The following is a 115,343-nucleotide window of genomic DNA, read 5'->3' on the forward strand; positions in this document are numbered from 1 at the left end:
CTTCACCCGCACTTCATTATGCGGAAGTAGTTCAGTGGTAGAACACCACCTTGCCAAGGTGGGGGTCGCGGGTTCGAATCCCGTCTTCCGCTCCATCTATGCCGGGGTGGCGGAACTGGCAGACGCACAGGACTTAAAATCCTGCGGTAGGTGACTACCGTACCGGTTCGATTCCGGTCCTCGGCACCACTTTGCGCCCGTAGCTCAATTGGATAGAGCGTTTGACTACGGATCAAAAGGTTAGGGGTTCGACTCCTCTCGGGCGCGCCATACATATAGCAAGCCGGGAAGTAGCTCAGCTTGGTAGAGCACTTGGTTTGGGACCAAGGGGTCGCAGGTTCGAATCCTGTCTTCCCGATATTTGATGAATCACTCTATAATTTGGGGCCTTAGCTCAGCTGGGAGAGCGCCTGCTTTGCACGCAGGAGGTCAGCGGTTCGATCCCGCTAGGCTCCACCAATAGTTTATTATTCATTTTGGCGGTGTAGCTCAGCTGGCTAGAGCGTACGGTTCATACCCGTGAGGTCGGGGGTTCGATCCCCTCCGCCGCTACTTACTTGGACCTTTAGCTCAGTTGGTTAGAGCAGACGGCTCATAACCGTCCGGTCGCAGGTTCGAGTCCTGCAAGGTCCACCATTTGAATAGTCATAACGGAGGAATACCCAAGTCTGGCTGAAGGGATCGGTCTTGAAAACCGACAGGCGGGTTAAACCGCGCGGGGGTTCGAATCCCTCTTCCTCCGCCATTTGATTTTTAGGAAGATGAATACTCTTATTGTCGCGGGGTGGAGCAGTCTGGTAGCTCGTCGGGCTCATAACCCGAAGGTCGCAGGTTCAAATCCTGTCCCCGCAATCTGGTCCGGTAGTTCAGTTGGTTAGAATGCCTGCCTGTCACGCAGGAGGTCGCGGGTTCGAGTCCCGTCCGGACCGCCATTTGATACATAGTATTGAAGGTTTACAAACGCATATTTTTTGATGGCTCAGTAGCTCAGTCGGTAGAGCAATGGACTGAAAATCCATGTGTCGGCGGTTCGATTCCGTCCTGAGCCACCTTTTATATTCGCGGGTGTAGTTTAATGGTAAAACCTCAGCCTTCCAAGCTGATGTCGTGGGTTCGATTCCCATCACCCGCTCCATTTTATGTTAAATGGGCCTGTAGCTCAGCTGGTTAGAGCGCACGCCTGATAAGCGTGAGGTCGATGGTTCAAGTCCATTCAGGCCCACTTCGTTCCGCAGTAGCTCAGTGGTAGAGCAATCGGCTGTTAACCGATCGGTCGCAAGTTCGAATCTTGCCTGCGGAGCCATATTTTTGGGGAAGTACTCAAGAGGCTGAAGAGGCGCCCCTGCTAAGGGTGTAGGTCGCGTAAGCGGCGCGAGGGTTCAAATCCCTCCTTCTCCGCCATAAGGCCCGTTGGTCAAGCGGTTAAGACACCGCCCTTTCACGGCGGTAACACGGGTTCGAATCCCGTACGGGTCATAAAAAAAGCTTCCAAGCAAATGGAAGCTTTTTTTGTTCGATGATAATAAAGAAGAAAGCCGCTTGTTCTTATCTGCAAGCGGCTTTCTGTTATTTTTTGTCCTTCAAGTAACTATCTTTTTCTTTGTAAGGAATGTCGCCTAACGGCGATTCAATCTGTTCTTCTTCTAATTCTTCTGCGTATTTTTGTTCTTTTGAAGACCGATAAAATCCGTTATTTTCTCCTTTCGCATCTGTTGCGGTGAAATTTTCGTAGTCTTCTGTTACTCCTTCGCCAGTCTCTTCTATATCTTCATATAAATCATTGTACGTTCTCTGTCCTTCCATAAAGTCAGAAGGCGTTTCCGAGGTTCCGTAGTTAGCTGCTTCTTGGAAGCTGTCTCCGTAATCTTTTATTTCTGCATCTTCGTGTTGAAAGCGTCCATTGATGCCTGGTTGAAGAATCTTCTCTTCAACTGGACGGTCAGCAGCTATTGTTCTTTCTGGTGTATGCTCTATGCAGTAGAGAGAGGCAGGCACCGCTTGAAGACGATCAAAAGAAATATCCTTTCCGCATTCAAGACATTTGCCGTACCTCCCGTCGTTCATTCTTTCTAGTGCTCTTTCCACCTTTTTTAATTCACTTTCATGATGTTCGCTTAATGCTTGATTTTTTTCTCTCTCATATAACTCTGTGGCTATGTCCGCTGGGTGATTATCGTACATAGAAAGCTCTCCTGTTGTCTCTTGTTGGCTCCCCGCCTCTTTTTCTGTTCCTTCCCTGTCTGTATGATGAAGAAGCTGTTCTTTTTGTATGAGCAAATCATTCTTTAATGAACGCAGTTGTTGATTAGATAACATCTCTTTCACATCCTTCTTTCTCTTTTAATCGATGAAATGAACTTATTCTTCTTATTTCCTTTCTTTTTTTATTTGAAACATGGATAGAAATTTTATGAAGAAGAGAGCGTGGTTGTTATTTATGCGATTGACGGTAAATAAAGTGGGGAATGATTGACAGGAAGAGTTCTGGAGGTGTATCTTTAAATAGGTTTGACTAGAATGAATAATTGATTTAAGTGCAATGGAGGAGAGTTCATTGTCTACTATAAAAAGCCAGCCGATCAAAGAAGCCTTTGTGCAGTCTATTCTTGAAAAGCAACATAATAAACGAACAACTTTATTTAGTTATGTCGAAAAGATTGATTGGATAGATTCTTTGCAATTTTACCAAAGCGGACGAGCTCTTTATGCGGGGGAACGCTTTTTTTGGAAAGATCGCGACGGAGAAGTGGAAATTGTCGGCTTAGGCAATATTTATACAATACGCAACGAAAAAACAGATCGATCCCGTTATGCAGAAACGGAAGAGAAATGGAATGATATGATTAAATGTTCATTTATTCACAACTCTTTCGATGCGTATGGGGTAGGGCCGGTTTTATTTGGCGGCTTTTCTTTTGATCCCCAACAAAAACAGGAAGAAGAATGGTCTAAATTTTCCTCTGCCTTTTTTTATTTGCCGGAATATATGTTAACGATCTATGAAGGAGAATGCTATTTAACGACGAACGTTATTTGCCCTTCTGATGAATTGGAGGCGCTCATAGATAAGCTGGAATCGAAAAAGGACTGGCTGCTCACACAGGCGAGCGCGCAGCAGCCGGACGAGCATAAGCAATTTGCTTATATAAAAGAGCAAAACACCGAGCAATGGAAGGAAGCAGTGAACGAAGCTGTTAAACAAATTCGCTCAGATGATGAGCTGAAAAAAGTTGTTCTTGCAAGAAAAATTATTGCTGGCTTTAATCAAGAAATCGACCAGGACAACGTGCTGGAACGATTGATGAAGCAGCAGCCGGACAGCTTTGTTTTCTCGTTGGAAGCGATGGAATCTTGCTTTCTCGGCGCGTCTCCCGAACGATTGGTCCGCAAGCGAAACGACATCGCCTTGTCTACTTGTCTTGCCGGCTCGATTAAAAGAGGCGGAACTGACGAGGAGGATGACGCTCTCGGGAATGAATTGCTGGATGATGAGAAGAATCGCATAGAGCATGAGTATGTGGTTCAAATGATTAAGCGAGAGATGGAGGCTTTATGCCATACGGTCAATATCCCGTCAGCTCCGGGACTAATGAAGGTAAGAGATATTCAGCACCTATACACGCCTGTTACCGGGATAACAGATGAAGGCCGTTCGATTTTGCAATTCGTTGAAAGGCTTCATCCAACACCTGCGCTTGGCGGACTACCTAATGACAAAGCGCTTCCGGTGATCCGCCGTCTAGAGGAAATGGATAGAGGATTTTATGCTGGTCCCGTTGGTTGGATGGATTACCGGAAAAATGGTGAATTTGCTGTTGCCATCCGTTCAGGCTTATTGAGCAAGCAGCAAGCATTTTTGTATGCCGGATGCGGAATTGTAGCAGATTCAGAGGCAGAAAGCGAGCTGGCAGAAACGCGTATTAAGTTTCGGCCCATGCTGCGGGCGTTAGGAGAAATGGCTGATGAGTAGTAACCGAGAAAACTTAACATTATATAATGCTCATTTCATTGATGGGCTTGTAAGGGCAGGAGTAGAAAGCGCCGTGATTAGTCCGGGTTCGCGGTCTACTCCTATGGCGCTTTTATTAGCGGAACACCCGGAGATAAAAGTATATATTCAAGTAGATGAGCGTTCGGCTGCTTTTTTTGCTCTTGGATTAGCTAAAGCTTCCGGCAAACCGGCTGCTTTGTTATGTACATCAGGTACAGCTGCAGCTAATTATCTGCCTGCAGTGACAGAAGCGAAAAATGCACGGATTCCTCTGATTGTCATGACATCAGATCGTCCGCATGAACTGCGAGACGCAGGAGCGCCGCAAACGATTGACCAAAACCGGTTATATGGAACTCATGTAAAATGGTTTGCTGAAATGGCGCTGCCGGATGCTGAAGAAAGCATGCTTCGCTACGTGCGAATTGCGGCGGCTAAAGCAGTGCACGCAGCTCAGCAATCGCCAGCCGGTCCCGTACATTTAAATTTTCCTTTTCGTGAGCCGCTGCTTCCTGATTATGATGGAGTGTTTGATCGGCTTGAAACAGAGGGGCTGCCATCCGTTCATCTCGGAGAAGGCGTGAAAGTTCTTCCGCCACAAGAAATACAAACAATGGCTGACAGCTTAAAAGGCAAGTCAAGAGGCATTATTGTTTGCGGCGAACAGCAATCGAAAGGGTTTGAAAAAGCGGTAGTGGAACTGGCTGAAAAGCTCGGCTACCCCATATTGGCAGACCCGCTGTCAGGCTTGCGGAGCGGAGGCGTTCATTCTCCTGTCATTATAGATAGTTACGATGCTTTTTTAAGAAATGAGCCCCTTAAACAACAAGCATCATTTGAAGTGGTGCTTCGCTTTGGCGCCATGCCGGTTTCTAAAGCGCTCACGCAATTCATTAGTAAGCATGCGGCAGCCATCCATTGCGTCATTGACAGCGGAGGAGGCTGGAGAGATCCGATTGGGGCAGCTACCCACATGCTGGCTGCTGATGAAAGCTCGTTTTGCCGCGCTCTTTCCTCTTGTCTTGATCAGCCAAGAGAAGAAAGCTCTTGGTTGAAAAGCTGGATTCAGGTCAATCAAACGGCAAGAGCGGCGATGAAAAGTATAGAAGAACATGAAGAATTGGATGAAGGCAAGCTATTTTATGAAGTGCTCAAGCGGCTTCCTGATGGATCAGCCTTATTTGTCGGCAACAGTATGCCAATTCGTGATCTGGACTCTTTCTTTTTTGAAGATGAGCGGAGCATCCGCTTGCTGGCCAATCGGGGAGCGAACGGCATTGACGGTTTAGTGTCCAGCGCGCTTGGAGCGGCAGCTGTTGTACCTCCGCTTTATTTAATCATTGGAGATCTCTCTTTCTTCCATGATTTAAATGGTTTGCTGGCCGCAAAGTTAAATGACTTGAACATAACGATTATTGTGATGAACAATAACGGCGGCGGGATTTTCTCTTATTTGCCTCAAGCTTCGGAAGAAAAGCATTTTGAGCAGCTGTTCGGAACGCCAGCCGATCTGGATTTTGCCCATGCCGCTAAACTGTACGGAGCTGCTTATGAAAAGGTGGCAGACCTAGATTCTCTGGATAAGAGCATGGCGAAAGCAGAAACGGCAAAAGGGCCTTTGATCATAGAAGCGATCACCGACCGGGCTGAAAATGTGATCGTTCATCGCCGTTTATGGGAAAAGGTGTCGCGGGAAGTGAGCCAGTTAACGGCAGGTGATCAGTTTTGGACCTAAGCATCCAGCAGCGCCGGTATCACGTGGAAATCAACGGAGAAGGCGCTCCCTTGCTGCTGCTGCACGGCTTTACGGGAAGCTCAGAAACATGGAAAGAGACGATGAAGCATTTAAAAGAGAGCTATCAGTGCATAGCTGTCGATATTATCGGCCACGGCAAGAGCAGCTGTCCAGCAGATAGAAGAGAGTATAATATAGAGCTGGTGGCTGAGGATATGAAAACTATTATGGCAGAGCTGGGCCATTCCCAGTTTCATGTGCTTGGCTATTCCATGGGCGGAAGGCTGGCCTTAACGATTGCTGTTCTGTTTCCCGCTCTTGTGCAGTCCTTACTGCTGGAAAGCGCTTCTCCAGGGCTGAAGACAGCGGAGGAACGGAGAGAACGCCAGCAATCGGATGAGGCGCTGGCGGAAAGGATCGAGCAGGAGGGAATAGAAGCCTTCGTTCAATATTGGCAGGATATTCCGCTGTTTGCTACACAAAAAAAATTGCCGCCGCAGAAGCAGGAGGCCATTCGCCTGGAGCGGCTGCGCAACTCTCCGGCAGGCCTCAGCGGTTCGTTAAGAGGAATGGGGACAGGGGTCCAGCCTTCCTGGTGGGAGACTCTGCCTAAGCTTTCTATGCCGGTTTTGATCATGACTGGCACAGAAGATCAAAAGTTTACACGGATTGCTTCCGAGATGGCGCAATTGCTTCCAAAGTCAGTCTGGAAAGAAATAAACGGAGCGGGACATGCGATTCATGTGGAAGATTCCGCGAAGTTTGGTACAATAATAAAGGAGTTTTTATCCCGTACATAATAAGGAGGAATGAATGATGGCTATTAATTGGGTAAGCGAACGCCAATACGAAGATATTTTATACGAAACATACAACGGTATTGCGAAGGTCACCATTAATCGTCCTGAGGTGCATAACGCTTTCCGTCCTAAAACTGTGATGGAAATGATCGATGCGTTTGCCTATGCTCGTGATGATGAAAAAATTGGTGTCATTGTTTTAACAGGAGCCGGCGATAAAGCATTTTGTTCAGGCGGCGATCAGAAAGTGCGCGGTCACGGCGGATATGTAGGAGAGGATGAAATCCCTCGCCTGAATGTGCTGGATCTGCAGCGTTTAATTCGCGTCATTCCCAAACCGGTTGTAGCGATGGTAGCAGGTTATGCGATCGGCGGCGGACATGTTCTTCATGTCGTTTGCGATTTAACTATTGCAGCTGAAAATGCGGTATTCGGTCAAACAGGTCCGAAAGTCGGAAGCTTCGATGCCGGATACGGTTCTGGTTACTTGGCTCGCATTGTCGGTCATAAAAAAGCGAGAGAAATTTGGTATTTATGCCGCCAGTACAATGCTCAGGAAGCACTCGACATGGGACTCGTAAATACGGTTGTCCCGCTTGAGCAGCTGGAAGAAGAAACGGTTAAATGGTGTGAAGAAATGCTTGAGAAAAGCCCGACAGCTCTTCGCTTCTTGAAAGCAGCCATGAATGCCGATACAGATGGTCTGGCCGGTCTTCAACAGCTTGCTGGAGATGCGACGCTCCTGTATTACACAACAGATGAAGCGAAAGAAGGAAGAGACGCTTTCAAAGAAAAGCGCAAGCCAGACTTTGGACAATTCCCAAGATTCCCTTAATACAGGCATGCAGGTGACGACAATGCCGCAGCTGTAGAAAGAGGTAATTAATTAAAAATCCCTCCGGCTGGCGGGTGCATAAAAAAGCTTGATGGGCAGCCATCAAGCTTTTTTTGTCAGCCAGCCAGAGCAGGATAGGAGGAATGAAGATGGCTGAAAGGGTGCCAAACTGGTTAAAACAGCGGGTTCTGCTGACACCTGATCGTCCGGCCTTATTTTTTGAAGGGACCGCCTGGACATTTGCTCAGTTGTATGAAAAAGCTTTGAGCTGGGCGGCCGAATTGGAACGAGAAGGGCTAAAGACTGGGGAGCGGGTTGGTCTGCTCGTCCAAAATACGCCGGATGCGGTGTGTGTGATTCATGCAGTCCAGCAGCTGGGAATAGAGGCTGTTCTCTTAAATCACCGGCTGACAACGGGAGAGTTGATGTGGCAATTGACGGATGCCGAGCTAGCGGCGGTTGTTTATGATCCTCTTTACGAAGAGACCGTTGAGAAATTAGAGGGGGCTTTCGTTCGCAAAAGCTTATCCAGCCCTTTGCCCGCTGAGCAGGCGGCTGGCCGCGAGGAATTTTGGCTGGAGGATACATGTTCAATTATGTATACCTCAGGAACGACAGGAAAACCAAAAGGGGTTCGGCAAACCTATGGAAATCACTGGTGGAGCGCGACTGGCTCAGTATTTAATTTAGGTCTCCAGGAAAATGATTGCTGGCTTTGTGCCGTGCCGATTTTTCATATAAGCGGTTATTCTATTTTGATGCGCAGTGTCCTTTATGGAATTCCGGTGCGCTTATATACCCATTTTGATGAACGTGTGATTAATGAGTCTTTACAGAAGGGAGAAGGAACGATTATTTCTGTCGTTTCCGCTATGCTCTCCCGACTTATAGAATCGCTGGAGGGACGCTACCATCCCAATTTCCGCTGTATGCTGCTCGGTGGAGGGCCGGCTCCAAAGCCTCTTCTGGAAGCTTGTGAAGAGAAAAAGATTCCTGTGTTTCAAACCTATGGAATGACAGAGACTGCTTCGCAAATTGTGACATTGCCTCCCGAATATAGCTTAACAAAGCTTGGATCAGCCGGAAAACCGCTCTTTCCGTGCCAGCTGAAAATTGCTGCTCCGCCTTTCTCAGAAGGGGAGATCTTGGTGAAAGGACCGAATGTCACCCCTGGCTATTTGAATCGCGAGGAAGCGAATCAGGCTGCTTTTGCGGATGGATGGTTCCATACCGGGGATATTGGTTATGTAGATGAAGAAGGCTTCTTATTCGTTCTGGACCGCCGTTCCGATCTAATCATCTCCGGAGGGGAAAATGTCTACCCTGCTGAAGTGGAGTCTGTCCTGCTCAGTCATCCTTCCGTGAGAGAGGCTGGTGTCGCTGGTGTAGCTCATGATAAGTGGGGACAAGTTCCTGCCGCTTTTATAGTCGAAAGAGAGCCGGTTACTGAAGAAGAGCTGCGTCAGTTCTGCGAAGAGAGGCTGGCAAAATATAAGTGTCCGGCTTATTTCATAAAAATGGATTGTCTGCCGAGAAATGCTTCTAAAAAACTGCTGCGCCGTGAGCTGAAGGTGCCATTGGATTAAAAAAGCGAATAGGAGAGTGTGCTTTCCGCAAAAAAGCTGACACAGAAAGCTGGAGGTTTCCCGCTTTCTGTGTCAGCTTTTATTTATTTCATTTGGATTCTGTGTTTGCGGCTTTTTACGATCCTCCCACGTTTCCGGAACAAAATCAAAGCCGCCGGGATGAAACGGATGGCACTTCAACAGGCGAACCACCGTTAAATACCCGCCTTTCCACGCACCAAACCGCTTGACAGACTCTAGCCCGTAATGAGAACATGTCGGATAAAAACGGCAGGTAGGCGGCTTTAATGGAGAAATCACCTTCTGGTAAAATCGGATTACAAGGATAAACAATTGTTTCATCATCAAACATCCGCCTTTATCTCGAATTTACTGCTTGCTTTCATCGTCTTTTGGCAAATGCGGGTTGTTCTCCAGCGGATCAATCGTATGCTTGAAGGCGTAGCCTTTGTTCACCGTAAAAACAGACAGGGCGATAACAACGGCAATAATGACAACAGAAATAATCATAATGGTAATCAATTGACTTCCCTCCCGTGACCATTATATCATTTTTAGTGAAGAGAACGAGTTTGAAAATGCAACAATCAGGGTAATAACTAAAATAGCAGGAAAATGAATAGGAGGAGTAAAAAGATGTCTCAACAATTGATTGAAAGTGTAAACAAGCAAATCGCCAACTGGACGGTGATGTACACTAAATTACATAATTATCACTGGTTTGTTAAGGGCCAACAATTCTTCGCGCTTCATGAAAAGTTTGAAGAGTTTTACACAGAAGCAGGTGTTCATATTGATGAGTTGGCTGAGCGTTTGCTGGCCTTAGAGGGCAAGCCGGTGGCTACGCTGAAAGAATCCTTGGCGATGGCTTCTGTCAATGAAGCAGAAGGCGGGGAAACAGCGGAACAAATGGTTCAATCCACGGTGGATGATTTTACAACCATGATCAATGAATTAAAAGAAGCGATGGATCTTGCGGCAGAAGTAAATGATGAAACAACAGGCGACATGCTGCTTTCTATTCATCAAGGGCTTGAGAAGCATGTCTGGATGCTAAAGTCCTTCTTAGGAAAATAAGAAAAAAGAATGAACAGCCAAAAGGATGCCTCCAATCGGAGAGCATCCTTTTATTGTGTAAGCGGTCATCAATTATGTATTTAATGGTATAAGCGGTTGTCGTCGAAATTGTCCCCCATACTATCCATATCAAATTTTTGCTTTAATGCTTCAAATAAATAAAGACGGAAGAAGTACGTCAATTCGTCTTCATTTAATTCTTTAATGATCGACAGGATTTCTTTTTGTGAAAGCTGTTCAAGCACTGCCAACGTAATCATGTCCAGGTCTTCTTCTGTACCTTGAAGTTTTCCGCGGTACATTTCAAATAATTCATCTACTAATTTCAAGTGGACCTTCTCCTTTGCTGTAATGTATGAGCGTTCTTTTTCTTCCTTATTAACATTTATACCCCAATTCGGCCAAATAAACCAATGAATAAGCAAGCAGAGAAAATGTTTCATTTCAGTCATTTTTACGAACGGACAGGGAACGATAAGCAAAGGAGGTGTCTAACATGGAAGAAGGAAAAAACGTATATTACATTGCTATCGAAACGGGAGAAATTATGAGAAAGCCAACCGTCTCTCCTTGGAGCTTTAAAATTTACGCATCGGATGAAGAAATTACGTCGCTGAGAGAGTTGTTTGATGCCAATTACTCGGTAGAAATAGGCAACTTTCTGCGCGCGCATATTCCTTATCGCGAATATCATAAAGACTCTGGAAATGACCAATATGATGACCATCTGCGAAAAGTCTATCAGATGATTTATGAGCTTGGCGACGAAGAGGCGAAGCAGCATATAGAAGAGATGGGGGATTTTTAATTCGCGGGACTTTGTTCGCCCCTGCTAAGCAAAATAAGGTATAATAAACTCAAACTTGTCAAACTGTACAAGCGCCGCCGCTTGTAACTGTGGACGACGGAAGCAGGGGGAAGGCATGATTGAGTTTACAGATAAAAATGGCTGCCGGGTGACGCTTGCTTTTAAGCGGGACGCCTTTTCATTGTCCGCCCGGCATGTCCTTGTTTTTTGCCGTTTCAAGCAGGATTGGCTGCTGACGCTTCACCCGCAGCGTGGATTGGAATTTCCCGGAGGAAAGGTAGAAGAGGGAGAGACGGTTGAAGAGGCAGCGAGACGCGAAGTGTTTGAAGAGACAGGAGCGGTTATTGAAAAGCTGCGATTCATTGGCGAATATTTTGTGAAGCAACCCGAAGTTCCGTTCGTTAAAGCGATTTTTTTTGCGGAGATAGGGAAAATAGAAAGAAGAGACCATTACTTGGAAACAGCGGGTCCAGTGTTATTCGGAGAGGATTTGCTTGCAGAGAGAATGGACAAGCGTTTTAGCTTTTTAATGCAAGATGAAGTGGTCGAAAGAACGCTGGAATTCTTGTGGGAAGAACAGCGGCTAACATGATGATGGACGTGGTGATAAGATGGAGAGAATCATTGAATGCTTTCGTTTCCCTTCTCCTAATCCGCATGTGCACCTTTCTATGGTCACTTATTGGTCAGGAGACCTGAAGATCAAGGGACTGCTTGCTGAGCCGGTGCAGGAGGGCCTATACGATGGTTTTCTGTACTTGCGGGGCGGCATCAAAAATGTAGGCATGGTTCGGCCGGCACGAATTGCCCAGTTTGCCTCTGAAGGCTTTATTGTTTTTGCCCCTTTTTATCGCGGCAACCGCGGCGGGGAGGGAAATGAGGATTTTGCCGGTGAAGACAGAGAAGATGCTTTTTCAGCTTTTGAGTTGCTGCAATCGCATCCGCGTGTCACCGGCCGGGTACATATTTTTGGGTTTTCCCGAGGCGGTGTGATGGCGTTGCTGACTGCTCTGGAAAAAGAGGAGGCTGCTTCTGTTGTGACATGGGGCGGAGTGTCTGATATGAGATTGACCTATGAAGAAAGAAAAGATTTGCGGCGGATGATGAAAAGAGTGATTGGCGCCAGCCCTTATAAGCAGGAGGAGCTCTATGAGTGGCGTACGCCGCTTTATCAGCTTGAACGACTGAAGCCGCCTGTTTTGATTATTCATGGGCTGAGAGATAAGAATGTCTCCCCTGAGCATGCTTTTCGCCTGGAAGAGAGGCTGAAGCAGGTGGAACATCCGGCTGAAACGTGGTACTTTAATCAATATGACCATTACTTTCCCCCGGCGGTGAACCGGCAGATTGTGATGGATTTATGCGCTTGGATGAAAAAACAATAAGACTCACAATGGCGAGGAGGAGAAGGCATGGGGATGCCAATGGAACTAAATACGATGATTGTAACAAAAGGAAGAGAGCAAAGAAAAGAGGAAAATTTGTTTTCTTTAACGAAAGAGGGATATCGTCTGTATCCGATAGATATTCCTATTCATGTGTTTAAAACCAAGAACGGGGATATTACTGGCACAGCTATTATTGAAAAAGTTGAATGGCAAAAAGAGCAGACGGAAATTACATACAGGTTGATTTCTTTAAATTCGACAAATTGACGAAAAAAGCGGCGAAATAATTTTCAGCCGCTTTTGTTTGCTTTTATCTTTTATTGGAAAGTGTAATTCCATAAGCACCGTTCTTTAGTAAGAAGCAAGGGATCTCCGGCTTCAAAGATGAATGCCTTTCAATCGATCCATCAGCCAGCAATTATATTAATGAACCGGCCTAAATAAAAAAGAAATAGGCCATCTTTTATTGTTCGATCAGGGACATGGAAGGAAGAGGAGGAGAAAAGATGAAGAAAGTACTTAAGCCTGTGACTGATTGGGTTTCTACCAAAAAAGGAATGTGGGCCGTTCTGCTTATCTGGCTGCTGCTGGCAGGCGGGTTAAGTGCTTTGGCTCCAAGTTCGCGTGAGTATAGCGCATCTTCTATTCAATCGCTTCCCAGCGATTCTCCAGCAATGGAAGCGGCTGAAAAAACGGATCAATATTTTCCAAATGATAAAGGCATACCAGCTATTCTCGTTTTTAATGCTGATAATCAGGAAATTGAAACAGCCCAACTTGCTAAAGCCATGGCAGCCATTGAGCGCAAGGAAATAAAAAATTTAAAGGAAATTGTGCCGTTCAGCCAGCTTCCTCCCCCCGCACAAAACGAATTTATGTCAATGGATCGTTCAGCTGCAGCCATTCCGCTGGTTTTTCAGGAAGGACTGGAAAGCGATGAGTTGAAGCCGGCAATTCAATCTGTAACGAACATAGCCAAGGAAGAAACCGAGGATCTGCAAGTGCGTGTGACTGGTCCAGCTGGCATCGCCGTAGATACAACAGCGTTATTTTCCCAAGCTGATATCGTTCTTCTCTTATCAACTGTGGGGCTGATCCTCGTGCTGTTGATCGTTATTTACCGTTCGCCGCTCCTTGCCTTCATTCCTTTGCTGGCATCAATGGTGGTCTATGCGGTAACAGACCGGATTTTGGGATTATACGGCAAAGCCGGACTGGAAATGAGCAGTCAATCGCTGTCTATTATGACGATTTTGCTATTTGCAGCGGTAACGGATTATTCCTTGTTTGTTCTTGCCCGCTACCGGGAAGAATTAAGACGCCAGGAGAGCAAATTTGAGGCAATGAAGCAGGCCATGCGTGAAACGGGAGAGCCTGTATTCTTTTCCGGGGGCACCGTACTCGCTGCTATGCTTGTTCTCTTTTTTGCTGTTATCCGCGACTATCAAAATTTCGCGCCTATCTTTGCCACGGTCGTTGCTGTTATTATGCTGGCTTCGGTTACACTGGTTCCCGCACTGTTCGTGCTGTTTGGAAGAAAATCATTCTGGCCGAGAGTGCCGAAAACAGGGGACGCGATCGAAGCGGAAGAGGGAATCTGGGGACGCATTGCCCGTTTTGTGACAGCCAAACCGCTTGTTATTGGCAGCACTGTCGTCATCTTGCTTCTCCTCGCTTCCTTGAACGTATTTAATGTAAAATATGAATTTAACACGCTGAAATCTTTTCCGGATGATATGCCGTCTTTAGAAGGGTATGAAATCATTGAGAAAAAATTTGCCGCTGGCGATTTAGCTCCAACGACTGTTCTGTTTGAAGGACAAGGAGATATGGCCAAACTGGCGGCTGAGCTAGAGAAGCAGAAGGGAGTAGCCAAGGTACGAGTAGAAGGCTCCACGAAAGACGGGAAAGCACATGAACTTTCCTTGTCCTTTACAGGAAGCCCTTATGAGTCGCCGGCTATGGATGCTCTCGCCCAGCTCCGGAAACGGGCAGAGAAGATTGCAACAAACGCCGAAGCCAAGGGCACACTTTATTTTGCCGGAGAAACAGCTGAGAAGCTGGATGACCGCCTGTTAAACAGCCGTGATTTGAAAGTGATCGTCTTGTTAGAAACATTATTGATTTTTGTGATGCTTGTCCTCTTAACCCGCTCTGTGAAAATGCCGCTTTATATGGTCGGCACCATTCTGCTGTCGTTCCTGGCGGCTCTCGGACTTGGCATGTTTTTAACTAAAGCTTTGTTTGGAATTGATGCCATCAGTACCCGTGTGCCGCTGTACTCTTTCATTTTCCTTGTGGCATTAGGAATCGACTACAATATTATTTTAGTATCAAGATATACCGAAGAGCGCGGCAGCCACCCGCTCAATGAAGCGGTAAGCATTGCAGTGGCTAAAACAGGAGGAGTGATTTCATCCGCCGGTATTATTTTGGCGGCGACCTTTGCCGTATTAATGACACAGCCTATTGAAATCTTATTTGTTTTCGGTTTTATTGTTGCTGTGGGCATATTAATTGATACCTTTATTGTTCGCGGCTTGCTGCTGCCTTCCTTGCTGCTTGTTTTTGAAAAAGACCGGGCGGGCATGCGCCGGAACCATTCATAGAAAAAGGACATCGCCGAATTGGCGATGTCCTTTCAGTTTGGTTTATTAAATTTGTGGTCCGCCAAGTTCAATAATTTCTTTTGGAACATTGGAGAACTTCTTGAAGTTTTCACGGAATTTGCCAGCAAGCTCTGCCGCTTTTGTCATAAAGGCATCTTCATCAGCCCAAGCTTTGCGAGGGATGAGAACGTCATCAGGTACACCAGGTACATGAAGCGGAATTTGCAGGCCGAATGTTTTAGTTGTATAAGTTTCAACATTATTTAATTCGCCTTCAAGAGCTGCTTGCACCATAGCCCGTGTATAAGCCAGCTTCATGCGGGAACCGACACCGTATTCGCCGCCAGTCCAGCCTGTGTTCACAAGGAAAACTTGAACGTTGTGCTCATCGATTTTCTTGCCGAGCATTTCCGCATAGCGTGTAGCCTCAAGCGGAAGGAATGGCGAGCCGAAGCAAGTAGAGAAGGTTGCTTGCGGAGATGTCACTCCACGCTCTGTACCAGCAAGTTTAGATGTGTAACCGCTCAAGAAATGGTACATTGCTTGCTCTTTCGTTAATTTGCTGATTGGAGGCAAGATGCCGAACGCATCAGCTGTTAAGAAAATAATTGTATTTGGATGGCCGGCTACGCTTGGGTCAACAATGTTGTCAATAGCTTGCAGCGGGTAAGCGGCGCGCGTATTTTCTGTTAAGCGGTTGTCGTTGTAATTCGGAATACGGGAATTTTCATCCAGTACAACATTTTCAAGAACGGAACCGAAACGGATCGCATCAAAAATTTGCGGTTCTTTTTCACGGGAAAGGCCAATCGTTTTTGCATAGCAGCCGCCTTCAATGTTGAATACCCCGTTAGCAGACCAGCCATGCTCGTCATCCCCGATTAAACGGCGGTTTGGATCTGCGCTTAATGTTGTTTTTCCTGTGCCGGAAAGTCCGAAGAATAAAGCAACATCGCCTTCATAGCCTACATTGGCTGAGCAATGCATAGATAGAATGTCGTTTTCAGGAAGCAAGAAGTTCATGACAGAGAAAATAGATTTTTTCATTTCTCCTGCATATTCCGTTCCGCCGATCAAAACGATGCGGCGCTCAAAAGAAATGATGATAAATGCTTCTGATCTCGTTCCATCTACTGCAGGGTCTGCTTTAAAGTTCGGAGCAGAAACAATCGTAAAGCCGGCTTGATGGCTTTTTAATTCTTCCTCCGATGGGCGGATGAACAGCTGATGGGCAAACAGGTTATGCCAAGCATATTCGTTGATGACTTGGATCGGTAGGCGGTGAGCCGGGTCCGCTCCTGCAAATCCCTTGAAAACAAATAATTCTTCTCTTTCCTTTAAATAATTGATCACTTTCGTGTATAATTGATCAAACACCTCAGCAGAAATCGGTTCATTCACTGTGCCCCAATCAATTTTATCTTTTACTGATGGCTCCTCAACGATAAATTTATCTTTAGGAGAACGTCCAGTGTATTTGCCTGTTTCGGCACGAACCGCTCCAGAAGCAGTTAACACGCCTTCTTTGCGATTCAGTACTTTTTCTACGAGCAACGGTACAGATGGCTGCATTGTTACGTTGCCACCTTTTAAAAGTTCCAGAATTTCGCTTGAAACGCTTGCAGTCTTCATAAATTAATAACCATCCTTTATCTGAATTTAAGTAGTTGTTCTCTCAGTATTTGCTCAAAAATTAGTATAACACATTACGTTTAATAGTCTATACTATTCACTTATTTTTTTTGTGACATTTTTTATTTAATCTTGTCCGATTTTCTATAAAAAGAAACTGAAAAAACAAGGAATTTTTTACGCTAAAGCAGTTGACATTACTGATTGGATTTCGTATTATGTAACCTTGAACGGATACTCTTATCCTGAGCTGGCGGAGGGGACAGGCCCGATGAAGCCCGGCAACCTGCTTGATTGACTGTCAGTTATCCTGACTGTCAGTACTTATGAATATAAGTGGTATTCAAGACAAAGGTGCTAACCTGCAGCAAGGGCAAAACCTTGAACGATAAGAGTGAAAGGCCTATGTTGATAAGACCAACCTTTCCTCTCTTTATTTCAGGAGGGGTTTTTTTATTTTAAAAGGATAAACTTAGGGGAAATGAGTACCGTACCATTAACGATCGGCAGTCAGTTGATCATTTTTAAGGAGGAAGTTTCATGACTAACAATCGTCGTCTCTTTACTTCAGAGTCAGTCACTGAAGGGCATCCGGATAAGATTTGCGATCAAATTTCCGATGCAATCCTGGATGAAATCTTATCAAAAGATCCAAATGCACGTGTAGCAGCAGAAACATCTGTTACCACTGGGCTTGTGCTCGTAGCGGGGGAGATTACAACCTCTTCTTATGTCGATATTAATAAAATTGTTCGGGAAACCATCAGAGAGATTGGCTACACGCGTGCCAAGTATGGCTTTGATGCGGATACTTGCGGCGTGCTGACATCTATCGATGAACAGTCCCCGGATATTGCGGCAGGAGTAGACGTTGCGCTTGAAGCACGTGAAGGCCAGATGAGCGATGAAGAAATCGAAGCGATCGGTGCGGGAGACCAAGGGTTAATGTTTGGTTTTGCTTGTAATGAAACAGCAGAATTAATGCCGCTGCCAATTTCCCTAGCTCATAAATTATCCCGTCAGCTGACAAAGGTGAGAAAAGAAGAAACACTTTCTTATTTGCGTCCGGACGGAAAAACACAAGTGACAGTTGAATATGATGAAAACGACAAGCCGGTAAGAATCGATACAATTGTTATTTCCACACAGCATCATCCAGAAGTGACGCTTGAGCAAATTCAAAGCGATTTGCGCCAACATGTCATTGATCCGGTTGTTCCTGCTGAATTAATTGATGAAAATACAAAATTCTTTATTAATCCGACAGGCCGCTTTGTGATTGGCGGACCTCAGGGAGATGCTGGGTTAACCGGCCGCAAGATTATCGTTGATACGTATGGCGGTTATGCACGTCACGGCGGCGGTGCCTTCTCCGGTAAAGATCCGACAAAAGTAGACCGTTCAGCAGCCTATGCCGCTCGTTATGTAGCGAAAAATATTGTAGCTGCCGGTCTTGCTGATAAATGTGAAGTTCAGCTTGCTTATGCAATCGGTGTGGCTCAGCCTGTTTCGATTGCGATTGATGCGTTTGGCACGGGCAAGGTTTCTGAAGAAGCGCTTGTTGAACTTGTGCGCAGCAACTTTGATTTGCGTCCGGCAGGCATTATCAATATGCTTGACCTTCGCCGTCCAATCTACAAACAAACAGCAGCGTACGGACACTTCGGCCGTGTGGATGTCGACCTTCCTTGGGAAAGAACAGACAAGGCTGAAATTCTGAAAAGCCAGGCGGCAAATTAATCAAAAGAAAAAATCCTGGGGACTGCTTAGCCCTCAGGATTTTTTTGTATGCTTTTGTAATATTGGCCTTTTTCAACGTATTCTCTAACGATGCGTTCCATGTCTTTTTTGTCCTCCTCATTCACTGGACGGATCACTTTCGCCGGCCGTCCAAAGGCGACAGAATGAGGGGGAATGACTTTTCCTTGAGGAACAAGGCTGCCGGCTCCAATAAAAGCTCCTTCCCCAATTTCTGCATTGTCAAGAATAATGGAGCCCATGCCGATCAGCGCTTGCTTTCGAATTTTACAGCTATGAAGAATCACTTGGTGGCCGATTGTTACTTCATCTTCAATGATAAGCGGGTTGTTTGGGCTTTGGTGAAGCACAGAATTGTCTTGAATGCTTACTTTGCTGCCAATCACTGTCGGAGCGACATCTCCACGTATCGAAGTGTTGAACCAAATATTGGTTTCTTCGCCGATTGTCACGTCGCCGGTAATGGTTACATAATCAGCTATGTAGGCAGATTCAGCAATCTCAGGTGTTTTGTTATTGTAAGGATAGATCATCTTTTTCTCTCCTTCTTTCATGTTCCCGCAAAGGAAAACAGAATTGGATTTGCTTATTATTTTATCTAAAACGATTTGGTTTGTATAATAGAAGGTAAAAAAGTATAGGACTATAAAAAGCCGGAGGAAGATGCGTGATGTGGAAATGGGAAACAGAACAACAGCCGAAAGGTGTTATCATGATGATTCATGGAGCAATGGAGCACCATGGCCGTTACGGTTGGCTGATTGAAATGTGGCGCAGAAACGGCTTTCATGTGGTTATGGGCGATTTACCTGGCCAGGGCATGACATCGAGAGCACAAAGAGGGCACATTTCATCTTTTAATGAGTACATCGACGAAGTAAAGGACTGGATACAGGCGGCTTATCAGTTTGATCTGCCTTTGTTTATATTGGGACACAGCATGGGAGGGCTAGTTGCTATTCGCCTGTTGCAGGAAATGGAAGTAGAAACCGCGGGCGTTATTTTATCCTCTCCTTGTCTGGGAATGATTCATACACCACCAAAAATTATGGATATTCTATCACATGGATTAAATTCGCTTTCCCCTTCAGTAAAGTTTTCTTCTGGCCTGACTGTTGACATGGCGACAAGAAATGAAGAGGTGCGGCAAGCTGATAAGGAAGATGCACTCTATGTTAATAAAGTGTCCGTTCGATGGTACCGCGAGCTGCTGCAGGCAATAAAGACCGCGGATTTAAAAGCGGGAGAGGTGCCGGATGTTCCGCTTCTTATCATGCAAGCCGGCCATGATCTGATTGTTGACAAAAAAACCGTCAGAAAATGGTTTCACCGGCTTGATTTGTCGGAAATGCATTACAAGGAATGGCCGGGCTTGTATCATGAAATATTTAATGAACCGGAGAGGGAAGAGGTTTTTCACTATGCAAAAGGGTTTGTGGAGAACCGTCTCCGTTTATTAGGATACGTGATTGAAGAATGAGGCGGCAATACGCCTGTCCCCCTTCAAATGCCTTTGCAGCCTATTTGAAAAACTCATCGGCTTCTTGTATGAAAACGGCTGACAGACAGAGACTGCGGCGAGGTAAGAGGGTTTAAATAAGCAGGCGCAAGCATCTTATGCTTGCGCCTGCTTATTTTGCCTGGATAAGAGTGGCTTCTTTCCTGAATTTATCTTTTTTCGATAGCAAGAATAAAAGGAGGGTTGTTTGCCTGATTGATAAATTCATAACGAAGCACGTGCGCCTTTTGCTGATCGATCTTTTCCACAAAGTCGATTAGTTTTTCTTTTTCCTCCCTTCCCTCCTCATGTCCATGATAGATCACAAGTACAATGATGCCGCCGGGGACAAGCATCTCAAAAATTTGCTTTACAGCAGCGATTGTTGTCTCCGGTTTGGTGACAATGGACTTATCTCCCTTTGGCAAATAGCCAAGGTTAAAGACAGCTCCTGTCAGCCGGCTTTTCCACTCGGGAGGAATACAAGAAGCAGCCTGCTCATGTCCGCGGTCAAATAGTGTCACCTGTTCGTTGAGTCCTTGTTCCTTGAGCCGGCTGGTCGTATTAATCAGAGCTTTTTCCTGAATATCAAAGCCAAATACCCGTCCTTCTTCACCAACCAGCCTGGCTAGAAATACAGTATCATGTCCGTTGCCGACAGTGGCATCTATAGCTGCGCTGCCCTTAATTACCGCTTTTTCCAGCAGAAGGCGGGCAAACGGCAGAATTCCTTCCATCTTCATCTATCTTCCCTTCTTTCTACAAGAAATCGTTAGATATCCTTTGATGATTATACCTAAAATGAACCGTTGTTGGTATAATGCATGTAATCTATAGAATAAGAGAAAGGGAGTGGCCTCGTGAATAAAGTTTCCATGAAACCTTCCGATGTGCAAACAGCTGCCGATTTGACAGCTGTTATCCAGCAGCTCCGGACAAAAAGATCCTACCGTGCGCTGCGAGAGTGGCTTGCACAAATTGAAACAGAAAGCGAGTACTACCGTTTAATCCGGCTGGCTGATTCCGGGGAAATGTATCGTTACAGCAATTTGCTGGCAACAGCTGCTGACAAGCGCTTTCGCTCCGTCCGCACATTTTCCTGGTATTGTCATAGTTTGCTTGAGCAGGGAAAGAGCTTGGAAGTTGAAACAAGAATGAAACAGCGATTGTTCGCTGAAGAAGGACGGCCTCTCACAATCAAAGAGAAAACGGCAGCCTGGCTTTTGCTTGCAAGAGCCCTTTGCCAGCTCCATCGTTACCGGGAAGCTGAAGAATATATTCACCTGATTGAGGAAGAAGGCGGGGTTCTGTCGCCGGATCAACGCGCTGATTTTTACATGGAGGCAAATGACTGGGATCGGGCTGAGGAGGAAGTGAAAAAGGGGCTTCACTTGACTTTCAAGGAGCGCGGGGATGTCAGCTGGCTCGTCTATGCTGAACTTCTGTCGCGGCAAGGAAATCACGAAGAAGCGTTGCGCGCCCTGCAAGGAGGAGCGGCCGCATTCCCCGAGCATCCTGTGTTTCAGCTTGAGCAGATGCGCAGCTATCGGCTGATGAATAACTTTCAGGCGATTCTTGATCATGTAGATCACTTGAACGAAGAGTATCCTCTCCATGAAAATAGGGATTACTTTACTTATTTAAAAGCAGAAGCGCTTTACAAGCTGGAAAAATGGGAGGAGCTGCAGGCATGGATGTCCACCCATCAAACAGTGCTGCAAAAGACGGTGTTTCATGAGCGGACCATTCACCCCGACGGTGCTCACCGGCAAATCTCTATCCAGCCGATCCGGCAAAAGCTGAATTATTGTGTGCCGGCTACATTGTCCATGATGCTGCAAGCGGCTCAAAGGAACTTATCACAAGATGAGATTGCTGAACAGGTTTTTGAGGGAACCGGCTCCAACCTGATGACTGCTATTGAGTACATGTCATCGCTTGGCTTTTCTGCCACCTTCTTTAAAGGAACCATTGAACAATATAAGCATTTGATCGATGCCGGCTATCCCGTCATGTTAGATCTGCTGATTGAACACAGCTCGCATGTCCAGCTTGTTGTCGGATATGATGACCGATTGGGCGTGCTGCTTGTCCAAGATCCGAATGAGCTGGAGATGCTCCTTATTCCTTATGAAGAAATGGCGCACGCTTACCGGTTAAAAGACCGGCTTTCCATCGCTTTCGTTCATGAAGAGAAAAAAGAAGTGCTTGAAACATTGGATTCGGACGCTCATCAGTTTTTTCAGCGGCTATTTGTTTACTTAGAGAAAATGGAGCAAGATGCAGACGGGACGGTCGATGAATTTCTCTCCTATTTAGAAGCGAATGACGATGAAATCTTTTCCTCCATTATTGGCCTAACGATGATCCAGCATAAGAAAGCGAAGCCATTTTTGGATAAGTGGATCGAAAGCGTAAACAAGCGGTTTGGCGAGAACGATGAGGATATCCAGCTGCTGATTGCTCATTCTTATTACATGCATGATCAAACGGATGAAAAATTTCAAGCTGCCATGGGACAGGTAAAACAAAAAAATGCTTATGCGCACTTTTTATTAGGAGTCGTGCATTATCAAAACGACCAGGCAGAACAGGCAATTTTTCATTTAAAGCGTTCAATTGAGAAAGATCCTTTTCAGCCCTCTGCTTATGCTTACTTAGCACGCTGCTGCGCTGAGCTTTCACAATTTCAATTGGCTCACCAATGGTCACTTGTGGCGCTTGAGCAAGAGGAAACAGAGGAATTTATCCGCCTGACCCATGCCCTTATTTTACTCGAATCAGGTGCCGTTCAAGAGGCGCTGGCTGCATTTAAAAAACTGTCTGAAGAATATCCAGAGGATCACTATTATGTCTACGAAGTCGGCCGCTGTTATATGGAGGCCGGCAATCACAGGGAGGCCATCAAATGGCTGAAGCGCTCGATGGAGATGAATCCGGCTGTTCCGTATCCTTATCTGCGCATAGCCGAAATCCGTATGGGAGAAGAAAAATGGGAACGTGCCGAGGTTTATTTGCGAATAGGAGCGGAGGAGGCTGTTCCTGAAGAGGAAACAGGGATCCTGTGGTTATATATCGGCCATACGCGAATGGGCCGCGAGCTTTACAGTCACGCGGAGGAAGCCTATAAGCAAGCAGCTAAGCTGGATGCTGATGGTGAGATGCTGGCTGCTGTGTATGAGGCGGAGGCGATTATTAAGCAGGGAGATTGGCCGCGGGCTGAGAAAGTTATTCGCGGTTATGCCGAATCTTATCAAAAACCGGATGTCTATGTAAGAGCTGGCGCTATGATCCTTGCGGAAACGGACGAGGACCCGAAGAAGGACATTGGGCTGGAGCTGATGGAAATCGGTTTAATGAAAGGAGGGGGCTTGGAGGACCTTCTCTCGCTCTATGTCGAGTGTGTAGAGAACACGCCATTTGTCCACCGGGCGCTCACTTTCTTGCAAAGGCTCCGCAGCCAGCATCCGCGCAGTGATGTGTACTGCTATGAGTCGATTTTTCATGAAGAGCTGGAAAACTGGTCTCTTGCTGAAAAGCTTTTGCTTAAAGCGGTACAGCTTGACAGCCGCCATACGTTTCCGCATTACCGGCTCGGCAAGTTGTATCGCAGGGTGGAAGAATATTCGCTTGCTGAGCAGCATTTACTCGAATGCTTGACTATCGATCCTGATTTTACAGCCGCCAGCGAGGAGCTAGCAGAGTTGTATGAGGAAACAGAGAAGATGGACGAAGCTAAAAAATACCGGCTCCGTGTCTTTAAAGCTATTCCGCAAGCTTGTGATATAAGAGAGCTGGCTGAGATGATGTCTTCGCCGGCAGAACAGCAGAAATTAACCGAGCATCTCGTTGATTTAAAGGGAAGAATTGATGAAGATTGGCGCCTGGAGGCTTTGAGTGAAGTGTTAAGCGCCGAGAAAGCTATTTCCTTGCTTGAAAAAGAGGAGTCTATCCATTTGAAAGCGAGACTAGCAGAGCTGTATATTGACAACGGCCAAACGAAGAAAGCGTTAGAGCTGCTAACAGCGCTTATATCAGAAGATCCCTCCAATGATCGTTTATATGAGCCATGGATGAAAGCTCTTCACAGCACCAAAAAACTCCTGAAAATTGATAAATTCATTAAGGGAATGGCTTTATCCCGGCAGGATGAAGCTCTTGTCTACGGCAAGAGCGGTGCCGCTCTCGCACCATATGTGGAAGAGTTGCCGGAGGAAGAGCCTGGATTATGGAAAAAGCTTACCGGCGGCTTGAAGTCCATTGGATTGATAAGTGCCGTGATTGCCCTTTATGAAAAAGCGATCAAACTGAACCCCGATCATGCTGAAAGCTACAACCAGCTTGCCGCTTTTTATATAGAAAGAGAAGTGCTGGATGAAGCAATAAAAGTGCTGAAGCTGTACTTGAAGCGCCGTGATGACGATGATTTCCGTTTGAAAGCGGCTGCGGCCGCTTTGAGTTATGGAATCGAAAACGGGAAAGAAAAATATCTGAAGGAAGCAAACGAACAGTTGCTTTTGCTGAAAAAGCGCCATCCTTCTGATGGAGATGTCCGCGATATGCTGGCCGATTCATTTCTATTCCTTGGCGAGCTGGAGCAAGCCCTGCATGAATATGAAGAACTGATAAAGACCGCTCCATATAAAGCAGAAGGATATGCCGGAAGAGTTCTTGCCTATCTTGAGCTGGAAGAGAAGGAGAAAGCGAGGAGCGCGTTGGGAGAAATACCTGAAGAGATGTATGAGCGCGCAGTCGGCCAGCTTCAAGAAACGATGGCGGATGAAGCGGTTCTGGAAGAGCTGTTGCATGAGCTCGAGACATGCTAATATTTATCCTGTTCATAAATCAAGAAAGTCTCTGGTGCTTGAATGTATAAAATGTTCCTGCCTTCGAAAAATAAGCTTATTCACTTATTGAGGAGGTAAACAGGATGGACATAAAGCGCGCAAAGCAAATTCTTTCCTCGTCCGCAGATATCGATGTAACATTTCAAGGAGTCTCTGTTTGGATTGACCAGCTTCATGAGGATGAAAAAATGGCAACGGTACATTTAAGAGGTCCCTTGGAAGAAAGAACACAAGTGGCTGTAAAAGACCTAGTAGAAGAGAACGAATGAAAAAGACCGGTCCTGCATCCTAGTATAAGGATGCGAGACCGGCCTTTTTATATTTTTTTCCTTGCCAGCTTTCACGCCGCTTTAATTCATCATCGATGGCATTCAGAACGGTCCATTTATCTACACTCCACATGGGACCGATCATCAGCTGGATCGGTCCATCCCCGGTAATGCGGTGGATGACCATTTCAGGCGGCAAAACCTCCAGCTGGTCGCAAACAAGGTGAACGTACTCTTCAAGCGATAAAAACTCAAGCAGCCCCTTCTCATATTGCTTGACCATCGGCGTGCCTTTTAACAAATGAAGTAAATGGATTTTTATGCCCTGCACATCAAGAGCAGCAACCGCGGCAGCTGTTTCCATCATCATCTCTGGTGTTTCAAGAGGAAGACCGTTAATAATGTGTGAACAGATGCGGATGTTATGCCTGCGAAGCTTCTCCACTCCTTCTGCATAGGTGGAAAAGTCGTGTGCCCGGTTGATGAGATTGGCTGTCGTTTCGTGAACGGTTTGCAAGCCGAGCTCCACCCATAAATAAGTTCGTTCATTGAGCTCCGCTAAATACTCAACCACATCATCAGGCAGGCAGTCTGGACGCGTGGCAATCGATAAACCAACGACGTCTTCTTGTTGGAGAACGGTTTCATACTTTTGCCGAAGAACATCTACAGGAGCATGGGTATTTGTATAGGCTTGAAAGTAAGCCATATATTTGCCATCCTTCCATTTGCGGTGCATTCTTTCTTTGATTTCATGAAACTGTTTTTCCAGGCTGTCCGTCCGCTGTCCCGCAAAGTCGCCTGATCCGGCTGCACTGCAGAAGGTGCAGCCGCCAAAGGCAACCGTGCCGTCGCGGTTCGGGCAGTCGAAACCGCCGTCTAAGGCAACCTTGAATACTTTATGCCCAAATTGCTTGCGCAAATGGTAATTCCATGTATGATAGCGTTTAGTGTCATTGGCATAAGGAAACGGATTCATTTTTATTCAACTCACTCTCTCCTGAAAGCTAATTCACAGCGTCAGCATAAAGAAAATTTTATCATGAATGAGCCCGTAAAAGCGAGTTTGATACAAGGAAGGATTAGTCAGAATTTTAAGTTCGGCAAACAGCTTGAAAAATTTAACTGAACGTTCTAGAATACTATTTTGGAACTCGAAATAATTTAGAAAACAGGAGGGGATGCAGTATGCCAAAAGCAGTTTGGTTGTTGGTGATCGGCATGGTGATTAATGTGACAGGTGCTTCATTTTTATGGCCCCTTAACACCATTTACATACATGGTGAGTTAGGAAAATCCTTGTCGGTGGCAGGGATTGTTTTAATGTTGAATGCTGGTGCTACCGTTGTCGGCAATTTGCTCGGCGGAGCGTTGTTTGACAGGCTTGGCGGCTACCGGACGATTTTGCTTGGAGCAGGAATGAACTTAGTTGCGATGGCCGGCATGACGATGTGGCATGACTGGCCCTATTACGTTGTTTTCTTGACAATTGTCGGTTTTGGATCAGGAGTGATTTTTCCCGCTGTCTATGCATTGGTCGGCGCGGTTTGGCCGCAAGGAGGGCGCCGGGCGTTTAACGCTATTTATATTTCGCAAAATGCTGGAGTAGCCCTCGGTTCGGCCATGGGCGGTTTTGTCGCTTCTTTTTCATTTAATTATATTTTTGCAGCCAATTTATCCATGTTTGCTGTATTCTTTTTTATCGCGGTGTTCGGTTACCGCCAAATGGCGAATGTGACCGGGGCTCAGACAAATGTGATCGCCGAAAACGGAAAGGTGAAGAGCCGCAGCAAGCTGACGGCCCTGTTTATATTATGTACAGCGTATATGCTTTGCTGGGTGGGGTATGTACAATGGCAGTCTACGATTGCCAATTACACGCAGGAGGTCAATATCAGTTTAAGGGATTACAGCTTGCTTTGGACGATTAACGGCTTGTTAATTGTTTTTGGCCAGCCGCTCGTAAACTTTTTCGTCCGGGCTTTCCAGGATAATTTGAAAAAGCAAATCGTGATTGGCATTCTGATTTTCATGGGGTCATTCGGTATCACGGCATTTGCAAATGACTTTAAAGGCTTTTTAGCAGCGATGCTTATTTTAACTATCGGTGAAATGTTCGTTTGGCCGGCTGTTCCGACAGTGGCGAGCCAGTTGTCGCCAAAGGGGCGTGAAGGGTTTTATCAGGGGATTGTTAACAGTACGGCAACAGCCGGCCGGATGTTTGGACCGGTGCTCGGCGGAGTTCTTGTTGATTTATACGGCATGCCGGTATTATTTATCACCCTGATTGCTTTCTTGTTCATCAGTCTTGGATTGACCATCGTCTATGACCGGCCGTTAAAAAAGAACAAAGAAGTGCCATCTCCTTCCATTTCTTCTCTTTAAGCTTGCAACTGCAGATAATTTTGTCTAAAATAGTCGTAGATTGAATAAGCAAAAGATGATGACAAGGAGTAGTAGTGACGACTTTCGGTATTAGAGAGCTGGCGGAAGGTGCAAGCCAGTCCGAAATCCCATGAACTCGCCTTTGGAATCGCAGGTGCGAACGCTGGAAGTCAGCAGGTAGTGCCTGCCGCCGATCCGCGTTAAAGACATAAAGCAGAGTGCCTATTAAAAAAGGCACTAATCTGGGTGGTACCGCGGGAACTATACTCTCGTCCCAATTATGGGGCGGGAGTTTTTTAATATTCAACAGGGAAGGGTGTTACAGATGAGTTTCAATCATCAGCAGATTGAGAAGAAATGGCAGCAATACTGGGAAGAAAATAAAACCTTTAAAACAACTGAACAAAAAGATCAGCCTAAATTTTACGCGCTTGATATGTTTCCTTATCCATCCGGTGCAGGGCTTCATGTAGGCCATCCGGAAGGGTACACAGCAACGGATATTTTATCGCGCCTGAAGCGGATGCAAGGATATAACGTTCTTCACCCGATGGGGTGGGATGCGTTCGGTTTGCCAGCGGAACAATATGCATTGGATACGGGAAATGATCCGGCAGAATTTACGGAACAAAATATTAATAATTTCCGCCGCCAAATTAAATCCCTCGGCTTTTCTTATGATTGGGATCGGGAAATTAACACAACCGATCCGCAATATTATAAATGGACGCAATGGATTTTCCTTCAGCTATATAAAAAAGGCTTGGCTTATATTGATGAAGTAGCGGTTAACTGGTGCCCGGCACTTGGCACGGTGCTTGCCAATGAAGAAGTTATTGATGGCAAAAGTGAACGGGGCGACCATCCGGTGGAACGCCGGCCGATGAAGCAGTGGATGCTGAAAATCACCGAATATGCGGATCGTTTGTTGGATGATTTAGAAGAGCTTGACTGGCCTGAAAGCATTAAAGACATGCAGCGCAACTGGATTGGCCGCTCAGAAGGCGCAGAAGTCACTTTTACAATCGACGGGCATGAGGAAACATTTACTGTATTTACTACGCGTCCTGATACACTGTTCGGGGCTACATACGCGGTTTTGGCGCCTGAGCATCCATTTGTCGCCCAAATCACAACTGATGAACAAAAAGATGCTGTTGCCGCTTATTTAGATAAAATCAAGTCAAAGAGCGACCTGGAGCGTACGGATCTTGCGAAAGAAAAAACCGGTGTGTTTACCGGTGCTTATGCCATCAATCCAGCCAATGGCGAAAAAATGCCGATCTGGATTGCAGATTATGTGCTTATGAGCTACGGAACCGGCGCAATTATGGCTGTTCCGGCGCATGATGAACGCGACTATGAGTTTGCTCAAATGTTTAATCTGCCGATTCGGGAAGTTGTTGCTGGCGGAGAGGTTGACAAAGAGGCTTATACAGGAGATGGCGAGCACGTTAACTCTGATTTCCTGAACGGCTTGAATAAAGAGGAAGCTATTCAGAAAATGATTGAGTGGCTTGAAGAAAAAGGCATTGGCACTAAGAAAGTGACCTATCGCTTGCGTGACTGGCTGTTCAGCCGTCAGCGGTATTGGGGTGAACCAATCCCAATCATCCATTGGGAAGACGGCACAATGAGCACAGTGCCAGAAGAGGAATTGCCGCTTATGCTTCCGGTTACAACAGAAATTAAACCGAGCGGAACAGGTGAGTCACCGCTTGCCAACATTGATGAGTGGGTGAATGTGGTCGATCCGGAAACCGGCAAAAAAGGCCGCCGTGAAACAAATACAATGCCGCAATGGGCGGGAAGCTGCTGGTATTATTTACGCTTCATCGATCCGCATAACACAGAAGCGCTTGCTGATAAGGACAAGCTGAAGGAATGGCTGCCGGTTGACATTTATATCGGAGGAGCCGAGCACGCGGTTCTTCACTTGCTGTATGCTCGTTTCTGGCATAAAGTTCTATACGATATTGGCTTGGTTCATACGAAAGAGCCGTTCCAAAAGCTGTTTAATCAAGGCATGATTCTTGGTGAAAATAATGAGAAAATGAGTAAGTCGAAGGGGAACGTGGTCAACCCTGATGAAATCGTTGAAAGCCATGGAGCGGACACACTTCGTCTCTATGAAATGTTCATGGGACCGCTTGACGCCTCGATTGCCTGGTCTACAACCGGCCTGGATGGCGCGCGCCGTTTTCTTGACCGCATCTGGCGCTTGTTCATTCAAGAAAATGGTGAGTTAAGCGATAAAATCACGGCATCTGGAAATAATTTGGAAAAAGTGTATCATCAGACCGTGAAGAAAGTGACAGAAGACTACGAGCATTTGCGCTTCAATACAGCTATTTCGCAAATGATGGTGTTTATTAATGAAGGATATAAAGCGGATGCCATTCCAAAACAATATGTCGAAGGTTTTGTTAAGCTGCTTTCCCCGGTTGCTCCGCATCTGGCAGAAGAAATGTGGGAAAAACTTGGGCATCAAGGCACAGTCAGCTACGAGCCATGGCCAACATATGATGAGTCTAAGCTTGTTGATGATGAAGTGGAAATTGTCGTTCAAGTAAACGGCAAAATGAAAACGAAACTGATGGTCTCCAAAGAAGCCACAAAAGAAGAAATGGAACAATTGGCTATGAATGAAGAGAAGGTGCAAGAGCAAATTGCCGGAAAAACAATCCGCAAAGTTATTGCGGTACCAGGAAAGCTTGTTAATATCGTAGCGAACTAAAGAAAGGATGGGACAGATGGAGCCAATTCCAGAGATTACTGCAGAAGAGCTGAAGCAAAGGTTAGAAAATGGGGAAAAACTTGAAGTCGTTGACGTTCGGGAAGAAGAGGAAGTAGCCGGCGGCAAGATTCCGCAAGCAAGACATATCGTTATGGGAACGATCCCTGAGCATTTAGATCAGTTTGATAAAGAGAAGGAGTATATTTTTGTTTGCCGCTCCGGGCGCCGCAGCGAAAATGTCTGCTATTATATGCGTGACCAAGGATTTAAAGTGCGCAATATGACAGGCGGCATGCTTGACTGGACCGGAGAAACAGAATAAGGCAGCCTGCTGTTCCCTCTAATAGGAGGGAGCAGCTTTTTTTATGAATAGCACTTGGAACATATTGGGAGGAGAAAGGCGATCTTAGTTAAAGCGTGCGGCATGGAAAGGATCTCCTGAGCCGCCAACTTTCAAGAAGAGGGGTCTCGCTCAAAAGAAACGACATATTTCAATTTTTTTAACACAAGCTAAACAGGTATTCACTAGTGAATACCTGTTGACAAATTTCCGGTGAGGTGAGGATAATGAGCAAAAAACATTGGCTTGATCCGACTTCTCAGAAGTTTCACCACAATTGGACGAGGCCGAAACGTACGAATTCCCAGGTGAACGGCCACACGGAAGTGTCCCTGCGGACGCGGATTAATCAGAGTGTCTCCAATGAAAACCGGTTTTGTTAATACGAAAAGCAGAGAGAAGGTCTCTCTGCTTTTTTCATTGGGCGGCATTTGAACCAGCCAGCCGCCCGGTAATGAGTGCGGAAGTAATATTATATCCTCCCGTGTAACCGTGGATGTCGAGCACTTCTCCGCAAAAAAACAAGCCGGGCATTTTTTTCGACGCCATTGTTTTCGGATCAACTTCTTTAATGGAGATGCCGCCGCCGGTAACAAAGGCTTTTTCAAGCGGCAAGGTGCCATTTACAGAGAAGCGGAAGTGCTTGCATAGATGGACAAATTGCCGCAGCTTTTCTATGCTGATGTTGTTGCCTGGCGCTTCCTCATCAATCTCCGCTCTTTCAAGCAAAAACAGCAAATAACGCTCCGGAAGCAGTCCTTTCAAGCTGTTTTTTACTGATTTTTTCGGATGAGCGGCAAGCAGCTCGCGCACCTCGCGAAACAATTGGTCCTGACGTTTATCAGGCAAGCAGTCGATTGCCATCCATACGTCGCCAGTCTTGCTTTTCTTCAGTGCTTTCACAACGAACTGGCTGCAGCGAAGCACGGCCGGTCCCGACAGCCCGAAGTGGGTGAAGATCATATCCATCCGGTGGGTAATAATCGGTTTGCCTTTAAGGTTTAAGACACTGACGGCTGCATCGCGAAGTGAAAGTCCTTGCAGCTTCTTTTCTTTAATAAAAGGTTCTTGTGAAGTAACCGGCACTTCAGTTGGATAAAGCTCTGTTACTGTATGACCGGCTTTTTCCGCCCAGGGATACGCATCCCCTGTCGAACCTGTCTGAGGAACGGAACTGCCGCCTGCAGCAATAACGACAGCGCGGCTATGGATCGTTTGCCCGTCACGCAGCATGATGCCGGCGGTGCGGCCGTTCTCGAACAGCAAATCAGCCACGGCCGTATTCACTCTTACTTCCACGTTTAGCTCCTGCATCCGATTCAGGAGAGCATCAACGACTGACTGGGCTTTATTCGTTACCGGAAACATGCGGCCATGATCTTCTTCCTTTAAAGCAATCCCGAGATTTTCAAAAAAGCGGATGATATCTTCGTTGTTAAATACGGAGAAGGCGCTGTATAAAAAACGGCCGTTGCCGGGGATATGCTTGATAATTTCATCAACAGGAAGGCGGTTAGTTACATTGCAGCGGCCGCCGCCCGAGATGGCGAGCTTTCTTCCAAGCTTGCTGCCTTTATCGACGAGCAGCACGCGCTTTTTCTGTTCACCGGCTGCAATGGCCGCCATTAAACCGGAAGGACCGCCTCCAACAATAATTACATCATACTCCATTATAAGCTCCCTTCTTTCCTGAACAATTCTTTTCATAGTAGTTGATTTATTAACTAGTTGTCAATCATAGAAAAAAGGGGACCCTAAAGATTCTCTTAAGCAGTTTTTTCTTTATTAGAGGGGAGGAAGAAGGCCAATACGAGAGCGGCAGCGGCCAAAATGGCGGCTATGACAAACGCATCGTTCATTCCTTTAATTATTTATTTTGTTACATACTAGCGAAAATTTTTGCCTAATAAATTGCCTGAACGGTATGAAAGAGGTAAACTGATTTTTAGCGTTTGTATTTATTTTAATGGAATAGAAAGGGAATCTTTATGTCTTCGAAGCTTATCAGGGGAACGTTTATTCTAACATTAGGGACATTTATCTCCAAGTTTCTTGGATTGTTCTATGTTATACCATTTTATTCGATTGTTGGAAAAGAAGCGACGTCACTTTATCAATATGGCTATGTGCCGTATACGATCTTTATTAGTATAGCAACGGCGGGAGTGCCGCTCGCAGTGTCTAAGTTTATCGCCAAATACAATGCTCTCGGCGAGTATGCCGTCGGCCGCCGGCTGTTTAAATCCGGCCTTGTCATTATGTCGATTACAGGGTTTCTAGCCTTTCTGACCATGTACATTTGTGCACCATGGTTCGCTAGCATTATGGTTGTCGATAAAGATCAAATTTATACAGTCGATGAAGTGGCTTACGTGATTCGCGCAGTCAGTTTCGCTCTCATCATTGTTCCATTTATGAGTTTAATGCGCGGCTTTTTCCAGGGGCATCAATCCATGGGGCCTTCCGCCGTTTCTCAGGTTGTTGAGCAAATTGCCCGCATTATCTTTCTCTTAGCCGGCGCTTATATTGTGTTGAACGTTTTTAACGGCACTGTGGTGCATGCGATCGGTGTAGCGACCTTTGCGGCTTTTGTCGGTGCAGTGTTCGGTTTGCTTGTCTTGTTTTGGTACTGGAAAAAGCGTAAACATCATTTAAATGAACTGCTTGAGAAGGATGAAAGCAGTGCCGATGTCAAGCTGTTTGATATTTACAGTGAGATTGTTGTCTACGCTATTCCATTTATTTTCGTTGGTATTGCGATCCCTCTCTATCAACTGGTTGATACGGTCACCTTTAACCGGGCGATGGCAGAAATCGGCCAAGCGAAAGTGGCGGATACCGTCTTTGGAATTGTTAATTTCAGTACGCAAAAAATTGTTATTATTCCCGTTTCATTAGCTACCGCTTTTGCGATGACACTTGTGCCGCTTGTCACTAGCTCATTTGTATCCGGGAGCTCGGATAAAGTGAAAAAACAGCTGGATCAGACCTTTCAAGTCCTTTTGTATTTAACTGTTCCGGCCGTTGTCGGCATTATGTTGCTGGCCGAGCCATTCTATACCGCCTTTTATGAGCATAGCAGCCTCGGCACAGATATTTTGCGGGTGTATGCGCCAGTGGCTATTTTGTTTGCGTTATTCACTGTCACAGCCGCCATTTTGCAGGGGATTAATGAGCAGCGTTTTACAGTATTCAGCTTGCTGGTCGGCATTTTGCTGAAGCTGGCCCTTAATATCCCGCTGATTAAGCTCTTTCAAGGAGAAGGCGCTATTTATGCGACAGCGATCGGATACGGTGCCTCCATCCTTATTAACTTACTTGTTATCAGGTATTATGCCGATTATTCGCTTCGCTCTATTGCTGGAAAGATTGGCCAAATTGCTTGGTATAATATCATTATGGCAGCAGCGGTATTGCTCTTATACTTTGTGATGCATCCGCTGTTCAATGCAGACAGCAAAATACAAAGTACCCTTTTGATTGCTATTTGCGCCATAGCCGGTGCGGCCGTATATTTCTTCTTAAGCTTCCGCAGCGGGCTTGCCGATGCTTTGTTCGGCACACGGCTTAACGGATTGAAAAATAAATTTAAAAGAGCAAAAGCTTAATGATTCGTGAGAAAAGCAGGCTTCCTTTCTAAGGAAACTGCTTTTCTCATTGGGAAGAAAGGAGGAAAAAGATGGAGAAAGATCTTGCTTATTCATCAAGAACAAAGGGGATTATCATGGTTCTTGCCAGTTCCTTGTTTTGGGGCGCATCAGGCGTGATCGCCCAATTTCTTTTTCAAAAGCAGGGAGTCGGGGTAGAGTGGCTAGTCACAGCGAGATTGCTGGCAGCCGGATTGTTGCTGCTGCTTTTTGCCGCAGTAAAAGAAAAGCAGTCGATCTTTGATATGTGGAAGGATCGCTTCAGCTGGCCGTCACTCGTGTTGTTCAGTCTTTTCGGCATGCTGGGCGTTCAATATACATTCTTTTCGGCCATTAATAGCGGAAATGCAGCTACTGCTACGGTTCTCCAATATTTGGCTCCGGTGCTGATCGTTTTGTATCTTGCCATCCGTTCAAAAGCGAGACCGGCTGGAAAAGAAATCATTGCGGTTCTGCTGTCGGTATTAGGGACGTTTTTTCTTGTTACAGGGGGAAATCCTAATGAGCTGACTATTTCGGGAACGGCTTTGTTCTGGGGGCTGAGTTCAGCTGTGGCGCTTGCTTTTTATACTTTGTATCCGCTCAAGCTGTTAAAGAGATGGGGATCTATATTAGTAGTTGGCTGGGCTATGACGGTAGCCGGCGTCTTTTTCAGCTTTGTCCACCCGCCATGGAAATTCGAAGGAACAATGTCCTTTGCGACAGTGGCGGCTGTTAGTTTTGTTATTCTTTTCGGCACTTTGCTCGCTTTTTATTTTTATTTAGAGAGCCTTCATTATTTGCGTGCCTCGGAAACGAGTCTCTTAGCTTGTGCGGAGCCGTTGTCTGCTGTCTTTTTATCTGTTTTTCTGTTAGGTGTTCCATTTGGATTTGGAGAGTGGCTCGGCACCGTTTGTATTATCGTAACCGTCCTGATGCTGTCACGGGCAAAATGATCAATGGAGGGATCTGAGTGAGAATTGATAAATTGCTGGCTAATATCGGCTATGGAAGCCGCAAGGAAGTAAAACAGCTGTTAAAGGCTGGCGCAGTCACGGTCAATGGAGAAGCCGTTAAAGACGCAAAGACGCACGTTGATCCAGAAAAAGACCGGATAATGCTCTACGATGAAGAAGTATATTACCGGGAGTTTATTTATTTGATGATGAATAAGCCGCCAGGTGTTATTTCAGCTACAGAAGATGTGAAGGATGAAACGGTGGTTGATTTGCTTGAAGCGGATCACGCGGTGTTCCAGCCGTTTCCGGTGGGGCGTCTTGATAAAGATACGGAGGGGCTGCTGCTTCTGACAAACGATGGAGTTCTCGCCCATCAGCTGCTTTCTCCAAAAAAGCATGTGCCTAAAACCTATTTCGCTGTTATCGAGGGAGAGGTCACGGAAGAAGATACAGCAGCTTTTCAACAGGGCGTGACGTTAGATGACGGTTATTTGACCAAGCCGGGAGAATTAAACATTTTAAAAAGCGGTCTGCGTTCAGATATTGAACTGACCATTACTGAAGGGAAATTCCATCAGGTGAAAAGAATGTTCGAAGCTGTTGGCAAGAGAGTTGTCTATTTGCAGCGAATCTCCATGGGACCGCTTCAACTGGATGAAGAGTTAAATCTCGGTGAATACCGGGAGCTGACAGAGGAGGAAGTTGCCCTCTTGAAAAGCGGAGGAAAAGAGTAAGCTGGGATTTATCCAACTTGCAACAAAAAAAGCCCTTGCCAGTTAAGGCAGGGGCTTGTTCATGAAGTCATTCTTACTTTCTTTTGTGTCGTTGTCCACTTGCCGCGGCTTGGACTGATGACCAAGTCGTTGTAAGCTAACACATTCAAATCTCTTTGAATGGTGCGAGGAGTGATACCAAATTCATCCACAATTTCCTGAGTCGAAACAGTCCCGTTTTCTTTAATAAACATATAGACTGATTTGATCCGATTTAGCATCCGATTTGTTGAAGGTTTCAAATAACCACTCCCTCATCTTTTTTCACAGAGGCAATACAACAGACGACGGTGAGCGAGAAGTTTCATGCTTCTCATTGACTATGTAGTTAATGTCCCGCAGACAGCTCCTTTACTTAAGTGTATAAGATGTCTGACAATTGTATTTTACCTCATTTATATTTATTTTTCTAGAAAAAATGCTTGATTTTTTAAAACTTCATATGTTATTTACCCTTTTTTTCACTAAATTAACAATAAAGTAAGGTTTTATTGGAAGTTATCCATTCTTTTTCCTGAGAGATAAAGGTAAAATAAAGAAAACGACGGATGGGAGGAAGAAGTCAATGAAAGAAATAAATTGGCAAGTTGAAGCAGAGAAGAGGAAAGAAGCACTCCTTCATGATTTGCAATCGTTAATCGCTATTAAAAGCGTGTTAAATGAAGAAGAAGCAACCGCGTCAGCCCCACTTGGCGAGCGGGTCAAGGAAGCGCTTGATTTCATGCTGGAGCTTGGGGAGAGAGACGGATTTGCCGGGAAAAATGTGGACAATCTCGCGGGCCACTTAGAATTTGGTTCAGGCGAGGAGCTTGTCGGCATTCTGTGCCATGTAGACGTGGTGCCGGAAGGCGATGGCTGGACAACCGATCCGTTCGGAGGAGAGATAAAGGACGGGAAAATATTCGGACGCGGGGCCATTGATGATAAAGGACCGACAATGGCTGCTTACTATGCAATGAAAATTATTAAAGAGCTAGGGCTGCCGCTGCATAAACGCGTGCGAATGATCATTGGCACGGATGAAGAAAGTGAATGGCGCTGTGTGGACCGTTACTTTGAAAGCGAAGAAATGCCGGCTGTCGGTTTTGCGCCGGATGCTGATTTCCCAATTATTTATGCGGAAAAAGGAATTGCTGATTTTGATGTTGTCCAGCAAGCCGATGAGCAGGTTCATAAGCCATCCGAAGAAATGACCGTCCATTCTTTTGAATCAGGAAGACGGTATAATATGGTGCCGGATTATGCCAAAGCAGCAGTCACCGTCCAACAGGGGCAAACAGAGGTGATTCAAAGCTACGGGGCATTTGTGGAGGAGCACGGATTAGACGGCCGCTTCCATATCGACAACGGAAAGCTGATTTTAGAATTAAAAGGGGTTTCTTCCCATGGAATGGAGCCGGATCTTGGAAAAAACGCCGGACTTTATCTGGCTGAATTTTTAGCCGGGAGGGAGCTTGATCAGAAAGCGGCCCAGTTTTTCGGGTTTGCGAGCCGGTTTTTCTTTGAGGAATCCCGCGGCAGGAAGTTAGGGATTGATTACTCGGACAAGATCACCGGAGATTTGACGATCAATGTAGGAAAGCTGTTATTTAATGAAAAAACCGGCGGCCGTCTCGGGTTGAATATGCGCTACCCGGTTACATTCCCGCTGAAGGAAAAGCAAGAGCTGCTGACAAAGCGGCTTGCAGAGGAAAGGTTTGGAATTGAAAACTTCTCTGACAGCGCTCCTCATCACGTGGATCAAAATCATCCGTTTATTGAAACCCTTTGCAAAGTATATGAAGAGCAAACCGGAGAGAAAGCAGAGCTGCTGTCCATCGGTGGCGGCACTTATGCGCGCAGCTTGGAAACCGGGGTTGCCTTTGGTGCTCTGTTTCCTGGGCGGGAGGATGTCGCCCATCAAAAGGATGAATATATGTTCATTGCAGATTTACTGAAAGCGACAGCGATTTATGCCCAAGCGATTTGGGAGCTGGCCGGAGAATCTTCATTAGTATAGGCTATAAACAGCGATCCCTCTTTCATTTTGTTGAAAGAGGGATCGTTGTTTATGATTGGAATAAGTCGCTGGATAAGTAGCGTTCACCCGTATCACAGGCAATGCATACAACCATGTCATCCTTCGTCAAGGTTTTTGCGGTTTGAATAGCTGCGTAACAAGCGGCGCCTGAAGACGGCCCTACAAGGATTCCCTCTTCCCGGGCGAGACGGTGCACCATTTCGTAGGCTTCCTCATCTTTGATCCGGTAAATGTGATCATATACCTTTTCGTTGAGCGTATTTGGAATAAAGCCGGGGCTTGTGCCGACTAATTTATGCTTGCCGGGCTGGCCGCCGGATAAGACTGGCGAACCGGCTGGCTCCACTACATGTACTTTTAATCCGGGAATATGTTCTTTCAGCGCTTCACCTGTGCCGGTGATGGTGCCGCCTGTGCCTGCGGTAGCGACAAAAGCACCGAGAGTTTTGCCAATTTCCTTTGCCGCTTCCAGGATTTCTACAGCCGTTGTTTTCCGATGGGCGTCCGGGTTTGCTTGATTGTCAAATTGCATGGGAATAAAGCTGTTGGGAATGCTTTCGGCAAGCTCTTCAGCCTTGTGAATCGCTCCCGGCATTTTTTGATCGCCTGGTGTCAGCACAACTTCGGCTCCATAAGCTTTTAAAAGATTGATCCGCTCTTTTGTCATCGTATCGGGCATGACTAAGATGGCTTTATAGCCTCTGGCAGCCGCATTCATCGCCAGGCCAATGCCTGTGTTGCCGCTCGTTGGCTCGATAATGGTGGCGCCAGGCTTTAACAGGCCTGCTTTTTCGGCTTCAATGATCATATTGAAGGCGGCCCGGTCTTTCACGCTTTTGCTCGGGTTAAAGAATTCCAGTTTTAAATAAACGTCCGCTCCATGCTCAGGGGCGAGACGGTTTAGTTTGACAAGGGGCGTATCTCCAATTAATTCAGCGATATTGTTCACTGTTTTCATTGCTGCTCATCCTTTCTTCTCTTTTTCCTACTTCTATTATTATCACATTAATTCGTATTAATCCAATCAATACAGAGAGGAATTCAATGTTTTTGGCCCATTTGTGAAACCGCTGGCATATTTGGTAAAATAGATGGAAAATCGATTATAAAGGGGTAGCTAACATGAGCCAAAATCATTATTTCTTCGCCCTTCCTTTGCCGAATGAATTAAAACAATCACTGCATCAGTGCATTCAAAAACAACAGCTTCCATTTGCAAGGTTTGTGCATGAGCAGGATTTGCATCTTACGCTGGCGTTTTTGGGATCAGCCGACGAAGAGCAGCTGCAAGCAGCTCGTTCGCTTGTTGCTTCGTCAGTACAGGAAATGGAAGCCTTTCCGCTTGTCATCAATTCTCTTGGCGTTTTCGGAAAAAAGACCGAGCCGCGTATTTTTTGGGCAGGGATAAAGGAGGAACAGCGGCTGGATACATTGCAATCAGCTGTCAGCTCTGCCTGCCGGGAAGCCGGATTCAGCATCGATAACAGACCATTTCGTCCACACATCACACTAGCTAGAAAATGGAAGGGTGAATCGCTCTTTCAACTCCCGCAGTTAGAGGTCAATCAAAAATTTTTAGCAGAAACTGTCGTTTTATACGAAACTTATTTGGATAAGAGTCCGAAATATAAAGTAAAGCAAATAATTCAATTACATACAGGTAAGGGAAAGGAATAAAGAAACATGGCGCAGTTGATTAAGCTACAGGACTATATTTCCAGATATGAAACAGATATTTTTCATTACCCCTCCCGTTTTGCCCGGCTGAAAAAACAGCAGTGGGAGAGCATAAGGCGATTTTGGGAGCAGAACCGCCGAAAGGAAGAGGAAGCATTCTTCCTGCCTGAAGAACCCGAAGAAGAGAACGAAGACAAAAAAGTAATGCAAAAGCTAAAGTCCTTTTTTTGGCGCGGAAGAGCAGAGGAATCGGCTGCTGTTGAAGAGGAAGAGCCCTCTATGTTTGAAAGCATCGATATCGGTTCAGCAGCCAATCTTGAAGAGCTAAAGCGCAAGTTTCTCGATCAGCTTTTTACCTTTCAAATGAAATGGGCCAGTTCGACGGTAAGAGAAAAGTCATATATTGATCCGCGGTATTTTCAGGATGAGCGGCTAAGATTTTTAATGCAGCGCCTTCCGGATAGCTTTCTTCTATTGTATGAACCAGTTCTCCAGCTAAAGAAAGCACCAATGGAGCTGGACGTACTGGTGTTGACACCGACGGAAGCCTGGTGTCTTACGTTTCTGGAAGAAGAAGACCAGGCCGTCTACATTGGGTCTGCGGATCACTTTTGGGCTAAGCGGAATGGCAAGGAAGAAGGACGGGTGCTGAACCCTGCGATTGCTGTTAGCCGAATGGAGGCTGTGCTGAAAAACTTATTTCAGCGGCAACAGCTGGATTTTCCCATCAGAAAAGCAATCGTATGCCGCAATGGCTTTGTGGACTATCCGGGTGCGCCGTTTGGGTTGGATATTTTAGACAGCCGAATGTTTTCGGAGTGGCTTGCCCGAATGAGGAGCATGCCTTCTCCTTTAAAAACGGTGCAATTGAAAGCGGCAAAGAGTGTGCTGGATTTTGGGCAGACCACGAGCATCCGCCGTCCGGAGTGGGATGAGGACAGTGATTTTTTGTTTCTCCATGAAACAGAGGACTCAGAAGACTGATGAAAGCTTTCTTTCCATAAACCGGCTATTTGCCAGTATGCGCGAAATACCTAGCCGAACAAAGTATTTCGTGATAAAATATGAGGTAACTTTTAAAATGAACGCGTAAATGGCAGATGAAAAATAAATCCTGTCATAGTACGAAGATAGCTATTGTTATGATCCATCGATAGCTGTCTTTTTTATTCGGGCTTGGAACGAGCCAAACAAAAATGAAGGTGACTAACGGTGGAACACTTACTTGGACAAGATTGGGAAATCACTCCAGCCGGCGGAGCAACGGGAAAGGCTTATGCAGCTAAGCATGGAGGACAGCAATTATTCTTAAAAAGAAATTCGTCTCCTTTTTTGGCCGTTTTGTCGGTTGAAGGGATTGTTCCTAAGCTGATCTGGACAAAACGATTGGAAAATGGAGATGTAATCACAGCCCAGCATTGGCTGAAAGGCCGTGAGCTTGCCCCGGTCGAAATGGGGGACAGCCGGGTAGCGAGGCTGATGAGCAAAATTCATTCTTCCCAGCCGCTGTTGTCCATGCTCGAAAAGCTGGGAAAAGAGCCAATGGAGCCGAAAATGATCCTAGCCGAAATTGAGCAGCAGCTTGATGAAGAAATAAAAAACCATGAAGATGTTCAAAGGACCCTTCAATTTCTCCAAGGCCAGCTTTCGGAGGTCGGTCACGGGGAATACGTTGTTTGCCATGGCGATATTAATCATAACAATTGGCTGCTGTCGGAGGAAGATGAGCTATATCTAATTGACTGGGACGGAGCTTTAATTGCTGATCCGGCTGTGGATCTCGGGATGATGCTATACACATATATTGAAGAAAGCCGCTGGGAAGACTGGCTGGCTCAATATGGTCTTGTTTATACACCGCACCTTGCCTTGCGAATGAAGTGGTATGTTCTGGTTCAAACACTTTTATCGATTCAATGGAACAAGGAAACCGGCCGCCTGCGGGAAATGAAAGAGGGCTTTTATGATTTATCGCATATTCTGTCTTGAATGTGAAAGATAAGCATGATATGGTTTGAACGAAATATTTTTGAATGAGGTGCCGCCATGCGATTAAGACATAAACCATGGGCCAAGGAAAAAATCGAGGCCTATCCACAATATATTGTCCCTAATCCGGAAGATTACCGGGGCAATTGGAAGGAAGTATTTCATAACGATAATCCCATATACATCGAGGTAGGAACGGGCAAAGGCCAGTTTGTTACAGAAATGGCGAAAGCCCATCCAGATGTGAATTTTATCGGCGTCGAGCTGTATGAAAGTGTCATTGTTACAGCGTTGGATCGCCTAATTGAAGCTGAGCTTCCGAATGTAAAGCTGCTGAATGCTGACGCCAGAAATCTGGCCCAATATTTTGCAAAAGGGGATGTTAGTCGCGTCTATTTGAATTTTTCCGATCCATGGCCGAAAAAGCGCCATGATAAACGGCGACTAACTTACCGGACGTTTTTAAAGCTATATGAAGACATCATGCCTGATGGCGGAGAAATTCATTTTAAAACAGATAATCAGGGGCTATTTGAATACTCCCTGCAAAGCTTCTCGGCTTACGGAATGCTCCTGACGTTCCTCAGCCTTGATCTGCACAAAAGTGATTTTGAAGGCAATATTATGACAGAGTATGAAGAAAAATTTTCGCAAAAAGGCCAGCGGATTTACCGGGTTGAAGCCAAATACCGGTGACACAGGCCGTTCAAAAAAACATGCCTCCATCTAGATGGAGGCATGTTTTACTTTGACTGCGGAATGTTCAGCTTGTTAACGGGCGTCTGGAAATACCCGGCGTACAGTGTCGGAAAATTCGTCAAACAAACCTGAGATTGGATGACCGGCTTGGATACGGTCCCCATATCCTTGCATTCTCTGTACAAAATCAGGGTTTGCGGACACATATACCTTCTGGACGCTGCGGTCTGCTGTTCTTACCTCATCAGCAATTTTATCTTCAAGCTTATTGCTCAAATTTCCTTTTGATCCGTCGTTTAGAACAACTGCGGCATAAGCGGTGTGGTCAGTAACGATAACTTTGGCTGTTTGTATTTCCTTTAAATTTTCAAGCCTTTTTTCTGCCCGGCCAGATACCTCCATGCCGTTATTATCGTTGTTGTCAATCATGTTATTATCATCGTTATTTGTCAGAGCCCTGCTCCGGTCATTCATGTCGTTTCGAACCCCATTAGAATCTTGGGTATTTGGAGGGGCATAACGGGCATTTTCAATGTCTACACCTTTGCGCTCATTCGCTGCATCATTGGCGTTACATCCGAACAATAAAACAAATGGCAAGAAAGCGATAGTTATATGCTTTAGTTTCATCATGGTGAATGCTCCTTTCTATGATGTACACCTTTAAGATGAACCGATTCTTCAATAATTATTCATCAACTGACAGATCCGTTTGCCTAGGCTTGTTAACAAAGGATTTATCCGATTGGCTCTATAATTATTTAGTGTTGATTTCTTTCTCGTTCATGCCTGGGAAAGGAGGCGGCTTCTGCTAAAAGCGTCCGGCTGCAGTACGATCTGTCGAAGCCTCAATCATCTTCTTCAACAAATTCATCCTATTAAAAATAATTCTTTCTCCATTCACGGTTTTATCCAGCAGTTGGCAATGTCGCAATTTTTTAAGAAGTGTTACAATAAATGTGAACAAAAGAAGGGGGAGGAGAAAATGGAGAAACTGCAGGTAGGAGAACTGACGCTGACATGGCTAACAGGCGGTGTGACAAATATGGACGGCGGTGCCATGTTTGGAGTTGTGCCAAAACCTCTTTGGTCAAAAAAATATGCGAGCAATGACAAGAATCAAATTGAATTGCGGACAGATCCAATATTTTTTCAGCTTGATGGGAAGAATATTTTAATCGAGTCAGGAATCGGCAACGGCCGGCTAACCGAGAAGCAAATGCGCAATTATGGCGTAAATGAAGAATCAAAAGTGGAGGAAGGTCTGGCGGAGTTAGGGGTGACTCCTGCTGATATTGATATGATTTTGATGACTCATATGCATTTTGACCATGCTCTCGGATTAACAAAGGTTGAAGGGGACAACTTGGTGCCTGCTTTTCCAAACGCAGTTATTTACACATCAGAGACTGAATGGGAAGAAATGCGGCATCCAAATATCCGGTCAAGGAACACATATTGGAAGGAAAATTGGGAAGCAATTGCACACCAGGTGCAAACATATAAGGAAGAGATAGAGCCGGTAACAGGAGTGAAAATGATTCATACAGGCGGCCACAGCAATGGCCATTCCATTATTACAATTGAACAAGGCGGAGAGTGGCTCATTCATATGGCCGATCTCATGCCGACCCATGCCCATCAAAATGCGCTTTGGGTGCTGGCCTATGATGATTATCCAATGGATTCAATTGCAGCCAAGCAAAAGTGGCTGCCTGAAGCGATGAAGAGAAAAGCATGGTTTTTCTTTTATCATGATGCGGTTTACCGGGCGGTAAAATGGAATGAACAAGGGGAAGTCATCGAGTCCGTCAAACGTGAAAAAGCAGCTGTGCAAAGCTGAAGACAGGAAAAGGGCTGCCCGTATAGGACAGCCCTTTTCCTGTTATAAGGATGATTAATACGTTTTGTATACATCCATAATTGTGCCTGTGCGAGAGTCGGCAACAAATTCAAATTGTTCTCTTTCCTGGCCGATTGTGCGGGAAACTCCGCCTTTGTACACCATTTTGTCCATTCCGGCTTTTTTCAATGGTTCCGGCTTCATTTTAATCCAGGAACCATCAATCGGTCCTTCTGATTTAAACGCTTCCTTTACCTCTTTCAGTGCTTTTTCCGCTGAAACGTATGTAGTTTTTGACAAGTTTTGCTGTGCAATGACGGCGCCTGCTGCTCCAGCAGCAGCTCCCAATAGGAATGCCCCCCAATTAATGTTCATTTTTTTCACCCCTGTTTTTAATAGATTACTATAAGTATACATCAATTTGAAAAATGCTGAAACTTCTGTCTTTCATGTTCGGAAAATTGCCATAGTCCCAACTGGAAGTCTAGTCCAATTTTCTGTAGAATGAAGGCAGTTCAGACTTTAAAAGGAGAGTAGAGCATGAATAAAGAAACGATGGACCTCTTTAAAACTTTAACGGAATTGCCGGGGGCCCCTGGAAATGAGCACGATGTCCGCCGGTTCATGCGCACGCAATTGGAAATGTGTGCGGATGAGATCATTCAAGACGGGCTTGGCAGCATTTTCGGCGTGAAAAAGGGAGCAGATAATGATCCTGTAGTCATGGTTGCCGGACATATGGATGAAGTCGGATTTATGGTTACACAAATCACAGATAACGGAATGATCAGGTTTCAACCGCTTGGCGGCTGGTGGGGACAGGTGCTTCTTGCTCAACGGGTGCAAATTATAACGGACAATGGTCCGGTGATTGGGGTCATCAGCTCCGTGCCTCCTCACTTGTTGAATGAAGAACAGCGCAAGAAGCCGATGGAAATCAAAAATATGCTGATTGATATCGGAGCAGATGATAAAGAAGATGCGAAAAGTATTGGCATCAAACCAGGCCAGTCGATTTTGCCGGTTTCTCTCTTTACTCCGATGGCAAATAAAAAGAAAATTCTCGCCAAAGCCTGGGATAATCGCTACGGTTGCGGTTTAGCCATTGAACTGTTAAAGGAACTTCAAGGAGAGACTGTGCCAAACCGCCTTTATGCTGGGGCAACCGTACAGGAGGAAGTCGGTCTCCGCGGCGCCCAAACTGCTGCTCAAATGATTCAGCCGGATATTTTCTATGCATTGGATGCCAGTCCAGCTAATGATGCCTCCGGGGATAAGACCGAATTTGGCCAACTGGGCAAAGGAGCCTTGCTTCGCATTTTTGACCGGACGATGGTCACGCATCGGGGAATAAGAGAGTTTATACTTGATACAGCTGAAACTCATCACATCCCCTATCAATATTTTGTTTCTCAAGGCGGGACAGATGCCGGCCGCGTCCATACCTCTAATGAAGGTGTGCCTAGTGCTGTCATCGGCATTTGTTCACGCTATATCCATACGCATGCGTCTATTATCCATGTGGATGATTACGCAGCCGCGAAAGAACTGCTCATTCGCCTTGTAAAAGCAAGTGACCGGGCGACAGTAGATTCCTTAAAAGCAGGGAGCTGAACATATTCAGGCGCTGATCATAATAAGCGCCTGTTTTTATTTGATAAAAGACCGGGAAACAAGAATTTGCTTTGGCGAAGGGGGCTGAAAATACTATGACGAAAGCAGGGGGTATACATGAAGATAGCGATCGGTTCATCTAATCCGGCTAAGAGGCTGGCAGTGGAAAAAGCAGTGCAAGCAGCCCATCTAGAGGGAGAAGTGATTGCCCTTTCCGTTCCTTCCGGAGTCAGAGAACAGCCGTTTTCCGATACAGAAACGAAACAAGGGGCAATCAACCGGGCGAAAGCTGTTCTTGAAAAGGCAGAAGCTCATATTGGGATCGGCCTTGAAGGAGGAGTCATGGAAACGGAAGACGGATTATACCTTTGTAATTGGGGAGCGCTTGCCGTGAAGGAACAGCCTGTTATCACTGCAGGAGGCGCTCGAATTTTATTGCCTGAAGAAGTAGCGGAACAGCTCCGCAGCGGGCAAGAACTTGGTCCGGTCATGGATCAAGTTACGAATAAAAAAGGAATCCGGCAGCACGAGGGAGCGGTTGGGATTTTTTCCAACGGCTTAGTAACAAGGGATGAAATGTTCCTTCATGTGGCAAAACTATTGCTAGGACAATTTTTGCGGAACAATGACAAATAAGGGCTTTTTTTGCCGCGAAAACAGTATATAATTGTCTTTACACCAGTAAATATAGGTGTAAGGAGGAATCGTTTTGAAAGCATATTTGCAAAAAAAAGGAGTGACCTTGTCACCGAAGGTTTATTTTGTCGAAGCGCTCAGCTTCATGGCACTCGGGCTGTTTAGCTCTCTTATTATCGGTTTAATTATCAAAACAATCGGTGAGCAATTGAACGTGCCTTTTCTTATAGAAATGGGAAAATTGGCGATGAGCCTTATGGGGCCTGCTATTGGAGTAGCAGTCGCATTTGGTTTGAAAGCGCCGCCCCTTGTTCTGTTCGCCAGTGTGGCAACGGGAGCGGCGGGGGCTGCGCTTGGCGGGCCTGCAGGCAGCTATGTTGCGGCTCTTTTGGGAGCGGAGATTGGAAAGGCTCTCAGCGGCACAACAAAAGTAGACATTATTGTGGCTCCTTTCGTGACGATTGCCACGGGTTATAGCGCAGCGGCTTTGTTGGGGCCAGGCATCAATACATTTATGAAATGGTTTGGCGGCTGGATCGAATGGGCCACGCTGCAGCGTCCAATTACGATGGGCATACTTGTCGCTGTATTAATGGGCTTGGCGCTTACCGCACCGATATCTAGCGCCGCCATTGCTTTAATGTTAGATTTAAACGGCTTGGCTGCCGGAGCTGCTACTATTGGCTGCAGTGCGCAAATGATCGGTTTTGCAGCAGCAAGCTGGCGTGAAAACAAGTTAGGCGGCTTTATCGCCCAAGGCCTGGGAACCTCAATGCTGCAGGTCCCTAATATTATTCAGCATCCGCTTATCCTGATCCCGCCTACTGTGGCCGGAGCGATACTGGCACCAATCGGCACTACGATATGGCCAATGGCAAACAATGCTGCCGGAGCAGGGATGGGGACCTCGGGACTTGTTGGTCAGATTATGACGTTTTCTGTTATGGGCTTTAAAGCAGAGGTTTTTCTGCAAGTCTTTCTGCTTCATTTTGCCGGTCCTCTTGTGATAAGCTTACTCATATCAGAAGCTATGAGAAGGAAGGGCTGGATTAAGTCCGGCCAGATGACCATCTCGACAGGAGGAAAATAAGAGTGAAGAAGCTAGCATCAATCGAGGAATTTCAGCAGCTGAAAGAATCAGGGAAACAGATCTTTTTGTTTTCTGCCGACTGGTGTCCGGATTGCCGGGTGATCGAACCTGTGCTGCCTGAAATTGAGGAGAAATATAATGAATACAATTTTGTCTATGTCGATCGTGACGACTTCCTCGATTTGTGTATCAGTATGGATATCTTCGGCATTCCGAGCTTTGTAGCCTTTGACAGCGGCAAAGAGCTGGGCCGGTTTGTCAGCAAGGACCGGAAGACAAAGGAAGAAATCGAGCAATTTGTTGAAAGCTTATAACATTCGAGCGTCTGGCTCGCCGGTTGCCGGTTTGTTTTGGCAGTCGGCTGGCCAGGCGTCTTTGTGGAGAAAGGAGAGAGTGTGTGGATTCAAAAAAATTAAGACGCATTCTTGAAGAGCGTTTGAAACAGAGCCATCGCTCGTTTACATTTGATCGTGAAAGAGACGAGCTGCGGATTGAAAATGAACAGTCAGGAAAAGGCATTACTATCTCACTCCCGGGGATCGTCGCGAAGTGGCATGAAAAAAAGGAAAAAGCAATTGACGAGGTCATTTACTATGCAGAAGAGGCACTGTCTGTCATGGGAGCCGACCATTCGCTGTCGGCGCAAGAAAAAAATATTTTTCCTGTAATCCGTTCCACTTCTTTTCCGAAAGAGGCGGCGGAAGAAGTGCCATTTTTTATTGACGAACATACAGCGGAGACCAATATCTACTATGCACTGGATCTGGGGAAAACGTATCGTCTTATTGATGAACAGATGATGAAAAAAGAAGGATGGACGAAAGAACATATTCGTGAAATCGCTCAATTTAACCTTCGTTCTTTAAAAACAGATGTAAAAACAGATGAAGTCGCCGGCAACAAATTTTATTTCCTCAATACGAATGATGGCTATGATGCCAGCCGGATTTTAAATGATAAGTTTTTAAAAGACATGTTTGAAAGAGCCGAGGGGGAAATGACCGTATCCGTTCCTCATGGCGATGTACTTATTGTCGGTGATATCCGCAATGAAACGGGCTATGATGTACTGGCTCAAATGACAATGAGCTTTTTTACGAGCGGACACGTGCCGATTACCGCTCTCTCATTTTTATATGAAGAAGGAAAGCTGGAACCTATCTTTATCATGGCTAAAAACCGGACTGTTGGAAGAGAAGATGAATAAATAGACTGAAAAACCTTGAAGGCAGACCGGCGCTTTCAAGGTTTTTCAGTCTTTCGGTGCAAAAGTCTCAATTGTTGCGATTTACTATAGCCACAGCGGCAAAAGCTGTTAAAATAAGAAATGATTTTCTAAAAAGAAAAGGTGATTGTAATGAGTTTCTTTAAAAAAATAATGGGATTGTTTCGTGAAGAAATAGATGATGAAGAGTTTGAACAACCGGCTGAGCCGACTGCAGATGAAAAACCAGTTTCACAAAAGCCAGAGGAGCAGCCAGCTCCTTATGCATTTCATGAGCGGCCTCCAGAAACGCCGGAAATGAAAGCGAAAGTCACTTATCGCTACCCTTCTCGGGAGTTAGGTCTTTCTCAACCAGAGAGAGCTCAACTGCAGCCGCGCCGGAAAAGAAGAATTCGTTTAGAAAGGGAAGATTTCCCTGGCAATACACTTGAGGCAGAACAGGGATATACTTATGAGCCGGAAGAAAAAGTGTACTCTGCACAGCCAGTTCAGGCATCAGAGGCTTATAAGCCACCTTCTGGCCCTTTTAAGCCGACAGAGGTTCCTTCTCCTATCTACGGATTTCAAAAACGGCCTATGCCTGCAGAGGATAAAAAAGCTGAGACAGAGCTGAATCATCAGGAAGAGAGTAGTCCGATAGTTCACGAAGAGGCGCCGGAGCTGCAAACAGTGAATATTGAAGAAGAGGAAAAGGTGTTATTTACTCCGGCTGACCCGGTTGAAACAGAAGCGCCGGCTCCTAAACTTCCAAAGGAAGAACCTCTGCTTTTATTCAAGCCGGAGGACAAGAAAAAAGTATTTGATGTAGAAGCTGCACCATTGTTCGCCGTCGAAGAAGCCGCTGCTACTGTAGCTGAACCGGCACAAAAAGAGGAGCTTGCGGTGTTCGTACCAGAGGAGAAAACAGAGGAACAGATTGAAGAAAAGGCTGAAGAAAAGCTGGCGCTGCCTGAAAATTCTACAGGAAAGCTGCCGGAGGAAAGAAAAGTTTCCCGAGCTGAAAAGAGAAGCCACAAAAGAAGGCAAACTCCCTTTAATGTGATCATGTCCAAACAGGATCGCGAATTGCTGAAGAAACGGCACGAACAGCCGCCTGTTCTGCTTGAAGAGTTGCTTCCTGTCCAAGAAGATGATCCTGCTCTTCCGCAGGAGGAAGAACAGGAGAGTCTGACGCCGCCTGCAGCTGCTGAGGAAAAGCAGGGAGAAGCCGTCAGCGATAGCGAGCCGGAGTACTATGTCTTTCCGTATGAAACCTATTTATCCCCGCCTGTTGTGAAAGAAGCCAGCCGGGAATTGGTCGATGCACAAAGTGAAGTGTTGAATGAAACGTTCAAGAATTTTAATGTGAAGGCGTCAGTAGTTAACGTTACCGTTGGCCCTTCTGTTACCCGGTTTGAAGTGGAGCCGGAACGGGGCGTAAAAGTAAGCAAAATCACAAATTTAACGGATGATATTAAACGGAGCCTGGCTGCACGGAACATTCGGATTGAGGCGCCAATTCCCGGCACTCAGGTCATCGGGATTGAAGTGCCGAACAAAGAAAGCCGCCCGGTGCAGATCAGTGAAATCATTTCCAGTCCCGCCTTTGCGGAAAATTCCTCTCCGCTCACTTCAGCACTCGGTCTCGATATTTCCGGCGAGCCGGTTGTGCTGGATTTAAAGAAAATGCCCCATGGCTTAATTGCCGGGGCAACAGGATCAGGAAAGAGCGTCTGTATTAACTCAATTCTCGTCAGCCTTCTGTATAAAGCCGCGCCTCATGAATTAAAGCTGATGCTCATTGATCCGAAAATGGTTGAATTAGCGCCTTATAACGGTATTCCTCATCTGGTAAGTCCGGTTATAACAGATGTCAAAGCAGCAACAGCCGCTTTGAAATGGGCAGTAGAAGAGATGGAGAGACGTTATGAGCTCTTTGTCCATTCCGGCGTTCGGGACATTACCAAGTACAATGAGAAAGCGGAGGCGCATGGAAGAAAAAGTGAACATTTGCCGTATATCGTCATTATCATTGACGAGCTTGCTGATTTAATGATGATGTCACCTGCGGATGTCGAAGAAGCGATTTGCCGGATCGCTCAAAAGGCGCGGGCGTGCGGCATTCATTTAATTGTAGCGACACAGCGTCCTTCAGTTGATGTTATTACTGGGTTAATTAAAGCAAACATTCCAACGAGAATCGCTTTTTCTGTGTCTTCTCAAGTAGATTCGCGCACAATTATTGATACAGGTGGAGCGGAGAAGCTGCTCGGCCGCGGTGATATGCTCTTTTTGAATAATGGGGCATCAGAAACAGTACGCCTGCAAGGTACATTTGTTTCTGACGATGAAATTGATACAATCGTGGCGCACGTACGGAGAGAACAGGAGCCCAATTACTTGTTTGAGCAGGAGGAGCTTCTTCAAAAAGCGGCTATTTCAGAAACAGAAGATGAACTCTTCCCGGAAGCATGTGAGTTTGTGGTCCAGCAGGGCGGGGCCTCTACTTCTTTATTGCAGCGTCATTTCAAAATCGGCTATAACCGGGCTGCTCGCTTAATCGAAATGATGGAAACCCAAGGATTTGTATCTGGGCAGCGAGCCGGAAGACCGCGAGAGGTGCTTTTGACAGAAGAAGAGCTGCAAGCGCTCCATGATTCCCATGGAAATTAATTGGTTTGCAAAGATGCGATTTGGAGGTCCGCAATCAAACGCGGCCTCCTTTTTTAGGCAGAAAAAAAACGCTGCATAGTCAGCCGCGAAAAAAAGTGTTATAATGTTTCAATGTAAAATGCTAACTGTCCGTCGTCTATAAAAGGGCAAAATGGCTTAAAATACATATAATGCTTACGGATAGACGAATGCTGGAGGTTCTATTATGACAACATACCACTTTGTTGGAATTAAAGGCTCGGGAATGAGCGCCCTTGCACAAGTTCTTCATGATCAAGGTGAAACCGTGCAAGGTTCTGATGTGGATAAATCTTTTTTTACTCAAAAAGCACTGGAGGAGGCAGGTATTCCTATCTTGCCGTTTCGGGCTGATAATATTCAGCCGGGCATGACTGTAATTGCCGGCAATGCGTTTCCCGATGATCACGAGGAAATTCAGCGGGCGAATGAATTGCAGATTCCTGTTATTCGCTACCACCGCTTTCTTGGAGAATTTATGCAAAACTTTACGAGCATTGCTGTTACCGGCGCTCATGGAAAGACATCAACAACAGGTTTGCTGGCCCATGTGATTAGCGGGGCAAAACCAACTTCTTTCCTGATCGGGGATGGCACAGGTAAAGGGGAGAAAGAGGCGATCTATTTTCCTTTTGAAGCATGTGAATATCGCCGGCACTTCTTATCCTACGACCCGGACTATGCGATTATGACGAACATTGATTTTGACCATCCGGATTATTTTGCCGATGTAGAAGACGTCTTTTCTGCGTTCCAGGAAATGGCCCTCAAGGTGAAAAAGGGAATTTTTGCTTGTGGGGATGATGAGTACCTGCAAGGAATTCATGCTAAAGTGCCTGTCGTGTTTTATGGATTTGCAGAAGAAAATGATTTTCAGGCCCGTAACGTGCAGCATGATGCAACAGGTACAACTTTTGATGTTTTTGTGCGCCATACATTCTATGCATCATTTAAAATTCCGACATTCGGAGATCACAATATTTTAAATGCGCTTGCTGTCATTGCGCTTTGTCATTACGAGGAAATTGACACGGAAATCGTCAAAGAAAGATTGTTGACGTTTGAAGGCGTGAAGCGGCGCTTTTCTGAGAAGGTGATCGGAACCCAGGTGCTGATTGACGACTATGCGCATCATCCTACTGAAATCAAAGCAACGATTAACTCTGCACGTCAGAAGTATCATGACAGAGAAATCGTTATTATCTTTCAACCGCATACCTTCTCTAGAACGCAGACTTTCTTAGACGATTTTGCTGAAAGTCTCAACGGAGCCGACCGTGTATATTTATGTGATATTTTCGGATCTGCCCGTGAACATCATGGCCAGCTGACGATCGAAGATCTACAAAAAAGGATTCCCGGCTCTGTTTTACTGAAGGAAGAAGAAACCTCTTCCCTAGCCAAACACAAAGATAGCGTGCTGGTTTTTATGGGAGCCGGAGATATTCAAAAGTTTCAGTCTGCGTATGAAAACTACCTGAATGAACAATAATGAGAAGGTGGCAGCTGTCACTTTCTCGCCGGCTGCCGGAGATTCTCCGGCAGTTTTCTTTTTCAGCGGCAGCTGTGGCTAAACGGTGAACATTTTATACTTTTTTGGTAAATAAGCAGGAAAATTAGGCATTTAAGAGAATTTATGAGTGTTTAACCTTTTATTTGTGGGGTAACTTTAGTGTATAGTAAAAGAACTGCAGGAGGTGTCATACAGTGGAAATCATTTTGTATTTAAGTGCTGCGTTAGCGGCGATCGCTTTTTTAATTCTTGTCCTGAGTTTGTCAAAAACTTTAAAATCAGTTGACAAAACACTGGACAGCCTTTCCCGGACAGTAGACAGATTAGAAGGACAAATGCAAGGCATTACAGCGGAAACAACAGAGTTATTACATAAAACAAATGCCCTTGCTGAGGATGTCCAGCATAAAACTGAACAACTGAATACAGTGGTATACGCTGTTAAAGATGTTGGTTTAACTGTTCAAAACTTGAACCAGTCTATCAATAAAGTAACGACAACTGTTGCCTCACAAATGGAAAAAAATCAGTATAAAATTTCCCAGGCAGTGCAGTGGGGGAACATTGTCAAACAGCTTGTTGAAAAGTTTAAAGAAGGAAAAGAAGAGCGGCCGCGCAAGGCGAATGCCGGAGAGTTGTCTGCTCCGGAATCAGCTTCGTCTGTAACTCGCCAGCCAAATTATTAACGAAAAGGAGAGATTGATATGGGACAAATGAAAAAGCCGAATGTAAAGTACGATAATTATGAGGCAGGAAACAGCTACGATGACGGTACAATGAACACGAAAGATTTTTTAATCGGTGCATTAGTCGGCGGGTTAGTCGGCGCTGCCACTGCTTTATTTATGGCTCCGAAATCTGGAAAAGAGCTGCGTGAAGACTTCAATTCACAGGCAGGCACATTGAAGGAACGGGCTAGCGGCTGGACGGAAATGGCAATCGAAAAAGGAAACACTCTTGCTGCTGTCGCCAAAGATAAAACGTCTACTTTGTCTCAATCTGTCCAAGATCAATCCGGTGCCTTAATGGGCAAAGTGAAGACGATGATGCCAACAGGCGGATCAGATTCAACTAATGAGGCTGCAAATGAAATGATGGACCAGGCCAAAGAAACAGCCGGTTCTGTCAAGGATTCTATCTCTCAAAAGCTGGAGGAAACAAAAAAAGCCTTTGACCAAACCGAGAAAAACCTTGGCAATACGAGTGGATCATCTGCAGACTCGCAATCAAGCCGAGAAGCTGCGGCCGGCAGTTCAGCAGAAGCTGAAAAGCCAGCACCGTCTGTTTATGCCAACCCAGCAGATGTCGGTGTAGATGAAAAAGCCAAGAAAGGCGGACAGAACGTAGCTAACAGTCCTGTCAAAAACAGCTCGAACGCTTCAAATAAAAATAATTCGAACAGCAGCAAGCCCCACAACAAAAAAAATAATAAATAAAAAAGCAGCGGCTTGTCCGCTGTTTTTTTGCCACTGCATGCTAAAAAAGCGGGAAGTTTACAATACAGAAGGGAGATCAACGTGAAGAAAATAGAGATTATCGCCGATTTTGAAAAATTAGCGGAAGAAAATAAACGTTTCTTTTTCCTTAAGCATAGTACAACATGTCCAGTGAGCGCCAGCGCCTTTGATGAATATCAAGCATTTTTACATGAACATCCGGACGAACAAGGATATTATTTAGCTGTTCAGGATTCAAGGGAGCTTTCCAATTATATAGCGGGAGAATACGATATCATCCATCAATCTCCGCAGGCATTTCTATTTGAAAACGGGCGGCCCTCCTGGCATGCATCTCATTGGAAAATTACGCGCGAGCAATTGGAAAACGCTGATTCAAAAAAATAAAAAAGCAAGGTTGAAAAGGGTGAAAATCCGCCTTTTTCAACCTTATTTTCACTATTTTACTTTAACGCTTAAAAGCGTCTAATAATTAAAGAAAAATGTTCGTGACATTTCAGAATGTTTGTTTTATAATAGTCCCTAACATTGGAAACCTTGCTTCTCTCCCGTTGGGTTCTTTCCCGCCAGGAAAAGAAAGACGGATGGAGAGGCGTGCAATTGAGCAGGGGAGAAAGCGATATAAATATATTAAAGCGGAAGGATGATAATTGTGAGTAACCAGGAACTAGATCAGTTAAGACAGCGTGTTGACGAAATAAACGTAGAACTCCTGAATCTTATCAGCGAGCGCGCTACACTCGTTCAGGAAATCGGGCGAGTGAAAGAAAAGCAGGGCGTCAACCGTTATGATCCTGTCCGCGAAAGAGCGATGCTGAATAAAATCGTTGAAAGCAACAGCGGGCCATTTGAAAATTCAACGATTGAACACTTGTTTAAAGAAATCTTCAAAGCGGGGCTTGAGCTGCAGCAAGACGATCATCGCAAGGCGCTTCTTGTTTCCCGTAAGAAGAAACCGGAAGATACGATTGTGAATATTCGCGGAGAGAAAGTAGGAAACGGTTCTCCGACATTTGTATTCGGACCTTGCGCTGTTGAATCGTATGAACAAGTGGCAGCAGTAGCAGAAGCCATTAAAAATAAAGGACTTAAATTAATTCGAGGCGGAGCATTCAAGCCGCGTACCTCTCCTTATGATTTCCAAGGTCTTGGTTTGGAAGGATTGAAAATCTTGAAGAGAGTCGCTGATGAATATGATCTGGCGGTTGTCAGTGAGATCGTGAATCCGGCTGATATTGAGGTAGCTTGCGATTATATTGATGTGATCCAAATTGGAGCCCGCAACATGCAAAACTTTGAATTGCTGAAAGCGGCCGGCAGCGTGAAGAAGCCCGTACTCTTAAAACGCGGTCTTGCAGCAACAATTGAAGAATTCATTAACGCAGCTGAGTACATTATCTCTCGCGGAAATGATCAAATTATACTTTGTGAGCGCGGCATACGCACATACGAGCGTGCGACACGCAATACATTAGATATCTCGGCTGTGCCAATCTTGAAGCAGGAAACACATTTGCCTGTCTTTGTAGACGTGACTCACTCCACAGGACGACGTGATCTGTTAATTCCAACAGCGAAAGCAGCGCTTGCTATTGGGGCAGACGGAGTCATGGCGGAGGTGCACCCTGATCCGGCTGTAGCCCTTTCTGACTCTGCACAGCAAATGAATTTGCAACAATTTGATGAATTTTATCAGGAAGTTCTTCAAACTATTCCTGTAAAAGCGTAACTCCTGTGTATTTACAGGAGTTTTTTTTGTTAAGATAGAGATAAAAAGTTAATTCGAAGGAGAAGATAAAAAAATGAATGTAACGATCTATGATGTAGCCCGGGAAGCGAGTGTTTCTATGGCAACGGTTTCCCGTGTGGTAAATGGAAATCCAAATGTAAAGCCTGCTACAAGAAAAAAAGTATTGGAAGTCATTGAACGCCTTGGCTATCGCCCAAATGCGGTAGCTCGCGGATTGGCCAGCAAGAAAACGACAACAGTAGGCGTAATTATCCCCGATATCTCGAATATATTTTACGCTGAATTGGCAAGAGGGATTGAAGACATTGCCACCATGTATAAATACAATATTATCTTAAGCAACTCCGACCAAAATAAGGAGAAGGAAATCCACTTAATCCATACGATGCTCGGCAAGCAAGTAGACGGGCTTATATTTATGGGCGGCCGAATCACACAGGAGCATGTGGAAGAGTTTGAACGTTCTCCAGTTCCAGTTGTTTTGGCAGGTTCATTGGAGCCTACTGAAAAAATCCCGTCTGTCAATATTAACTATGAGGAAGCGGCGGTTGATGTTATCAGCGCGCTCGCTGAAAAAGGGCATGAACATATTGCATTTGTTGATGGACCGTTGGATGATACAATCAGCCAATATGTATTGCGCGGATATAAGGAAGGCATGGATGCTGCGAACTTACCTGTTGTCGATGAATTAGTGATTGATGGAGATTACACATACGAATCAGGGATCGAGGCGTGGCACAAGCTTGAAACAGCTGCTGTCAAGCCGACGGCAGTATTTGCTAATGGCGATGAGATGGCTCTCGGCATTATTCACGGGGCACAGGATAGCGGATTGAAAATTCCTGAAGACCTGGAAGTTATTAGCTTCGAAAGCACGAAGCTTGCATTGATGGTCCGCCCTCAGCTGACCTCTGTCGTACAGCCATTGTACGATATCGGAGCAGTCGCTATGAGGCTGTTAACAAAATACATGAATAAAGAAGAAGTAGAAAGCCCGATTGTTGTGCTGCCGCATCGTATTGAAAAAAGAGGGTCAACAAAGTAATATTTCCTCCGATAGTAAGAGTAGAAGACTGTTTCTGCAGCAGAAGGTAGGGAGGAAAGATGAAAAAATTTGATGCACTGACACCTATTGGCATTCTTGCAGGGCTTGTTCTGCTAGTGTTTGCTATTGTGACCAGCGGCGGCACCGATGGCTTTGCCTCTTTTATTCATTTGCCGTCAATCTTAATTGTATTTGGCGGAATAACAGCCGGCTTGCTCATTAATTTCCCATTTAGCGAAATCAAATATCTTTTTACGGTAATGAGACAGGCATTTCGCGAGGAAGAAATGGATTTGGATGCGCTCATCCAAAGATTTGTAGAGCTGTCTGAGAAGGCTCGCCGTGAAGGGCTGCTGGCACTCGAGAAAGATGTACAGGAAGAAGAAGATCCGTTTTTAAAGAAAGGCATGATGCTGGCGATCGACGGCATTGAGCAGGATATGCTTGTCGATATTATGAATGCTGAGATTACAGCACTCGAAGAACGGCATAGAAAGAAACGAAGCCTTTTGGAGAAAGCAGGGGACTATGCTCCAGCCTGGGGAATGATTGGGACCTTGATCGGGCTTGTGCTAATGCTCAAAAATCTGGATGATCCGACTTCACTAGGTCCGAATATGGCGGTTGCCCTATTAACAACGCTCTATGGTTCATTGCTTGCCAATCTTGTTTTTTTGCCAATGGCGGCAAAATTAGCATTGAAAACAGAGAAAGAGGTCTTTTTCCGAGAAATTGTGATTGAAGGCGTAGTTGGCGTACAATCGGGGCAAAATCCAAAGATCCTTCGGGAAAAGCTGCAGGCATTCTCTGATGGCAGCGAGAGAAAGAGGGCAGAATCAATGACTGCAAATGAGGCGGCAGAGCTATGATCAGCCGTCGCCGTCCCTCCCGCAAAGGAGAACCAAAAGGAGCCCCTAAATGGATGGTGACGTTTTCTGATCTTGTCACACTCATCTTAGTGTTCTTTATTTTGCTTTTTTCGATGTCGCAGATTGACATGATTAAATTTAAAACCATCGCTCAGTCGTTCAACGCACAATCTGTTTTTCAGTCAAACGATTCTATCGTTCCTGGAGAATATCCATCGGAAAAGATGAATGAGCAGGAAGCCGACCGCAATGAAGAATCCCTTGATCAGCTGGCAAAGGAAGTTCAGAAATATTTAAAAGAAAAAGGACTTGAAGACACCATCACAGCGACAAGAAATGAACGCGGTGTTGTGCTTATTCTTCAAGAGCAAGTCGTTTTCAGCACGGGAGATGCCGTTGTTCTTGAGGACGCCTATCCTTTTTTAGAAAAGACAGGAAATCTATTGAAGACCATTCCTAATTTGGTCAAAGTGGAGGGGCACACGGATAATCGCCCCATTAAAAACGCTATTTATCCTTCTAACTGGGAACTTTCCAGCGCGCGGGCAGGCAGTGTCATTCGTTTTTTTGTAGATGATGTCGGCCTGGAGCCGGACCGCTTCATTGCTGTCGGCTATGGAGATACACGGCCGCTCGCCCCTAATACGAGCAAGGAGAATATGCAAAAAAACCGCCGGGTGCAGATTATCATTTCTGATCCAACTTATAAAGAATAGGGCTTCATCTATTTGCGTATTACTTGAATACAATCAGAGAAGAAAAGCGGCCGGTTGCTGTGCTGTCTTTCCATTGCTGCGCTGCAGGCAAGGGAGGAAGCCAGCAGCCGGACCGTTTTTTTTATTTTTTTTGCTGCCTGAGAGGGTATAACATTTTTTCTAGTGTTAGCCGGTTTTTCTCTTCGATTTCCGGCTTTCGCGGGATAGCAGGGTAAATACCGGGAGGATCATCCCACCCAGCTGGCAGCTGTACAGGAGCTTTAGGCTGCCACTTTTCTATCCACTCTTTCGGAAGCGATCCAGATACATTGGCGTGATTGGTCATGGCGAGCCAAATATAGGACCAGGCTCTGGGAACGACCCGCCAGATATCATAGCCGCCGCCTCCGACAGCAATCCAGCGGCCGTCGCAGTACCGATGAGCCACTTGATGGGCGATTTCGGGGATGCGCCGGTAAATATTCATCGTGGCAGACAAGTGAGTGAGCGGATCATAAAAGTGAGCGTCCGCTCCATTTTGCGTTAAAATAACGTCAGGCTTAAAAAAGTCAGCTATTTCCCATATGGACGTTTCGTAAGCTTCAAGCCAGGAATCGTCTTCAGTAAAGGCGTCTAAAGGGAGATTGAAAGAAAAACCGTATCCCTTTCCTTGGCCGCGTTCATTAATGTTTCCGGTTCCCGGGAATAAATACCGGCCGGTTTCATGAATAGAAAGCGTACATACGTTAGGATCATCGTAAAAAGACCATTGAACTCCGTCTCCATGATGAGCATCTGTGTCAATATATAAAACGCGTGCTTGGTATTTTTCTTGCAGATATTTAATAGCTACGGAACTGTCATTATAAATGCAGAAGCCCGATGCCTTTCCGCGGAAGCCATGATGAAGTCCTCCTCCAAGATGCAGGGCATGTGCTGCTTTTTCCTGCATGACCCAATCAGCGGCTGTCAGTGTCCCGCCTACAAGTAAAGCGCTGGCCTCATGCATCCCTTGGAATATTGGGGTATCCTCTGTTCCCAAGCCATATCCTTCTGCCGTATCAATCGGCAGCTCGCCGTTGCCAGCCTTTTGGACAGCCTCCACGTAGGCGGCATCATGAATAAGCTGCAGTTCTTCGCTGGATGCCAAGCGCGGAGGGACGATATCGCTTTCTTGAATGCTATTTATCTTTTGGAGCAAATCAATTGTTAATGTCAGCCGGAATTGATTGAATGGATGATTATCGGAAAATTTATAAGAAAGCAGCTGATCCGAATAGACGAATACGGCTTCTTTCTTCATGAAGAAATGCCCGGCATATTCGGCCAAAGTACAATATGCCCCTCCTGCTTTAAATCATCAATCACTCCGGTTGGATTCATCATTCGCACGCGAAATACAACAATTTTAAAATTTTCATCTTCCTGATCCGGATACACAAACACACTGTGAATGTTGGCCCGGCGCTTATTTAAAATGCTGACCACGTCAAACAGCTCTCCGGGTTTATTCGGCATTTTAATTTCAATGCGCGAGCCTGGCTGGTTGGCTCCGGTTAATTCTACAAATGTATGAAGAACATCTGTTTCTGTTACCATTCCGACGATTTTTCCCCCTTGAACGATCGGCATGCAGCCAATGCGATGCTCATAAAAAACAGCTGCAACATCTTCTACAAAGTCAAGAGGGTGGCCGGTGACAACATTTCGCTGCATAATCAAAGAGAGCGGCTTATTTAGCTCTTCGTCGCTTAAATCTTTCTTCAAAATAGAAGGAGTAGAATCTTTCACGTCGCGGTCGGCCACGATTCCGACGAGTTCTCCCTGCTCGTCAACGATTGGGACATGGCGGATTTTCTTATCCCTGAATAATTGTAAGGCGGTGCCGATTTTATCGCCCGGTGATAGTGTATGTACTTCCCGCTGCATAATTTGTTCCACAATCATTTATTCATCCCCCTTTGTTTAATACATAAAGCGATTCATGAAGCGCACTTGGTCAAAGCGCTCGATAGCTGCCTGATCGACATATTTGCCGATGCGCACCATCAGGCAGTTGGCAGGGTGTGAGCTGATTTCCGGGTCGTCAGTTGCATACCAGACCAATCCGCCGGCATTCATCATCTTTTCCATTATTTTTCGATACTCCCATACGTTCAGTCCAGTCCCCTTTAAGTCCCAATGCCAATAATATTCAGTGGTAATAATAATATAGTGTTCCATCATTTCATCAAGCATGGACAGCTTAATCATGCTCTTGCCAAGCTGAGTGCCGCGATAAGGAGGAGCTACTTCCACTGCTCCAAGCTCAATTAAGTTGTCCAGATTGGCCTCAGACCATCTTTCAAGCGGATCAGGATAGAGATAGGTCACATAGCCAACGATTACGGTGCCGCTGCGGGCGATAATAATGCGCCCTTCCGGAAGATCGGCAATTTCAATGATGGCCTCATGCTGTTGCTTCGGCTGCCGAAAAGCAGTCAGCCCTTCGTGAAAGGTAAGGGCAGCTAAAGCTTCCGCAGAAACGGGGCCTTCAATCGTAATTACTCCTTTAGACGTTTCTACTTCTTGCGAGTGATACTCTTTTCTATGCTCCATTAAGTCACCGCCTTCATCATTCCATACTTGTATTATAACTGAATTTTCGTTTAATAAAGCGTTTTCACTAAATTTTCGCAATTAGCGATTTGTGCTCAGTTATTCGTTAATGTCTGAATCGTCTATGCAAAGAAGAGAAAGGCGGCGTCTTCGGCAGAAAATGAATCATTTTTTGAATAAATCTATGTTTTGAAAGGGTGGATAAATAGTCTAGGAGATTGTTTCAAAATTGTGAAAAATTGAAATTTGGGTTATAATAGAAACTGTATTCTTACATAGGGAGGAACGGTCGTATGAAATTGGAAACGCTGACAGTAAGAGAGGGAAATTATAATTTAAAAGATTACGATGAACTATCTGCTTCATTTGATTGGAAAGAGGCCGAGAACCACTTTTCCTGGTCTGAAACCGGCAAGATAAACATTGCTTACGAGGCGATTGACCGTCATGCGGAATCCGGCCTTAAACAAAAAGTGGCTCTTTATTATAGAGATGCGGACAGAAACGAAAAATATACGTTTGAAGAAATGAAAGAATATACAAACAAAGCAGCTAATGTGCTGAAAACCGCAGGCGGAGTTGAGAAGGGCGACCGCGTTTTTATATTTATGCCGCGCTCACCTGAATTGTATTTTGCTGTACTTGGCGCCATTAAAGCCGGAGCGATTGTCGGTCCGCTTTTTGAAGCTTTCATGGAAGGCGCTGTCCGCGACCGTTTGGCGGACAGCAGTGCCAAGGTGCTCGTCACGACTCCGGAGCTGATTGACCGCGTACCGGTTAATGAACTGCCGGCTTTGGAAAAAGTATTTATCGTTGGCGGCAGTGTGCCGTCGGAAGAGAAATATGTGGACTTTAACGCCAAAATGCAAGAAGCCGATACAGCCTTTGATATCGAATGGATGAATTTAGAGGATGGCATGATGCTTCATTATACTTCTGGTTCAACAGGCAAGCCAAAAGGGGTTTTGCATGTTCACCGGGCTATGGTTCAGCAATATATGACAGCTAAATGGGTGCTTGATTTGCAAGAGGATGACGTATACTGGTGCACGGCTGATCCTGGCTGGGTGACCGGAACTTCTTATGGGATTTTTGGGCCGTGGCTGACAGGAACAACGAATGTCATTGTTGGCGGCCGCTTTAAGCCTGAAGCCTGGTATCAAACTATTGAAGATTACAAAGTGACTGTTTGGTACAGCGCGCCAACTGCTTTTCGCATGCTGATGGGTGCCGGAGATGAAGTCGTAAAGAAATTTGATTTAAGTTCGCTGCGCCATATTATCAGCGTAGGAGAACCGCTCAATCCAGAGGTGATACGCTGGGGGGCAAAAGTGTTTGACCGCCGCATCCATGACACTTGGTGGATGACAGAAACCGGTGCGATGGTCATTTGTAATTATCCTTCCATGGATATTCGTCCAGGCTCTATGGGCAAACCGGTTCCGGGAGTTAAAGCAGCGATCGTTGATGATCAAGGAAATGAACTGCCGCCAAACCGAATGGGGAACCTGGCAATTAAGAAAGGATGGCCGTCCATGATGGTAGCTATCTGGAACAACCCGGAAAAATATGAATCTTACTTTATGCCGGGCGGCTGGTATGTGTCGGGAGATTCAGCTTACATGGATGAAGATGGTTACTTCTGGTTCCAGGGCCGTGTCGATGATGTCATTATGACCGCCGGCGAACGGGTCGGGCCGTTTGAAGTTGAAAGCAAGTTAATTGAACACCCGGCGGTTACAGAAGCGGGCGTTATCGGGAAGCCTGATCCTGTACGCGGCGAAATTATTAAAGCGTTTGTTGCTCTTCAGGAAGGATATGAGCCAACCGAGGAGTTGAAAGAGGACATTCGCCAATTTGTCAAAACTGGCCTTGCTGCCCACGCAGCACCGCGTGAAATTGAATTCCGCGACAAGCTGCCAAAGACACGCAGCGGAAAAATTATGCGCCGTGTCTTGAAGGCCTGGGAGCTGGATCTTCCAACAGGTGACTTGTCTACCATGGAGGACTAATAAAAAAGATGGACGGCTTTGAAACAGATGCTCAGATGTTTCAAAGCCGTTTTTGCAGAGTGACGACCAAGCGGTTTAAAGATAAAAGCCTCGCTGTCATCCAGGCTGGGCGAGGTTGTTAAAGTTTTTTGCTTTAGCGCGCTTGTCCGTCATAAGAAAAGCAATTCCCCCCTTTTTTAATCAGCCTTATTGCCGGTTAACAATTTTCTGTAAAAACGGGTTTGACTTTTCTGAAAGGCTCTGTTTAAATATAACGTATACAACTTACATATTGAGCTATGATAGGACTTAGTAGTTCGCTATCCCTGTTACAAGAGAGCCGGTGGCTGGTGGAAACCGGTACAAATAGTTGAATGAATTACCTCCTGGAGCTTTTGCTGTGAACATCATCTAGTAGCAGCAAACGGATGAACCGTTATCTAAAATGAGTGGAGAACTCTAATTCTCAAGCTTGGGTGGTACCGCGCATAATAGCGTCCCTGCAGTCATTGCAGGGGCGCTTTTTGTTTTGTGCAGATTTGAAAAAGAAAGGAAGAAGAGAAATGGAATTATTGGAAGAGTTACAATGGAGAGGGATTATTTACCAGCAAACGGATGAAGAAGGAATTAAGGCACTATTAGAAAACGAACAAGTCTCTCTTTACTGCGGTGTGGATCCAACAGCGGACAGTATGCATATTGGCCACTTGCTGCCGTTTCTGACGCTGCGCCGCTTTCAAAATAACGGACATCGCCCGATCGTTCTTGTCGGCGGGGCAACAGGATTAATCGGAGACCCGAGCGGGAAGAAGGAAGAAAGAAAGTTGCAGACACTGGAAATGGTGCAGCATAATGTGGCGTGCATTAAAAAGCAGCTTGAGAAAATTTTTAAGTTTGAAGGAGAAAATGGCGCTAAACTTGTTAATAACTATGACTGGGCAGGCTCCATGGATATTGTGACCTTTTTGCGTGATTTCGGCAAGCATATTGGAGTCAACTATATGCTTGCAAAAGACACAGTAGCGTCCAGATTAGAAACGGGGATTTCTTTTACAGAATTTACGTATACCATTCTGCAGGCGATGGATTTTCTGCATTTATACGAGAACCACAACTGCAAAATGCAAATTGGCGGGAGCGATCAGTGGGGAAACATTACGACGGGGCTGGAGCTGATTCGCAAAATGAAGCCGGAAGGCGAGAAAGCCTACGGTTTAACCATTCCGCTTGTGACAAAAGCAGATGGAACGAAATTCGGCAAGACAGAGAGCGGTGCCATTTGGCTCGATCCGAAGAAAACATCTCCATACGAGTTCTATCAGTTCTGGATTAATACAGCTGATGCGGATGTTGTGAAGTACCTGAAAATCTTTACATTCTTAACACCGGCAACTATTGAGGAGCTTGAAAACTCCGTTAAAGAAGAGCCTCATTTACGCAAAGCCCAAAAAGCGTTAGCTGAAGAAATGACGCGGTTAATCCATGGCAATGAGGCACTGGAGCAGGCTCAAAAAATTACAGCTGCTTTATTCAGCGGGGATGTTAAAAGTTTAACAGCAGCAGAGATTGAACAAGGCTTTAAAGATGTTCCATCGTTTGAGCAGGCGAGCGGAGAAGAAATCGGCCTGGTAGACTTGCTTGTAGCTGCCGGCATTTCCTCATCAAAGCGCCAAGCACGTGAAGATGTTCAAAATGGGGCTGTCTCTATTAATGGTGAAAAAGTAACAGACACCGCTTATGTTTTATCTGAAAAAGACAAGATGGAAGGTGAATTTACAATTATTCGCCGCGGCAAGAAAAAATACCATTTAGTTAAGTATAAATAAGAAACAGAGGCCCGTGCACATAGCGGGCAATAGAGCAGAAAAGATCCTGAAACCGGTGAAGCGCCGGGATCAGGATCTTTGTGTATAGAAGAACGAATCGGAGAAGGGACCGCTAACTGGCGTAACAGCCCGCGGCTGAAGAAAGGAAACGATATGTTTGTAAGATTGTATGCCAATGCCCAAAACAAGAAGGAAGCTCAACGTGCTTTAAATAAGTTTTTGCACATATTTAATCCTTTAATAAAAGAGGCAAAACTATTAACCATTGAACCTTATTGGAAGATAAGGGATCTGTATGTCATCGAAATAGAGATAAAAGCTGCAAAAAACGATACGAAGAAGACATTAAACGAAGTTCTCGCGAGCATTTCAGATCATTGGCTAGAGTTTGGCGAACCGGTTAATGAATGGATAGCTAGTTCTACAGATGATAATTGTAACTTTATGCTTTCGGAATTTAATATGGTTAATATTCATTTCGATGGATAAAGTGCAGAGTGATGATAGTCACCCGGTTATTCATGCCCGATTGCAGCGAATGACGGCTACAAAGCGCAAAAAAGGATGGAACGGGATAGCAATGGCTGATGAAACAGCGGAATCTAAACACCTATCCGCTAACATGTGGTTCTTAGAAAGTCCTTATTAACTAATTGAGAAGACACATAGAAAAACGCAAAAAAACCCTGCGAAACATTGATATAACAACGTTTTGCAGGGTTTTCGCAACCAGGTAGACAACCCGGTTTTATTAACGAGAGTAGAACTCTACGATAAGAGCTTCGTTGATTTCAGCTGGAAGCTCAGAACGCTCTGGAAGGCGAGTGTATGTGCCTTCTAATTTGTCTGCGTCAAATGTTAAATAATCAGGTACGAAGTTGTTTACTTCGATTGCTTCTTTAACAATAGCAAGGTTTTTAGATTTTTCGCGAACAGCGATTGTTTGACCAGGTTTTACTTGGTAAGATGGAATATCTACGCGTTTGCCATCTACAAGGATATGTCCATGGTTAACAAGCTGACGAGCTTGGCGGCGAGTGCGAGCCAAACCAAGACGGTAAACAAGGTTGTCCAGGCGGCCTTCAAGAAGGATCATGAAGTTTTCGCCGTAAACGCCTTTCATTTTACCAGCTTTTACGAACAAGTTTTTGAATTGGCGTTCGTTCATGCCGTACATATGACGAAGCTTTTGCTTCTCTTGTAATTGAAGACCATATTCAGATAATTTTTTACGTTGGTTAGGACCATGTTGTCCTGGTGCGTAAGGACGTTTTTCTAATTCTTTTCCAGTACCGCTTAGAGAAATTCCAAGGCGGCGGGAAAGTTTCCAGCTTGGGCCAGTATAGCGAGCCATAAGATAGCTCCTCCTTTAATGTTTTTATTTTGTTGTAAAATAAAAACCGGTGAGACAGCAATTAGGTCATTTTGTTTTCATGCACCATCGCCCTAGCAGCAAAGGGTTACGCGATGCACCATTTGCATCTGACATGCAAAGGAACAAAATGAACACATAAAGGTGTTCACATAGGCTGCATTATTTTACACAACTGCTAGTATATAATTTATGGGAGCCTCTGTCAAGAGAAGGTTTGAAGAGATAAAAAAATATTAATTTAATAAGACTTTATACTCATTTTTTGTGGTATAATTATCCTAGTTTGGTATTCGAGTTGTTACTTTTATATCATTTGTTTTTTGCGAGTTATGGTAATTCGCACGGCTGATTTTCATTTTATAGCTCCTTCGTGCTGAAGAAACCTTTCGGTGAGTGAAGTGAAAATCAATTTTGCGTTTTAACATGACCGTTTGCAAAAATGAGTCGCTTTTAAATAAAAAATCGCTAGAAAAGGAAAAACAGCTATGTTGTCCAATTAAAATGGCAGGTGGTTACTACATGAATCAGCGTTATGAAAGCAAGTGGGCGATGAGCTGGAAAGCATTGCTGTATGATTTAATGGCTGGCTTCCGGGATGCTTTATTCGATGCGGAACAACTTCAGAAGGAATGGCTTTGTCTCGTGGGGCAACAGTTCCATACTTCTCAGCTGAGGTTGTTTCACAGGGACAGACAGACGCAGCCAACCTGCGCTGACGAACAGGAATTAGCGTTAATAAAGGCAGTTGATGCTCCTTATCTTTTGTATAAAGAAGAGACAAGTAAGGGGCCTGGATTATATAACCTTGGATTTCGCTTAAGCGGCTTTTGTAAAGAAAAGCAATTGTACTTGCTTTTAAATGCCGATGAAGAGCTTCTGTCGGGTTTGACAGAGGAAGATTTGTTGCTTTTCGCGGAGGAAAGCAGCCGGCTGATTCAGTGGGCGAAGGATAGACAGGAAATAGAAGGAAGAGTAAACAGATATAAAGATTTATTTGATGCCACAGGAAAGCTTCATTCTTCTACAGATATCGAATTTGTGCTAAAGGAAATTATCGCTGCGTTAGAGAAAGCTTTTCCTTTATATTCCTACCATTTTCTGATGGCTATGGAAAGGTCGTACACCGGGCTTCCGGTCAGTCACTTCAACTTTGACGATGTAAGTGAAGAAGGCATGGCTTCCTATACGAAAGGGACAATTGAAGTCGATGATATCTGCAGTATTCTTTATGCTCCCCTTATTGGCAAGCAAGGGGTATATGGTGTGTTAAAAGTTAACTTTGCTAAAGAGGGCCAGCTGCCTGAAATGAAAAAAGAATTTATTCGCATGCTCGCCGCTGCAGGAGGAGGAGCCATTGAGAAAGTCATGTTATATGAGCAGTCCAGGCAATTAAATGCAGATTTGCAGCTGATCAATGACGCCTCCCATAAACTAAATTCCAGCCTTCGCTTTTCGGATGTTCTCAGCTTTTTGCACGCGCAAATTACTCACTCTTTTCGTGCTTGTGAAGTCGGTTTTATTTTTCTGAATGGAGCAGAAACTGACATCATATCGGGAAGCAGTTCTTTTTTTCTTGAAGCGGAAGGGCAGGAGCTCATTCGCTTTACTGTCAATCAGCTGAGAAAAGAGAAGGAAGCCTTCTTTATTGGAGAACTGGAAGGCAAGCTGGAGGGCGCTCTCCCGACATTTCACGCGATGATGGCTGTACCGATGGAGCAAGGAACCGAGCTGAACGGTTTTTGCATTGTATTAAGAAGAGAGCCGTACAGCTTTACATTTGAAATGTATAAGCTATTGCAGTCGCTCATCCATCACTCGACGTTAGCCCTGGCAAATGCCATGCTGAGAGAAAAGCTGGAAAAGATGGTTATTACAGATCATTTAACGAAGCTGTATTCAAGGGGATATTTGGACCGGTCTCTCCAAAAGTCGCTTGAAAAAGATGAAAAAGGGGTCTTTTTATTAGTGGACATCGACAATTTTAAAAAGGTCAATGACACATATGGGCATCAAGTTGGCGACGAAATACTTATACAGGTTGCTCAGATTATGAAGGCTGCTATTGGAAAAGAAGATATGGCTGCCCGCTGGGGAGGGGAGGAGCTGGCTGTTTATTTCCCTAATTGTTCTTTGGAAGAGGGCGTAGCGACAGCGGAAACAATGATTGCCAAAATAGCGGCAAACACGACTCCTGCAGTTACTGTTTCCTGCGGATTATCCTTCTGGTCAAACGAAAACCCCCCTTCTAAAAAGCAGTTATTTAATTATGCAGATGCAGCTTTGTACGAAGCGAAGGAAGCAGGCAAGAATAGGATAACTGTTGGACATTACTGTAAATAGCCAAAAAGAGCTGATCATGAACTGTACATCCAATGAGTAAGGAGGAGGGTCAGTATATCAGCTCTTTTCGTATTTATAGTTATCTTATGCAGGTTTGCTTCCACGAGATTTATTATAAATAATCCACAAGAACCGCAGCAAACGCTGCAAGCATTTGTTCATCTATTTCATCGAAGCGGTCTTTTTCAGGACTGTCAATATCGAGTACGCCTATGAGATGCCCGTCCTTTAATAAAGGAAGAACAATCTCTGATTGAGAGGCGGCATCACAGGCGATATGCCCTGGAAACGCGTGGACATCAGCGATTCTTTGGATTTTCTTTTCGCTGGCAGCCGTGCCGCAAACACCTTTGCTGAATGGAATGCGCACACAGGCCGGCAGACCTTGAAAAGGACCCAAGACAAGCTCTTCGCCTTCAGCTAAATAAAAGCCCACCCAGTTGATCCGTTCTAAAAATTGGTTTAATAAAGCGGAGGCATTACTTAAGTTGGCAACCCGGTTACGTTCCCCTTCAAGCAATGCGCGCAGCTGTTTAATAACGAGCTGATAATTGTCGGCTTTGGTCCCTGTATAGCTAGCTGTTTGGAACATTATTCACTTCTCCTTTACCGGTGATTTTGATTCATGAAAGAAGGCGGGAAGCATCGATTCGTAGCCTTGGCCGATGTCCTTTGCCTGATGAGCATCTGATCCATATACGAGTGCAATGCCCATCTCTTTTGCTCTTTGGGCAATTTTCGGTGACGGATAAGCTTCCAGGCATAGCGGCTTCATCAAGCCGGCGCCGTTCAAGTCGATTTCGTAATCGTTCGCCTTTATCGTTTTTAAAATCGCTTCTATTTCTTCACTAAAATCCTCCTTGCACGGAAAGCGGCGCTGAAACTTATGCACAAGGGTTAGATGGCCGATGCGTTTTGGTTTAAACCTGCCAAGATCGGCTTGAACCGAGCGGTGAACGGTTTCAAAGTACCTGCTGTAAATGGCAGCTATTGAGCCGAAGATTTCTATCATTTCGCCAAATAAATCGGCACTGTAATCTAAGCAGTGCCAGTTGGACTGGTATTTTAAGAAATGCACAGATAAGATAGAGTCATCAAGAAGCGGGCCGTATTCATTCAGAAAAGCAGCTGTTTCTTGCTCAAATCCTTCAATATAATCTACTTCCAGGCCAATCTGTATGTCAATATCCGTACGGTACTCTTCTCTTGCCTGCTGCAGGGCCGAGAAGTAAGCATCCAAATCACTGAGTTTCATCCCGCTGTCTTTTGTCGGGGTACTGTCTGTAAAGCCGGAGGGCAGCGGTGCATGTTCTGTAAAGGTTAAGCGGGTAAACCCTTGACGGAGTGCCTCTTCAATATAGCTTTGCAGCGTATCCTCGGTCCCATGAGGACAGAAAGGCGTATGGATATGCCCATCTCTTTTCATTATATATCCCCCTTAAAAATAGTCATATTTTGAGTGTAACAAAAATTTTGAACGCGAACGCAAAAAAAACGATTTTTGTCGTCAAAAAATGTCACATCCTATGGTATCATTAGTAATAATTGAGTAAACTTATTAGCTTATTTATATAGATGGAACGAATACTTTTGCTGGCAGAAGAACAGGGGGCTTACGATGAAATTCATCTTTGCTGCAATTTTTATAGCAGCCATTTTATTGGTTATTGCTTATTTTAATAGAAGAAAACTATACAAAGACATCGACGAACTAGAAAAAAGAAAAGTGGAAATTATGAACCGGCCGGTTACGGATGAACTGACGAAGGTAAAGCGGCTCAATATGACCGGACAGACAGAGGAGCTTTTCGATCGCTGGCGCCAAACGTGGGATGAGGTGCTTGCTGTTGATTTGGCAGATATAGAAGAAAAGCTGGTAGAGTCTGAAGACAGAGCCGATCAATTCCGTTTTGGCAAGGCGAAAGAAATCAACGGGGATGTCGTCGATAAGCTGGAAGAAGCTGAAGGAAAAGTAGAGAGCATCCTAAGAGAACTTGATGAGCTGATTGGCAGTGAAGAAAGCAATCGCCAGGAGAGCGAAGAGCTGAAGGAAAAGCGGCGGGAGGCAAGAAAGCGGCTGCTCGCTCACCGGCACACATTCGGCAAAGCAGCTTCTTTGCTGGAAATTCAGCTCGATGCTTTATCTTCAGAGTTCGATAAATTTGAGGAACTGACGAATGAAGGGAACTATCTGGCAGCTAGAGAGATTATTCTTAAGCTCACTCATGATATGGACACCATTTTACATAAGATGGAGGTTATCCCTGTGCTGATGGCTGAAACAACGAACTTGCTGCCGGCCCAGCTCAATGAAATTGAGTCTGGTTATAAAGAAATGAAGCAAAAGGGATATTTGCTCGATCATCTGCAAATTGAAAAGGAAGTAGCCAGTCTGCGCAAGCAGCTTGATCTTTACAAGGACTTTATTGTGAAGACAGAAACACATGAGGTAGAGGTTGGTATTCGCGATGTAAAAGATAACATCGAATTCTTTTATGAGCTGCTTGAAAAAGAAGTGGATGCTAAGCATTTTATTGTAAAAAATGAAACGGTGACGAAGGAACAGCTAGAAGCTGCAAGCACAGCGAACGAAGAGCTGCAGGCTGAAACGGAACACGTGCGTCAAAGCTACCAGCTAACTAAAGACGAGTGGATCGTTCCGCAAAAGCTGGAGGAGGATATTTCTCGACTTGCGAAGAGATATGAACTGCTCGAAGCGAGAATTACAGAACAGAATACAGCCTATTCTTTTTTGCATGAGGAACTGGAAGAGCTGCAGATCCAGCTGGAAGATCTGCAAAAAGAGCAAACAAGCTTCAGCCGCTTTTTAAAGACATTGCGTAAAGAAGAGATGGCTGCCCGCGAAAGCCTAGCGGAACTCCGAAAAAAGATCAACGAGATTTTCCGGAGAGTGAACAAGAGCAATATGCCGGGTGTGCCTGACTTTTATCAATCGTTAACGGAAGAAACAACTGATCGCATCAGTGAGGTCATACAAGCATTAAATGAAAAACCGCTAAATATGAAAGCTGTTCAGGAAAAGCTGAATGAAGCTGTTTCATCTGTCGGCAACCTGGAGCGCAAGACGATAGAAATCATTGAGCAAGCAGAACTGGCTGAGCGCATTATTCAATATGGGAACAGATATAAACGTTCTCATCCGGGTATCAGTGATCAGCTTTACCGGGCTGAGCTGGCATTTCGCAACTATGACTACCGCTCAGCTTTGGAAGAGGCTGCTACAGCGATCGATAAAGTTGATCCAAAAGGGTTAAAACAGCTTGAAGACATGATGAATAAGAATTAAACCAAGCGGTGCCGGCTAAATTGACCTTCTATTTAGCCGGCACCGCTTGGTTGTGTGCATCAGCAGGCAGCAAAGGAAAGTTTGCTTCAAAAGGCAGCTATGTTATGATAAGTAGTTGAACAAACTGAATGCTGGCTGTTAAGAATGACTTGCTTTTTTGCGCTTGCCGCATTGGCAGCTGCATGTTCTTCGGCAGTTTAATTATTATAGAGATTTTGTCTATACTCTCAACAAAGCAGGTGCGACCATGATTTACTTTGACAATAGTGCAACGACGAAGCCATATAAAGAAGCTTTGTCTGCTTTTGCGAAAGCTAACGAGCAGTTTTTCGGCAATCCCTCCTCGCTTCATCATCTCGGTATGCAGGCGGACCGGCTGCTGCAGGAAGCCCGCAAGCAAATAGCTTCCTTGATTGGTGCGGAGGTAGAGGAAATTATTTTTACTTCAGGCGGTACAGAGGCCAATAACCTAGCGTTAAAAGGGGCGGCTCTTGCTAACAGGCATCGCGGGAATCACATCATTACCCAGCAAACAGAGCATCCTTCTGTATTGCATGCCTGCCATCAGCTGGAGGAGCTTGGATTTCAGGTGACTTATTTGCCGGTGGATGCATCCGGCAGGATTTCTATACAAGAGCTGGAAGCAGCCCTGACAGAAGAAACGATTGCCGTTTCCATCATGCATGTGAATAATGAGACCGGTACCATTCAGCCGATGAAAGAAATCAGCGAGTTATTGAAAAAATACCCAAAGGTTTTGTTTCATGCGGATGATGTTCAAGGGCGCGGCAAAGTTGTTTTGGACCTGAAGGAGATTGATCTTTGCTCTTTATCTGCCCATAAGTTTCACGGGTTAAAAGGGAGCGGTGTATTGTATAAGAAAAAGGGAGTCAAGCTGTCGCCTCTTTTATCCGGCGGCAATCAAGAAAGCGGCTGGAGAAGCGGCACAGAAAATACCGCAGGCATCATTGCTATGGCAAAAGCGCTGCGTCTGACAGAAGAAAAACGGTCAGAAGGTGTGGCGGAAATGGAAGAGATTCAGCAATTTTTACGCAGCGAGCTGGAGAAAATTAACGGGGTTCGGATTCACACCCCAAAAACTGAAGCTGCTCCGCATATTTTAAACTTTTCGATTACAGGAGTGAAAGGCGAAGTTCTGATTCATGCTCTTGAAGAGCGAGGCTGCTATTTATCTACAACGAGCGCTTGTTCCTCCAGACAGAAAAAAACGAGCACGGTGCTGATAGCTATGGGGCTGCCGGCCGCTGCAGCCGACAGCAGCGTCAGACTAAGCTTGTCCTATGAAAACACGATGGAAGAAGCACAAGCATTTCTTCGTGTATTAAACGAAACTCTTCCTAAACTAACGAAAGTTCAGAGGTGACAACCATGAATTACGACCGTATATTAATTCGCTACGGGGAGCTTTCCACAAAGGGGCGCAATCGTAAACAATTTATTACGAAACTAAAAAAAAGCATTTTACTTTCATTAAAGGAGTTTCCTGCTATAACCGTTGAATTAAGTCATGACCGGATGTTTATCCACTTAAATGGCGTGCCATTTGAAGCGGTGAAAGATCGGATCAGCCAAGTGTTCGGCATCCAATCTTTCAGTCCTGTCGTTCGCACCGGCCAGGACATTGAGGAAATGAAGGCTGCTGCTTTAGAACTTGTGAAGCGGAATTTCAGCCCAGGAAACACATTTAAAGTGTCTGCCCGCCGTTCCGATAAGCAATTTGAGCTTGATACTAATGAGATTAACTATGCGATCGGCAGCCATGTGCTTAGAAATATGGAGAGCTTGACAGTTGATGTAAAAAAACCTGATATTAATTTGCTGGTAGAAGTTCGTAAGGGCGGTGTCTTTTTATCCTGCGAGAAATATCCGGGAGCGGCAGGGCTGCCGTCAGGAACGAGCGGCCGTGCAATGCTTTTGCTTTCAGGAGGAATTGATAGTCCCGTGGCCGGTTATTTCATGCTGAAACGAGGAGTGGAAATTGAAGCGATTCACTTCCACAGTCCTCCTTATACGAGCGAGCGCGCCAAACAAAAAGTGATTGACTTAGCTGAGCGGTTAACTGCATTTGGAGCAGAAATCAAGCTTCACATCGTCCCGTTCACAGCTATTCAGCAGAAGATCCAGGAGCAAGTGCCAGAAAATTATACGATGACGTCAACGAGACGGATGATGCTTGCTATGGCGGATAAAATCCGCCAAAAAAGAGGGGGACTTGCGATCGTGACAGGCGAAAGCCTTGGACAAGTAGCCAGTCAAACTCTTGAGAGCATGAGGGCAATTAATGATGTGACCTCGACGCCGGTACTGCGCCCGCTGGTCACAATGGATAAGCTTGAAATTATCGATGTGGCCCGAAAAATTGGCACGCATGACATTTCTATTTTGCCGTATGAGGATTGCTGCACAATTTTTACGCCGCCATCCCCGAAAACACGTCCGAAGCTTGAAAAGGTGCAGCGCTTTGAAAGCTTTGTTGACTTTGAAGAGATGATGGAGCAAGCCGTGGAAGAAATGGAAACTCTTCAGCTTCCGAACGAAAAAATAATGGATGAATTTGCTGATTTGCTATAAAAAAACAGGCGGAGAAAAAGGCATTCTTTTTCTCCGCCGATTTTAATTTTAGAGACTGATTGGACAGCCCGTTTTGATTAATTTACTTTATTCCCCTTAAAAATATTTAAATATTTCTCATTATTCTGTATAATTAATCCATATTACGAAGGGGGTAGGATGATGAAACGAGAAGATTTACTTGCACCTGAAAAGTATAATATTGTGATGGAAGTAGAGAAGTTTGCTAAAGACCCCGAGAGATTGGCGTTAAAATGGGAAAGTGAAGATGGGCAGAAAAAGGACATTACATATGCCCAGCTAATGAAAAATGTTAATAAGATTGGAAACGTTTTCTTGGAAAGCGGTTTGAAAAAAGGTGATCCAGTGTTAATCATGGCACCGCGCCTCATTGAAGCGTACGAAGTCTTTCTTGCCGCTTTAAAAACCGGTTTGATTATTATTCCCAGCGCAGAATTGCTGCGGACAAAAGATTTAAATTACAGAATTGAGCATGCTGGAGTGAAGGGGATCGTTTGTTATGCCCCATTCACTGAACAGTTTGAACAGGTAGATAGAATAAAAGAGTTGACTACATTTTCATTTGGCGGCGAAGCAGAGGGATGGATGAATCTCCAAGAAAAGATGGACGGGGCATCTGATGAGCTGGAAACAGTGGATACCTCCAAGGATGACATTGCCTTTTTGCCTTATACCTCTGGCACCACAGGCAATCCAAAGGGGGTTGTACACACGCACGCCTGGGGCTACGCCCACTTAAAAACAGCTGCGCCCAATTGGCTTGGAATTACAGAAGGTGATGTAGTCTGGGCTACCGCCGGGCCCGGCTGGCAAAAGTGGACGTGGAGCCCGTTTTTGTCTGTGCTTGGCTCAGGAGCGACAGGCTTCGTATACAATGGGAAGTTCGAGCCGAAAAAGTATCTTGAACTGCTCCAGCAAAATAAAATTAATGTTCTGTGCTGTACGCCGACGGAGTATCGCCTGATGGTTAAAGTTGATAACCTGGGGGATTATGATTTATCCAGCCTGCACAGTGCTGTTTCAGCAGGTGAGCCGTTAAATAGAGAGGTCATTGAAACGTTCCGAAAATATTTTGGTGTGGATGTGCGGGATGGCTATGGCCAGACAGAGAGTACATTGGTCATTGGCATATTGAAAGGGATGGAAGTCAAGCCGGGATCGATGGGAAAACCAACCCCTGGAAATCGGGTGGAAATCATTAATGAGGACGGAGTGCCAGTAGAAGCAGGTGTTGTAGGGGATATCGCTGTTCATATGGATACACCGGCTTTATTTAAGCATTATTATAAAGATCCAGAACGGACAGCCATGCAATTCAGGGGCAATTATTATTTAACGGGCGATAAGGCGAAAAAGGACGAGGACGGCTATTACTGGTTTGAAGGACGCGGGGACGATATTATTATCAGCTCCGGCTATACAATTGGTCCGTTTGAAGTAGAGGATGCTCTTGTTAAACATCCCGATGTAAAAGAATGCGCGGTCGTAGCAAGCCCGGATGAAATCCGCGGACACATTGTCAAAGCCTTTGTGGTCTTGCAGGATGGCGTCAATGCAGAGGATCCTCAACTCGTTGAAAGACTGCAAAATCATGTTAAAGAATTAACAGCTCCTTATAAATATCCAAGAAAGATTGAATTTATTGATGAATTGCCAAAAACCACTTCCGGAAAGATTCGCCGGATTGAATTGCGTCAGGCTGAGCAGAAGGTCAAGAGTTAATGCGTCGGCTTGAATGAATACACTTTGCCTGACGGCGTAGGCCAGACAGATAAGCTGAGTGGCTGGATGGGTTATCCCTGCTTAAGAAGCAGGGATTTTTTTGTGGAATAATAGCCTAGTGCTTTCCTGGTCATTCTATTGATTTTTAAAAGGAAAGGAGTATAATGGAATTTATTTCGGGAACAGAAGGAAATGAGGGATCACATGAATGCACAGACAAAGGCGGGTGCCTTTTACATATTTTTTGCTTATTTGCTGTGGGGGCTTTTTCCGATCTATTGGAAGCTCTTGGGCCACGTTCCTGCCGAAGAAATTCTGGCCAATCGCGTGTTCTGGTCGTTTGCGTCTATGTTCCTGCTTCTCTTGATCACTAGAAAGCTAGGAGACTTGCAAGCTACGCTCAAGATGATGAGGGAAAAGCCGAAAGAAGCAGCCGCTCTTGTCACTGCTTCTTTTCTAGTGAGCGGCAACTGGTTTTTGTTTATTTGGGCAATCAACAATGACCGTGTCATCGAGACGAGTCTTGGCTACTATATTAACCCGCTTATGAGTGTGCTTCTTGGCGTTTTTGTGCTGAAAGAGTCTTTGTCAAAAGCACAGATTTTTTCTGTTTTATTTGCCGCTATCGGTGTTGCTGTCCTTACCGTCTCGTATGGGCAGTTCCCGTGGATATCGCTCGGACTTGCAGTCAGCTTTGCACTGTATGGCTTAATGAAGAAGACGGTTCAAGTGGAGGCGGCTGTTGGTTTGACACTTGAGACGTTTGCTGTTACGCCGATCGCTGTTGTTTTTTTGGCTTACTGGTGGTCAAAAGGGGAGCTGGCGTTAGTTTCCGGATCTTTTTCAACCGCTTTGCTGCTGATTCTTGGCGGGGCAATCACCGCCTTGCCGCTGCTGTTGTTCGCGGAGGGAGCGCCGAAAATCCCATTATCTATGATCGGGATTTTACAGTATATTACTCCGACAATGACGCTCCTGCTCGGTGTGTTCGTATATGATGAACCGTTTTCCGCTACACAGTTTATTTCTTTCTCATTTATTTGGACGGCACTCGCTATTTTTACTTTTTCGCAAATAAAATGGTCTCAAAAGAGGCATATCGCTGCCAGAAACCGCAAAAAAGGAAGCGCCTGAACCGATTGAGGCGCTTCCTTTTTTATTTTCCGTATTTTTACAAAAAGGCGCGTTTTACTTTGTGCCAGAATGAGTTGTTTTTTAATTTTAACGTTTTGATGCGCTTATTGCTCAATGAAATGTTAATTTCTTCAATGTGCTGAATACTTAGCGCTTCATTATCGATCCCCATAATCGGATAGTTATTGCTTCCTTTGAGCATTTTAAGTGAAAGTGTACGGTCTCCGCTCAGAATAAAAGAGGAGCCGAGTGTTCGATAACGCTTGTTATTCAGCGAAGCCAGTTCACTTACTTGCATGCAAGGAAGCAGCGGATCAACCACAGCTCCGCTTACTGACTTGTTATAGGCTGTGCTGCCAGTTGGTGTAGCAATAATCATGCCGTCTCCGCGAAACATTTCAAAATGAAGGTCATCGATATACACATTCATTTCCATTGTTTTGATAATGCTGGATTTGATGCTGAATTCATTTAAACAGTAGAAAACGGAATCTTCATCTACGGCAATTTGCAGAACTGGATAGCGGCGAACTTCCATTTCGGCTTTAGACATCACTTCGATGAGGCCGGAGATGTCATCTGCATGGAAGTCACAGTACATATTTAATTCATTAAAAATGGAGATGCCGGCATACAAGCAGTCTTCGCGAAAGCCGGTTTTTTGGACCGCCTGCAGGAATGTGCCATCTCCGCCGATGCTGACGATGATATTTGCTTCTTCTGATTTTTCGACGACCGTAAAGTCATATTTTGCAGCCAGTTTTTTTAATTCCGCCACTTTTTCTGCCACATTTTCCCGGCGAGTTTCGTAAAAATAGACGTTCCGACGCTGATCCATGAGAAATTCTCCTTTTTTGGAAAAGTTAGTATGGTTGTTGTTCAATGTTTTGTTAGAATAAGGTGAACCTTTTTTTAGTGTACCACGCCCCGGTTTATTTTTAAAAGCCGGCGAACGAAAGGATAGGAAGGAGAGAGGACTTTGAGCAAAAAAAGAACCATTGCTCTATTGCTGGCTGCTGGTTTATTTATTGTTTCCATTATTGTAAACACAGCCTCGGTAGTGATGAATACGAACTTTTCTACCGCATGGGAAAGCGCGATGGGAACCAGCAGCGAGGAGTTTGTTGAGCAAGTGGAGGAACAGGGAAGCGAGACACAGAAGATTGCCGTCTTGCCGGTTGAAGGAGTGATTCAAGATACCGGAACGGCCCAGTCTCTGTTTTCATCCCCTGGCTACAATCATCGCCAGTTTATGAAGCAGCTTGAAAAAGTAAAAGAGGATAAGAAAGTAAAGGCTGTTATCCTGCAAGTGAACTCACCTGGCGGAGGAGTAGTGGAGAGCGCGCAAATCCACGATAAAATCATAGAGATTCGCGAGAAAGCCAAAAAGCCGGTTTACGTATCAATGGGATCGATGGCAGCATCCGGCGGCTACTACATATCAGCGCCTGCTGACAAAATTTATGCGAGTCCCGAAACTTTGACAGGTTCTCTTGGGGTGATTATGCAAAGCGTGAATTATTCTAAGCTCGCTAAAAAATACGGTGTTGACTTTGTTACGGTCAAAAGCGGTCCTCATAAAGACATTATGAGTCCGACACGTGAGATGACAGATGAAGAAAGAAAAATAGTACAGTCAATGATCAATAATTCTTACGACGGATTTGTCAAAGTTATTGCTGACGGCCGTGATATGTCAACAGAACAAGTCAAAAAAATAGCTGATGGCCGCATTTATGACGGTCGCCAAGCGAAAGAACTGAATTTGATTGATGATTTCGGCTATTTGGAAGACACCATTGCGGCGCTGAAGAAAGATGAAAATCTGCAAGACGCTCAAGTAGTGACCTATGAAGAGAGTCTTGGCTGGCCATCCTATTTCACGATGAAAGCCCAGCAGCTGATCGGCGGAAACGATGAAGCAGAGGCGCTGCTGAAAATCTTTTCACATCCCAATTCTCCGCGGTTGATGTATTTGTATGCGGAATAAAGGAGGGACAGATAATGAGAGAAGATGTCAATAATGAAACCGGCGAGCAAAGACATGTGGAGGAACAAACACCTCTCCAGCAAGAGGAACAGATCATGGAGGACCGTCCTTCTGAAAGGCACGCAGAAGAGAAGCCAGCATTTGCAGTTTCAACAGCCCCAGCCTTGCATTATGCCGGCTTTTGGATTCGATTTTGGGCGTATCTTCTTGATTTGATCGTCGTTGGAAGTCTTTCACGCCTGCTTATTTATCCGTTATTTCGGGCGGCAGACATTGATACGGCGGCCAATGGAATCTTTTCGGCTGTAAATATTGCGACGGCTCTTGTTTTCTATTTGTATTTTGTTTTGATGACAAAATGGCGGGGGCAGACGATCGGAAAAATGGTGTTTGGATTGAAAGTGATTTCACTGGCAGGCTCAGGCCTTTCTTGGCAGACGGTTTTGTTCCGGGAGTGGATCGGCCGCTATTTATCCGCAACGATCCCTTTTTTATATGTGCTTGTCGCTTTTTTATCAAGAAAGCAGGGGCTGCACGATTACTTCGCAGAGACAACTGTTATTCACGAGGAGTCGCTAGCTGTTCAAGCTCCTGTTCAATCGTTATAACCAAAGCAAGCTGCCGGCAAAAAGCCGGCAGCTTTTTCTGTGTGGCCCGTGATGTTTACTTTCCTATTCCGGCGGACAAACTGTTTAGCGGAAAAGGAGGGAACAGGATGGCTTATTTATGGTGGGGGCTCGCTATTGTGCCGGTCCTGCTGTTACTGGTTTGGTTTTTAAACATTCAATTGCTCTTTTACTTTCTCCGTGTGCCCGATCATGCTGAAGCCTATGTTCGTTTTTTCTTTTTTCATGGACTGCTATCTTTTACTTTTTATATTCCTTTTACAAATAAGGCGCTGGCATCTGTAAAAAAGCGGGTAACCGCCACGATTCCTCCCCAAGAAGCGGAAACTTTTCTTGCCCAGCTGAAAGAAAGGGTCGGGTACATTGAGAATTTGCCGCAGATCGCTCTTTCATTTTTAAAGAAAGTAGAAGTGCGTTCTTTGACATGGCGGACAGCTGTTGGGATGAAGGATGCTGCTTGGACCGGCATGCTGACCGGCTCTCTGTGGGCTGCAAAAGGAAGTGTGCTGGCAGCCATTGACCGCTTGATGAAGATGAATACCCGCCCTGACATTGAAGTGACGCCTATATTTGGACAGTCTGTTTGGAAAGTGGAAGGTTCGTGTATGATTTCCTTTCGCGCAGGGCATGCTATAGCTGCAGTTATTCAACTATTTATTCACCGGCGCGGCAGAAAAAAGCGTTCAAGTGCCGGCTTGTTTTTTTAAAACACTTAAACAACTGGAGGGGTAAATATGAGTGACCATCCAATCGAAGGATTGATGACCACAGCTATGGAAAATTTAAAGGACATGATCGACGTTAACACCATTATCGGCGATCCGGTTGAAACACCTGATGGAAGTATCATTATGACTGTTTCAAAAGTGGGATTTGGTTTTGCAGCCGGCGGCAGTGAATTTAAAATGGACAAACAAGGCGGCGGCCAGGGGGGCGGCCAAGAAAAAAGCCCGTTCGGCGGCGGCAGCGGGGGCGGTGTTTCTATCACGCCTATCGCCTTTTTAATTGTCAATTCCAGCGGTGTGCGTATGCTTCATCTAGATGAAAATACACATTTATTGGACAAAATCATTGATTTGGCTCCAGCCGTTATTGATAAAATTCAAGGCATGCTTAATCAGAAAAACCAATCCAAGCAGCCATCGTCTAAAAAGCCTTCTTCTGACTTCACCATCTAGGGAGAGAAAAAATAAATTCTTCATAGGTACTGGCAGGGCTTTTCCTTGCATTTCCCTCTTTCGAACAAGTATGATATTAAGTGTGAAAAAGATGGAGGAGGGATTATGAATATGGCAAATGTAACATTCAAAGGAAACCCGGTCACATTGCTTGGGAATGAAGTGAAGGCAGGCGACCAGGCACCTGATTTTAAGGTGCTCGCGACAGATTTATCAGAAGTCACATTAGCTGATTCTAAAGGTAAAGTGCGTTTGATTAGTGTGATTCCTTCCATTGATACAGGGGTATGCGAACAGCAAACACGCAAATTTAATGAAGAAGCTTCCAAATTGGACAATGTGGAAATCATAACGATTTCTGCTGACCTGCCATTTGCACAAAAGCGCTGGTGTGCGGGAGAAGGATTGGAAAATGTGAACATTTATTCTGATCACCGCGAAATGTCATTTGGAGAAGCTTACGGAGTTCATATGAAAGAACTTCGATTATTAGCTCGTTCTGTTTTTGTCGTAGATAGTGAAGGCAAGGTTACATATGTAGAGTATGTAAGTGAAGGGACGAATCATCCAGATTACGAAAAAGCAATTGAGGCAGCAAAAGCCGCTAAGTAAAAAATAAAAATGCAAGGCTGGCTCTTGAGGAGTCAGCCTTTTTAAAGCGATAAAGCTTTACAGGAGGAACCAATATGAATGATTTTTCCCCGATTGAACGCTTATTTAACCTCTTCAATGAAACAGCAGCTATTCTCCAGCAGGAGCTTGAATGCACCTATTTGGATGCTTTGGCAGAAACAGCTGAAAACTTATTCCAAAATCAAGTTTTACAGGAAGAAATGAGCGATATTACAAAGAAACGGGTATGGAAACAATACGAAGAAGTGAATCTTGCTGACTACTCCAAAGAAGAGATTCGACAAGCTTATCAATTCGCTATTTTAAAAGGCATGCAGAAAAATGTGCAGCCGCATCATCAAATGACACCTGATTCCATTGGCTTATTTATGAGTTATTTATTGGAAAAATTCATGAGTGAGAAAAAAGAGTTTACCATTCTCGATCCTGCAGTCGGGACAGGAAACCTGCTGATGACTGTTTTAAATCGGCAGCCCGAAGCAACGGTTGCCGCTGCCGGTGTGGAAGTAGACGATTTATTATTAAAGCTTGCTTGGTGCAGTGCCAACTTGATTGAACAGTCCATTCAATTTTATAATCAAGATGCATTGGAACCGCTTTTGATCGATCCGGTAGACGCTGTAATCTGCGATTTGCCGGTTGGCTGGTATCCAAATGATGCCGGAGCAGCGAATTATGAATTAAAAGCAGAAGAGGGCCATTCCTATGCCCATCATTTATTTATAGAGCAAAGTGTGAAGCACACGAAGCCTGGAGGCTATCTTTTTCTTCTTATTCCTAACGGCTTGTTTGAAGAAGCAGGCGCTCAGCAGCTGCACCGCTTTTTTCAAAAGCACGTGCACATCCAAGGGCTGATTCAATTGCCGATGTCGATGTTTAAAAACCAACAGGCCGCAAAGAGCATTTTGATTTTACAAAAACAGCAAGAAGGAATTCCGGCTCCGAATCAAGTGTTTCTGGCAGCAATGCCGTCTATGAAAGACCGCCAGGCGATGCAGTCAGTCATGATGAAAATGGAAGCATGGTTTAAGGAAAACAAACGATAGTCACAAGATAAAGCAAAGAAGCCGTGCCAGCACTTTGTGAAATTGAGGAGGTCTTTATGTCAAAAGTTATCGCCATCAATGCCGGAAGCAGCTCGTTAAAATTCCAGCTGTTTGAAATGCCAGAAAAAAGGGTTATTACGAAGGGGCTAGTTGAAAGAATCGGTCTGCCGCGGGCTTTGTTCAATATTACAGCAGACGGGCATAAACAGAAAGAGATCATGGATATTCCCAATCACGCTGAAGCGGTTCGGATTCTCTTAAATAAATTGACGGATATGGGAATTATCCAATCGCTTGATGAAATCAATGGGGTTGGCCATCGGGTTGTCCATGGGGGAGAAGTATTTACCGATTCAGTCATCATTACCGATGAGGTCATAGAAAAAATTGATCAATTGTCGGACTTGGCTCCTCTTCATAACCCAGCAAATGTGACGGGAATTCGGGCATTTAAAGAAGTTCTTCCCGATGTGCCGGCAGTTGCCGTTTTTGATACCGCTTTTCATCAAACGATGCCAGAAAGTTCCTTCTTGTATAGCTTGCCTTATCATTACTATACAGATTACGGCATTCGTAAATATGGTTTCCATGGCACCTCCCATAAATATGTTTCACAGCGCGCGGCTAAATTGCTGGAACGGCCCATTGAGCAGCTTCGTCTGATTTCTTGCCACTTGGGAAATGGAGCGAGCATCGCGGCTATTAGCGGCGGCAAGTCCATTGATACATCCATGGGGTTTACACCGCTTGCCGGCGTAACGATGGGGACCAGATCGGGGAATATCGACCCGGCACTCATTCCTTTTATTATGGAAAAGACGGGAAAAACAGCAGACGAAGTGCTGGACGTATTGAATAAAGAGTCTGGCATGCTGGGGGTATCTGGATTTTCCAGCGATCTGCGCGATATCGAGGAAGAGGCAGCTAAAGGCAATGAACGCGCCGAGCTTGCTCTTGAAGTATTTGCTGGCCGGATACACAAATATATCGGTTCGTATGCAGCCCGCATGTCTGGTGTAGATGCCATTATCTTCACAGCGGGCATAGGAGAAAACAGCCCTGTTATTCGGGGGCGTGTACTGCGCGGCTTGGAATTTATGGGCGTCTATTGGGACCCTGCCCGCAACCAGGTGCGCGGTCAGGAAACCTTTATTAACTATCCTCATTCCCCGGTTAAAGTAATTGTCATTCCGACGGATGAGGAAGTAATGATCGCTTTTGATACTGTAAAGTTAGCCGGGCTTTAAAAAGCAGCCTAAAGCAGCAGCTGATTCAGTCGGAAGACAAGCTTCAATGGAAATTGAGTTTGTCTTCCGCCTTTTTTATTTGGCTCGCGGATGTTAACAGTTGCCTTTCATTCCAGGCGTTTCGCTTTCCGCGGGGCGGGCGGTGAGCCTCCTCCGCGCTAAAGCGCCTGCGGGGTCTCACCTGACCCGCTGATCCCGCCGGAGTCTTCACGCCTTCCATTTCAATCAACAGGGTGTATAAAAAGAGGGCAGCCGTATAGCTATATCTGTTTGAAAATGGAATAATCAAACCGTCACCATGCGTTTGAATGAAAAATCTTCCGCCTTTTTTATTTGGCTCGCGGATGGGAACAGTTGCCTTCCATTCCAGGCGTTTCGCTTTCCGCGGGGCGGGCGGTGAGCCTCCTCCGCGCTAAAGCGCCTGCGGGGTCTCACCTGACCCGCTGATCCCGCCGGAGTCTTCACGCCTTCCATTCCAATCAACAGGGTGTATAAAAAGAGGGCAGCCGTATAGCTATATCTGTTTGAAAACGGAATAATCAAACCGTCACCACGCGTTTGAATGAAAAATCTTCCGCCTTTTTTATTTGGCTCGCGGATGGGAACAGTTGCCTTCCATTCCAGGCGTTTCGCTTTCCGCGGGGCGGGCGGTGAGCCTCCTCCGCGCTCCAAGCACCTGCTTTTTTCTTTTTATAAAAATAAGGCAAAGAGTACGGGGCTGCAGCATATTATTTTAAAAAAGTATGCTGCAGCCTGCGGCAAGGCTGAAATTGACATTTGTTCAGCGATCATAGAAAATGAAGAGACAGGAAGCAGCATGGAAAGGGGAGGCAAATATGGCTTGGACAGAACGGGATAAAATTGTCTGGGACGAGATTATGGCCTGGGAGCAGTCGCTTGCCGAGTATGAGGGCAACGACTTTCAATATACATATTCAAAGTGGCTGAACACAGCGCTTTCTGCTATACCGGAGGAAACACTGTCTGCTTTCTTCGGACAGCTGGATAATGTATTATTCCAAATGCATTCTCTGCTTCAAGGCTCGCAATTTCAAAACGAGGCGAAGGAGAGAATTTTAACATCCGCCCGCATTTTCAGGGAGGATATCGCAGCGCTTGATGATTTGAAGAAGCTGACAATTGACCAGATTCGCTATTTAAGCAGCCAGCAGTCGTCAAGGCACCGGTTCTATTCACTGCTTCAAGGAGGCATCACGGGTACGGGAGGAGCGCTTACGCTGAGCACAGACTTTGCAGCGATGGCTGTTCTTAACCTGCGGGCTATACAAATGACAGCCATGACATACGGGTATGATCCGCAGCTGCCTTTTGAAATGATGGCTTCTTTAAAGGTTTTTCATGCCGCAGCTTTGCCTGACCGGCTAAAGGCGGATGGATGGCAGGAGCTGCTGATTGAACTGGAGGAGCGGGATCACCCTTACTTCTATAATGAGGTAGACCAGCTGACCGATTTGACATGGATGGAGCGTCCGGTTACACAGCTCGGCAAGCTGCTGGCGATTACACTTTTCAAAAATCAAAAAATGGCCAACCTGCCGCTGATCAGTGTGGCGATCGGGGCCGGTGTCAATTACCGGCTGACAAAAAGAATGATTGATTTTGCGGAAAGGTATTATCAATACCGCTGGCTTCAGGACAAGAGAGAAAACATGAAGGTAAATGCATAAAAAGCGTTTGGATGGCAGCATCCAAACGCTTTTTCTATTAGCATAGATTACGATATCCTGGAGAACCCGGCGGTGCCTGGTCAATCATGTGAGTAAATGGAATCGTATAAGCCAGTAAAATCAAGACGACAACGATAATAATCCACAGCCACCATTTATCAAAGAATAACGGTGTTTTTTCCGCATGTTCCTCTGTTTCCCCAATTGGAAATTCTTCGTCTCCCTTTGGCGCAAACCATAAAAGCTGGACGACGATATACAAGACAAGAAGAATGCCAAGGAAAAGCATAGTGCCGCCAACGGCTTGGGCGATTTGATAAGGAATCCAATCAGCCGCCTGGCTAGAATTGCCGTATAGAGAGAATGAAGACCGTCTTGGAGCTCCGTATAGCCCTGCCCAGTGCATCGCGCCTGACATGATGAGCATGCCGATCGACCACACCACAGCTTGAACAATAGCCAGCTGATTCAACTGATTAGTGAATGTTCTCCCTGTTAGATGCGGAATCAGCCAATATGCTGCACCAAAGAAGGTGAGTATCACCGTAGTGGCAATGGTTAAGTGGAAGTGCCCAGTTACCCAAATCGTATTGTGAACGACTTGGTTCAGCTGGTGGGAAGCATTGATGATTCCGCCAGCACCTCCCGGAATAAAGGCGATCATTCCAATGAAAGGAACGAGAAAACGAGCATCTTTCCACGGAAGGAATCTGAGCCAGCCAAATAGGCTGCTGGCCCCCTTGGAGCGGCCGAACCGTTCAAACATGGCGAACATACTGAATGCTGTCATGAGAGAAGGAATAACAACCATTAACGTCAGTACTACCTGAATGTATTTCCAGAATGGATCAATACCAGGCTCTGTTAATTGGTGATGGAATCCAACCGGAACAGAAAAGAATAAGAATAAAATAAACGACATTCTTGCCAGAGAATCAGAAAAGATTTTGCCGCCAATAACTTTTGGAATCACCACATACCAGATCATATAAGCAGGAAGCAGCCAGAAGTATACAAGCGGATGCCCGAAATACCAGAACAGCGTCCGGCTGACTAATACGTTAATGTTTTCTGTCCAGCCAAGAGACCATGGAATGAATTGAAGCAAAACAGTAGCTGCCACCCCAAGAGAGGCAATTAGCCAGAGAGCCATATTGACAACAATCATAAAGCTTAACAGCGGGCCGTTTTGGCCTGGATGCTGTTTTTTCCATTTTGCATAATGGACGAACATAGCAAATCCTGCAATCCAGCTTCCGACAACCACTAAAGCCAGCCCAATGTAAAAGCCAACGTGGGCTTGGAGGGGAGCGTAAAACGTATAAAGGACAGATGCTTCACCAGTTAAAATGTAAAAAGTCGTAATTGCTGTGCCGATTGTCATTGTCCAGAAGCCGATCCAGCCAGCGAGGCGGGTTTTATCAGACAGGGTACCGGCGGTCCGGCTCATGCCGGCGAATTGAAAACCAATAATGAAAAAAGTTGTTAGAATAAGAGCAAGTAACACGCCGTGAGCGGTAAGAAGCTGATAATAACCGATGCCTGCAGGAAGTTCCATTTTTCCGGAGCGGACCAGCACTTGCAAAAGCCCGCAGATGCCGCCGAGAAACAAAGCGGTAAATGCAACAATCATATGTGCTAAAGCCAGTTTGGCATCTTTCTTATCTACTTTGGCTATTGTTTCCCTCATGATTGATCAACCACCTTTATTTTTGCATGCATTAAGTGATGTCCGCTTCCGCAATATTCATTGCATAAAAGCGTAAATTCACCTTCATTTCGAAACACCTGAGTGGCTTCGCTGATATGGCCGGGCTCAAGCATCATGTTGGCATTTGTGCCGGCAATTTCAAACCCATGAACAACGTCTTTCGTTGTCGCCACGATATGGACAGTGGCTCCTTTAGGGATTTCTACTACTTTATCCTGCGTGCCGACATCGAAGGAAAAAGCCGAAGTTACAACAACGAGCTGATATTCGTTGTCGCCGATTTTTTTCAGCCCGGGCTGATCAAATGGAGCTGTGACCTCCACCGCTCCCGGATCTACAGTTTTTGCGGAGCTTGGCGGCTGATTTCCGGCTACAAAGGCATTAACTCCCACAATGACTAAAAATAAAACAAGTGAACTAATTCCGAAAGCCAGCCATAATTTTTCATATTTGTGCAGATGCATAGAACTTCCTCCCCATTACATTCTTGATATAAACAAATTCCACGCGATGAACCAAGCTAAAAGAATAATCCCTCCAACCGTAAGGACAGAAAGGAAAGTTCCCTTTAATGAATCTTTTGGATACGTTTTCTCTTTTTCATTCTTCATGCGGTTATCCTCCTTTGCGATTAGGATTAAATATCTATTATCATTTTACGTTGAAACTTTGTGATAATCTTCACATAAATGTGAAGATTATTTCACGGTAATGTGAAGAAATGATGAAATCCTGATATTGGATCAGAAAAATGAGGCGGGAAATGTAGACAAAATAAACAGGTTCTTCTCATATGAAGACCGGCAGCTATCAGCTGCCGGTCTTTGTTTTTAATCAGAAGGGGGAAAGGAAGGGTTCTCAATAGATGGAGAGGTGCGAAACCAAATCCATAAATCATTAATAATAGAAGCAATCTCACTAATTTCTTCATTAATACGGCAGGAGGAAAGGAACTCTTCCTCCTCCTCCAGCCGGCTTTGCAAAATATTAATCTCTTTTTCAAGCGCTTGGATCCGCTCAGGAATGCTTCCGCGGATTCTTTCCCACCTTTCAAGGATTTGCTCCTGTTCTGTGACAGGATAGTCGCTCCATTTCTTATTAGAATGGGGAAGCAAAATGCCAAGCCGCTGATTTAAGAAAAATTGCATAGTCTTCTCCTTTTTTTCTTTTATCGTAGCTGTTTCCCGGCTTTTCTGCAAAGGAAAGAAAAAAAGGTGAGTATTTATTCAACAAAATGAATTTTTTTCAAATAAGTACTTGAAAGGAGGAAAATAACATGATATATTCTATTCATAGAAAAGAATAAAAATAAAAATGATTGTATATTTATACTAACAGATAGCAGCTTAGAGGAGGATATATCAATGAACAAAAAAGTAGTGTTAGCTTATTCCGGAGGCCTGGATACATCAGTAGCCATTCCGTGGTTAAAAGATAAAGGATATGACGTTGTCGCTTGCTGTTTAGATGTGGGCGAAGGGAAAGATTTAGAGTTTGTTAAAAACAAAGCTTTACAAGTTGGCGCTGTGGCAAGCTATATGATTGATGCGAAAGAAGAATATGCAAATGAATATGCATTGCTTGCTCTTCAAGGCCATACATTATATGAAGGAAAATATCCGCTAGTGTCTGCGCTGTCACGTCCGCTTATTGCGAAAAAGCTAGTAGAGGTAGCTGAAAAAGAAAATGCGACCGCGGTTGCTCACGGATGTACAGGAAAAGGAAACGATCAGGTCCGCTTTGAGGTTTCTATTAAAGCACTAAACCCTAATCTTGAAGTATTGGCGCCTGTACGGGACTGGAAATGGTCGCGTGAGGAAGAAATTGAATATGCGAAACAAAACAATATTCCGATTCCAATCAACTTAGACAGCCCATTTTCTATTGACCAGAACTTATGGGGAAGAAGCAATGAGTGCGGCATCTTAGAAGATCCATGGGCTGCTCCGCCGGAAGAAGCTTACGACTTAACGGCTGCGATTGAAAATACGCCGGATACTCCGGAAGTAATTGAAATCCAATTTGAACAGGGAGTGCCTGTTGCGCTGAATGGCCAAAGCTACTCTTTAGCCCAGCTTATTCTTGAACTAAATGAAATTGCCGGCAAACATGGAGTCGGAAGAATTGACCACGTTGAAAATCGCCTCGTCGGCATCAAATCAAGAGAAGTGTACGAATGTCCGGGTGCTATGACGCTCATTCTCGCTCATAAAGAATTAGAAGATTTAACTCTTGTGAAAGAGATGGCCCATTTCAAGCCAGTGATTGAAAAGAAATTAACAGAGCTGATCTATGAAGGCCTATGGTTCTCTCCGCTGAAAAAAGCGCTGGAAGCATTCTTAAAAGAAACTCAAAAGTTTGTCACTGGTACAGTGCGCGTGAAATTATTTAAAGGCCATGCGATTGTGGAAGGAAGAAAATCAGAGTACTCCTTGTATGATGAAAAACTTGCTACTTATACAACAGAAGATGAATTTGACCACGAAGCAGCTGTCGGATTCATTCAACTGTGGGGTCTGCCGACAAAAGTGAACTCTATGATTCAGCAAGAGAAAGTGAAAGTTCAGCAATGAGCAAGCTTTGGGGAGGGCGCTTTCAAAAATCAGCGGAAGAATGGGTAGATGAATTCGGCGCCTCTATCCACTTTGATCAGGAGCTTGTTTTTGAAGACCTTGAAGGCAGCATGGCACATGTGACGATGCTCGGGAAAAGCGGCATCTTAACGGAAGAGGAAGCAAATCAAATCTTGGGCGGCCTTGAAGCTTTAAAGAAGAAAGCTTCAAAAGGCGAATTAACATTCTCGGTTGCCCAAGAGGACATCCATTTAAATTTGGAAAAATACTTGATCGAAGAAATCGGAGCGGTCGGAGGCAAGCTGCATACTGGCCGCAGCCGTAACGATCAGGTAGCCACTGATATGCATTTGTACTTGAAGAAGCAGGTCAAGCTTATCATTGGATTAATTGAACAATTTCAAACGGCACTTGTGGAGAAAGCCGAACAGCATGTGGAAACACTTGCACCTGGCTATACACATTTGCAGAGAGCTCAGCCGATTTCATTCGGCCATCATTTAATGGCATATTTTTGGATGCTGCAAAGAGATAAGGAGCGGATTCAAGAAGGATTGAAGCGCATAGATGTCTCGCCTTTAGGGGCGGGAGCGCTAGCTGGAACCACTTTCCCGATTGACCGTGAATTATCAGCCAGCCTGCTTGGATTCTCAAGCGTATATGCCAACAGCATGGATGCAGTCAGTGATCGGGACTTCATTCTTGAATTCTTGAGCAGTTCCTCTATTTTGATGATGCATCTGTCCAGACTGGCCGAAGAGATGATTCTCTGGTCAAGCCAGGAGTTCCAGTTCATTGAAATGGATGACGCGTTCTCAACCGGCTCCAGCATTATGCCGCAAAAGAAAAACCCTGATATGGCGGAATTGATCCGCGGTAAAACAGGGCGTGTCTATGGCAACCTGTTCAGCCTGCTCACCGTATTAAAAGGCCTGCCGCTTGCATATAACAAAGATATGCAGGAAGACAAGGAAGGCATGTTCGATACGGTACATACGATCATTGGTTCCTTAAAGATTTTCACAGGAATGGTTCAGACAATGAAGGTGAATGAGGACCGCTTAGAGGAAGCTGTCCATAATGATTTCTCCAATGCCACGGAGCTCGCTGATTATTTAGCGTCAAAAGGCATTCCATTCCGCGAAGCACATGAAATTGTTGGAAAGCTTGTGCTTCATTGCATTCAAAATCAATGCTACCTCGCCGACCTGTCTTTAGAGGAGCTAAAGTCAGCGTCTGAGAGCATTGAAGAAGATATTTATCAAGTGTTGTCTCCATATGAGGCCGTTAAAAGAAGGAAGTCTTTAGGCGGCACTGGCTTTGACCAGGTTCAGCTCCAAATTGAGACAGCGAAGCACTTGATTCATAACGAGCAGCCCCTAAAGAAGTAGGGACTGTAGAGTAAAGCCCCTCTTTTTTTCAAAAGCATTTGAAGAAAAGAGGGGTTTTTATAATATATTTTTAAGTATTTCTCTTGAGAAAATAGACTATACACCGCTAAAAGAGCGATAAAAAAACCGCCCGGTTACAGGCGGTTTTTCTATTATTCTCCTTTGTCTGTACGAACAACAAGAACGTCACAGTTAGCGGCGCGAGTAATATGTTCAGATACACTGCCGATGAGGAAACGTTCCATAGCATTTAAGCCAGTTGCTCCACATACAATTAAATCTGCTTTTACTTGTTTAGCTGCTTCTTTAGGGATGATAACTTTTGGTGAACCATATTCGACATAAGTATTGATGGCAGCTACACCCGCTGCTTCAGCTGTCTCTTTGTATTCTTTCAACAAGTCGCTGCCGTAAGCAGTGGCCCGTTCAGCGATCGAGCGGTCATATGCTTCGATGGCTGCAAATGAGCGAGTATCGATCACATGGATCAGGTTAAGTGCGGCTCCATTGCGTTTAGCGATTTCAATCGATTTTCGGAATGCCCATTCTGCCTCTTTTGAACCGTCAACTGCTACTAGAATGCTTTCATACTTCATTGTCATCATTGATTCCCCCTTTTTCTTTTATTCTACATGAAAAAGAGCAGGGATACAGCCGATGTGAGTCGAAAAATATGAAATTTTTTAAACAAATGTTAATTGTTTAGGAAAAGAGGTCAAGATTTCCACACCGTCCGCTGTGACATATACATCATCTTCGATCCGGACGCCTGCTACATTTGGCACATAAATGCCCGGTTCAATTGTAAAGACCATGCCTTCTTCTAAAACGAGAGTATTCGTTTCTGTAATGCCTGGATATTCGTGAACGCTGATTCCAAGCCCATGTCCCAGGCGGTGAGGGAAAAAGTCGCCATATCCCGCTTCTGCAATCATGTTTCTTGCAGTCAAGTCAATGTCTTTTGCCATCGCGCCGGGTTTGACAGCAGCAACAGCGGCCTCTTGAGCGTTTAATACGGTTTCATAAATTTCCCGCTGCTTATCAGAAATTTCCCCAAAAGCGATTGTACGGGTAATGTCAGAGCAATACCCTTCATACACTACGCCAAGATCGAATAAAACCAGGTCGCCTTTTTGTACCTTCGTGCTTCCGGGTGTTCCATGGGGGGAAGCAGCATTGGTGCCCGTGAGCACCATGGTCGAGAAGGACATTTCAGCAATGCCTTGTTTCTTCATTTCAAATTCAATTTCCGACAAAATCTCCAGCTCTGATTTGCCTTCCCGAATCGCTTCCGCTCCAGTTTTTACTGCTAAATCTGCATATTCCGCTGCTTTTTTAAGGGCTGCGAGCTCCTGTTTATCTTTAATCAGGCGCAGCTGCTCCATTTTTTCCTCGGCAGCAACAAACATAGCGCCGGGGAAACGTCCGGCCAGCTCTTCATAACGCTCAACGTTTAAGTGCTGCTTTTCGACCGCTATTTGCTGTACATTCTTTACTCGGTTTTTCACTTCGGCTTCAATCATATCCCAAGGATTCTCGATATCTGTATGACCGATGATTTCAAATGCCCAGCCGCTGCTTTTGGCATCGGCTGCATCTAGCTTAGGACAGATAAGAAAGGGCTCCGCTTCCGGAAATACGGCAACGCCAAGCAGGCGCTCGTGCGGATCGCTTCTAAATCCTGTTAAATAAAAGACGTTTTCAGGAGCGGTAATGAAAGCAAAAGGGATGTCTTTTGTTTTCATCCACTCTGTTAATGCTGTTAATCGTTTGTTCATTCTTTCTTCCTCCTCAAAAAAATCGAGACAGTTAAAGCCTATCAATAAATGAGAAGTAAGTAAATAAGATAGACATGCAGGGGAATTTGTTGTTTCATCGAATAGTAGAAGTGGAAATGATTTTGTGAAAGGAGTTTTTACATATGAAGGTATCTTATCATGGACATTCCATCGTAAAGGTGGAAACAAACGGCAAGACAATTTTGATCGATCCATTTATTACTGGCAATGATTTAACGGATTTAAAAGTTGAAAATGAACAGCCGGATTTTATTATTTTGACGCATGGCCACGGGGACCATGTGGGAGATACAGTAGAACTTGCCAAAAAGAGCAATGCGCTTGTGATTGCAGTAAATGAACTGGCTACTTATCTTAGCCATCAAGGAGTGAATGCTCACCCTATGCATATTGGCGGAAGCCGCGAGTTTGAGTTTGGGCGCGTAAAATTTACACAGGCGTTTCACGGATCGGGGATCGAGCAGGAAGATGGTACGTTCCTTTATATGGGGATGCCAGCCGGTGTTTTGCTAATGGCTGAAGGAAAGACCATTTATCATGCCGGCGATACAGGGATCTTTTCCGATATGAAGCTCATTGGCGAACTTCATCCGATTGATCTTGCCTTTCTGCCAATAGGCGACAATTTCACAATGGGGCCAGATGACGCGGCGCTTGCTGCTAAGTTTTTGCAGGCAAAGCAAGTAGTTCCGATTCACTTCAATACGTTCCCGCCTATCCAGCAGGACCCTCACGCATTTGCTGAAAAGCTGGAAGCGAAGAACGGCAAAGTGTTAGAGCCCGGACAATTACTTGAACTGTAACAGCATTCAGGCTGCAAGAGGAACCTTGCAGCCTTTTCTGAATCAAATTGAATCCCTTCTTATTTCAAAGTATAATAACTGTATTAGCGAGTCTGAAAGGGACAGGTGAAACAGTTGATTACAAAACACGAACAAATCTTACAATACATAGAGGGATTGCCGATCGGCGAGAAAATTTCCGTGCGGCAAATTGCTAAAGCGCTCTCGGTTAGTGAAGGGACAGCCTACCGTGCGATCAAGGATGCAGAAGCTAAAGGGTTTGTTTCAGCGATCGAGCGTGTTGGAACCATCCGGATCGAACAAAAGAAAAAAGAAAATATTGAGAAGCTGACCTTTGCAGAAGTCGTGAACATTATTGACGGCCAGGTACTAGGCGGCAGGGCCGGCTTGCATAAGACCCTAAACCGTTTTGTCATTGGCGCCATGAAGCTAGAAGCAATGATGAGATATACTGGCCCGGATAATCTGCTTATTGTCGGCAACCGGACAAAAGCACATGAACTGGCCTTGCAAGCTGGAGCGGGCGTGCTGATTACTGGCGGATTCCAGGCGGATGATCATGTAACGAAGCTTGCAGACGAGCTGGAGCTTCCCGTCATTACCACCGCCTATGATACATTTACCGTGGCTACGATGATTAACCGCGCGATTTATGACCAGCTAATTAAAAAGGAGATTGTGCTTGTCGGTGACATTTTTACTCCATTTGACCAGACAGTTTCACTGACTGTAGGCGATACAGTCAACCAGTGGATTGAGAAAAATCGGACAACCCTTCATAGCCGCTTTCCTGTGCTTGACCGTCAGCTGAAGGTGCAGGGAATTGTTACGTCGAAGGATATAATGGGGACAGATAAGGATACGCTGATCGAAAAGGTGATGACAAAGCAGCCGATCACCGTTACGATGAAAACGAGCGTGGCAGCTGCCGCCCACATGATGATCTGGGAAGGAATTGAGCTCCTGCCGGTCGTTGATGATCAAAATCGTATTCAAGGCATTGTCAGCCGGCAGGATGTGCTGAAAACATTGCAAATGGCCCAGCGCCAGCCGCAAATGGGAGAAACGCTGGATGATACGATTACGAATCAAATTGACGTATCAGGCAATAAGGAAGAAGAAACATACACGTTTGAAGTCACTCCGCAGATGACGAATCAGCTTGGCGCGATCTCTTATGGGGTGTTTACGACCATTGTTACGGAGGCGGCAAGGCGTTCATTGCGGGCTAGAAAAAAGGGCGACATTGTTGTGGAGAATATTACGATTTACTTCTCGAAGCCGGTACAAATGGAAAGCTTGCTTGAAATTCACCCGAACGTTCTGGAGGTCGGACGTAAATTCGGGAAGGTCGATGTGGAAGTCTACAACGGCGGCCTTCTTGTCGGGAAAGCCTTAATGATGTGCCAAATTCTGGATAGGCAATAACAGAAAAGAGCCGGCTATCGCCGAGCGTCAAAAAGAGGATGTCCCACGACTGCAGGACATCCTCCTTTCAAAACCTTATTGGTTATTTAATTCCTCAGCTTCCCTTCGTGCATAAGGAAGTACGTGGCGATAAGCTTTAAAGCCTGTCCACAAGCTTGCGAAACCAATGAGCATGAATAAAGCAGCAACGATGTATGAGACTGTCGTCTGCTGGATAAATAATGTATTCAAGCCAAACATGCCGACAAACAAGCCTAGCGCCATACTGGATTTAGCGGATAACCATTTTTTCTCCATTGGCCGTCTGCTTCTCACATATTGTACTTTGTAAAAAATGTAAAAAGCCAACGATAAAATGATAATAAAGGCTAAAACGGGCATAGATTTTCCTCCATTTAATTGTTCAAACATCTTCATTTTAACGAGAATGCAGAGGAAATTCTACTAAAAAAACTGAATGTCACAAAGGAGACAGGAATGAAGAGTCAAATTATCAAAAAAATAAAAGAGTACGATACGATTATTATTCACCGTCATGTTCGCCCTGACCCGGACGCCTACGGATCACAAGGAGGGTTAGCGGAAATGATTCGTGCTTCCTTTCCCCATAAGAATGTGTATACGGTCGGGAAAGAAGAGCCGACACTTGCCTATTTGCGCAAGCTGGATGTCATTCAGGATGAAATGTACGAAGGGGCGCTCGTTATTGTATGCGATACTGCCAACCAGGAAAGAATTTGTGACCAGCGCTATAAGCTCGGAAAGGAATGGATCAAAATCGATCACCACCCGAACGAAGATCCGTACGGCGATCTTTTGTGGGTGGATACATCGGCCAGCTCTGTGAGTGAAATGATTTATGATTTGTATATTAGCGGCAAAGAAGAAGGATTGCGCTTGAACGATGAGGCCGCACGGCTGCTGTTTGCCGGCATTGTCGGCGACACGGGCCGCTTTCTTTATCCCAGCACAACAACGCGTACGATGGAGTTTGCCGGTGAGCTGCTGCAATATAACTTTGACCGTAATGAGCTGTTTGACCGGATGTATGAAACAGAAGAAAAAGTGCTGAAGCTTCAAGGCCATATTTTACAGACATTCCGCTTATCACCGAGCGGGGCGGCTTCGGTTACGCTTAAAAAAGAGCTTCTTGAAGAATTTCAAGTGGCCCCCTCTGAGGCCTCGCTGCTCGTTAGCTCACTTGGCAGCGTAAAAGGAATCAAAGCGTGGGTTTTCTTTATTGAAGAAGCCGATCAAATTCGTGTTCGTCTGCGTTCTAAAAAGCCGGTAATTAATGAAATTGCAAAAAAATATAAAGGCGGCGGCCATCCGCTTGCAGCCGGTGCTTCTGTATATTCATGGGAGGAAGCTGAGAAAGTAGCCGCCGATCTGGAACGGTTATGCCAGGAAAGCAAACAATAGTCAGCCGCCTTCTAAGCCCAGTTCCAGCTGAATATGAACGGTTGTGTAAAAATACCACTCTTTGACATGAAGTGAGTAGCTGCGCTTATTTATTTTTAATCTTTTGTTTTCGATGGTCTGCCGAATTAATTCTTTATGAGAGTAGACCGTCTCCAGATCTTTCGCATATAAAACAGATAAATCCTCTTTTATTTGTTCTTTTGCAGCGAAAATACTCTGAGAATCGTCAATTCCATACTTTTTATAATTGATAATATCAATTTCTATTTCCTGCACAGTCAGCTTGTGCAGGTTTTTTTTGTTTAGTTCCTTATACTCTTCTTGCCAGATCTCCAGCTGTACTTTCAATTCATCCATCACTTTTTTTTGTTTTTCCAGCTTGGCCGCCTGTCTTTCCTGCATAGTCCCGAACATGTAGAGAAAGAGCAGCCAGCTGAGGCAGAAGCCAACTGCTGCCCCGGCCAGCAGTTGCTTAGTTCTTTGTCTATTGTGCAAAGATGGAACTCTCATGGCGAGATATGCTCCCCGGTCAGCCAGACGATAATGGCCGTTCCTGTAGCGGTGCCGCCCATTGCCGATAGAATAAGCAAAAATTGTTTAAATAGATCTTTTGTTTCGCCATTTAAAAAGCCTCGTTCAAAACTATATACCGTATCAAATGTGCCGCCAATGGCTGCAATGATAGCCCAAATCCGCAAGCCTTCGCTAATTTGAGAAATGCCGGTTAGAAGCGGTCTCCCCGTCGCAAAGGATGCTAGACCGCCAATTAACGAACCGCCCAGCAAAACGCCAAATGCGATAAAATAACATTTAAATAGTTCATCAAAAAAAGTTTCTGCCATATGCCCTCCACAGTTGCTTGTCTTTCTATTTATATATGTAGCAGCAGGCCTGCCTATGAAAACAGAACATATTTTCTTTTTGCCAGCCTCCGTCTTATAATGAAGAAAGAAGTCAGGAACGAAAAGCGTCAAGGAAGGATGAGACCGATGTTTACCCATCTGCAAGTTCAAACAGGCTACAGTCTATTGTCTAGCGCCATCGCCATTGATCGGCTAACCGCAAGAGCGAAGGAGCTAGGTTATGACGCGCTCGCCATTACAGACCGCAATGTGATGTATGGAGCTGTTCCTTTTTATAAATCGTGCCTTAAAGCGGGCATTAAGCCGATTATCGGTTTAATTGCGGATGTTGAAAGCGTACTGGGTGAGGAGCGTTCTTATCCGCTCGTGCTGTTAGCCAAAAATAATGACGGCTATCATCACCTTTTGAAAATTTCCAGTGCTATTCAGACGAGAGCAAAAACAGGAATTCCAATAAAGTGGCTTAAGGGCTATTCTTCGGGATTGTTTGCCTTTACTCCGGGGGATGAAGGAGAAGTAGAGCAGCTGCTTATCAACGATCCTGTCCGGGCAAAAGAAGCGGCTGATTTATTGCGGCAGCAATTTGACCCAGGGCACTTTTTTTTGTCGGTAGCCCGTCATGGACGCAAGGACGAGGAAATGGTGACCGAGAAGATGAAAGAGTTGAGCGGGGATCTTTCGATTCCTCTGCTTGTAACGAACCGGGTTACTTATTTACATAAAGAAGAGGCGTTCGCTGTCCGGTGTCTGGAAGCGATCAGAGATGGCAGGAAATTAGCAGATACGGAAATGGATGTGAATGACCGGGCTTATTTTTCTTCTAAAGAGGAGATGAAGGAGCTGTTTGCTGATTTGCCGGAGGCGCTGGAGCAAACAGTCAACATTGCAGGCGCTTGCGAAGTGGAGATTTCTTTCGATCGCCGCATGCTTCCGAAGTATCCGTTGCCGGAAGGCCGGTCTGCTTCTGAATATTTAAAAGAGCTTTGTGTCAACGCGCTGGAGGAAGCCGGTCTTTCCGAAAAGCCAGCCTATAGAGACCGGCTTGCCTATGAACTTGAAACGATTAAAAAAATGGGGTTTTGTGACTATTTTTTGATCGTTTGGGATTTTATGAAGTTTGCCAAGGATAAGCATATTTTAACAGGACCGGGCAGGGGATCGGCCGCCGGCTCGCTCGTCGCTTATGTGCTCGGCATTACCACAGTCGATCCGCTTGAGTACGGTCTTCTATTTGAACGGTTTCTTAACCCTGAGCGGGTAACGATGCCGGATATCGATCTTGATTTTCCCGATCATCGGCGGGATGAGGTGATTCGCTATGTGGCCAACAAGTATGGAACGCTTCATGCCGCGCAAATTATTACGTTTGGGACATTGTCTGCGAAAGCGGTGATTCGCGATGTAGCCCGGGTATTTGGCTTATCTTCCCAAGAACTGGAGCAGCTGTCAAAAATGATTCCTTCACGGCCGGGGCTAACACTTGAACAGCAGTATCAAGACTCTGCCCGCTTTCGGGAGTGGGTGCATCGAACAGGAGAACATGAGAGCATTTACCGAACGGCGCTGACGCTTGAAGGGCTGCCTCGCCACACCTCTACACATGCAGCTGGAATGGTCATTACAGAGCCGCCTTTGACCGATCTTGTTGCTGTGCAAGCTGGCCACGATGATGTGCTTTTAACCCAATTTCCGATGGGCGACCTTGAAGAATTAGGGCTGTTAAAAATTGATTTGCTCGGCCTGCGCAATTTGAGCATTTTGGAAAGGATGATCGATTCTATTTATTATGTTGAAGGAAAACGGCTAACTTTGCAGAATATACCTTTACAGAATGAGAAAACCTTTCAATTGCTCGCGCAAGGGAAGACAACGGGAATTTTTCAGCTGGAATCGGCTGGAATGCGTAACGTTTTGATAAAGCTTCAGCCGAACCGGTTCGAAGATCTTGTCGCAGTCAATGCGCTGTACCGGCCGGGCCCGATGGAAAGCATCCCGCTCTATATAGAGCGGAAGCATGGGCGGCAGCCGGTTCACTATCCGCATCCGGACTTAAAGGACATTTTAGAGCCCACTTACGGGGTGCTGATTTATCAGGAGCAAATTATGGAAATTGCCTCTAAGTTCGCCGGTTTTTCATTGGGAGAAGCGGATTTATTGAGAAGGGCTGTCAGTAAAAAGAAAAAGGATGTGCTCGACAGCGAAAGACGCCATTTTGTCGAAGGAGCAATAAAGAATGGCTACGGCAAAGAAGCTGCCGAAGCGATTTATCAGCTGATTGTTCAGTTTGCTAATTATGGATTTAATCGCAGCCATGCGGTGGCCTATAGTTTTATTGCTTATGGCATGGCCTATATTAAAGCGCACTATCCGACTATTTTTATAGCTGCATTGCTTAGTTCCGCCATCGGCAACGAGGACAAGGTCAGACAGTATGCTGCCGAAGCGAAAGGAATGGGAATCGCTTTGCTGCCGCCGTCTGTTAATGCCAGCCATTACCCTTTTAAGGCTGAAGGAGACAGCATCCGATTTAGCCTGGCTGCCATTAAGGGCATTGGAGCAGGCGTAATGAAGGCTATCACGGATGCCCGGGAAAAAGGGCCTTTTGCCGATTTGTTCGACTTTTGCCTGCGGGTGCCGGTTCAAATAGTGAACCGCAAAGCACTTGAGGCACTGCTGTTTGCCGGAGCATTTGATGAATTTCACGAGGACCGGGCTGTTTTGCTGGCTACGCTTGATATTGCCATTGAGCATGCTCAGCTTATTCAGCCAATGGAGGGTGCGGAAGAGGATTTCTTTCCAAAACCAAAGTATGCATCAACAGAGCCAATGAGCATGGAGGACAAGCTTCAATTGGAGAAGGAGGTTCTTGGTTTTTATTTATCAGCGCACCCGTTAGAACGGTATGAACCGCTTTTTAAGCAAGAAGGAGCGGCTTTTGCTAATGAATTGTCCCCGGGCAGCCGCGGAGTGTCTATAGGCATATTTGTAAATGAAGTTAAAGTAATCCGTACGAAAAAAGGAGAAAACATGGCATTTGCCCACTGTTCAGATAGCAGCGGCGAAATAGAAACCGTGTTCTTTCCGGCCGTTTACAGAAAGTATTCCGCTCTTTTGGAAAAAGGAGCGATCCTGTACTTAACGGGGGATACTGAAGAGAGAAGCGGACGAAAGCAGTTCATAGTGAAAACGGCCTATACGCTCAAGCAAGTGGAGGAGCGGTGCGCTGAGAGAGAGAAAATCTTATACATCAAAATACCGGAAGCGCCAGATGAGCATTTGATCCTTGAAGATATTCACCGGCTAATCCATCGGTTTCAAGGAGAAACACCTGTCGTTCTTCATTATGAGAAGAACCGGCAAACGGTTAGGCTTCACAGAAGAAACTCCGTTAAGCCGGCAGAACCTCTGCTCGCTGAATTGCGGGAGGTCATTGGTGAGGAGAACGTGGTGCTTAAATAATTACTACTTTACAACGGCTTGCCTTTAGTTTATTGTGTGTAATAGACGAAAATGTGGTCTGACCACTAGAGGAAGTTGGAATTGCTGAAATAGGGAGCGAAAAAAATAATGTCACTTAGAGAAGAAGCATTACATATGCATAAAACCAATAAAGGAAAGCTGTCCACTGGGGTTAAAACAAAAGTGAAAAATGCAAGAGATTTGAGCCTTGCTTATTCCCCGGGAGTGGCTGAACCGTGTAAGGAAATCTATGAAAAACCTGAAACTGTATTTGATTATACGATTAAAGGAAATACGGTGGCGGTCGTTTCCAATGGCACAGCCGTTCTTGGACTTGGAAATATCGGTGCAGAAGCAGCTATGCCGGTTATGGAAGGGAAAGCAGTGTTGTTTAAAAGCTTTGCCGGCGTAGATGCGTTTCCGATTTGCCTGGATACAGAAGACGCAGACAAAATTGTTCAAACCGTTAAGCTGATGGAGCCGACATTCGGCGGTGTCAACTTAGAGGATATCGCTGCTCCTCACTGTTTTGAAATTGAGGAACGGCTGAAAAAAGAAACAAATATCCCGATTTTCCATGATGATCAGCACGGAACAGCGATTGTTACAGTTGCCGGCTTGCTGAACGCTTTGAAATTAACAGGCAGAAAGTTCAAGGATATTAAAGTGGTAGCCAATGGGGCTGGTGCAGCCGGCATTGCTATCATTAAGCTGCTGGCAAGCTATGGGGTCCGCGATATCATTATGTGCGATTCCCGCGGAGCTATTTACGAAGGCCGTCAGGAAGGCATGAACCCGGTGAAAGAAGAAGTAGCCAAGTTTACTAATGTTCATCGCCAGGAAGGTTCGTTAGAGGATGTTATTAAAGGGGCAGATGTATTTATCGGTGTATCTGTTGCAGGGGCTCTTACAAAAGAAATGATTCAAATGATGAATCCGGAGCCTGTTATTTTTGCGATGGCCAATCCGGTTCCGGAAGTGATGCCTGAAGAAGCAAAAATGGCAGGGGCCCGTGTAATTGGAACGGGGCGTTCCGATTTTCCGAACCAAGTAAATAACGTTCTGGCTTTCCCGGGGATTTTCCGTGGAGCGCTGGATGTTCGGGCCACACATATCAATGAACAAATGAAGCAGGCGGCTGTAGAAGCAATCGCCGGATTGATTGAGGAGCACGAGTTAAATGCTGATTATGTGATTCCAGGACCGTTTGATCCGCGTGTGGCCCCTGCTGTAGCAGCAGCGGTGGCAAAAGCGGCGATGGAAACAGGCGTTGCCCGCTTAAAGGCCGACCCTGAAGAAATCCGTGAACGCACAATGCAGTTGTCTCTTATCGGAAAAGGTGAATAAAGCCGTGGAGAATGAGCGGCCGCAATCAAAGTTTGCAGAGGTCGTTGACAAGATTCGTGAGATGATCGCAGCGGATGGACTGGTGCCCGGAGATAAGATGCCATCCGAACGTGAATTGTCCGAGCGGCTGTCTGCCGCTCGCTCTTCTGTGCGGGAGGCGTTGAGGGCCTTGGAATTGCTCGGTTTGATTGAAACGAGGCGCGGGGAGGGCACCTTTCTCCGTGATTTCAATGATCATCAGCTTGTGCAGCTGCTTAGCACATTTATTTTACAACGGGAGCAGACGAAGCAGGATGTCCGGTTGACGAAAGAGATTTTAGAGATGGGTTGTTTGTCTTCTCTCGCCATGCTTTCAGACCTTGAGGAACGAATGTCCAATCTGTCTGAGAGCATGAGAGAAGAGGGCTTTACAGAACGTGACTTCTTTACTTTTTTGATGGATGCAAGCGGGAACTCTCTTTTAAAAAAGATTTGGCTGATCGTATCTGATTACGCCGCTGCGATTCATAAAGAGGATCGGCTGTTAACAAATAAAGACGCATTTATCCACTTAATTGATAGAGTAAAGGCAAGGAATATAAAAGATATTTTTGACGCTTACAAACAGCTTTAAGCTGTTCTGTTTTTTTGCTGTCCGTCTCAACAAGTCACATAACTAGGTTTAAGCTTTTTATAGGGAGAGGATGCAACTTGATTAAAGATCTATTTAACAAACAAAAACCAAAAAAGAAAAAGTATGCGACGATACCTACAGAAGCAAGCAAGCAGGATGTCCCTGAAGGCATTATGCAGAAATGCCCGAAGTGCAAGAAGATCATGTATACAAAAGAGCTAAAGAAGAATTTAAATGTGTGTATGCAATGCGGCCATCATCATGGGATGACAGCTGTTGAACGCCGTGATTCTTTTATCGATGAAGGGACATTCCAAGAGTTTGACGCCGGGCTGACTTCAACTAATCCGCTGAATTTCCCGGGCTACTTAGAAAAAGTAGATGTGGATAAGCAAAAGACAAAAATGAATGAAGCTGTGTTAACCGGCGTTGGCCGTGTGGAAGGTTTCGAGACAGTTGTGGCCATTATGGATGCTAACTTCCGCATGGGAAGCATGGGATCAGTAGTGGGTGAGAAAATTACAAGAGCGATTGAAGAAGCAGGCAGAAGAGGCGTGCCATTCATTATTTTCACTGCTTCAGGAGGCGCCCGCATGCAAGAAGGCGTGCTCTCATTAATGCAAATGGCAAAAACAAGTGTAGCTTTAAAGCGTTTCAGTGAAAACGGCGGATTGATTATTTCAGTCATGACACATCCTACAACGGGCGGCGTATCTGCAAGTTTTGCCTCTCTTGGAGACTATAACTTCGCAGAACCGGGAGCGCTTATTGGATTTGCTGGCAGACGGATTATTGAACAGACCATTCATGAAAAGCTGCCGGAAGATTTCCAGACAGCCGAATTTCTATTAAAGCATGGTCAGCTTGATGCGGTCATTCACCGTCATGAGATGAAGGAGAAAATCGCCTTTTTACTTGATATTCATCAACAGGGGGGTGAACTGGCATGATTGGTTTAGAATTTGAGAAACCAGTGTTGGAGCTAAAAGGGAAGATTGCTGAACTAAAGGAATTTACATCGACTTCAGATGTGGATTTAACGGAAGAAATTGAGAAGCTTGAGCAGCGCTTGAAAAAGCTTGAAAAAGATATTTACGAAAGCATGACGCCATGGGACCGCGTACAAATGGCCCGTCATCCGGAACGGCCGACAACGCTTGATTATATTGGCCACCTGTTTACGGATTTTATGGAGCTTCACGGCGACAGATTGTTTGGCGATGATGGAGCGATTGTCGGCGGAGTAGCGAAATACCACGGCATGCCCGTCACTATCATTGGCCATCAGCGCGGACGCGATACGAAGGAGAATATTAAGCGTACATTTGGCATGCCTCATCCTGAAGGGTATCGGAAAGCGCTGCGGTTAATGAATCAGGCAGTAAAGTTTAAGCGTCCGATTATTTGCTTAATTGATACGAAAGGCGCCTATCCAGGGAAAGCTGCAGAGGAGCGCGGACAAAGCGAAGCCATCGCCAAGAACCTGTTTGAAATGGCTGGCATGGAGGTTCCGGTGATTTGTATCGTTATCGGTGAAGGCGGAAGCGGCGGAGCGCTTGCCTTGGGGATCGGCGATAAATTATTTATGCTCGAAAACTCTACTTACTCGGTTATTTCTCCTGAGGGGGCTGCTGCTCTGCTTTGGAAAGATGCGGCCCAAGCGAAACGGGCAGCGGAAACGATGAAAATTACAGCAGGCGATTTAAAGGAACTGGGAGTCATTGATGCCATTATTCCGGAAGTTAGCGGAGGCGCACACCGGAATGTTGCCCAACAGGCGGCATTAATTGATCAAACGTTGAAGCCGGCGCTTGAAGAGCTGCTTCAATTATCTGTTCCGGAATTACTGGACGAACGTTATATGAAGTATAAGCAAATCGGAGAGTATACTCTCTAATTGTTTCAGGCAAATAGAAATCGGGAAAAAGAACGTGCAGCGAAAGGCGGAGGCACGTTCTTTTTTAAGTCAAACGGCTTTTAGAACAGTTATAAACCGGCCGAAATGAAGAAGGCTGTTTTCGTTGACTGCTGAAAAGCAGATACACCTAGAGAGTAGTTGAAAATTTCCTGCAATCTTTCGTTCTCCTTAATCTGCTCAGTAACTTTATAAACGTTGTGAAGGTCAGACCTTTCTGTTATTTTATAAGAGTACATATACTGTCGAGAGATGGAGGGGTCCATGTGAAACGCATCGGAGTATTGACAAGCGGCGGTGATGCACCAGGTATGAATGCAGCTGTCCGGGCTGTTGTCCGCAAAGCCATTTACCACGACTTGGAGGTGTATGGCGTTTATCAAGGATATCAAGGATTAATTTCGGGCAATATTCACAAAATGGAAGTAGGCTCTGTTGGTGACATCATTCATCGGGGAGGAACGATTCTCCGTTCAGCAAGATGCCCTGAATTTCAAACACCAGAAGGGCAGGAAAAAGGCTTAAAGCAGTTGAAGGCACATGGTATTGAGGGGCTTGTGGTGATCGGCGGAGACGGCTCCTACCGCGGAGCAAAGGCGCTTACCGAACTTGGCTATCCATGCGTAGGTGTTCCTGGAACAATTGATAATGACATTCCAGGGACAGAGTTCACGATCGGCTTTGACACAGCTTTAAATACAATTATTGATGCCATTGATAAAATCCGTGATACAGCCAGCTCTCATGAGCGCACGTTTATTATAGAGGTAATGGGAAGAGATGCGGGCGACTTGGCGTTATGGGCTGGTCTTGCGGGAGGAGCGGAGACCATTTTAATTCCTGAAGATCCGCTTGACATGGAGTCAATTAAGGATCGGCTCCTTAAAGGACTGGAGCGCGGAAAGAAACATAGCATTATCATCGTTGCTGAAGGAGTAATGAGCGGCAATGAATTTGCGGAAAAAGTAAAGCAAATGACCGGGATTGATACGAGAGTGTCAGTTTTGGGCCATATGCAGCGGGGAGGATCTCCTACGGCAGCCGATAGAATGCTTGCGAGCCGTCTTGGTGCTAAAGCGGTTGAGCTCTTATTGAAAGGAAAAGGCGGCCGCGCTGTGGGCATTGAGCGGAACGAGCTGGTTGACTATGACATTATTGAAGCGCTGGCGATTCCGCACAAGCTGGATTTGAATATTTCCCGGTTGGCGAAAGAGTTATCTATTTAATCGATTTTTATGAGGAGGCTCTCAGAAGATGAGAAAGACAAAAATTGTATGTACCATTGGCCCGGCAAGCGAAAGTCCATCCATGCTTGAAAAACTGATGGAAGCAGGAATGAATATTGCCCGCTTGAACTTTTCGCACGGCAATCACGAAGAGCATGCCCAGCGTATTAAAAACATTCGTGAAGCAGCAAAGAAAGCCGGAAAGACAGTGGGGATTTTATTAGATACGAAAGGTCCTGAAATCCGCACACATAACATGGAGAACGATGCAATTGAATTGGCTGCAGGCAGCGAGGTCATCGTCTCTATGCACGAAGTGCTTGGCACCCCGGAAAAATTCTCTGTTACATATGAAGGGTTAATTAATGATATTGAGCCGGACGGAAAAATCTTGCTTGATGATGGTTTAATTGCCCTACAGGTGATAAAGGTTGATAAGCAAAAGGGAGAAATTGCAACTAAGGTACTGAACAGCGGCACGCTAAAAAACAAAAAAGGTGTAAATGTTCCTGGAGTCTCGATTAACCTGCCGGGGATCACTGAAAAGGATGCAGAAGATATTAAATTTGGCATTGAACAAGATGTTGACTTTATCGCTGCTTCCTTTGTCCGCCGGGCATCTGACGTTTTGGAAATTCATGAATTGCTTGAGCGTCACGGCGCTAACCATATTCAAATTATCCCGAAGATCGAGAATCAAGAAGGAGTCGATAATATTGACAGCATCCTTGAGGTATCTGACGGTTTAATGGTCGCGCGGGGCGACTTAGGTGTAGAAATCCCTGCAGAAGAGGTGCCGCTCGTGCAGAAACGATTGATCCAGCGCTGCAATGCTCTTGGCAAGCCGGTAATCACAGCTACACAAATGCTTGATTCCATGCAGCGCAATCCGCGTCCGACACGTGCGGAGGCAAGTGATGTGGCCAATGCGATTTTTGATGGAACAGATGCGATTATGCTTTCAGGGGAAACAGCGGCAGGCATGTATCCTCTTGAAGCTGTACAGACGATGCACAGCATCGCTGACCGCACAGAAACAGCATTAAATTACTCAGAAATTCTATCAGCGCGCAGCAAAGCGAGCGGTCACACGATGACCGATGCCATTGGGCAATCAGTTGCCCACACAGCGAATAATTTAGATGTAAAGGCCATTGTGACGCCAACAGAGAGCGGACATACCGCACGTATGATTTCCCGCTACCGCTCAAAGGCGCCAATTGTCGCTGTTACATCCAGTGAGCGCGTATCGCGAAGCCTGGCGCTTGTTTGGGGAGTATTCCCAAATATTGGTCCGAAAGTGAAAACGACAGATGAAATGCTTGAACTCGCTGTACAAAAAAGCTTAAGTACAGGTCTTGTCAAACACGGAGATCTCATCGTGATCACTGCCGGCGTTCCAGTAGGCGAGTCCGGCACGACAAACTTAATGAAAATCCATATCATCGGCGATATTTTGATGAAAGGCCAGGGAATTGGACGCAAGTCAGCTTACGGGAAGGTTGTCGTTGCCAAAGATGCCGCAGAGGCCCTTGAGAAAGTTGAAGAAGGGGATATTCTCGTAACCATCGGCAGCGACAGGGATATGGTCCCGGCTATTGAAAAGTGCGCCGCTTTAATTACGGAAGAGGGCGGCTTGACAAGCCATGCCGCAGTTATTGGCATCAACCTGGGCATACCAGTTCTCGTCGGAGTCGAAGAAGCAACGGCTGCTTTAAAAGACGGACAGGAAATTACCGTAGATGCCGCCAGAGGAATTATTTATAACGGACATGCTAACGTCCTTTAACCATTAGCGAAAAGGCTCAACAGCACAGAAATGACCAGCTGTTGAGCCTTTTTAGTGCAGAATCGGGGGCGCTGCTAGGCAAGAAAAGGAAGACAGCCTTATATTTTGCCGGCACCCTCAGGGGAATGATACAATGAAAAGGAACATAAATTGTTTAAAAAGGAGAAAATCCGTTGCGATATTTATTGTTTATTTTTATTATTGTCCCTGCACTTGAAATTAGCCTGTTGATGCTTTCCGGAAAGGCGATCGGGATTTTGCCGACGTTTTTACTTATCTTAGCAACCGGTTTTTTGGGCGCCTATTTTGCTAAAAAACAAGGGATGAATGTAGTATTGAAGCTTCGGGAAGACCTTCAGAACGGCCGTTTTATTGGAGAGGCAGTCATGGATGGTGTCTGTGTTTTAGTTGGCGGTTTGTTGTTATTAACCCCGGGATTTGTTACGGATATTTCAGGATTTTTGCTCCTGCTTCCTTATACAAGACGATGGCTGCAGCCGCTTTTGCTCGGTCTGTTTCGCCGCTCGTTCCAAAATAATAATATTATCATTATGAAATAAACTAAATTCCGGCCTGCTTATTTTGCCGGTGTTCACTTGTTTAGGTGTCAACCACCAGCTGAAGATTGAGAAAGAAAGCATGTTGCATAAATAAAAAACGTCAGCGGGACGCTGACGTTTTTTATTTTGCCGCCGGAGGAACCTCTTTGCCCATAATATAATCGCGCAGATCGATAAATACGCCGGCGTTGTGCAGCGCATTAATAATAACCAGGGCGATAGGACCGAGAATTAAACCGAAAAAACCGGCGAGCTTAAAGCCTACGAATAAAGCAATTAGTGTAGCCAAAGGATCAAGTCCAATGCTTGAAGACAATACTTTCGGCTCCATGATCTGCCGCTGGACGATGATAATGACATACAGTACGGTCAGGCCAATGGCGAGTCCGGTCTCACCGGCAATAAATTCATAGATGATCCATGGAACAAATAGCGTCCCGGTGCCTAGATATGGCAGCAAGTCAACCAGTCCGGCGACAAGGGCGAGTGTAATGGCATAATTAACCCGCAAAATAAGCAATCCGGCAAGCACAATAAATGTGGTGATGGAAATCAGCGTGAATTGTGCACGCAAAAAGCCAAATAAAGCCTTTCTTAAAGCAAAAAACACTTTGCTTAAGCTTGTCCTTGCCTTCAGAGGCAAATAATGAACGGTCCGCTGCTGAAGGCTTTCCCAATCTTTACTGATGAAAAAAGCAGCAAGAAATGAGAAAATTAATGCGGTCGCAAAGCTGGGAATCCAAGAAATCAGCTTAGGAAGCTTTAAAAAGAAGTCTTGTATAAAGGCTCCTGCCGTCGAAGCGACCTGTTCGCCAGCCTCCCTTATATTTGAGGCGATGGTTTCCTGCTGGCCTGTATCCAGTGAATGAAATATGCCAGCAGCCCGTTCATAGAGAGGGATGACCTGTGAGGCAAATATAGTCTCTATTTGCTCGACTACCACATAGATATGACGGGGGACGACTGAAGCAAAGTAATTCGCTCCCGATACAATTTCAGCGATAAGAAGCGTCATTCCTCCCGCGAAAACAGCCAGGATAAGAAGAATCGCTGTACCTGCAGCTGCGGCCCGGGGCAGTCTGAGCTTTACTTCTAGAAAGCGGATGAACGGCTTAATCAGAAAGGCAACAGCAAACCCGATGATAAATGGATAGGTTATTTTCGCGATATAATATAAGGAGAGGATAAGTAAGACAGCGGAAACCACCACAATGAATAGCCGTATCAGTCTTTGCCAGCTGGATGGATGCACGAGCCCACCTCCTTTGTTGACATTGTATCAAGCTGGGACGGGCATAGAAAGAAAAATAGCTCGTTTTATAACGACAAAAATTGCATGAAAAGAAAGGAGAAAGAGATGCAGCCTTATTTATTTTTAATCATGCTTCTTGCGATTGGTGTGATTGCGAAAAATCAGTCTTTGCTTATTGCCGTTATCTTCCTGCTTGTGCTGAAAGCCGTCGGGCTTGATGACAAGGTGTTTGCTGCTGTACAGGCAAAGGGAATTAATTGGGGGGTAGCGATTATTACCATTGCTGTGCTTGTTCCAATTGCAACAGGAGAAATCGGTTTTAAAGAATTGGGGGAGTCGTTGAAATCACCGTATGCGTGGATTGCTCTTATCGCGGGAGTGCTTGTCGCCCTCCTAGGCAAAAACGGTGTCGTTTTGCTTTCGGAAGATCCTCATATTACGACAGCGCTTGTTTTCGGAACCATTGCAGCAGTTGCCCTTTTCAATGGTGTAGCGGTCGGTCCGCTGATCGGTGCAGGCATTGCGTATACAGCGATGAAAGTTATCGAGTGGTTTCAATAGAAATTCCATCCATTCCGATGTATAATAATTAAAGTAAGAAAAATAATTTATTAGTATAACATGTTTTTTTCCCATGTTTTGTTGAGAAACCATGACGAATTTGTAGATTTTTAGACACTTTTCATTCACAAACACCAATTTATTGTTTATAATAGCAGGTGAAAGCGCAATCTTTTTATATTGTTCGTGTTTTACATGGAACCTTACCGAGCAAACACTCAGTTGATAAAGTGGTTTCAAAAAAAAGCAATGGGGGAAATTAACAGTCGAAGGAGAGAATGATTATGACGACCGCTCGTGGATTAGAAGGAGTAGTAGCAACAACATCTTCAGTAAGCTCAATTATTGATGATACCCTTACATATGCAGGCTATAACATTGATGATTTAGCTGAAAATGCCAGCTTTGAAGAGGTAATTTATCTGCTGTGGCATCGCAAGCTTCCTACACAAGCAGAGCTGGACGAGTTAAAACAGCAATTATCAGACAGCTATGATCTTCCTCAAGAAGTAATTAACCACTTTAAAATGTATCCAATTGATAAAGTCCATCCAATGGCCGCCCTCCGAACAGCTGTTTCATTAATTGGTTTATACGATGAAGAAGCCGATGTAATGAACGAGGAGGCTAATTACCGCAAGGCTATCCGTCTGCAAGCAAAGATTCCTGCGCTTGTTACCGCTTTTGCCCGTATCCGCAAAGGAGAAGAGCCGATTGCACCGCGCAAGGATTTCGGTTTAGCAGAAAATTTCTTATACATGCTTTCCGGAAAAGAACCAGAGGCTGTAGAAATTGAAGCGTTCGACAAAGCGCTTGTTCTTCATGCGGATCATGAATTGAATGCTTCCACTTTTACCGCTCGCGTCTGCGTAGCCACTTTATCTGATGTATATTCCGGTGTAACAGCAGCTATTTCTGCATTAAAAGGACCGCTTCATGGCGGAGCAAATGAGCAAGTAATGAAAATGCTCACAGATATCGGTTCTGTTGATAACGTAGAGCCTTATATCTTAAATAAGTTAAACAATAAAGAGAAAATCATGGGCTTTGGCCACCGTGTATATCGTCAAGGCGATCCGCGTGCCAAGCATTTAAAGGAAATGTCAAGAAAGCTGACAGAATTAACTGGAGAGAAGCAATGGTACGAGATGTCTACGCAAATTGAAGAGCTGGTGACAAGCCAGAAAAAGCTTCCGCCAAACGTTGACTTCTATTCAGCTTCTGTTTACCACAGCTTGGGCATTGAACATGATTTGTTCACGCCTATCTTTGCGGTAAGCCGTGTATCCGGCTGGCTTGCGCATATTCTAGAGCAGTATGCGAACAACCGCCTGATCCGTCCGCGTGCTGAGTACACAGGACCTGGCATGCAGGAGTACGTGCCGATTGGCGAGCGCAAGTAATTCTAATATTTACAAAAGCCAAAAAAATTGGTGTAATATAAATTGAGTAACAAAGGTTAGACGGCGCAGGCCTCTAACCTTTGATTATGGAATTGGAGGTATTTTTCATGACACAAGGCGAAAAAATTACTGTATCAAACGGAGTTTTAAATGTACCAAACCATCCAGTAATCCCGTTTATCGAGGGAGATGGAATTGGCCCGGACATTTGGGCAGCAGCTTCCCGCGTGCTTGATGCAGCTGTTGAGAAAGCATACAATGGCGAAAAGAAAATTGAGTGGAAAGAAGTATACGCAGGAGAAAAGGCATTCAACAAAACAGGCGAATGGCTTCCTGAAGAAACATTAGAGCTTATTCGCGAGTATTTAATCGCGATTAAAGGTCCATTAACAACACCAATTGGCGGCGGTTTCCGTTCATTGAATGTGGCGCTTCGCCAGGAATTGGATTTATTCGTTTGCTTGCGCCCTGTGCGTTATTTTGACGGAGTACCTTCTCCAATCAAACGTCCTGAAGACACAGACATGGTGATCTTCCGTGAGAACACAGAGGACATTTATGCAGGCATCGAATACAAAGAGGGCTCCGATGAAGTGAAGAAAGTCATTGAATTCCTGAAAAATGAAATGGGCGTTAATAAAATCCGCTTCCCTGAAACTTCAGGTATCGGCATTAAGCCAATTTCTAAAGAAGGAACAACTCGCTTAGTTCGTTCAGCTATCAACTATGCGATTAAAGAAGGACGCAAATCTGTTACTTTAGTACATAAAGGTAACATTATGAAGTTCACAGAAGGCGCGTTTAAAAACTGGGGCTACGAGCTAGCTGAAAAAGAATTCGGCGATAAAGTATTTACTTGGGCTCAATATGACAAAATAAAAGAAGAGCAAGGCACAGAAGCAGCTAATAAAGCACAAGCTGATGCAGAAGCAGCCGGCAAAATCATCATTAAAGATGCGATTGCAGATATTTTCCTTCAGCAAATTTTGACTCGTCCGAAAGAGTTTGATGTCGTAGCAACAATGAACTTGAACGGAGACTATATTTCTGACGCACTTGCTGCACAGGTTGGCGGAATCGGAATTGCTCCGGGAGCTAACATCAACTATGAAACAGGACATGCTATTTTTGAAGCAACACATGGCACAGCTCCGAAATATGCCGGTCTTGACAAGGTAAATCCATCTTCTGTTCTGCTTTCAGGCGTATTGCTGCTTGAGCACTTAGGATGGAATGAAGCAGCCAACATGATTACTGCATCTGTAGAAAAAACAATTGCATCTAAAGTTGTTACTTATGACTTTGCCCGTTTAATGGAAGGTGCAACTGAAGTGAAAACTTCTGAGTTTGCTGATGAATTAATTAAAAACCTTTAATAGACAGCCTTATCGTCCTTTGAAAAAGGGCGATGCTACATGAAGTGTATACTCTACCTAACTTTAAGGGGGGAACTTTCTCATGTCTTTAAAACGTAAAAAGATTTCTGTCATCGGAGCCGGTTTCACAGGAGCCACTACAGCATTCTTGCTTGCACAAAAAGAGTTGGGAGATGTTGTTCTAGTCGATATTCCGCAAGCGGAAGGGCCAACGAAGGGAAAAGCGCTTGATATGCTTGAAGCAAGCCCTGTACAAGGGTTTGATACAAATATTATTGGTACATCGAGCTACGAAGATACAAAGGACTCTGACCTTGTCATCATTACAGCCGGTGTAGCGCGCAAACCAGGAATGAGCCGTGACGATTTAGTGCAAACCAACCAAAAGGTAATGAAAGCTGTGACTGCTGAAATCGTAAAGAGCTCTCCAAATTGTCACATCATCGTGTTAACAAATCCTGCGGATGCGATGACATATACTGTGTTTAAAGAATCAGGTTTCCCGAAAAACCGTGTAATTGGCCAATCAGGCGTGCTTGATACTGCACGATTCCGCACATTTGTGGCGCAAGAATTGAACCTGTCTGTGAAAGATATTACAGGCTTCGTTCTTGGCGGTCATGGCGACGATATGGTTCCGCTTGTGCGCTATTCTTATGCAGGCGGCATCCCGCTGGAAACACTCATCCCGCAAGACCGTCTTGATGCTATCGTTGAACGGACGCGCAAAGGCGGCGGCGAGATTGTTTCCCTTCTCGGCAATGGGTCTGCATATTATGCGCCTGCCGCTTCTCTTGTAGAGATGGCAGAAGCGATCTTGAAAGATCAGCGCCGCATTCTGCCTGCCATCGCTTATCTTGAAGGCGAATATGGCCATGAAGGACTTTACCTGGGCGTACCAACGATTCTTGGTAAAGGCGGTATCGAAAAAGTCATCGAGCTGGAATTAACGGAAGATGAGAAAGCCGCTTTGCAAAAGTCGGTTGATTCCGTACGAAGCGTAATGAGTGTTCTCTCTTAATAAATAGGTATGCCAAAAACCGCCAGTTGAACTGGCGGTTTTTTCGATTTGCGGCAGGAGGGGAAATCCGCCGTCTAAGCTCGTTTCTTCCTTTTTCAACAGGAGAAGGTTAAGGTATAATGAGGGAAGAACGGTCATTACTTTCCTGGGAGGGCAAAATGAATAAAAAAGTCTTAGTCGTAGATGATGAACCATCAATTGCAACACTGATTAAATATAATTTAGAACAGGCTGGCTATGAAGTCATTACGGCAGCTGACGGAGAGGAAGCGCTAAAAAAAACCCTGGAGGAATTTCCGGACTTGCTCGTTTTAGATTGGATGCTTCCGCGGATGGATGGCATGGAGGTATGCAAGGAACTGCGCCAGCGCAAAATCCCCACCCCTATTTTAATGCTTACAGCAAAGGATGAAGAATTTGACAAAGTGCTTGGCCTGGAGCTAGGGGCGGACGATTATATGACCAAGCCATTCAGCCCAAGAGAGCTGCTGGCAAGGGTGAAGGCGATTTTGCGCCGTTTGACTCATATGCCAAAGCTGGAAGAGGATAGCGGACAAGAGCAAGGGCTTACTGTGGCAGATATTGAAATTTATCCTGAAAAATATGAAGCTTATTTTCGGGGCAGCCTTCTCGAGTTGACGCCGAAGGAATTCGAATTGCTTCTCTATTTAATGGAAAACAAGGGGCGTGTATTAACGCGTGATCAGCTGCTGAGCGCTGTATGGAAATACGACTTTGCCGGTGACACACGAATTGTTGACGTACATATTAGCCATTTGCGTGAAAAAATTGAACATAACACAAGAAAACCAGAGTACATAAAAACGATCCGCGGATTAGGCTATAAACTAGAGGAGCCTAAAGCTACATGATTAAGTTTCGCACCCGGCTCGTCTTGGCTCTGCTCTCTCTCATTATTCTCGTCCTTGCAGCGCTGGGAATTATGCTCGGACAAATGTTCAAGGGCTATTATTTATCTACATTTAATGAACGCCTGGAAAAAGAGACAGAAATACTGGCAGGAGAAATCCGGCGGGAGGGCGGTGTCCACTCCTTTGATACAGAGATC

At 45.2% G+C, this 115,343-nt stretch carries 109 protein-coding genes, 16 tRNA genes, 1 riboswitch and 2 other annotated features (1 of these 128 running past the window's edge); of the genes, 95 read left to right on the plus strand and 30 right to left on the minus strand.

Going from position 1 to position 115,343, the window contains the following annotated elements; genetic code table 11:
• Positions 1-20 precede the first annotated feature (20 nt).
• The 16 genes from B1A98_RS13200 to B1A98_RS13275 all read left to right on the plus strand — a co-directional run bounded on the left by B1A98_RS13200 (position 21) and on the right by B1A98_RS13275 (position 1,476).
• Positions 21-95, plus strand: a tRNA-Gly gene (locus B1A98_RS13200).
• A 5-nt stretch (positions 96-100) separates the two neighbouring features.
• A tRNA-Leu gene (locus tag B1A98_RS13205) sits at positions 101-189 on the plus strand.
• Positions 190-193: 4 nt separating this feature from the next.
• Positions 194-270, plus strand: a tRNA-Arg gene (locus tag B1A98_RS13210).
• 14 nt (positions 271-284) lie between these two features.
• Positions 285-358 (plus strand) — tRNA-Pro (locus B1A98_RS13215).
• Positions 359-383: 25 nt separating this feature from the next.
• Positions 384-459: transfer RNA gene (locus B1A98_RS13220), tRNA-Ala, on the plus strand.
• A gap of 19 nt (positions 460-478) precedes the next feature.
• Positions 479-552 (plus strand) — tRNA-Met (locus tag B1A98_RS13225).
• Between the two features lie 7 nt (positions 553-559).
• Positions 560-636, plus strand: a tRNA-Ile gene (locus B1A98_RS13230).
• 16 nt (positions 637-652) lie between these two features.
• Positions 653-745, plus strand: a tRNA-Ser gene (locus B1A98_RS13235).
• A gap of 33 nt (positions 746-778) precedes the next feature.
• A tRNA-Met gene (locus B1A98_RS13240) sits at positions 779-852 on the plus strand.
• 3 nt (positions 853-855) lie between these two features.
• Positions 856-932: transfer RNA gene (locus tag B1A98_RS13245), tRNA-Asp, on the plus strand.
• A gap of 44 nt (positions 933-976) precedes the next feature.
• Positions 977-1,049, plus strand: a tRNA-Phe gene (locus B1A98_RS13250).
• Positions 1,050-1,061: 12 nt separating this feature from the next.
• A tRNA-Gly gene (locus tag B1A98_RS13255) sits at positions 1,062-1,135 on the plus strand.
• 13 nt (positions 1,136-1,148) lie between these two features.
• A tRNA-Ile gene (locus tag B1A98_RS13260) sits at positions 1,149-1,222 on the plus strand.
• Between the two features lie 6 nt (positions 1,223-1,228).
• Positions 1,229-1,303 (plus strand) — tRNA-Asn (locus B1A98_RS13265).
• A 7-nt stretch (positions 1,304-1,310) separates the two neighbouring features.
• Positions 1,311-1,401 (plus strand) — tRNA-Ser (locus B1A98_RS13270).
• Positions 1,402-1,404: 3 nt separating this feature from the next.
• Positions 1,405-1,476, plus strand: a tRNA-Glu gene (locus tag B1A98_RS13275).
• A 90-nt stretch (positions 1,477-1,566) separates the two neighbouring features.
• On the opposite strand, the gene B1A98_RS13280 is transcribed toward B1A98_RS13275, so the two are convergent.
• Complete coding sequence (locus B1A98_RS13280; protein WP_063383669.1) at positions 1,567-2,316, minus strand: TraR/DksA C4-type zinc finger protein; 750 nt, start codon at positions 2,314-2,316, stop codon at positions 1,567-1,569.
• Between the two features lie 238 nt (positions 2,317-2,554).
• Between B1A98_RS13280 and B1A98_RS13285 the strand changes: the two genes are divergently transcribed.
• The 5 genes from B1A98_RS13285 (at position 2,555) to B1A98_RS13305 (ending at position 8,947) form a co-directional block, all read left to right on the plus strand.
• Complete coding sequence (locus B1A98_RS13285) at positions 2,555-3,970, plus strand: isochorismate synthase (RefSeq protein WP_063383670.1); 1,416 nt, start codon at positions 2,555-2,557, stop codon at positions 3,968-3,970.
• A complete protein-coding gene (menD, locus tag B1A98_RS13290; RefSeq protein ID WP_063383671.1) occupies positions 3,963-5,726 on the plus strand; it encodes a 2-succinyl-5-enolpyruvyl-6-hydroxy-3-cyclohexene-1-carboxylic-acid synthase in 1,764 nt (587 codons plus the stop codon). Before B1A98_RS13285 ends, menD begins: the two co-directional genes overlap by 8 nt.
• The gene (gene menH, locus B1A98_RS13295; RefSeq protein WP_063383672.1) at positions 5,717-6,526 is read left to right on the plus strand and encodes a 2-succinyl-6-hydroxy-2,4-cyclohexadiene-1-carboxylate synthase; all 810 of its coding nucleotides are present in this window, start codon (positions 5,717-5,719) and stop codon (positions 6,524-6,526) included. The genes menD and menH overlap by 10 nt, the downstream gene beginning before the upstream one ends.
• A gap of 16 nt (positions 6,527-6,542) precedes the next feature.
• Positions 6,543-7,361 (plus strand): 1,4-dihydroxy-2-naphthoyl-CoA synthase, encoded by an 819-nt coding sequence (gene menB, locus B1A98_RS13300; protein ID WP_041097893.1) that lies wholly within the window; start codon positions 6,543-6,545, stop codon positions 7,359-7,361.
• Between the two features lie 149 nt (positions 7,362-7,510).
• On the plus strand, positions 7,511-8,947 hold the full coding sequence (locus tag B1A98_RS13305) for an o-succinylbenzoate--CoA ligase (RefSeq protein ID WP_063383673.1): 1,437 nt from the start codon (positions 7,511-7,513) through the stop codon (positions 8,945-8,947).
• Between the two features lie 72 nt (positions 8,948-9,019).
• On the opposite strand, the gene yidD is transcribed toward B1A98_RS13305, so the two are convergent.
• Positions 9,020-9,289 carry a membrane protein insertion efficiency factor YidD gene (yidD, locus tag B1A98_RS13310; RefSeq protein WP_063383762.1) on the minus strand — a complete coding sequence of 90 codons (270 nt, stop codon included), beginning with the start codon at positions 9,287-9,289 and terminating at the stop codon, positions 9,020-9,022.
• Positions 9,290-9,316: 27 nt separating this feature from the next.
• Entirely contained in the window at positions 9,317-9,469 is a 153-nt protein-coding gene (gene ytzI / locus B1A98_RS13315) for a YtzI protein (protein WP_082821621.1), read from the minus strand.
• Between the two features lie 114 nt (positions 9,470-9,583).
• Here ytzI and B1A98_RS13320 point away from each other — a divergent pair, with 114 nt between their 5' ends.
• Positions 9,584-10,024 carry a Dps family protein gene (locus B1A98_RS13320; RefSeq protein ID WP_063383674.1) on the plus strand — a complete coding sequence of 147 codons (441 nt, stop codon included), beginning with the start codon at positions 9,584-9,586 and terminating at the stop codon, positions 10,022-10,024.
• 80 nt (positions 10,025-10,104) lie between these two features.
• Here B1A98_RS13320 and B1A98_RS13325 read toward each other — a convergent pair whose 3' ends face one another.
• A complete protein-coding gene (locus B1A98_RS13325) occupies positions 10,105-10,353 on the minus strand; it encodes a DUF6154 family protein (RefSeq protein ID WP_041097887.1) in 249 nt (82 codons plus the stop codon).
• Between the two features lie 167 nt (positions 10,354-10,520).
• On the opposite strand from B1A98_RS13325, the gene B1A98_RS13330 reads away from it, so the two are divergent.
• The 5 genes from B1A98_RS13330 to B1A98_RS13350 all read left to right on the plus strand — a co-directional run bounded on the left by B1A98_RS13330 (position 10,521) and on the right by B1A98_RS13350 (position 14,829).
• Complete coding sequence (locus B1A98_RS13330) at positions 10,521-10,832, plus strand: hypothetical protein (RefSeq protein ID WP_063383675.1); 312 nt, start codon at positions 10,521-10,523, stop codon at positions 10,830-10,832.
• A gap of 115 nt (positions 10,833-10,947) precedes the next feature.
• Complete coding sequence (gene ytkD, locus B1A98_RS13335; protein ID WP_063383676.1) at positions 10,948-11,424, plus strand: RNA deprotection pyrophosphohydrolase; 477 nt, start codon at positions 10,948-10,950, stop codon at positions 11,422-11,424.
• Positions 11,425-11,443: 19 nt separating this feature from the next.
• Positions 11,444-12,217, plus strand: a complete 774-nt coding sequence (locus B1A98_RS13340; RefSeq protein WP_041114034.1) for an alpha/beta hydrolase family protein — start codon at positions 11,444-11,446, stop codon at positions 12,215-12,217.
• Between the two features lie 27 nt (positions 12,218-12,244).
• Entirely contained in the window at positions 12,245-12,487 is a 243-nt protein-coding gene (locus B1A98_RS13345; protein ID WP_041097879.1) for a DUF2584 domain-containing protein, read from the plus strand.
• Positions 12,488-12,726: 239 nt separating this feature from the next.
• Positions 12,727-14,829 (plus strand): MMPL family transporter, encoded by a 2,103-nt coding sequence (locus tag B1A98_RS13350; protein ID WP_063383677.1) that lies wholly within the window; start codon positions 12,727-12,729, stop codon positions 14,827-14,829.
• A gap of 45 nt (positions 14,830-14,874) precedes the next feature.
• Here B1A98_RS13350 and pckA read toward each other — a convergent pair whose 3' ends face one another.
• Positions 14,875-16,461, minus strand: a complete 1,587-nt coding sequence (gene pckA, locus B1A98_RS13355; RefSeq protein ID WP_041097875.1) for a phosphoenolpyruvate carboxykinase (ATP) — start codon at positions 16,459-16,461, stop codon at positions 14,875-14,877.
• Positions 16,462-16,698: 237 nt separating this feature from the next.
• A riboswitch (SAM riboswitch) is annotated at positions 16,699-16,856 on the plus strand.
• 145 nt (positions 16,857-17,001) lie between these two features.
• On the opposite strand from pckA, the gene metK reads away from it, so the two are divergent.
• The gene (gene metK / locus B1A98_RS13360; RefSeq protein WP_041114032.1) at positions 17,002-18,201 is read left to right on the plus strand and encodes a methionine adenosyltransferase; all 1,200 of its coding nucleotides are present in this window, start codon (positions 17,002-17,004) and stop codon (positions 18,199-18,201) included.
• A gap of 26 nt (positions 18,202-18,227) precedes the next feature.
• Here metK and B1A98_RS13365 read toward each other — a convergent pair whose 3' ends face one another.
• A complete protein-coding gene (locus tag B1A98_RS13365) occupies positions 18,228-18,752 on the minus strand; it encodes a gamma carbonic anhydrase (RefSeq protein ID WP_063383678.1) in 525 nt (174 codons plus the stop codon).
• A gap of 137 nt (positions 18,753-18,889) precedes the next feature.
• Between B1A98_RS13365 and B1A98_RS13370 the strand changes: the two genes are divergently transcribed.
• Positions 18,890-19,699, plus strand: a complete 810-nt coding sequence (locus tag B1A98_RS13370) for an alpha/beta hydrolase (protein WP_063383679.1) — start codon at positions 18,890-18,892, stop codon at positions 19,697-19,699.
• A 188-nt stretch (positions 19,700-19,887) separates the two neighbouring features.
• Here the strand turns inward: B1A98_RS13370 and mnmM are convergent, their stop codons facing one another.
• Positions 19,888-20,460 (minus strand): tRNA 5-(aminomethyl)-2-thiouridylate-methyltransferase MnmM, encoded by a 573-nt coding sequence (gene mnmM, locus B1A98_RS13375; protein ID WP_063383680.1) that lies wholly within the window; start codon positions 20,458-20,460, stop codon positions 19,888-19,890.
• Between the two features lie 117 nt (positions 20,461-20,577).
• On the opposite strand from mnmM, the gene B1A98_RS13380 reads away from it, so the two are divergent.
• Together B1A98_RS13380 and B1A98_RS13385 are read left to right on the plus strand one after the other, a co-directional pair.
• Positions 20,578-24,543, plus strand: coding sequence for a tetratricopeptide repeat protein (locus tag B1A98_RS13380; protein ID WP_063383681.1), 3,966 nt, complete (start codon positions 20,578-20,580; stop codon positions 24,541-24,543).
• A 104-nt stretch (positions 24,544-24,647) separates the two neighbouring features.
• On the plus strand, positions 24,648-24,833 hold the full coding sequence (locus B1A98_RS13385) for an H-type small acid-soluble spore protein (RefSeq protein WP_041097867.1): 186 nt from the start codon (positions 24,648-24,650) through the stop codon (positions 24,831-24,833).
• A gap of 19 nt (positions 24,834-24,852) precedes the next feature.
• On the opposite strand, the gene mnmL is transcribed toward B1A98_RS13385, so the two are convergent.
• Positions 24,853-25,812: a tRNA modification radical SAM protein MnmL/YtqA gene (gene mnmL / locus B1A98_RS13390; protein WP_063383682.1), complete on the minus strand. Its 960-nt coding sequence runs from the start codon at positions 25,810-25,812 to the stop codon at positions 24,853-24,855.
• A gap of 209 nt (positions 25,813-26,021) precedes the next feature.
• On the opposite strand from mnmL, the gene B1A98_RS13395 reads away from it, so the two are divergent.
• The 4 genes from B1A98_RS13395 (at position 26,022) to B1A98_RS13410 (ending at position 30,678) form a co-directional block, all read left to right on the plus strand.
• Positions 26,022-27,218, plus strand: a complete 1,197-nt coding sequence (locus B1A98_RS13395) for an MDR family MFS transporter (protein ID WP_041097865.1) — start codon at positions 26,022-26,024, stop codon at positions 27,216-27,218.
• Between the two features lie 49 nt (positions 27,219-27,267).
• Positions 27,268-27,498: a binding site (T-box leader), on the plus strand.
• Positions 27,499-27,543: 45 nt separating this feature from the next.
• Entirely contained in the window at positions 27,544-29,955 is a 2,412-nt protein-coding gene (gene leuS, locus B1A98_RS13400; protein ID WP_063383683.1) for a leucine--tRNA ligase, read from the plus strand.
• A gap of 16 nt (positions 29,956-29,971) precedes the next feature.
• Positions 29,972-30,277, plus strand: a complete 306-nt coding sequence (locus tag B1A98_RS13405) for a rhodanese-like domain-containing protein (protein WP_063383684.1) — start codon at positions 29,972-29,974, stop codon at positions 30,275-30,277.
• A gap of 245 nt (positions 30,278-30,522) precedes the next feature.
• On the plus strand, positions 30,523-30,678 hold the full coding sequence (locus tag B1A98_RS13410; protein ID WP_082028148.1) for a YpzG family protein: 156 nt from the start codon (positions 30,523-30,525) through the stop codon (positions 30,676-30,678).
• A gap of 34 nt (positions 30,679-30,712) precedes the next feature.
• Here B1A98_RS13410 and B1A98_RS13415 read toward each other — a convergent pair whose 3' ends face one another.
• Positions 30,713-31,966, minus strand: coding sequence for a BaiN/RdsA family NAD(P)/FAD-dependent oxidoreductase (locus B1A98_RS13415; protein WP_063383685.1), 1,254 nt, complete (start codon positions 31,964-31,966; stop codon positions 30,713-30,715).
• 317 nt (positions 31,967-32,283) lie between these two features.
• Between B1A98_RS13415 and B1A98_RS13420 the strand changes: the two genes are divergently transcribed.
• The 3 genes from B1A98_RS13420 (at position 32,284) to B1A98_RS13430 (ending at position 35,614) form a co-directional block, all read left to right on the plus strand.
• On the plus strand, positions 32,284-33,903 hold the full coding sequence (locus B1A98_RS13420; protein WP_063383686.1) for a putative polysaccharide biosynthesis protein: 1,620 nt from the start codon (positions 32,284-32,286) through the stop codon (positions 33,901-33,903).
• A 71-nt stretch (positions 33,904-33,974) separates the two neighbouring features.
• The gene (locus tag B1A98_RS13425; RefSeq protein WP_063383687.1) at positions 33,975-34,877 is read left to right on the plus strand and encodes a DMT family transporter; all 903 of its coding nucleotides are present in this window, start codon (positions 33,975-33,977) and stop codon (positions 34,875-34,877) included.
• Between the two features lie 17 nt (positions 34,878-34,894).
• The gene (locus B1A98_RS13430) at positions 34,895-35,614 is read left to right on the plus strand and encodes a pseudouridine synthase (RefSeq protein WP_063383688.1); all 720 of its coding nucleotides are present in this window, start codon (positions 34,895-34,897) and stop codon (positions 35,612-35,614) included.
• Positions 35,615-35,673: 59 nt separating this feature from the next.
• On the opposite strand, the gene B1A98_RS13435 is transcribed toward B1A98_RS13430, so the two are convergent.
• Complete coding sequence (locus tag B1A98_RS13435; RefSeq protein WP_041097857.1) at positions 35,674-35,895, minus strand: DeoR family transcriptional regulator; 222 nt, start codon at positions 35,893-35,895, stop codon at positions 35,674-35,676.
• A 323-nt stretch (positions 35,896-36,218) separates the two neighbouring features.
• Between B1A98_RS13435 and pepV the strand changes: the two genes are divergently transcribed.
• Entirely contained in the window at positions 36,219-37,652 is a 1,434-nt protein-coding gene (pepV, locus tag B1A98_RS13440; RefSeq protein ID WP_063383689.1) for a dipeptidase PepV, read from the plus strand.
• Between the two features lie 49 nt (positions 37,653-37,701).
• Here pepV and cysK read toward each other — a convergent pair whose 3' ends face one another.
• Entirely contained in the window at positions 37,702-38,631 is a 930-nt protein-coding gene (gene cysK, locus B1A98_RS13445; RefSeq protein WP_041097855.1) for a cysteine synthase A, read from the minus strand.
• A gap of 164 nt (positions 38,632-38,795) precedes the next feature.
• Here cysK and thpR point away from each other — a divergent pair, with 164 nt between their 5' ends.
• From thpR to trmB, 4 genes are all read left to right on the plus strand, one after another.
• The gene (gene thpR, locus B1A98_RS13450) at positions 38,796-39,350 is read left to right on the plus strand and encodes an RNA 2',3'-cyclic phosphodiesterase (RefSeq protein ID WP_063383690.1); all 555 of its coding nucleotides are present in this window, start codon (positions 38,796-38,798) and stop codon (positions 39,348-39,350) included.
• A 6-nt stretch (positions 39,351-39,356) separates the two neighbouring features.
• A complete protein-coding gene (locus B1A98_RS13455) occupies positions 39,357-40,334 on the plus strand; it encodes a nuclease-related domain-containing protein (protein WP_063383691.1) in 978 nt (325 codons plus the stop codon).
• A 228-nt stretch (positions 40,335-40,562) separates the two neighbouring features.
• Positions 40,563-41,339, plus strand: a complete 777-nt coding sequence (locus B1A98_RS13460) for a phosphotransferase family protein (RefSeq protein ID WP_063383692.1) — start codon at positions 40,563-40,565, stop codon at positions 41,337-41,339.
• A gap of 57 nt (positions 41,340-41,396) precedes the next feature.
• On the plus strand, positions 41,397-42,035 hold the full coding sequence (gene trmB, locus B1A98_RS13465) for a tRNA (guanosine(46)-N7)-methyltransferase TrmB (protein ID WP_063383693.1): 639 nt from the start codon (positions 41,397-41,399) through the stop codon (positions 42,033-42,035).
• Positions 42,036-42,110: 75 nt separating this feature from the next.
• On the opposite strand, the gene B1A98_RS13470 is transcribed toward trmB, so the two are convergent.
• On the minus strand, positions 42,111-42,671 hold the full coding sequence (locus tag B1A98_RS13470) for a YhcN/YlaJ family sporulation lipoprotein (protein WP_063383694.1): 561 nt from the start codon (positions 42,669-42,671) through the stop codon (positions 42,111-42,113).
• A gap of 352 nt (positions 42,672-43,023) precedes the next feature.
• Between B1A98_RS13470 and B1A98_RS13475 the strand changes: the two genes are divergently transcribed.
• The gene (locus B1A98_RS13475; protein ID WP_063383695.1) at positions 43,024-43,881 is read left to right on the plus strand and encodes a YtnP family quorum-quenching lactonase; all 858 of its coding nucleotides are present in this window, start codon (positions 43,024-43,026) and stop codon (positions 43,879-43,881) included.
• Between the two features lie 54 nt (positions 43,882-43,935).
• Here B1A98_RS13475 and B1A98_RS13480 read toward each other — a convergent pair whose 3' ends face one another.
• On the minus strand, positions 43,936-44,256 hold the full coding sequence (locus tag B1A98_RS13480) for a PepSY domain-containing protein (RefSeq protein WP_305954918.1): 321 nt from the start codon (positions 44,254-44,256) through the stop codon (positions 43,936-43,938).
• 165 nt (positions 44,257-44,421) lie between these two features.
• On the opposite strand from B1A98_RS13480, the gene B1A98_RS13485 reads away from it, so the two are divergent.
• The 14 genes from B1A98_RS13485 to motS all read left to right on the plus strand — a co-directional run bounded on the left by B1A98_RS13485 (position 44,422) and on the right by motS (position 58,469).
• Positions 44,422-45,495: a M42 family metallopeptidase gene (locus B1A98_RS13485; RefSeq protein WP_063383696.1), complete on the plus strand. Its 1,074-nt coding sequence runs from the start codon at positions 44,422-44,424 to the stop codon at positions 45,493-45,495.
• A 117-nt stretch (positions 45,496-45,612) separates the two neighbouring features.
• Positions 45,613-46,131, plus strand: coding sequence for a DUF84 family protein (locus B1A98_RS13490; RefSeq protein WP_063383697.1), 519 nt, complete (start codon positions 45,613-45,615; stop codon positions 46,129-46,131).
• A 73-nt stretch (positions 46,132-46,204) separates the two neighbouring features.
• The gene (locus B1A98_RS13495; RefSeq protein ID WP_063383698.1) at positions 46,205-47,221 is read left to right on the plus strand and encodes a PTS sugar transporter subunit IIC; all 1,017 of its coding nucleotides are present in this window, start codon (positions 46,205-46,207) and stop codon (positions 47,219-47,221) included.
• A gap of 2 nt (positions 47,222-47,223) precedes the next feature.
• Positions 47,224-47,535 (plus strand): thioredoxin family protein, encoded by a 312-nt coding sequence (locus B1A98_RS13500; RefSeq protein WP_041097840.1) that lies wholly within the window; start codon positions 47,224-47,226, stop codon positions 47,533-47,535.
• Between the two features lie 83 nt (positions 47,536-47,618).
• Positions 47,619-48,428, plus strand: coding sequence for a DUF1444 domain-containing protein (locus B1A98_RS13505; protein WP_063383699.1), 810 nt, complete (start codon positions 47,619-47,621; stop codon positions 48,426-48,428).
• 150 nt (positions 48,429-48,578) lie between these two features.
• Positions 48,579-51,098: a DNA translocase FtsK gene (locus B1A98_RS13510; protein ID WP_063383700.1), complete on the plus strand. Its 2,520-nt coding sequence runs from the start codon at positions 48,579-48,581 to the stop codon at positions 51,096-51,098.
• A 205-nt stretch (positions 51,099-51,303) separates the two neighbouring features.
• Positions 51,304-52,608, plus strand: a complete 1,305-nt coding sequence (murC, locus tag B1A98_RS13515) for a UDP-N-acetylmuramate--L-alanine ligase (protein ID WP_041097834.1) — start codon at positions 51,304-51,306, stop codon at positions 52,606-52,608.
• A 215-nt stretch (positions 52,609-52,823) separates the two neighbouring features.
• A complete protein-coding gene (locus B1A98_RS13520; RefSeq protein ID WP_063383701.1) occupies positions 52,824-53,315 on the plus strand; it encodes a DUF948 domain-containing protein in 492 nt (163 codons plus the stop codon).
• 18 nt (positions 53,316-53,333) lie between these two features.
• Positions 53,334-54,065, plus strand: coding sequence for a YtxH domain-containing protein (locus B1A98_RS21020; RefSeq protein ID WP_063383702.1), 732 nt, complete (start codon positions 53,334-53,336; stop codon positions 54,063-54,065).
• A gap of 81 nt (positions 54,066-54,146) precedes the next feature.
• Positions 54,147-54,473, plus strand: coding sequence for a bacillithiol system redox-active protein YtxJ (gene ytxJ, locus B1A98_RS13530; protein ID WP_063383703.1), 327 nt, complete (start codon positions 54,147-54,149; stop codon positions 54,471-54,473).
• Between the two features lie 265 nt (positions 54,474-54,738).
• On the plus strand, positions 54,739-55,815 hold the full coding sequence (locus tag B1A98_RS13535) for a bifunctional 3-deoxy-7-phosphoheptulonate synthase/chorismate mutase (RefSeq protein WP_041098300.1): 1,077 nt from the start codon (positions 54,739-54,741) through the stop codon (positions 55,813-55,815).
• A gap of 73 nt (positions 55,816-55,888) precedes the next feature.
• Entirely contained in the window at positions 55,889-56,884 is a 996-nt protein-coding gene (gene ccpA, locus B1A98_RS13540; protein ID WP_063383704.1) for a catabolite control protein A, read from the plus strand.
• Positions 56,885-56,943: 59 nt separating this feature from the next.
• The gene (gene motP / locus B1A98_RS13545) at positions 56,944-57,753 is read left to right on the plus strand and encodes a flagellar motor protein MotP (RefSeq protein WP_063383705.1); all 810 of its coding nucleotides are present in this window, start codon (positions 56,944-56,946) and stop codon (positions 57,751-57,753) included.
• Positions 57,750-58,469 carry a flagellar motor protein MotS gene (gene motS, locus B1A98_RS13550; protein WP_041097824.1) on the plus strand — a complete coding sequence of 240 codons (720 nt, stop codon included), beginning with the start codon at positions 57,750-57,752 and terminating at the stop codon, positions 58,467-58,469. The genes motP and motS overlap by 4 nt, the downstream gene beginning before the upstream one ends.
• 121 nt (positions 58,470-58,590) lie before the next feature.
• On the opposite strand, the gene B1A98_RS13555 is transcribed toward motS, so the two are convergent.
• The 3 genes from B1A98_RS13555 to B1A98_RS13565 are packed head-to-tail and all read right to left on the minus strand — an operon-like array spanning position 58,591 to position 61,046.
• Positions 58,591-59,751, minus strand: a complete 1,161-nt coding sequence (locus B1A98_RS13555; protein WP_063383764.1) for an acetoin utilization protein AcuC — start codon at positions 59,749-59,751, stop codon at positions 58,591-58,593.
• Positions 59,748-60,395 (minus strand): acetoin utilization AcuB family protein, encoded by a 648-nt coding sequence (locus B1A98_RS13560; protein ID WP_041097822.1) that lies wholly within the window; start codon positions 60,393-60,395, stop codon positions 59,748-59,750. The genes B1A98_RS13555 and B1A98_RS13560 overlap by 4 nt, the downstream gene beginning before the upstream one ends.
• A gap of 18 nt (positions 60,396-60,413) precedes the next feature.
• Positions 60,414-61,046 (minus strand): GNAT family N-acetyltransferase, encoded by a 633-nt coding sequence (locus B1A98_RS13565; RefSeq protein WP_063383706.1) that lies wholly within the window; start codon positions 61,044-61,046, stop codon positions 60,414-60,416.
• Positions 61,047-61,339: 293 nt separating this feature from the next.
• Here B1A98_RS13565 and acsA point away from each other — a divergent pair, with 293 nt between their 5' ends.
• From acsA to B1A98_RS20510, 4 genes are all read left to right on the plus strand, one after another.
• On the plus strand, positions 61,340-63,058 hold the full coding sequence (gene acsA, locus B1A98_RS13570) for an acetate--CoA ligase (protein WP_063383707.1): 1,719 nt from the start codon (positions 61,340-61,342) through the stop codon (positions 63,056-63,058).
• Positions 63,059-63,327: 269 nt separating this feature from the next.
• Positions 63,328-63,542 (plus strand) — a binding site (T-box leader).
• A 58-nt stretch (positions 63,543-63,600) separates the two neighbouring features.
• Positions 63,601-64,863, plus strand: coding sequence for a tyrosine--tRNA ligase (gene tyrS / locus B1A98_RS13575; protein WP_041097815.1), 1,263 nt, complete (start codon positions 63,601-63,603; stop codon positions 64,861-64,863).
• Positions 64,864-64,941: 78 nt separating this feature from the next.
• Positions 64,942-65,352 carry a hypothetical protein gene (locus B1A98_RS13580; RefSeq protein WP_125474324.1) on the plus strand — a complete coding sequence of 137 codons (411 nt, stop codon included), beginning with the start codon at positions 64,942-64,944 and terminating at the stop codon, positions 65,350-65,352.
• Entirely contained in the window at positions 65,345-65,512 is a 168-nt protein-coding gene (locus B1A98_RS20510; protein WP_158286036.1) for a hypothetical protein, read from the plus strand. Before B1A98_RS13580 ends, B1A98_RS20510 begins: the two co-directional genes overlap by 8 nt.
• 102 nt (positions 65,513-65,614) lie before the next feature.
• Here B1A98_RS20510 and rpsD read toward each other — a convergent pair whose 3' ends face one another.
• Complete coding sequence (rpsD, locus tag B1A98_RS13585) at positions 65,615-66,217, minus strand: 30S ribosomal protein S4 (protein WP_063383709.1); 603 nt, start codon at positions 66,215-66,217, stop codon at positions 65,615-65,617.
• Between the two features lie 540 nt (positions 66,218-66,757).
• Between rpsD and B1A98_RS13590 the strand changes: the two genes are divergently transcribed.
• Positions 66,758-68,578, plus strand: a complete 1,821-nt coding sequence (locus B1A98_RS13590) for a sensor domain-containing diguanylate cyclase (protein WP_063383710.1) — start codon at positions 66,758-66,760, stop codon at positions 68,576-68,578.
• 112 nt (positions 68,579-68,690) lie between these two features.
• Here the strand turns inward: B1A98_RS13590 and B1A98_RS13595 are convergent, their stop codons facing one another.
• The gene (locus B1A98_RS13595) at positions 68,691-69,170 is read right to left on the minus strand and encodes a GAF domain-containing protein (RefSeq protein WP_063383711.1); all 480 of its coding nucleotides are present in this window, start codon (positions 69,168-69,170) and stop codon (positions 68,691-68,693) included.
• A 3-nt stretch (positions 69,171-69,173) separates the two neighbouring features.
• Positions 69,174-70,004: a histidinol-phosphatase HisJ gene (gene hisJ, locus B1A98_RS13600; RefSeq protein ID WP_063383712.1), complete on the minus strand. Its 831-nt coding sequence runs from the start codon at positions 70,002-70,004 to the stop codon at positions 69,174-69,176.
• 192 nt (positions 70,005-70,196) lie between these two features.
• On the opposite strand from hisJ, the gene ezrA reads away from it, so the two are divergent.
• The 5 genes from ezrA to rarD all read left to right on the plus strand — a co-directional run bounded on the left by ezrA (position 70,197) and on the right by rarD (position 77,354).
• Entirely contained in the window at positions 70,197-71,885 is a 1,689-nt protein-coding gene (gene ezrA, locus B1A98_RS13605) for a septation ring formation regulator EzrA (protein WP_063383713.1), read from the plus strand.
• Positions 71,886-72,132: 247 nt separating this feature from the next.
• On the plus strand, positions 72,133-73,269 hold the full coding sequence (locus B1A98_RS13610) for a cysteine desulfurase family protein (RefSeq protein WP_063383714.1): 1,137 nt from the start codon (positions 72,133-72,135) through the stop codon (positions 73,267-73,269).
• A gap of 5 nt (positions 73,270-73,274) precedes the next feature.
• Positions 73,275-74,477, plus strand: a complete 1,203-nt coding sequence (gene thiI / locus B1A98_RS13615) for a tRNA uracil 4-sulfurtransferase ThiI (protein ID WP_063383715.1) — start codon at positions 73,275-73,277, stop codon at positions 74,475-74,477.
• A gap of 162 nt (positions 74,478-74,639) precedes the next feature.
• Positions 74,640-76,220 (plus strand): acyl-CoA synthetase MbcS, encoded by a 1,581-nt coding sequence (gene mbcS, locus B1A98_RS13620; protein WP_063383716.1) that lies wholly within the window; start codon positions 74,640-74,642, stop codon positions 76,218-76,220.
• Positions 76,221-76,424: 204 nt separating this feature from the next.
• Positions 76,425-77,354, plus strand: coding sequence for an EamA family transporter RarD (rarD, locus tag B1A98_RS13625; protein WP_063383717.1), 930 nt, complete (start codon positions 76,425-76,427; stop codon positions 77,352-77,354).
• Between the two features lie 37 nt (positions 77,355-77,391).
• Here the strand turns inward: rarD and B1A98_RS13630 are convergent, their stop codons facing one another.
• Positions 77,392-78,192, minus strand: coding sequence for an NAD kinase (locus B1A98_RS13630; protein ID WP_041097799.1), 801 nt, complete (start codon positions 78,190-78,192; stop codon positions 77,392-77,394).
• Between the two features lie 141 nt (positions 78,193-78,333).
• Between B1A98_RS13630 and sppA the strand changes: the two genes are divergently transcribed.
• From sppA to B1A98_RS13685, 8 genes are all read left to right on the plus strand, one after another.
• On the plus strand, positions 78,334-79,344 hold the full coding sequence (gene sppA, locus B1A98_RS13635) for a signal peptide peptidase SppA (protein WP_041097797.1): 1,011 nt from the start codon (positions 78,334-78,336) through the stop codon (positions 79,342-79,344).
• 14 nt (positions 79,345-79,358) lie between these two features.
• On the plus strand, positions 79,359-79,952 hold the full coding sequence (locus tag B1A98_RS13640) for an RDD family protein (RefSeq protein ID WP_082821623.1): 594 nt from the start codon (positions 79,359-79,361) through the stop codon (positions 79,950-79,952).
• A gap of 107 nt (positions 79,953-80,059) precedes the next feature.
• A complete protein-coding gene (locus B1A98_RS13645; RefSeq protein WP_063383718.1) occupies positions 80,060-80,677 on the plus strand; it encodes a DUF2953 domain-containing protein in 618 nt (205 codons plus the stop codon).
• A 27-nt stretch (positions 80,678-80,704) separates the two neighbouring features.
• The gene (ytfJ, locus tag B1A98_RS13650; protein ID WP_063383719.1) at positions 80,705-81,148 is read left to right on the plus strand and encodes a GerW family sporulation protein; all 444 of its coding nucleotides are present in this window, start codon (positions 80,705-80,707) and stop codon (positions 81,146-81,148) included.
• Between the two features lie 111 nt (positions 81,149-81,259).
• Positions 81,260-81,760: a thiol peroxidase gene (tpx, locus tag B1A98_RS13655; protein WP_041097793.1), complete on the plus strand. Its 501-nt coding sequence runs from the start codon at positions 81,260-81,262 to the stop codon at positions 81,758-81,760.
• 74 nt (positions 81,761-81,834) lie between these two features.
• Positions 81,835-82,827, plus strand: coding sequence for a class I SAM-dependent methyltransferase (locus B1A98_RS13660; RefSeq protein ID WP_063383720.1), 993 nt, complete (start codon positions 81,835-81,837; stop codon positions 82,825-82,827).
• 56 nt (positions 82,828-82,883) lie between these two features.
• The gene (locus tag B1A98_RS13665; RefSeq protein WP_063383721.1) at positions 82,884-84,074 is read left to right on the plus strand and encodes an acetate kinase; all 1,191 of its coding nucleotides are present in this window, start codon (positions 82,884-82,886) and stop codon (positions 84,072-84,074) included.
• Positions 84,075-84,910: 836 nt separating this feature from the next.
• Positions 84,911-85,762, plus strand: coding sequence for an EcsC family protein (locus tag B1A98_RS13685; protein ID WP_063383725.1), 852 nt, complete (start codon positions 84,911-84,913; stop codon positions 85,760-85,762).
• A 37-nt stretch (positions 85,763-85,799) separates the two neighbouring features.
• Here the strand turns inward: B1A98_RS13685 and B1A98_RS13690 are convergent, their stop codons facing one another.
• The 4 genes from B1A98_RS13690 to B1A98_RS13705 form a co-directional block, all read right to left on the minus strand.
• A complete protein-coding gene (locus tag B1A98_RS13690) occupies positions 85,800-87,452 on the minus strand; it encodes a b(o/a)3-type cytochrome-c oxidase subunit 1 (protein ID WP_063383726.1) in 1,653 nt (550 codons plus the stop codon).
• Positions 87,449-87,937 carry a cytochrome c oxidase subunit II gene (locus B1A98_RS13695; RefSeq protein WP_041097781.1) on the minus strand — a complete coding sequence of 163 codons (489 nt, stop codon included), beginning with the start codon at positions 87,935-87,937 and terminating at the stop codon, positions 87,449-87,451. The genes B1A98_RS13690 and B1A98_RS13695 overlap by 4 nt, the downstream gene beginning before the upstream one ends.
• 15 nt (positions 87,938-87,952) lie before the next feature.
• Positions 87,953-88,084, minus strand: a complete 132-nt coding sequence (locus tag B1A98_RS13700) for a cytochrome c oxidase subunit 2A (RefSeq protein ID WP_087903768.1) — start codon at positions 88,082-88,084, stop codon at positions 87,953-87,955.
• 219 nt (positions 88,085-88,303) lie between these two features.
• A complete protein-coding gene (locus B1A98_RS13705; RefSeq protein WP_063383727.1) occupies positions 88,304-88,621 on the minus strand; it encodes a hypothetical protein in 318 nt (105 codons plus the stop codon).
• A gap of 216 nt (positions 88,622-88,837) precedes the next feature.
• On the opposite strand from B1A98_RS13705, the gene B1A98_RS13710 reads away from it, so the two are divergent.
• Together B1A98_RS13710 and argH are read left to right on the plus strand one after the other, a co-directional pair.
• Positions 88,838-90,046, plus strand: coding sequence for an argininosuccinate synthase (locus tag B1A98_RS13710; protein WP_041097777.1), 1,209 nt, complete (start codon positions 88,838-88,840; stop codon positions 90,044-90,046).
• Complete coding sequence (gene argH / locus B1A98_RS13715) at positions 90,043-91,437, plus strand: argininosuccinate lyase (RefSeq protein ID WP_063383728.1); 1,395 nt, start codon at positions 90,043-90,045, stop codon at positions 91,435-91,437. Before B1A98_RS13710 ends, argH begins: the two co-directional genes overlap by 4 nt.
• 152 nt (positions 91,438-91,589) lie before the next feature.
• Here argH and B1A98_RS13720 read toward each other — a convergent pair whose 3' ends face one another.
• Complete coding sequence (locus B1A98_RS13720; protein WP_063383729.1) at positions 91,590-92,039, minus strand: universal stress protein; 450 nt, start codon at positions 92,037-92,039, stop codon at positions 91,590-91,592.
• An 81-nt stretch (positions 92,040-92,120) separates the two neighbouring features.
• Positions 92,121-93,215 (minus strand): M24 family metallopeptidase, encoded by a 1,095-nt coding sequence (locus B1A98_RS13725; protein ID WP_063383730.1) that lies wholly within the window; start codon positions 93,213-93,215, stop codon positions 92,121-92,123.
• A gap of 143 nt (positions 93,216-93,358) precedes the next feature.
• Here B1A98_RS13725 and B1A98_RS13730 point away from each other — a divergent pair, with 143 nt between their 5' ends.
• Both B1A98_RS13730 and B1A98_RS13735 read left to right on the plus strand, forming a co-directional pair.
• Positions 93,359-94,039: a metal-dependent hydrolase gene (locus B1A98_RS13730; RefSeq protein ID WP_063383731.1), complete on the plus strand. Its 681-nt coding sequence runs from the start codon at positions 93,359-93,361 to the stop codon at positions 94,037-94,039.
• Positions 94,040-94,153: 114 nt separating this feature from the next.
• On the plus strand, positions 94,154-95,467 hold the full coding sequence (locus B1A98_RS13735) for a DRTGG domain-containing protein (RefSeq protein ID WP_041097766.1): 1,314 nt from the start codon (positions 94,154-94,156) through the stop codon (positions 95,465-95,467).
• 75 nt (positions 95,468-95,542) lie between these two features.
• Here B1A98_RS13735 and B1A98_RS13740 read toward each other — a convergent pair whose 3' ends face one another.
• Entirely contained in the window at positions 95,543-95,884 is a 342-nt protein-coding gene (locus B1A98_RS13740) for a YtpI family protein (RefSeq protein WP_370511071.1), read from the minus strand.
• Between the two features lie 60 nt (positions 95,885-95,944).
• Here B1A98_RS13740 and B1A98_RS13745 point away from each other — a divergent pair, with 60 nt between their 5' ends.
• Complete coding sequence (locus tag B1A98_RS13745) at positions 95,945-96,889, plus strand: DHH family phosphoesterase (RefSeq protein ID WP_063383733.1); 945 nt, start codon at positions 95,945-95,947, stop codon at positions 96,887-96,889.
• Here the strand turns inward: B1A98_RS13745 and ytrI are convergent, their stop codons facing one another.
• Positions 96,890-97,399 (minus strand): sporulation membrane protein YtrI, encoded by a 510-nt coding sequence (gene ytrI / locus B1A98_RS13750; protein ID WP_063383734.1) that lies wholly within the window; start codon positions 97,397-97,399, stop codon positions 96,890-96,892.
• Positions 97,396-97,731 (minus strand): sporulation membrane protein YtrH, encoded by a 336-nt coding sequence (gene ytrH, locus B1A98_RS13755; protein WP_041097759.1) that lies wholly within the window; start codon positions 97,729-97,731, stop codon positions 97,396-97,398. The genes ytrI and ytrH overlap by 4 nt, the downstream gene beginning before the upstream one ends.
• Before the next feature lie 147 nt (positions 97,732-97,878).
• On the opposite strand from ytrH, the gene dnaE reads away from it, so the two are divergent.
• The 8 genes from dnaE to B1A98_RS13795 all read left to right on the plus strand — a co-directional run bounded on the left by dnaE (position 97,879) and on the right by B1A98_RS13795 (position 108,661).
• Positions 97,879-101,211, plus strand: coding sequence for a DNA polymerase III subunit alpha (gene dnaE, locus B1A98_RS13760; protein WP_370511072.1), 3,333 nt, complete (start codon positions 97,879-97,881; stop codon positions 101,209-101,211).
• A gap of 108 nt (positions 101,212-101,319) precedes the next feature.
• Complete coding sequence (gene ystJ / locus B1A98_RS13765) at positions 101,320-102,558, plus strand: NADP-dependent malic enzyme (protein ID WP_063383736.1); 1,239 nt, start codon at positions 101,320-101,322, stop codon at positions 102,556-102,558.
• 4 nt (positions 102,559-102,562) lie between these two features.
• The gene (locus B1A98_RS13770) at positions 102,563-103,171 is read left to right on the plus strand and encodes a FadR/GntR family transcriptional regulator (RefSeq protein WP_223661929.1); all 609 of its coding nucleotides are present in this window, start codon (positions 102,563-102,565) and stop codon (positions 103,169-103,171) included.
• A gap of 77 nt (positions 103,172-103,248) precedes the next feature.
• On the plus strand, positions 103,249-104,121 hold the full coding sequence (gene accD / locus B1A98_RS13775) for an acetyl-CoA carboxylase, carboxyltransferase subunit beta (RefSeq protein ID WP_041097755.1): 873 nt from the start codon (positions 103,249-103,251) through the stop codon (positions 104,119-104,121).
• Positions 104,118-105,068: an acetyl-CoA carboxylase carboxyl transferase subunit alpha gene (gene accA, locus B1A98_RS13780; RefSeq protein WP_063383737.1), complete on the plus strand. Its 951-nt coding sequence runs from the start codon at positions 104,118-104,120 to the stop codon at positions 105,066-105,068. The genes accD and accA overlap by 4 nt, the downstream gene beginning before the upstream one ends.
• A gap of 284 nt (positions 105,069-105,352) precedes the next feature.
• Positions 105,353-106,312, plus strand: coding sequence for a 6-phosphofructokinase (pfkA, locus tag B1A98_RS13785; protein WP_041097751.1), 960 nt, complete (start codon positions 105,353-105,355; stop codon positions 106,310-106,312).
• A 28-nt stretch (positions 106,313-106,340) separates the two neighbouring features.
• Positions 106,341-108,101 carry a pyruvate kinase gene (gene pyk, locus B1A98_RS13790; RefSeq protein ID WP_063383738.1) on the plus strand — a complete coding sequence of 587 codons (1,761 nt, stop codon included), beginning with the start codon at positions 106,341-106,343 and terminating at the stop codon, positions 108,099-108,101.
• A gap of 173 nt (positions 108,102-108,274) precedes the next feature.
• The gene (locus B1A98_RS13795; protein WP_063383739.1) at positions 108,275-108,661 is read left to right on the plus strand and encodes an FxsA family protein; all 387 of its coding nucleotides are present in this window, start codon (positions 108,275-108,277) and stop codon (positions 108,659-108,661) included.
• Positions 108,662-108,782: 121 nt separating this feature from the next.
• On the opposite strand, the gene ytvI is transcribed toward B1A98_RS13795, so the two are convergent.
• Positions 108,783-109,913 carry a sporulation integral membrane protein YtvI gene (gene ytvI / locus B1A98_RS13800; protein WP_041097744.1) on the minus strand — a complete coding sequence of 377 codons (1,131 nt, stop codon included), beginning with the start codon at positions 109,911-109,913 and terminating at the stop codon, positions 108,783-108,785.
• 105 nt (positions 109,914-110,018) lie between these two features.
• Here ytvI and B1A98_RS13805 point away from each other — a divergent pair, with 105 nt between their 5' ends.
• From B1A98_RS13805 to pnpS, 6 genes are all read left to right on the plus strand, one after another.
• Positions 110,019-110,474, plus strand: coding sequence for a DUF441 domain-containing protein (locus B1A98_RS13805; RefSeq protein ID WP_087903769.1), 456 nt, complete (start codon positions 110,019-110,021; stop codon positions 110,472-110,474).
• 284 nt (positions 110,475-110,758) lie between these two features.
• Positions 110,759-111,877: a citrate synthase gene (gene citZ, locus B1A98_RS13810; protein ID WP_063383740.1), complete on the plus strand. Its 1,119-nt coding sequence runs from the start codon at positions 110,759-110,761 to the stop codon at positions 111,875-111,877.
• A gap of 86 nt (positions 111,878-111,963) precedes the next feature.
• Complete coding sequence (gene icd, locus B1A98_RS13815; protein WP_255211750.1) at positions 111,964-113,253, plus strand: NADP-dependent isocitrate dehydrogenase; 1,290 nt, start codon at positions 111,964-111,966, stop codon at positions 113,251-113,253.
• Positions 113,254-113,335: 82 nt separating this feature from the next.
• Positions 113,336-114,274, plus strand: coding sequence for a malate dehydrogenase (mdh, locus tag B1A98_RS13820; protein ID WP_041114003.1), 939 nt, complete (start codon positions 113,336-113,338; stop codon positions 114,272-114,274).
• Positions 114,275-114,432: 158 nt separating this feature from the next.
• Positions 114,433-115,146 carry a response regulator transcription factor gene (locus tag B1A98_RS13825; RefSeq protein ID WP_063383765.1) on the plus strand — a complete coding sequence of 238 codons (714 nt, stop codon included), beginning with the start codon at positions 114,433-114,435 and terminating at the stop codon, positions 115,144-115,146.
• Positions 115,143-115,343: the 5' end (the start) of a two-component system histidine kinase PnpS gene (gene pnpS / locus B1A98_RS13830; RefSeq protein ID WP_063383741.1), read on the plus strand. 1,599 nt of this gene lie beyond the right edge of the window; 201 of the gene's 1,800 nt are visible here — the first part of the coding sequence; it begins with the start codon at positions 115,143-115,145; the stop codon falls past the right edge of the window. The genes B1A98_RS13825 and pnpS overlap by 4 nt, the downstream gene beginning before the upstream one ends.

The sequence above is a fragment of the Pseudobacillus badius genome (genome assembly GCF_002189605.1).
GTDB lineage: Bacteria > Bacillota > Bacilli > Bacillales > Domibacillaceae > Pseudobacillus > Pseudobacillus badius.

Coding starts and splice junctions, on each gene's coding strand:
- argH (WP_063383728.1), top strand. CDS start 90,043: ATGAGCAAGCTTTGGGGAGGGCGCTTTCAAAAATCAGCGGAAGAATGG.
- B1A98_RS13405 (WP_063383684.1), top strand. CDS start 29,972: ATGGAGCCAATTCCAGAGATTACTGCAGAAGAGCTGAAGCAAAGGTTA.
- B1A98_RS13415 (WP_063383685.1), bottom strand. CDS start 31,966: ATGGAGTATGATGTAATTATTGTTGGAGGCGGTCCTTCCGGTTTAATG.
- B1A98_RS13370 (WP_063383679.1), top strand. CDS start 18,890: ATGTGGAAATGGGAAACAGAACAACAGCCGAAAGGTGTTATCATGATG.
- B1A98_RS13590 (WP_063383710.1), top strand. CDS start 66,758: ATGAATCAGCGTTATGAAAGCAAGTGGGCGATGAGCTGGAAAGCATTG.
- B1A98_RS13700 (WP_087903768.1), bottom strand. CDS start 88,084: ATGAAGAATGAAAAAGAGAAAACGTATCCAAAAGATTCATTAAAGGGA.
- ytkD (WP_063383676.1), top strand. CDS start 10,948: ATGATTGAGTTTACAGATAAAAATGGCTGCCGGGTGACGCTTGCTTTT.
- metK (WP_041114032.1), top strand. CDS start 17,002: ATGACTAACAATCGTCGTCTCTTTACTTCAGAGTCAGTCACTGAAGGG.
- B1A98_RS13640 (WP_082821623.1), top strand. CDS start 79,359: ATGAGAGAAGATGTCAATAATGAAACCGGCGAGCAAAGACATGTGGAG.
- B1A98_RS13510 (WP_063383700.1), top strand. CDS start 48,579: ATGAGTTTCTTTAAAAAAATAATGGGATTGTTTCGTGAAGAAATAGAT.
- tpx (WP_041097793.1), top strand. CDS start 81,260: ATGGCAAATGTAACATTCAAAGGAAACCCGGTCACATTGCTTGGGAAT.
- B1A98_RS13685 (WP_063383725.1), top strand. CDS start 84,911: ATGGCTTGGACAGAACGGGATAAAATTGTCTGGGACGAGATTATGGCC.
- citZ (WP_063383740.1), top strand. CDS start 110,759: ATGACGACCGCTCGTGGATTAGAAGGAGTAGTAGCAACAACATCTTCA.
- B1A98_RS13280 (WP_063383669.1), bottom strand. CDS start 2,316: ATGTTATCTAATCAACAACTGCGTTCATTAAAGAATGATTTGCTCATA.
- B1A98_RS13490 (WP_063383697.1), top strand. CDS start 45,613: ATGAAGATAGCGATCGGTTCATCTAATCCGGCTAAGAGGCTGGCAGTG.
- B1A98_RS13565 (WP_063383706.1), bottom strand. CDS start 61,046: ATGGAGCATAGAAAAGAGTATCACTCGCAAGAAGTAGAAACGTCTAAA.
- B1A98_RS13485 (WP_063383696.1), top strand. CDS start 44,422: ATGAATAAAGAAACGATGGACCTCTTTAAAACTTTAACGGAATTGCCG.
- B1A98_RS13720 (WP_063383729.1), bottom strand. CDS start 92,039: ATGACAATGAAGTATGAAAGCATTCTAGTAGCAGTTGACGGTTCAAAA.
- pckA (WP_041097875.1), bottom strand. CDS start 16,461: ATGAAGACTGCAAGCGTTTCAAGCGAAATTCTGGAACTTTTAAAAGGT.
- B1A98_RS13470 (WP_063383694.1), bottom strand. CDS start 42,671: ATGATGAAACTAAAGCATATAACTATCGCTTTCTTGCCATTTGTTTTA.
- mbcS (WP_063383716.1), top strand. CDS start 74,640: ATGAAACGAGAAGATTTACTTGCACCTGAAAAGTATAATATTGTGATG.
- trmB (WP_063383693.1), top strand. CDS start 41,397: ATGCGATTAAGACATAAACCATGGGCCAAGGAAAAAATCGAGGCCTAT.
- murC (WP_041097834.1), top strand. CDS start 51,304: ATGACAACATACCACTTTGTTGGAATTAAAGGCTCGGGAATGAGCGCC.
- ccpA (WP_063383704.1), top strand. CDS start 55,889: ATGAATGTAACGATCTATGATGTAGCCCGGGAAGCGAGTGTTTCTATG.
- B1A98_RS13480 (WP_305954918.1), bottom strand. CDS start 44,256: ATGAACATTAATTGGGGGGCATTCCTATTGGGAGCTGCTGCTGGAGCA.
- B1A98_RS13305 (WP_063383673.1), top strand. CDS start 7,511: ATGGCTGAAAGGGTGCCAAACTGGTTAAAACAGCGGGTTCTGCTGACA.
- ytrI (WP_063383734.1), bottom strand. CDS start 97,399: ATGAGAGTTCCATCTTTGCACAATAGACAAAGAACTAAGCAACTGCTG.
- ytfJ (WP_063383719.1), top strand. CDS start 80,705: ATGAGTGACCATCCAATCGAAGGATTGATGACCACAGCTATGGAAAAT.
- mdh (WP_041114003.1), top strand. CDS start 113,336: ATGTCTTTAAAACGTAAAAAGATTTCTGTCATCGGAGCCGGTTTCACA.
- B1A98_RS13630 (WP_041097799.1), bottom strand. CDS start 78,192: ATGGATCAGCGTCGGAACGTCTATTTTTACGAAACTCGCCGGGAAAAT.
- B1A98_RS13595 (WP_063383711.1), bottom strand. CDS start 69,170: ATGTTCCAAACAGCTAGCTATACAGGGACCAAAGCCGACAATTATCAG.
- B1A98_RS13645 (WP_063383718.1), top strand. CDS start 80,060: ATGGCTTATTTATGGTGGGGGCTCGCTATTGTGCCGGTCCTGCTGTTA.
- B1A98_RS13730 (WP_063383731.1), top strand. CDS start 93,359: ATGAAGGTATCTTATCATGGACATTCCATCGTAAAGGTGGAAACAAAC.
- dnaE (WP_370511072.1), top strand. CDS start 97,879: ATGTTTACCCATCTGCAAGTTCAAACAGGCTACAGTCTATTGTCTAGC.
- rarD (WP_063383717.1), top strand. CDS start 76,425: ATGAATGCACAGACAAAGGCGGGTGCCTTTTACATATTTTTTGCTTAT.
- rpsD (WP_063383709.1), bottom strand. CDS start 66,217: ATGGCTCGCTATACTGGCCCAAGCTGGAAACTTTCCCGCCGCCTTGGA.
- pyk (WP_063383738.1), top strand. CDS start 106,341: ATGAGAAAGACAAAAATTGTATGTACCATTGGCCCGGCAAGCGAAAGT.
- menB (WP_041097893.1), top strand. CDS start 6,543: ATGGCTATTAATTGGGTAAGCGAACGCCAATACGAAGATATTTTATAC.
- B1A98_RS13710 (WP_041097777.1), top strand. CDS start 88,838: ATGAACAAAAAAGTAGTGTTAGCTTATTCCGGAGGCCTGGATACATCA.
- B1A98_RS13610 (WP_063383714.1), top strand. CDS start 72,133: ATGATTTACTTTGACAATAGTGCAACGACGAAGCCATATAAAGAAGCT.
- tyrS (WP_041097815.1), top strand. CDS start 63,601: ATGGAATTATTGGAAGAGTTACAATGGAGAGGGATTATTTACCAGCAA.
- B1A98_RS13560 (WP_041097822.1), bottom strand. CDS start 60,395: ATGATTGTGGAACAAATTATGCAGCGGGAAGTACATACACTATCACCG.
- B1A98_RS13665 (WP_063383721.1), top strand. CDS start 82,884: ATGTCAAAAGTTATCGCCATCAATGCCGGAAGCAGCTCGTTAAAATTC.
- motS (WP_041097824.1), top strand. CDS start 57,750: ATGATCAGCCGTCGCCGTCCCTCCCGCAAAGGAGAACCAAAAGGAGCC.
- B1A98_RS13350 (WP_063383677.1), top strand. CDS start 12,727: ATGAAGAAAGTACTTAAGCCTGTGACTGATTGGGTTTCTACCAAAAAA.
- B1A98_RS13425 (WP_063383687.1), top strand. CDS start 33,975: ATGGAGAAAGATCTTGCTTATTCATCAAGAACAAAGGGGATTATCATG.
- B1A98_RS21020 (WP_063383702.1), top strand. CDS start 53,334: ATGGGACAAATGAAAAAGCCGAATGTAAAGTACGATAATTATGAGGCA.
- B1A98_RS13690 (WP_063383726.1), bottom strand. CDS start 87,452: ATGAGGGAAACAATAGCCAAAGTAGATAAGAAAGATGCCAAACTGGCT.
- accA (WP_063383737.1), top strand. CDS start 104,118: ATGATTGGTTTAGAATTTGAGAAACCAGTGTTGGAGCTAAAAGGGAAG.
- pepV (WP_063383689.1), top strand. CDS start 36,219: ATGAAAGAAATAAATTGGCAAGTTGAAGCAGAGAAGAGGAAAGAAGCA.
- menD (WP_063383671.1), top strand. CDS start 3,963: ATGAGTAGTAACCGAGAAAACTTAACATTATATAATGCTCATTTCATT.
- B1A98_RS13695 (WP_041097781.1), bottom strand. CDS start 87,937: ATGCATCTGCACAAATATGAAAAATTATGGCTGGCTTTCGGAATTAGT.
- B1A98_RS13330 (WP_063383675.1), top strand. CDS start 10,521: ATGGAAGAAGGAAAAAACGTATATTACATTGCTATCGAAACGGGAGAA.
- mnmM (WP_063383680.1), bottom strand. CDS start 20,460: ATGAAGATGGAAGGAATTCTGCCGTTTGCCCGCCTTCTGCTGGAAAAA.
- B1A98_RS13725 (WP_063383730.1), bottom strand. CDS start 93,215: ATGAACAAACGATTAACAGCATTAACAGAGTGGATGAAAACAAAAGAC.
- thpR (WP_063383690.1), top strand. CDS start 38,796: ATGAGCCAAAATCATTATTTCTTCGCCCTTCCTTTGCCGAATGAATTA.
- B1A98_RS13475 (WP_063383695.1), top strand. CDS start 43,024: ATGGAGAAACTGCAGGTAGGAGAACTGACGCTGACATGGCTAACAGGC.
- thiI (WP_063383715.1), top strand. CDS start 73,275: ATGAATTACGACCGTATATTAATTCGCTACGGGGAGCTTTCCACAAAG.
- motP (WP_063383705.1), top strand. CDS start 56,944: ATGAAAAAATTTGATGCACTGACACCTATTGGCATTCTTGCAGGGCTT.
- B1A98_RS13320 (WP_063383674.1), top strand. CDS start 9,584: ATGTCTCAACAATTGATTGAAAGTGTAAACAAGCAAATCGCCAACTGG.
- acsA (WP_063383707.1), top strand. CDS start 61,340: ATGAAATTGGAAACGCTGACAGTAAGAGAGGGAAATTATAATTTAAAA.
- yidD (WP_063383762.1), bottom strand. CDS start 9,289: ATGAAACAATTGTTTATCCTTGTAATCCGATTTTACCAGAAGGTGATT.
- B1A98_RS13705 (WP_063383727.1), bottom strand. CDS start 88,621: ATGCAATTTTTCTTAAATCAGCGGCTTGGCATTTTGCTTCCCCATTCT.
- B1A98_RS13745 (WP_063383733.1), top strand. CDS start 95,945: ATGAAGAGTCAAATTATCAAAAAAATAAAAGAGTACGATACGATTATT.
- B1A98_RS13825 (WP_063383765.1), top strand. CDS start 114,433: ATGAATAAAAAAGTCTTAGTCGTAGATGATGAACCATCAATTGCAACA.
- B1A98_RS13455 (WP_063383691.1), top strand. CDS start 39,357: ATGGCGCAGTTGATTAAGCTACAGGACTATATTTCCAGATATGAAACA.
- B1A98_RS13345 (WP_041097879.1), top strand. CDS start 12,245: ATGGGGATGCCAATGGAACTAAATACGATGATTGTAACAAAAGGAAGA.
- ystJ (WP_063383736.1), top strand. CDS start 101,320: ATGTCACTTAGAGAAGAAGCATTACATATGCATAAAACCAATAAAGGA.
- B1A98_RS13420 (WP_063383686.1), top strand. CDS start 32,284: ATGTCTTCGAAGCTTATCAGGGGAACGTTTATTCTAACATTAGGGACA.
- B1A98_RS13805 (WP_087903769.1), top strand. CDS start 110,019: ATGCAGCCTTATTTATTTTTAATCATGCTTCTTGCGATTGGTGTGATT.
- icd (WP_255211750.1), top strand. CDS start 111,964: ATGGAATTGGAGGTATTTTTCATGACACAAGGCGAAAAAATTACTGTA.
- ytrH (WP_041097759.1), bottom strand. CDS start 97,731: ATGGCAGAAACTTTTTTTGATGAACTATTTAAATGTTATTTTATCGCA.
- B1A98_RS13365 (WP_063383678.1), bottom strand. CDS start 18,752: ATGATCTATCCTTACAATAACAAAACACCTGAGATTGCTGAATCTGCC.
- B1A98_RS13410 (WP_082028148.1), top strand. CDS start 30,523: ATGAGCAAAAAACATTGGCTTGATCCGACTTCTCAGAAGTTTCACCAC.
- mnmL (WP_063383682.1), bottom strand. CDS start 25,812: ATGAATCCGTTTCCTTATGCCAATGACACTAAACGCTATCATACATGG.
- B1A98_RS13660 (WP_063383720.1), top strand. CDS start 81,835: ATGAATGATTTTTCCCCGATTGAACGCTTATTTAACCTCTTCAATGAA.
- B1A98_RS13395 (WP_041097865.1), top strand. CDS start 26,022: ATGCCAAAAGCAGTTTGGTTGTTGGTGATCGGCATGGTGATTAATGTG.
- ezrA (WP_063383713.1), top strand. CDS start 70,197: ATGAAATTCATCTTTGCTGCAATTTTTATAGCAGCCATTTTATTGGTT.
- B1A98_RS13340 (WP_041114034.1), top strand. CDS start 11,444: ATGGAGAGAATCATTGAATGCTTTCGTTTCCCTTCTCCTAATCCGCAT.
- B1A98_RS20510 (WP_158286036.1), top strand. CDS start 65,345: ATGGATAAAGTGCAGAGTGATGATAGTCACCCGGTTATTCATGCCCGA.
- hisJ (WP_063383712.1), bottom strand. CDS start 70,004: ATGAAAAGAGATGGGCATATCCATACGCCTTTCTGTCCTCATGGGACC.
- B1A98_RS13555 (WP_063383764.1), bottom strand. CDS start 59,751: ATGAAGAAAGAAGCCGTATTCGTCTATTCGGATCAGCTGCTTTCTTAT.
- cysK (WP_041097855.1), bottom strand. CDS start 38,631: ATGAAAACAGTGAACAATATCGCTGAATTAATTGGAGATACGCCCCTT.
- B1A98_RS13740 (WP_370511071.1), bottom strand. CDS start 95,884: ATGAAGATGTTTGAACAATTAAATGGAGGAAAATCTATGCCCGTTTTA.
- leuS (WP_063383683.1), top strand. CDS start 27,544: ATGAGTTTCAATCATCAGCAGATTGAGAAGAAATGGCAGCAATACTGG.
- B1A98_RS13385 (WP_041097867.1), top strand. CDS start 24,648: ATGGACATAAAGCGCGCAAAGCAAATTCTTTCCTCGTCCGCAGATATC.